The 115,343-nt window shown below is 58.4% G+C and carries 101 protein-coding genes, 2 tRNA genes and 1 riboswitch (1 of these 104 running past the window's edge); of the genes, 63 read left to right on the top strand and 40 right to left on the bottom strand.

The annotated features are described in order from the left end of the window. From NLU14_RS19375 to NLU14_RS19355, 5 genes are all read left to right on the top strand, one after another. A protein-coding gene (locus NLU14_RS19375) for a toxin VasX (protein ID WP_275709673.1) crosses the window boundary here: on the top strand, positions 1–1,422 show its 3' end. It extends 2,061 nt beyond the left edge of the window; only the last 1,422 of its 3,483 coding nucleotides appear in the window; the start codon falls outside the window, past its left edge; it ends in the stop codon at positions 1,420–1,422. Further along, positions 1,422–2,549: a hypothetical protein gene (locus NLU14_RS19370; RefSeq protein WP_275709672.1), complete on the top strand. Its 1,128-nt coding sequence runs from the start codon at positions 1,422–1,424 to the stop codon at positions 2,547–2,549. The genes NLU14_RS19375 and NLU14_RS19370 overlap by 1 nt, the downstream gene beginning before the upstream one ends. 75 nt (positions 2,550–2,624) lie before the next feature. Then, positions 2,625–3,491, top strand: coding sequence for a hypothetical protein (locus NLU14_RS19365; protein ID WP_275709671.1), 867 nt, complete (start codon positions 2,625–2,627; stop codon positions 3,489–3,491). Continuing rightward, positions 3,488–4,618: a hypothetical protein gene (locus tag NLU14_RS19360; RefSeq protein WP_275709670.1), complete on the top strand. Its 1,131-nt coding sequence runs from the start codon at positions 3,488–3,490 to the stop codon at positions 4,616–4,618. Before NLU14_RS19365 ends, NLU14_RS19360 begins: the two co-directional genes overlap by 4 nt. A 431-nt stretch (positions 4,619–5,049) precedes the next feature. After that, entirely contained in the window at positions 5,050–5,328 is a 279-nt protein-coding gene (locus NLU14_RS19355; RefSeq protein ID WP_275709669.1) for a hypothetical protein, read from the top strand. Between the two features lie 226 nt (positions 5,329–5,554). On the opposite strand, the gene NLU14_RS19350 is transcribed toward NLU14_RS19355, so the two are convergent. Both NLU14_RS19350 and NLU14_RS19345 read right to left on the bottom strand, forming a co-directional pair. Next, on the bottom strand, positions 5,555–6,427 hold the full coding sequence (locus tag NLU14_RS19350; protein ID WP_275709667.1) for a substrate-binding periplasmic protein: 873 nt from the start codon (positions 6,425–6,427) through the stop codon (positions 5,555–5,557). A gap of 144 nt (positions 6,428–6,571) precedes the next feature. Continuing rightward, the gene (locus NLU14_RS19345; protein WP_275709665.1) at positions 6,572–8,449 is read right to left on the bottom strand and encodes an MFS transporter; all 1,878 of its coding nucleotides are present in this window, start codon (positions 8,447–8,449) and stop codon (positions 6,572–6,574) included. 193 nt (positions 8,450–8,642) lie between these two features. Here NLU14_RS19345 and NLU14_RS19340 point away from each other — a divergent pair, with 193 nt between their 5' ends. Then, positions 8,643–9,704 (top strand): GGDEF domain-containing protein, encoded by a 1,062-nt coding sequence (locus NLU14_RS19340; RefSeq protein ID WP_275709663.1) that lies wholly within the window; start codon positions 8,643–8,645, stop codon positions 9,702–9,704. A gap of 10 nt (positions 9,705–9,714) precedes the next feature. Here NLU14_RS19340 and NLU14_RS19335 read toward each other — a convergent pair whose 3' ends face one another. Continuing rightward, complete coding sequence (locus tag NLU14_RS19335; RefSeq protein WP_275709661.1) at positions 9,715–10,668, bottom strand: DUF1853 family protein; 954 nt, start codon at positions 10,666–10,668, stop codon at positions 9,715–9,717. A gap of 31 nt (positions 10,669–10,699) precedes the next feature. On the opposite strand from NLU14_RS19335, the gene NLU14_RS19330 reads away from it, so the two are divergent. The 4 genes from NLU14_RS19330 to NLU14_RS19315 all read left to right on the top strand — a co-directional run bounded on the left by NLU14_RS19330 (position 10,700) and on the right by NLU14_RS19315 (position 14,457). Then, entirely contained in the window at positions 10,700–11,140 is a 441-nt protein-coding gene (locus NLU14_RS19330; protein WP_275709659.1) for a VOC family protein, read from the top strand. A gap of 95 nt (positions 11,141–11,235) precedes the next feature. After that, complete coding sequence (locus NLU14_RS19325; RefSeq protein WP_275709657.1) at positions 11,236–12,642, top strand: mannose-1-phosphate guanylyltransferase/mannose-6-phosphate isomerase; 1,407 nt, start codon at positions 11,236–11,238, stop codon at positions 12,640–12,642. A gap of 53 nt (positions 12,643–12,695) precedes the next feature. Further along, positions 12,696–14,108, top strand: coding sequence for a hypothetical protein (locus NLU14_RS19320; protein WP_275709655.1), 1,413 nt, complete (start codon positions 12,696–12,698; stop codon positions 14,106–14,108). Then, complete coding sequence (locus NLU14_RS19315) at positions 14,080–14,457, top strand: hypothetical protein (protein ID WP_275709652.1); 378 nt, start codon at positions 14,080–14,082, stop codon at positions 14,455–14,457. The genes NLU14_RS19320 and NLU14_RS19315 overlap by 29 nt, the downstream gene beginning before the upstream one ends. A 61-nt stretch (positions 14,458–14,518) precedes the next feature. Here the strand turns inward: NLU14_RS19315 and NLU14_RS19310 are convergent, their stop codons facing one another. Beyond that, positions 14,519–15,100 carry a cold-shock protein gene (locus tag NLU14_RS19310; RefSeq protein ID WP_275709650.1) on the bottom strand — a complete coding sequence of 194 codons (582 nt, stop codon included), beginning with the start codon at positions 15,098–15,100 and terminating at the stop codon, positions 14,519–14,521. 184 nt (positions 15,101–15,284) lie between these two features. Between NLU14_RS19310 and NLU14_RS19305 the strand changes: the two genes are divergently transcribed. Next, positions 15,285–15,503 (top strand): SlyX family protein, encoded by a 219-nt coding sequence (locus NLU14_RS19305; protein ID WP_275709648.1) that lies wholly within the window; start codon positions 15,285–15,287, stop codon positions 15,501–15,503. Here NLU14_RS19305 and dapE read toward each other — a convergent pair whose 3' ends face one another. From dapE to map, 6 genes are all read right to left on the bottom strand, one after another. Then, complete coding sequence (gene dapE, locus NLU14_RS19300; RefSeq protein WP_275709646.1) at positions 15,504–16,652, bottom strand: succinyl-diaminopimelate desuccinylase; 1,149 nt, start codon at positions 16,650–16,652, stop codon at positions 15,504–15,506. It lies immediately after the preceding gene. After that, a complete protein-coding gene (dapD, locus tag NLU14_RS19295) occupies positions 16,639–17,667 on the bottom strand; it encodes a 2,3,4,5-tetrahydropyridine-2,6-dicarboxylate N-succinyltransferase (protein WP_275709644.1) in 1,029 nt (342 codons plus the stop codon). Before dapD ends, dapE begins: the two co-directional genes overlap by 14 nt. 12 nt (positions 17,668–17,679) lie before the next feature. Then, the gene (locus NLU14_RS19290; protein ID WP_275709680.1) at positions 17,680–18,024 is read right to left on the bottom strand and encodes an ArsC family reductase; all 345 of its coding nucleotides are present in this window, start codon (positions 18,022–18,024) and stop codon (positions 17,680–17,682) included. A gap of 76 nt (positions 18,025–18,100) precedes the next feature. Beyond that, positions 18,101–19,297 (bottom strand): succinyldiaminopimelate transaminase, encoded by a 1,197-nt coding sequence (dapC, locus tag NLU14_RS19285; RefSeq protein ID WP_275709642.1) that lies wholly within the window; start codon positions 19,295–19,297, stop codon positions 18,101–18,103. Then, positions 19,294–21,939, bottom strand: coding sequence for a [protein-PII] uridylyltransferase (locus tag NLU14_RS19280; protein ID WP_275709640.1), 2,646 nt, complete (start codon positions 21,937–21,939; stop codon positions 19,294–19,296). Before NLU14_RS19280 ends, dapC begins: the two co-directional genes overlap by 4 nt. Then, positions 21,940–22,710: a type I methionyl aminopeptidase gene (gene map, locus NLU14_RS19275; protein WP_275709638.1), complete on the bottom strand. Its 771-nt coding sequence runs from the start codon at positions 22,708–22,710 to the stop codon at positions 21,940–21,942. 285 nt (positions 22,711–22,995) lie between these two features. Between map and rpsB the strand changes: the two genes are divergently transcribed. From rpsB to NLU14_RS19190, 17 genes are all read left to right on the top strand, one after another. Continuing rightward, positions 22,996–23,748 carry a 30S ribosomal protein S2 gene (gene rpsB, locus NLU14_RS19270; RefSeq protein WP_275709636.1) on the top strand — a complete coding sequence of 251 codons (753 nt, stop codon included), beginning with the start codon at positions 22,996–22,998 and terminating at the stop codon, positions 23,746–23,748. A gap of 90 nt (positions 23,749–23,838) precedes the next feature. After that, positions 23,839–24,708 carry a translation elongation factor Ts gene (gene tsf, locus NLU14_RS19265; protein ID WP_275709634.1) on the top strand — a complete coding sequence of 290 codons (870 nt, stop codon included), beginning with the start codon at positions 23,839–23,841 and terminating at the stop codon, positions 24,706–24,708. Between the two features lie 185 nt (positions 24,709–24,893). Then, positions 24,894–25,622, top strand: a complete 729-nt coding sequence (pyrH, locus tag NLU14_RS19260; protein ID WP_275709632.1) for a UMP kinase — start codon at positions 24,894–24,896, stop codon at positions 25,620–25,622. A gap of 42 nt (positions 25,623–25,664) precedes the next feature. Next, the gene (gene frr, locus NLU14_RS19255; RefSeq protein WP_275709630.1) at positions 25,665–26,222 is read left to right on the top strand and encodes a ribosome recycling factor; all 558 of its coding nucleotides are present in this window, start codon (positions 25,665–25,667) and stop codon (positions 26,220–26,222) included. Positions 26,223–26,297: 75 nt separating this feature from the next. Continuing rightward, a complete protein-coding gene (uppS, locus tag NLU14_RS19250; protein WP_275709628.1) occupies positions 26,298–27,068 on the top strand; it encodes a polyprenyl diphosphate synthase in 771 nt (256 codons plus the stop codon). A 22-nt stretch (positions 27,069–27,090) separates the two neighbouring features. Next, positions 27,091–27,930: a phosphatidate cytidylyltransferase gene (locus NLU14_RS19245; protein WP_275709679.1), complete on the top strand. Its 840-nt coding sequence runs from the start codon at positions 27,091–27,093 to the stop codon at positions 27,928–27,930. Then, on the top strand, positions 27,927–29,117 hold the full coding sequence (gene ispC / locus NLU14_RS19240; RefSeq protein ID WP_275709626.1) for a 1-deoxy-D-xylulose-5-phosphate reductoisomerase: 1,191 nt from the start codon (positions 27,927–27,929) through the stop codon (positions 29,115–29,117). The genes NLU14_RS19245 and ispC overlap by 4 nt, the downstream gene beginning before the upstream one ends. A gap of 48 nt (positions 29,118–29,165) precedes the next feature. Beyond that, positions 29,166–30,515: an RIP metalloprotease RseP gene (gene rseP, locus NLU14_RS19235; protein WP_275709624.1), complete on the top strand. Its 1,350-nt coding sequence runs from the start codon at positions 29,166–29,168 to the stop codon at positions 30,513–30,515. Positions 30,516–30,558: 43 nt separating this feature from the next. After that, on the top strand, positions 30,559–32,877 hold the full coding sequence (gene bamA, locus NLU14_RS19230; protein ID WP_275709622.1) for an outer membrane protein assembly factor BamA: 2,319 nt from the start codon (positions 30,559–30,561) through the stop codon (positions 32,875–32,877). A gap of 50 nt (positions 32,878–32,927) precedes the next feature. Further along, on the top strand, positions 32,928–33,425 hold the full coding sequence (locus NLU14_RS19225) for an OmpH/Skp family outer membrane protein (protein WP_275709620.1): 498 nt from the start codon (positions 32,928–32,930) through the stop codon (positions 33,423–33,425). A 51-nt stretch (positions 33,426–33,476) separates the two neighbouring features. Beyond that, the gene (gene lpxD / locus NLU14_RS19220; RefSeq protein ID WP_275709618.1) at positions 33,477–34,502 is read left to right on the top strand and encodes a UDP-3-O-(3-hydroxymyristoyl)glucosamine N-acyltransferase; all 1,026 of its coding nucleotides are present in this window, start codon (positions 33,477–33,479) and stop codon (positions 34,500–34,502) included. 11 nt (positions 34,503–34,513) lie between these two features. Further along, on the top strand, positions 34,514–34,951 hold the full coding sequence (gene fabZ, locus NLU14_RS19215; RefSeq protein WP_275709616.1) for a 3-hydroxyacyl-ACP dehydratase FabZ: 438 nt from the start codon (positions 34,514–34,516) through the stop codon (positions 34,949–34,951). After that, positions 34,951–35,742 carry an acyl-ACP--UDP-N-acetylglucosamine O-acyltransferase gene (lpxA, locus tag NLU14_RS19210; RefSeq protein WP_275709614.1) on the top strand — a complete coding sequence of 264 codons (792 nt, stop codon included), beginning with the start codon at positions 34,951–34,953 and terminating at the stop codon, positions 35,740–35,742. The genes fabZ and lpxA overlap by 1 nt, the downstream gene beginning before the upstream one ends. A gap of 19 nt (positions 35,743–35,761) precedes the next feature. Continuing rightward, positions 35,762–36,946, top strand: coding sequence for a lipid-A-disaccharide synthase (gene lpxB / locus NLU14_RS19205; RefSeq protein ID WP_275709612.1), 1,185 nt, complete (start codon positions 35,762–35,764; stop codon positions 36,944–36,946). Next, positions 36,943–37,620: a ribonuclease HII gene (gene rnhB, locus NLU14_RS19200; protein WP_275709610.1), complete on the top strand. Its 678-nt coding sequence runs from the start codon at positions 36,943–36,945 to the stop codon at positions 37,618–37,620. The genes lpxB and rnhB overlap by 4 nt, the downstream gene beginning before the upstream one ends. A 99-nt stretch (positions 37,621–37,719) precedes the next feature. Further along, a tRNA-Met gene (locus tag NLU14_RS19195) sits at positions 37,720–37,796 on the top strand. Positions 37,797–37,868: 72 nt separating this feature from the next. Next, positions 37,869–38,531, top strand: coding sequence for a fibronectin type III domain-containing protein (locus NLU14_RS19190; RefSeq protein ID WP_275709608.1), 663 nt, complete (start codon positions 37,869–37,871; stop codon positions 38,529–38,531). Positions 38,532–38,581: 50 nt separating this feature from the next. Here the strand turns inward: NLU14_RS19190 and NLU14_RS19185 are convergent, their stop codons facing one another. The 4 genes from NLU14_RS19185 to NLU14_RS19170 form a co-directional block, all read right to left on the bottom strand. Next, on the bottom strand, positions 38,582–41,149 hold the full coding sequence (locus NLU14_RS19185) for a CHASE2 domain-containing protein (protein ID WP_275709606.1): 2,568 nt from the start codon (positions 41,147–41,149) through the stop codon (positions 38,582–38,584). Between the two features lie 33 nt (positions 41,150–41,182). After that, positions 41,183–42,820 (bottom strand): FecR family protein, encoded by a 1,638-nt coding sequence (locus NLU14_RS19180; protein WP_275709604.1) that lies wholly within the window; start codon positions 42,818–42,820, stop codon positions 41,183–41,185. 1 nt (position 42,821) lies between these two features. Next, a complete protein-coding gene (locus NLU14_RS19175; protein ID WP_275709602.1) occupies positions 42,822–43,547 on the bottom strand; it encodes a response regulator transcription factor in 726 nt (241 codons plus the stop codon). 120 nt (positions 43,548–43,667) lie between these two features. Then, complete coding sequence (locus NLU14_RS19170) at positions 43,668–45,833, bottom strand: DNA topoisomerase III (protein WP_275709600.1); 2,166 nt, start codon at positions 45,831–45,833, stop codon at positions 43,668–43,670. Between the two features lie 123 nt (positions 45,834–45,956). Here NLU14_RS19170 and NLU14_RS19165 point away from each other — a divergent pair, with 123 nt between their 5' ends. Next, positions 45,957–46,301, top strand: coding sequence for a BolA family protein (locus NLU14_RS19165; protein ID WP_275709598.1), 345 nt, complete (start codon positions 45,957–45,959; stop codon positions 46,299–46,301). Beyond that, positions 46,298–46,921, top strand: coding sequence for an L-threonylcarbamoyladenylate synthase (locus tag NLU14_RS19160; RefSeq protein WP_275709595.1), 624 nt, complete (start codon positions 46,298–46,300; stop codon positions 46,919–46,921). The genes NLU14_RS19165 and NLU14_RS19160 overlap by 4 nt, the downstream gene beginning before the upstream one ends. Positions 46,922–46,926: 5 nt before the next feature. Here NLU14_RS19160 and NLU14_RS19155 read toward each other — a convergent pair whose 3' ends face one another. Next, the gene (locus NLU14_RS19155) at positions 46,927–47,580 is read right to left on the bottom strand and encodes a hypothetical protein (RefSeq protein WP_275709593.1); all 654 of its coding nucleotides are present in this window, start codon (positions 47,578–47,580) and stop codon (positions 46,927–46,929) included. 88 nt (positions 47,581–47,668) lie between these two features. Continuing rightward, positions 47,669–48,595, bottom strand: coding sequence for a LysR substrate-binding domain-containing protein (locus tag NLU14_RS19150; protein WP_275709591.1), 927 nt, complete (start codon positions 48,593–48,595; stop codon positions 47,669–47,671). Positions 48,596–48,714: 119 nt separating this feature from the next. Between NLU14_RS19150 and NLU14_RS19145 the strand changes: the two genes are divergently transcribed. Continuing rightward, on the top strand, positions 48,715–49,590 hold the full coding sequence (locus NLU14_RS19145) for a pirin family protein (RefSeq protein ID WP_275709589.1): 876 nt from the start codon (positions 48,715–48,717) through the stop codon (positions 49,588–49,590). Between the two features lie 72 nt (positions 49,591–49,662). Beyond that, a complete protein-coding gene (ycaC, locus tag NLU14_RS19140; RefSeq protein ID WP_275709586.1) occupies positions 49,663–50,283 on the top strand; it encodes an isochorismate family cysteine hydrolase YcaC in 621 nt (206 codons plus the stop codon). A gap of 553 nt (positions 50,284–50,836) precedes the next feature. Here the strand turns inward: ycaC and NLU14_RS19135 are convergent. After that, on the bottom strand, positions 50,837–51,304 hold the full coding sequence (locus NLU14_RS19135) for a TraR/DksA family transcriptional regulator (protein WP_275709584.1): 468 nt from the start codon (positions 51,302–51,304) through the stop codon (positions 50,837–50,839). 138 nt (positions 51,305–51,442) lie between these two features. On the opposite strand from NLU14_RS19135, the gene NLU14_RS19130 reads away from it, so the two are divergent. Further along, positions 51,443–51,865 (top strand): CBS domain-containing protein, encoded by a 423-nt coding sequence (locus NLU14_RS19130; RefSeq protein WP_275709582.1) that lies wholly within the window; start codon positions 51,443–51,445, stop codon positions 51,863–51,865. A gap of 57 nt (positions 51,866–51,922) precedes the next feature. On the opposite strand, the gene NLU14_RS19125 is transcribed toward NLU14_RS19130, so the two are convergent. The 4 genes from NLU14_RS19125 to NLU14_RS19110 all read right to left on the bottom strand — a co-directional run bounded on the left by NLU14_RS19125 (position 51,923) and on the right by NLU14_RS19110 (position 54,651). Then, on the bottom strand, positions 51,923–52,429 hold the full coding sequence (locus NLU14_RS19125; protein WP_275709580.1) for a DNA polymerase ligase N-terminal domain-containing protein: 507 nt from the start codon (positions 52,427–52,429) through the stop codon (positions 51,923–51,925). 42 nt (positions 52,430–52,471) lie between these two features. Beyond that, positions 52,472–53,317 (bottom strand): patatin-like phospholipase family protein, encoded by an 846-nt coding sequence (locus tag NLU14_RS19120; RefSeq protein ID WP_275709578.1) that lies wholly within the window; start codon positions 53,315–53,317, stop codon positions 52,472–52,474. Positions 53,318–53,424: 107 nt separating this feature from the next. Beyond that, positions 53,425–54,324, bottom strand: a complete 900-nt coding sequence (locus NLU14_RS19115; protein WP_275709576.1) for a cation diffusion facilitator family transporter — start codon at positions 54,322–54,324, stop codon at positions 53,425–53,427. A gap of 250 nt (positions 54,325–54,574) precedes the next feature. Continuing rightward, positions 54,575–54,651: transfer RNA gene (locus NLU14_RS19110), tRNA-Arg, on the bottom strand. A gap of 123 nt (positions 54,652–54,774) precedes the next feature. On the opposite strand from NLU14_RS19110, the gene NLU14_RS19105 reads away from it, so the two are divergent. The 3 genes from NLU14_RS19105 to NLU14_RS19095 are packed head-to-tail and all read left to right on the top strand — an operon-like array spanning position 54,775 to position 56,534. Continuing rightward, entirely contained in the window at positions 54,775–55,143 is a 369-nt protein-coding gene (locus tag NLU14_RS19105) for a DUF488 domain-containing protein (protein ID WP_275709574.1), read from the top strand. Positions 55,144–55,174: 31 nt separating this feature from the next. Continuing rightward, a complete protein-coding gene (locus NLU14_RS19100; RefSeq protein WP_275709571.1) occupies positions 55,175–55,912 on the top strand; it encodes a TIGR04283 family arsenosugar biosynthesis glycosyltransferase in 738 nt (245 codons plus the stop codon). After that, positions 55,896–56,534, top strand: a complete 639-nt coding sequence (locus tag NLU14_RS19095) for a TIGR04282 family arsenosugar biosynthesis glycosyltransferase (protein ID WP_275709568.1) — start codon at positions 55,896–55,898, stop codon at positions 56,532–56,534. Before NLU14_RS19100 ends, NLU14_RS19095 begins: the two co-directional genes overlap by 17 nt. Before the next feature lie 4 nt (positions 56,535–56,538). Here the strand turns inward: NLU14_RS19095 and NLU14_RS19090 are convergent, their stop codons facing one another. Both NLU14_RS19090 and NLU14_RS19085 read right to left on the bottom strand, forming a co-directional pair. Next, the gene (locus NLU14_RS19090; protein WP_275709565.1) at positions 56,539–59,391 is read right to left on the bottom strand and encodes an insulinase family protein; all 2,853 of its coding nucleotides are present in this window, start codon (positions 59,389–59,391) and stop codon (positions 56,539–56,541) included. Positions 59,392–59,416: 25 nt separating this feature from the next. Next, positions 59,417–59,716 carry a hypothetical protein gene (locus NLU14_RS19085; protein ID WP_007151678.1) on the bottom strand — a complete coding sequence of 100 codons (300 nt, stop codon included), beginning with the start codon at positions 59,714–59,716 and terminating at the stop codon, positions 59,417–59,419. Positions 59,717–60,105: 389 nt separating this feature from the next. On the opposite strand from NLU14_RS19085, the gene NLU14_RS19080 reads away from it, so the two are divergent. Next, complete coding sequence (locus NLU14_RS19080) at positions 60,106–62,091, top strand: SDR family oxidoreductase (protein ID WP_275709563.1); 1,986 nt, start codon at positions 60,106–60,108, stop codon at positions 62,089–62,091. 52 nt (positions 62,092–62,143) lie between these two features. Here the strand turns inward: NLU14_RS19080 and rnt are convergent, their stop codons facing one another. Further along, positions 62,144–62,800: a ribonuclease T gene (gene rnt / locus NLU14_RS19075; RefSeq protein WP_275709561.1), complete on the bottom strand. Its 657-nt coding sequence runs from the start codon at positions 62,798–62,800 to the stop codon at positions 62,144–62,146. A gap of 66 nt (positions 62,801–62,866) precedes the next feature. Continuing rightward, positions 62,867–63,898 carry a dihydroorotase gene (pyrC, locus tag NLU14_RS19070; protein ID WP_275709559.1) on the bottom strand — a complete coding sequence of 344 codons (1,032 nt, stop codon included), beginning with the start codon at positions 63,896–63,898 and terminating at the stop codon, positions 62,867–62,869. 163 nt (positions 63,899–64,061) lie between these two features. Between pyrC and NLU14_RS19065 the strand changes: the two genes are divergently transcribed. Continuing rightward, a complete protein-coding gene (locus NLU14_RS19065; protein WP_420845080.1) occupies positions 64,062–64,976 on the top strand; it encodes a flagellar protein MotY in 915 nt (304 codons plus the stop codon). A 17-nt stretch (positions 64,977–64,993) separates the two neighbouring features. On the opposite strand, the gene NLU14_RS19060 is transcribed toward NLU14_RS19065, so the two are convergent. Then, complete coding sequence (locus tag NLU14_RS19060; RefSeq protein ID WP_275709557.1) at positions 64,994–65,920, bottom strand: histone deacetylase family protein; 927 nt, start codon at positions 65,918–65,920, stop codon at positions 64,994–64,996. Between the two features lie 171 nt (positions 65,921–66,091). Here NLU14_RS19060 and NLU14_RS19055 point away from each other — a divergent pair, with 171 nt between their 5' ends. Further along, positions 66,092–68,836 carry a bifunctional acetate--CoA ligase family protein/GNAT family N-acetyltransferase gene (locus tag NLU14_RS19055; RefSeq protein ID WP_275709556.1) on the top strand — a complete coding sequence of 915 codons (2,745 nt, stop codon included), beginning with the start codon at positions 66,092–66,094 and terminating at the stop codon, positions 68,834–68,836. Positions 68,837–68,846: 10 nt separating this feature from the next. Here NLU14_RS19055 and rdgC read toward each other — a convergent pair whose 3' ends face one another. From rdgC to NLU14_RS19015, 8 genes are all read right to left on the bottom strand, one after another. Beyond that, positions 68,847–69,776: a recombination-associated protein RdgC gene (gene rdgC, locus NLU14_RS19050; RefSeq protein ID WP_275709554.1), complete on the bottom strand. Its 930-nt coding sequence runs from the start codon at positions 69,774–69,776 to the stop codon at positions 68,847–68,849. Between the two features lie 61 nt (positions 69,777–69,837). Further along, positions 69,838–70,038, bottom strand: a complete 201-nt coding sequence (locus NLU14_RS19045; protein WP_275709552.1) for a DUF2788 domain-containing protein — start codon at positions 70,036–70,038, stop codon at positions 69,838–69,840. Positions 70,039–70,064: 26 nt separating this feature from the next. Further along, positions 70,065–70,835, bottom strand: coding sequence for a peroxide stress protein YaaA (gene yaaA, locus NLU14_RS19040; protein WP_275709550.1), 771 nt, complete (start codon positions 70,833–70,835; stop codon positions 70,065–70,067). A 12-nt stretch (positions 70,836–70,847) separates the two neighbouring features. Further along, positions 70,848–71,081 (bottom strand): glutaredoxin family protein, encoded by a 234-nt coding sequence (locus tag NLU14_RS19035; protein ID WP_275709548.1) that lies wholly within the window; start codon positions 71,079–71,081, stop codon positions 70,848–70,850. Continuing rightward, positions 71,081–71,830, bottom strand: a complete 750-nt coding sequence (locus tag NLU14_RS19030; protein WP_275709546.1) for a YciK family oxidoreductase — start codon at positions 71,828–71,830, stop codon at positions 71,081–71,083. Before NLU14_RS19030 ends, NLU14_RS19035 begins: the two co-directional genes overlap by 1 nt. Before the next feature lie 44 nt (positions 71,831–71,874). Then, entirely contained in the window at positions 71,875–72,546 is a 672-nt protein-coding gene (locus NLU14_RS19025; RefSeq protein WP_275709544.1) for an HAD family hydrolase, read from the bottom strand. Then, positions 72,543–73,271: a bifunctional 2-polyprenyl-6-hydroxyphenol methylase/3-demethylubiquinol 3-O-methyltransferase UbiG gene (gene ubiG, locus NLU14_RS19020; RefSeq protein ID WP_275709542.1), complete on the bottom strand. Its 729-nt coding sequence runs from the start codon at positions 73,269–73,271 to the stop codon at positions 72,543–72,545. Before ubiG ends, NLU14_RS19025 begins: the two co-directional genes overlap by 4 nt. Positions 73,272–73,305: 34 nt before the next feature. Continuing rightward, a complete protein-coding gene (locus NLU14_RS19015) occupies positions 73,306–74,646 on the bottom strand; it encodes a TRZ/ATZ family hydrolase (protein ID WP_275709540.1) in 1,341 nt (446 codons plus the stop codon). A 160-nt stretch (positions 74,647–74,806) separates the two neighbouring features. On the opposite strand from NLU14_RS19015, the gene mtnA reads away from it, so the two are divergent. Continuing rightward, a complete protein-coding gene (gene mtnA / locus NLU14_RS19010; protein ID WP_275709538.1) occupies positions 74,807–75,871 on the top strand; it encodes an S-methyl-5-thioribose-1-phosphate isomerase in 1,065 nt (354 codons plus the stop codon). 52 nt (positions 75,872–75,923) lie between these two features. Here the strand turns inward: mtnA and NLU14_RS19005 are convergent, their stop codons facing one another. The 3 genes from NLU14_RS19005 to NLU14_RS18995 all read right to left on the bottom strand — a co-directional run bounded on the left by NLU14_RS19005 (position 75,924) and on the right by NLU14_RS18995 (position 81,784). Beyond that, on the bottom strand, positions 75,924–78,098 hold the full coding sequence (locus NLU14_RS19005) for a carboxy terminal-processing peptidase (RefSeq protein WP_275709536.1): 2,175 nt from the start codon (positions 78,096–78,098) through the stop codon (positions 75,924–75,926). A gap of 294 nt (positions 78,099–78,392) precedes the next feature. Continuing rightward, the gene (locus NLU14_RS19000; protein WP_275709534.1) at positions 78,393–80,543 is read right to left on the bottom strand and encodes a 3-hydroxyacyl-CoA dehydrogenase NAD-binding domain-containing protein; all 2,151 of its coding nucleotides are present in this window, start codon (positions 80,541–80,543) and stop codon (positions 78,393–78,395) included. A gap of 32 nt (positions 80,544–80,575) precedes the next feature. Beyond that, on the bottom strand, positions 80,576–81,784 hold the full coding sequence (locus NLU14_RS18995; protein WP_275709532.1) for an acetyl-CoA C-acetyltransferase: 1,209 nt from the start codon (positions 81,782–81,784) through the stop codon (positions 80,576–80,578). 188 nt (positions 81,785–81,972) lie between these two features. Between NLU14_RS18995 and NLU14_RS18990 the strand changes: the two genes are divergently transcribed. Continuing rightward, positions 81,973–82,239, top strand: coding sequence for a late competence development ComFB family protein (locus tag NLU14_RS18990; protein WP_275709530.1), 267 nt, complete (start codon positions 81,973–81,975; stop codon positions 82,237–82,239). Here NLU14_RS18990 and NLU14_RS18985 read toward each other — a convergent pair. Next, entirely contained in the window at positions 82,236–84,701 is a 2,466-nt protein-coding gene (locus tag NLU14_RS18985; RefSeq protein WP_275709528.1) for a DUF349 domain-containing protein, read from the bottom strand. The genes NLU14_RS18990 and NLU14_RS18985 overlap by 4 nt on opposite strands. 184 nt (positions 84,702–84,885) lie before the next feature. Here NLU14_RS18985 and NLU14_RS18980 point away from each other — a divergent pair, with 184 nt between their 5' ends. Next, a complete protein-coding gene (locus tag NLU14_RS18980) occupies positions 84,886–85,353 on the top strand; it encodes a regulatory protein RecX (RefSeq protein ID WP_275709526.1) in 468 nt (155 codons plus the stop codon). On the opposite strand, the gene mltF is transcribed toward NLU14_RS18980, so the two are convergent. Next, the gene (mltF, locus tag NLU14_RS18975; RefSeq protein WP_420845079.1) at positions 85,348–86,868 is read right to left on the bottom strand and encodes a membrane-bound lytic murein transglycosylase MltF; all 1,521 of its coding nucleotides are present in this window, start codon (positions 86,866–86,868) and stop codon (positions 85,348–85,350) included. The two genes, NLU14_RS18980 and mltF, sit on opposite strands and share 6 nt — an antisense overlap. A 399-nt stretch (positions 86,869–87,267) precedes the next feature. Here mltF and purL point away from each other — a divergent pair, with 399 nt between their 5' ends. After that, the gene (purL, locus tag NLU14_RS18970) at positions 87,268–91,173 is read left to right on the top strand and encodes a phosphoribosylformylglycinamidine synthase (RefSeq protein WP_275709524.1); all 3,906 of its coding nucleotides are present in this window, start codon (positions 87,268–87,270) and stop codon (positions 91,171–91,173) included. Positions 91,174–91,637: 464 nt separating this feature from the next. After that, positions 91,638–91,949 (top strand): YqfO family protein, encoded by a 312-nt coding sequence (locus tag NLU14_RS18965; protein ID WP_275709522.1) that lies wholly within the window; start codon positions 91,638–91,640, stop codon positions 91,947–91,949. Here the strand turns inward: NLU14_RS18965 and NLU14_RS18960 are convergent. Next, positions 91,946–92,503, bottom strand: a complete 558-nt coding sequence (locus tag NLU14_RS18960) for an NUDIX hydrolase (RefSeq protein WP_275709520.1) — start codon at positions 92,501–92,503, stop codon at positions 91,946–91,948. The genes NLU14_RS18965 and NLU14_RS18960 overlap by 4 nt on opposite strands. 102 nt (positions 92,504–92,605) lie before the next feature. On the opposite strand from NLU14_RS18960, the gene NLU14_RS18955 reads away from it, so the two are divergent. The 19 genes from NLU14_RS18955 to purT all read left to right on the top strand — a co-directional run bounded on the left by NLU14_RS18955 (position 92,606) and on the right by purT (position 115,217). Beyond that, on the top strand, positions 92,606–93,193 hold the full coding sequence (locus NLU14_RS18955) for an NUDIX hydrolase (protein ID WP_275709518.1): 588 nt from the start codon (positions 92,606–92,608) through the stop codon (positions 93,191–93,193). 204 nt (positions 93,194–93,397) lie between these two features. After that, a complete protein-coding gene (locus tag NLU14_RS18950; RefSeq protein ID WP_275709516.1) occupies positions 93,398–94,090 on the top strand; it encodes a GntR family transcriptional regulator in 693 nt (230 codons plus the stop codon). Between the two features lie 15 nt (positions 94,091–94,105). Further along, entirely contained in the window at positions 94,106–94,531 is a 426-nt protein-coding gene (locus NLU14_RS18945; protein ID WP_275709515.1) for a cobalamin B12-binding domain-containing protein, read from the top strand. A 76-nt stretch (positions 94,532–94,607) separates the two neighbouring features. Further along, positions 94,608–96,029 (top strand): phenylacetate--CoA ligase family protein, encoded by a 1,422-nt coding sequence (locus tag NLU14_RS18940; protein ID WP_275709513.1) that lies wholly within the window; start codon positions 94,608–94,610, stop codon positions 96,027–96,029. Then, positions 96,030–97,010 carry a methylmalonyl Co-A mutase-associated GTPase MeaB gene (gene meaB / locus NLU14_RS18935; protein ID WP_275709511.1) on the top strand — a complete coding sequence of 327 codons (981 nt, stop codon included), beginning with the start codon at positions 96,030–96,032 and terminating at the stop codon, positions 97,008–97,010. It begins immediately after the preceding gene. After that, complete coding sequence (locus tag NLU14_RS18930) at positions 96,997–98,694, top strand: methylmalonyl-CoA mutase family protein (RefSeq protein ID WP_275709509.1); 1,698 nt, start codon at positions 96,997–96,999, stop codon at positions 98,692–98,694. Before meaB ends, NLU14_RS18930 begins: the two co-directional genes overlap by 14 nt. Positions 98,695–98,736: 42 nt before the next feature. Continuing rightward, positions 98,737–99,294 (top strand): cob(I)yrinic acid a,c-diamide adenosyltransferase, encoded by a 558-nt coding sequence (locus NLU14_RS18925; RefSeq protein ID WP_275709507.1) that lies wholly within the window; start codon positions 98,737–98,739, stop codon positions 99,292–99,294. 34 nt (positions 99,295–99,328) lie between these two features. Then, complete coding sequence (gene cobD, locus NLU14_RS18920) at positions 99,329–100,345, top strand: threonine-phosphate decarboxylase CobD (RefSeq protein ID WP_420845078.1); 1,017 nt, start codon at positions 99,329–99,331, stop codon at positions 100,343–100,345. Between the two features lie 47 nt (positions 100,346–100,392). Beyond that, positions 100,393–100,595, top strand: a riboswitch (cobalamin riboswitch). A 155-nt stretch (positions 100,596–100,750) separates the two neighbouring features. Beyond that, a complete protein-coding gene (locus NLU14_RS18915; RefSeq protein WP_275709504.1) occupies positions 100,751–102,562 on the top strand; it encodes a TonB-dependent receptor plug domain-containing protein in 1,812 nt (603 codons plus the stop codon). Positions 102,563–102,623: 61 nt separating this feature from the next. Then, entirely contained in the window at positions 102,624–106,799 is a 4,176-nt protein-coding gene (locus NLU14_RS18910; RefSeq protein WP_275709502.1) for a cobaltochelatase subunit CobN, read from the top strand. Further along, a complete protein-coding gene (locus tag NLU14_RS18905) occupies positions 106,793–107,689 on the top strand; it encodes a cobalamin-binding protein (protein WP_275709500.1) in 897 nt (298 codons plus the stop codon). The genes NLU14_RS18910 and NLU14_RS18905 overlap by 7 nt, the downstream gene beginning before the upstream one ends. 33 nt (positions 107,690–107,722) lie before the next feature. Continuing rightward, entirely contained in the window at positions 107,723–108,676 is a 954-nt protein-coding gene (locus NLU14_RS18900; protein ID WP_338040809.1) for a FecCD family ABC transporter permease, read from the top strand. Beyond that, positions 108,676–109,446, top strand: a complete 771-nt coding sequence (locus NLU14_RS18895; protein WP_275709496.1) for an ABC transporter ATP-binding protein — start codon at positions 108,676–108,678, stop codon at positions 109,444–109,446. The genes NLU14_RS18900 and NLU14_RS18895 overlap by 1 nt, the downstream gene beginning before the upstream one ends. 165 nt (positions 109,447–109,611) lie before the next feature. Continuing rightward, on the top strand, positions 109,612–110,940 hold the full coding sequence (locus tag NLU14_RS18890) for a cobyrinic acid a,c-diamide synthase CobB (RefSeq protein WP_275709494.1): 1,329 nt from the start codon (positions 109,612–109,614) through the stop codon (positions 110,938–110,940). Beyond that, the gene (cobO, locus tag NLU14_RS18885) at positions 110,933–111,544 is read left to right on the top strand and encodes a cob(I)yrinic acid a,c-diamide adenosyltransferase (protein ID WP_275709492.1); all 612 of its coding nucleotides are present in this window, start codon (positions 110,933–110,935) and stop codon (positions 111,542–111,544) included. Before NLU14_RS18890 ends, cobO begins: the two co-directional genes overlap by 8 nt. Before the next feature lie 13 nt (positions 111,545–111,557). Further along, on the top strand, positions 111,558–113,015 hold the full coding sequence (locus tag NLU14_RS18880) for a cobyric acid synthase (RefSeq protein WP_275709490.1): 1,458 nt from the start codon (positions 111,558–111,560) through the stop codon (positions 113,013–113,015). An 18-nt stretch (positions 113,016–113,033) separates the two neighbouring features. Then, positions 113,034–113,756 (top strand): 5,6-dimethylbenzimidazole synthase, encoded by a 723-nt coding sequence (bluB, locus tag NLU14_RS18875; protein WP_275709488.1) that lies wholly within the window; start codon positions 113,034–113,036, stop codon positions 113,754–113,756. 33 nt (positions 113,757–113,789) lie between these two features. Continuing rightward, positions 113,790–113,972 carry a DUF1289 domain-containing protein gene (locus NLU14_RS18870; RefSeq protein ID WP_275709486.1) on the top strand — a complete coding sequence of 61 codons (183 nt, stop codon included), beginning with the start codon at positions 113,790–113,792 and terminating at the stop codon, positions 113,970–113,972. 54 nt (positions 113,973–114,026) lie between these two features. Further along, positions 114,027–115,217 (top strand): formate-dependent phosphoribosylglycinamide formyltransferase, encoded by a 1,191-nt coding sequence (gene purT, locus NLU14_RS18865; protein WP_275709484.1) that lies wholly within the window; start codon positions 114,027–114,029, stop codon positions 115,215–115,217. Positions 115,218–115,343: the final 126 nt, after the last annotated feature.

The following is a 115,343-nucleotide window of genomic DNA, read 5'->3' as shown; positions in this document are numbered from 1 at the left end:
CACCGTGAAATCGGTAAACGCGTGGCTGCCGCCCTCAGCCCGGTTGAGGAAACCGACACCGGCCTGAAACTGGAACCGGCCACCACCGGCCGTGCCGGCATAACGTTGGTTCCGCCGCCATTGGCCCAGCAGGAAGTTGGACGACTGGTTGGGCATTTCCGGCAGGGTTTGGCCTCGGCTCCCCGGGTGAACCTTATGGGGGATGGGCTTGGGGTTTTGGTATTTGGGGTTCAGCTGGCTATTTTTGGAAATGCATTGGGTGAGCTTTTTTCAACGGATAACAAGCAGAGGAATTTGCAAGATAACCTGAAACGTCTGGGTGAAAGTTTTGGAGCCACCTCAGCATCAGGTTTTCTGGCTGCTCAGGGCATCACGGACACTGCCTATGGTGCCAGGGTACAGGCCCTGGCTGGTGCCTGGCAGCACAGTGCCTTGACTAGTGTGCATATCCGAATGGGTAAATTGCATGTTTGGCTTGGTGGTCCTGCCTATCTGTTTGGAGCTGTCAGCGCTGGAATAAGCGCCTACAAGCATCGGGAAAACTGGCTAAAGGCGGTTCAGACTGGCAATACTGAAGCCCAGGCAGGTGCAGTGCTGGGGATGGTTGGCAGTGGCGGTTTAGCGGTTACCAATATGTATGGATTCGGGCGCACCTTGAGTATGGCGCGGGCCGTGCGCCGAGCCAGCAAGGGAATCGCTCGGGCTGAAGCCTGGGCCGTTGCAGGCCGTACCTTGTCCGGTCTGTTTGCCCGCCTGAATGTGGCGGGGCTGGTGTTCACGGTTTTTGAGTTGGGCGGTACCTGGCTGTATAACCGTTACAACCTGAGCGAGCGGGATGAATGGCTGCAAACCACGCCCTGGTCACGGGAGCCTGGGCAGGTCCACAATGGCTCGCTTGACGACTATGTAGAGGCCTTTGCCCGGATTGGCAACAGTGTCACCCTTGACGAAGTGCCCAGCGAGGACGAAGAACCTTCCAGGTTACGGTTAAACTGCCATGGTTTGCCGGCGGACAGCCTGATGGAGCCTCTGGAAGGCAACGTGCCCCACCGGCTATCAATCGCCGCATGGCGCATCCAGCCGGGGCGAAGGGGGATGTTCTCCCTCCAACCGGAAACCTGGGTACCCTGTACCGGTGCCATTTTGAGTAGCCTGGAGCAGTCGGTCGATACTGGTCACCTGCAACTGGCCTTCAGGCCACCGGCCCATGAGAAGACCCGGCATGGCATCCGCACCCGGGACCTGGGCTTGATGGTCAAGCTGGAAACATTGCAGGAAGATGGAGCCTATACCGGTGCCGTTTATATGTTGAAGGTGACTCCGGACACCCAGTACCCCCTGACACCTGTGCAGGAGGCACCGAAAGCAGAGATTACTTGGTGGCGACTCCGCCAACCCCTCATTGTGACGGATGGACTTTAATGAACCCAAAGAATGCCCAGTCAGAACAGCCGCCCCGCGCGGGGCGTTCCGAGCCCTTCCCGAGTGGCCGGCTGACCTTTTTATCCCCCAGGCCCCTGCCAACCGGCCTGCCTCCGGTGGATCATGGCCATGCGGTGGGGGAAGTGAATGGCGGCTACCTGGATTTTGGAACGGGTGTAACTCCAGTGTTTGGTTGGCAGGCCACTTTGGGCATACCCTTTTTTTGCTTTTTGCTTTTTGCTTTTTTCCTCCCCTTCATTGTCTTTCTTGGAGGATTTTCTTTTGGCAATGGCTGGGAGGATGCTCTATGGGGGTGGCGAGTAACTTTTGATTATGCCTTCGAGCTTGCTTTTTGGGCCTGTAGTTTCTTCCTATTGCTCGGCCTCGGTATTTGGTACCGAGACCACCTGAAGCTTGAATCGGTAATCCCCACCCGCTTCAACCGCCAATGCCGCGAAGTGTGTTTTGTACCGGAGGGAGAGAAGACGCCGATCTTCGTTCCCTGGGAAGAGCTGGTCGCCTGGGTGACAGAAGCCCAGGGCGTTACCGAATATGGCGTGCAACGCCAGTACGGCTTTGGCATTGGCTTCTATCACCCAGCCACGGGCGAGAAATACACTCTGGAGTTTGAAACCTACGGCCAGTCCCAGGCCATCAGCACCTGGGAGGCTATCCGGGCGTACATGGAGTATGAAGTACACACCCTGAAAGAGATCCAGGACCCATTGGAACTTCAGGGGCCGGATGATCCGCCCTGGGAGGGTGTCCATGTTTTCCGCAATGCCCGCAAACGCCTTCATGAGGATTACCGGGAAGGCAAGCGGGGAGTGCTCTACCTGAGCGGCTGGTACCTGTACCACCTAATGACCTTTTGGACCCTCCCGAACCGGTTGGTGGAGTGGGAGGTCAAGAAGATCAAACGCATGAGCTGGAAAACGCTGCCCAAGGCCATGGCGGAGTGGTCTGAACCGCTACCGGAAGAGCAGTGGGCCAAACCCAGCGAGGAACTGAAGCGCCAAAGCAAGCGGGTGTTGGAACTGCAAAAGGGGGATCCCCAAAGGCCTGTCACTGAGATCTTTGCCCAGGTTTGTGAGGAGTTTTCAGGTGAGGCCTCGTTGACTGCTTGATTGGGGGGGCAAGCTGCATGTGTGGGTGGGTAGCATGGCCTAGGGTACGATCAGCGCCGCCATCGGCACCCAAGCATGCCAACAACTGGTTGTGCGACTCTCGGCATGGTGGGCAGCGGCGGGCTGGCGGTGACCAATGCCTACGGGTTTGGCCGGTCCGTCCAGATGGGGTTGGGCGTGGTGCGAGCCAGTGACGATGTCGCCAAGGCTACTGTTTGGGCCACCGCCGGCACCCCCCTGTCCAGCCTGTTCGCCCGCCTGAACATTGCCGGGCTGGTGTTCACTGTATTCGAGCTGGGGGGCACCTGGCTGTACAACCGCTACAATCTGAGCGAGCGCGACCAGTGGCTGCAGACCACCCCCTGGTCCCGGGAGCCCGACCAGGTCCACAACGGATCGCTGGAGGAGTACGAGCAGGCTTTCGCCCGGCTTGGTAACAGCCTGTCCCTGGAGAAGGTACCGGCGGAAGAGGAAGACGGTAAGGACCAATTGGTGCTGAACTGCCACGCCCTGACGGCAGAGGGGTTGATCGAGCCCCTGGGCCAGCCGGCGTCCCGGCGGGTGTGGCTCAGCGCGTGGCGCATCCGGCCGGAACGCTCGGGCTGGTTCCGTGATACCCCGGAAACCTGGGTGCGCTGTTCCCATGATATCCTGACGAACCTGGACATCCGGGACGGGAGCGGGCACCTGCAGCTGACGTTCTCGCCCCCGGACCACAGCAAGAGCGGTCCGGATCCCGAAACCCGTGACTTGGCGCTGATGGTCCGGCTGGACACCCTGCATTCGGAAGACCGGTACACCCAGGAGGTGTACATGCTCAAGGTAACGCCGGACAGTGACTGGCCAGTGACGCCCGTCCAGGAACCTCCCCAGGATAAGGAGGGCAGGACCTTCTGGTACCAGGTACGCAATCCCTTTATGGAACTGGACATCTTCGAATGACGATGGAAACGCCCAAGGCGGATATAGCGAATGCCCCCAAGGCCGGCAAGGTGGAGACTTTCCCCAGCGGCCGGCTCACCTTCCTGGCCCCTCTGCCCCTGCCCACTGGCTTGCCGCCCACGGACCACGGACATGCGGTGGGGGAGGTGAATGATCGTTACCTGGACTTCGGGGTGGGGCTACCACCGGTTTTTGGCTGGCAGATGACTCTTGGCGGCCCTTTTGGGTTGTTTTTGTTGTCTGCAGTTGTAGGTCCATTGATTGCCTTGGCCGCCGGTTTTCACTTTGGCACCAAGGAGGATGCCTTCCGTGTGTTCTGGCAAATTTTTGATGCCGGTTTCTGGATTGGCTTATGGGCGTGGGCATTTTTCCTATTGCTCAGCCTGGGCATTTGGTACCACCAACACCTCAAGTACAAAACTGTTATGCCCACCCGCTTTAACCGCCAGCGCCGCGAGGTGTGCTTCGTGCCCAAGGGCCGTAGTGAGCCTATCTTCGTGCCCTGGGAGGAACTGGTGGCCTGGGTGACCGAGGCCCAGGGGGTGACCGAGTACGGTGTACAGCGCCAATACGGCTTCGGAGTGGGTTTTCTCCACCCGCAAACCGGCGAGAAATACACGCTGGAATTCCAGACTTACGGTTTGCCCCAGGCCATCAGTAACTGGGAGGCCATCCGGGCCTATATGGAGTATGAGGTGCATACCCTGAAGGAAATCCAGGATCCGCTGGAGCTGCAAGGCCAGGACGACCCGCCCTGGGAGGGCGTGCACGTGTTCTGCAACGCCAAGGCACGCCTGCACCAGCGCCGCCGGGCCGGCGAGGTGGGCTGGTTCCATACCCTAGGCTGGTACCTCTACCACCTGATGACTTTCTGGACCATCCCGAACCGGCTGGTGGAGTGGGAGGTCAAGAAGATCAAACGCATGAGCCGGAAAACGCTGCCCAAGGCCATGGTGGAGTGGTCTGAATCGCTTCCGGAAGACCAATGGGCCAAACCCAGTGAAGAACTGACGCGCCATAACAGGCGCGTGCTGGAACTGCAAAAAGCGGATCCGCAAAAGCCGGTTACTGAGATCTTTGCCCAAGTTAGTGAGGAGTTTGTAGGTGAGGCCTCGATGACTGCGTGACCTAGCGGTAGCTGATTTTTAGAGTAGCAAGGGTGTCCAGCATAGCCGAATTGCTTAACGAGCATGGAATCGATCCGACAGAAGTCACATTCCCTTGTTCCGTTTGAGTGCTTTGATCTGTGTGCCGAAGGCCCGGGTAAAGGATACCAATTTGTGGTAATTCGGGACCAATATCAAGACGAAGTGAGCGGAGATCTGATATTCAATAACCACAGCTTACGGAACAAAGTTGAGAAAAAGGATGTGCTTGTTTTCATGCTGGTCGACAGCAGAGCCAAATCAGACATGTTTGTCGGACGCCTGGACGCAAAATAATTTGCGACTTGTCATGAAACTGCACCGTCTGCCGAAATTTCAGAGTGGTAAAGACGTGCGGTTAGTAGCAAAAACCATTAGTTGAGTTAATCGACGGGGCGGTATTGGGGAAGTCAATGATCGGTCGCTGGTTAATGAACAAAGTTCTGGATCCGCTGCCCGTTAGGCTGCAAGTCGTACTTGTTCTGGTAATAGCTAGTCTAATTGTATGGAACTATGCCTCTACTACTACAGAAACTGCTTTTGTATTGCATAATCATACAGAAAGGCCTATCTCAGAGGCTGTTGTAGGCGATATCTGGATTGGTAATGCAGCCGCTTTTAATGGGTATTCAACCGGAAGTGGTGTTATATGCTGTGCTGCAGTAGAGAAAGACAGGGTAAATGTTCAGTGAAAGCTTAGTGTTACCCAAAATCAATACGGCTCTGGGATGAGAGTAGAGGATAGGTCAAAGGAAGTTTTTGTCCCCGAACGCACTAAGGATGATTTATATCTGCATGTTCATATATATCCAGATAATGCAGTTAGACTGTTTTGGGGTGAGACGACTCAGTCCAAATTTCAAGTAATCAGAGGCAAGGTTGGCGATAGACCAATCTGGAAAGACATTGTAGTCGACTTCACTCAACACACTGCACCTTATCCCCATCCTCAACAACCAAATACCGAGCCGGCAAATCCGGCAGCGAGGTTGTAATCAACGCCTCCAATCTGCCAGACGCTCGCAGCTCGTTGAGCCCCTCGTTAAACGCTTTCAGATACCGCTCACTCTCAGGTGCCCGCCTGGACAGGATCAGGTACAAGTAATCCGATTGCAGGGGCGTGGTGTGGAAGGTGATCCTGTCGCTCAGCCCGAGCTCTTTCAGCATGCCCATGCCCACGGCGGGCTCCATGGGGAACAGGTCGATGCGGCCAGCGGCGAGTTTGCGGAAGTTGGATTCGTCGGAGGTGGTGATATCCGCGCTGATGGTGCCAGCGGCAACGGCTTCCTCGAATTCTTCACCATAGTTGTAGTCCTGGGTCAGGCCTAAGCGGTAGCTTTCAAGGTCTTTTATTTCGTCCCAGTCAAAATCCATGTTGGTGCGATGGAACAGGGCGTAGTTGTGGGCGACGATGGGGTCGCTGAAATAAAAGCGCTTCAGCAGTTCCGGGCGGCAGGTCCAGGCAACGGAGCCGTCCCACAGGCCTTTTCCCGCAAGCATACGTGCCCGGGACCAGGGGAAGAAGCCGTAGGCTACCGGTATATCCTCTTTGGCAAAGGCCAGGGTAACGATGTGCGAAATTACCCCGAAGTGGGGTGGTGTGTTCTCCATGTAGGGAGGCCAGTGTCCGTTGGTGAGCCTGACTGCCGGGGCTGCTTCATCGGCCTGAAGCGGGAGGGCGAGGGCACAGGCAATCAGCGCACCGGCAAGGGTGTTGCGGGGCTGGTTTAATAGCCGCCTGATTAACCGATTGAACAGCCGATCGTACCAGTGCGATCCCTGCGTATACATCTTTTCATCCACCAAAGGAGGTGCTGATCGGGCGGCGGTGATTAGGTCCTTACACCGCCGGGAATTGATCGCACTGAAAAATTGATGATAGTCAAAGAGTAGCAGCCGCTCAGCGTATTACAACCGGTCCGTCGTAAGGCAGGTCTAACGGTGATTGCCCCTCAGGGTTTTAACCTTTTCTTCCAGCCGTTCGGCGTTGGCCTCCTGCGCGCTCACTGGCTCACCCGCGATCAGCTCGATCCGTGACCAGAAGCGTCTGGGGAAGTGTTTCAGGGCCGGCCCGCCGCAGTGGCTGAAGAAGCTGCCCCATAGCCCTCGCAGTGCCATAGGCACCACCGGCACCGGGCGTCGCTCCAGGATGACCTCCACGCCGCTGCGGAAGGTGGCTACTTCTCCGTCGGAGGTCAAGCGCCCCTCGGGAAAGATACAGACGACATGGCCAGCATCCAGTTCCTCGTCAATGCGCTCGAAGGCTGCATCGTAAATCTCCGGCACCCGGTTGCGGGAGCCGATGGGAATGGTTTTGGCGAGCCGGAAGATGGCACCCAGTATCGGCGTTTTGAAGATCTGGTAGTCCATAACGAACCGAACCGGCCGTCTTATCGCGCCCGCGATGACGAGAGCGTCCATGTAGGTCACGTGGTTGCACACCAACAGCACCGGCCCCTCTTCCGGAATGCGGTGCAGGCCTTCGTGGCGCACCCGGTAGATGGTGTGGGAGAGCACCCAGACGATAAACCGGAGGGCAAATTCCGGCACTTGCTGGTACACGAAGCCCGCCACCACCAGGTTCATGATGGACAGCACCAGGAAGAATTCGGGGATGCTGAGGCCGATAACGCCCAGCATCAGGATGCCCATAATGGCGCTGACCACCATAAACAGGGCGTTGAACACGTTCAGGGCCGCAATAACACGGGCACGCCGTTCCTCCGGGGTTTCCCGTTGCACGAATGCGTAAAGCGGTACGATAAACAGGCCACCGAAGAAGCCAATACCCAGCAGGTCGATGGCTACCTGGCGGTGCTGGCTGTCGGTCAGGATCTTCCACCAGTCGGTCGGCACCGGGTTGGCGGGCATGTTGAAGTAGAGGTCGAGCCCGAACAGGCTGATGCCCAGAGAGCCAATCGGCACAATGCCCAGTTCGATTCGGTGGCCGGAAAGTCGTTCACAGGCCACGGACCCGAGGGCGATGCCGATGGTGAATATTGCCAGCAGCAGAGTGACGACGGTTTCATCACCCATAAGATCGGTCTGGGCGAAGCTGGGGAACTGGGTTAGGTAAGCCGCGCCAAGGAACCAGAACCAGGAGATGGCCATGATGCACAGCAGAACGGAGTGATTTTCCGCAGCCAGGCGCATCAGGTGCCAGGTTTCCCGCAGGGGGTTTAGGCGTATGGTCATGTCGGGATTGGTTGCGCCGGTAACCGGCACCTGCCGCGCTGCAAGGTAGCCGATGACTGCCAGGGCAAGGACCCCAACAGCAGCGAGTTTCTCCGGCTGGTCGCTGCCCATCAGCAGGCCTGCAGCCAGGGTGCCCACAAGAATGGCCACGAATGTCCCCATTTCCACCAGGGCATTGCCGCCCACCAGTTCGTCATCCCGGAGTACCTGGGGCAGGATGGCGTACTTTACGGGACCAAAAAACGTGGATTGCACGCCCATAAGGAACAGTAGCAACAGCAGCGACTCGTACCAGCCCAACCAGAGCCCGACGGCGGCCAGTGCCATGATGGCGATTTCCGCGAGTTTTACCCAGCGAATAACACGGGATTTTTCATACTTGTCGGCCAGTTGGCCCGCGATGCCGGAAAACAGGAAAAAGGGCACGATGAACAGGAAAGCCGCGATATTCACCACCACATCAATGGGCAGGCCCAGCAGGCCACCGGCGGTGTAAGTGATCAGTAACAGCAGGATGTTGCGGAACAGGTTGTCGTTAAAGGCTCCGGAGAACTGCGTCAGGAAGAAGGGCAGGAACCGTCGCTCGGAAAGCAGCCGGAACTGGCTGTGGTCGTCCATGATTGAAATCCATCATCGTCTTGTTGGTGTGAATTATTCTGCCACAAACCGGTTACTGAAACAGGGCGCCGGTTGCACGCGGATGCATGGCGTGCCTGTTGGTTTCAAAGATTTTCAGTTTTTTACGATTGCGGTGAGCAAGTTTGTGATTTTCGGCGTAATCTGGGTGTAATCGTTCTGGAAGTTGTTGTTTATGAGTCAGGCCAGATCCATGTCTGCCAGGGAGCCCATCAGGGAGCGCCGTCCGCAATTCTGGCAGGTGGCGAAGCGCTGTTGTCAGATCGCAGCCACGGTTGATGTGGCTTTTTTCTTTCTCTTCCATATCCTCGGCTCGCCCATTCTCGCCTGGGTAAATGTTATCAGCGTCACCATGTACGTGGTGGCCTACCGGGCACTGAGCAAAAAGCAGAACCGCCTGGCCATTGGCCTGATCTGGGCGGAAGTGATTATTCACGCCGGGCTGGGCATTGTGCTTATTGGCTGGGACAGCGGCTTTCACTACTACCTGCTGATGTTTATCCCGGCGCTGTTCGTCAGCATGGGGTTGCGGGCAGCCGTAATGTCGTTGCTCGGGCTTTGGAGTTATTACGTCGCCCTGTACCTGGTGATGTGGTTTATCGAGCCAGTGCAGCCGATTGCACCCGGGGCCCTGCTGGCCGTGTACCTGTTCAACCTGAGCGTGGTGTTCGCCATGTTCAGCTACCTCTCGTTTTTCTACCTCACCATGGTGACCACGGCGAACCGGAAGCTGCGTCGAATGGCGACAACCGATCCGTTGACAGGCCTTTTTAACCGCCGTCACATGACCTATCTGGCGGAGAAAGAGCTGGCCCGTTTTCAGCGGAGTGGTCACCCGGTCGCGTTTCTTGTGCTCGATATCGATCATTTCAAGGCCATTAATGATCAGCATGGGCACGAGGCCGGCGACCGGGTGCTTGAGGAAGTTGCCGGCATCATCAAAGCCCAGTTGCGTACCCAGGATCTGATTGCCCGGTGGGGCGGGGAAGAGTTCCTTGCCGTGCTTCCGAATACCGGACTGAACAGCGCCCAGGCCAGTGCGGAACGGGTGAGAGAGGCGCTTCTGGCTCACGACTGGTTGGCGAAAACCGGTGAGCGGATTGATATCACCCTGAGTGCGGGGGTCAGCGAGTTCCGCCGGGACGATGATCTGAATTCGGCCATCAGCCGGGCAGACCGTGCGCTCTACCGTAGCAAGGAAGGTGGCCGGAACCGGGTAGAACTGGAAGTCGTATAGGGCGGATGCGTTACTTCGTGGCGGGCAATGTCGGCCACGTACCGGGTACCACAAACAGGCGTGATGTCTCGCGCCAGTAGCCATCCTTCGGGGATGGTTCCAGTACCGCGAACAATCGGGGGATCCCGGCTGAGCGAACCACCTCCAGAGCTTCCTCCGTTTCCCGTTGGTCGGGCGCGTCCCTCTGGCGCCAGGGCCCCAGCCAGTGAGGTTTGAGCAGCGGAATCCATCTTGTGGTGTCGGCCTTGCCTGTTTCCTCCAGTCCTCCTGCCTTCGCCATTTCATCCAGGTCGTCGATGTAGAGCCAGTCACCGCGCAGGTGGCTTGGTGGAATGCTGTCGGGCGGGGCGAGTGACTTGCCAAGCGGGTAGAACAGATACCCGGGCATGAAAATTCGTGACAAGGCCGGTGTTTCTATCCCCAACGATGCGAAGAGGTTGCGGGCTTCGGGCCTGTCGGTCAATTGGCTCTGGTGGTCGGTCAGTCGCTGGGTTTTGATGTCCAGCCGGTCCCGTGCGTTTGGTCCGTACCAGAACGGCGTGTCCTGGCCCGCCTCGCTATGGCCGAGGTAGAATTTCACGGCAATTTCGTGATGCTCGACAAGGTTGTCTGCCGGATTACGGACCACGAAATCCAGTTCTCCCAGGGTAATGCCATTGCTTCTCACTGGCTGGTTCTTGAGCAGTACTTCCCAGCCGAGCAGATCCTGCATCATGCACTCGTAAAGGCGCTCGAAATAGTGCCCAAGCCGCCGTGCCGGCTGTTCCGTCAGCACGGCCGGGCCTCGGTGAGGTGCGTTATCCCAGGCTGTCAATCGCTCTTGCACATCTCCCGGTAGATAATTTTCCGGATCAAATCCCATGGGAGAGCTGATAAGCTGGGGGGCATGACACATCCACGCCAGATGGCGCACGGCTGGAACACGGTACTGGAGATGGGCTGTGGTTTCAGGGCGTTGTCTCATGGTGGCAGGATAACCCAACAGGAGAGGCAATATGCAGTACCTTCACACGATGATCCGGGTGAGTAACCTGGAAGAGACCCTGCATTTTTTCTGTGAACTGCTCGGTATGGTCGAAATCAGCCGCAAAAGCAGTGAAAAAGGCCGCTTCACCCTGGTTTTCCTGGCAGCCCCCGAGGATGAAGCACGGGCCAGGGAAGACAAGGCGCCAATGATCGAGCTTACCTACAATTGGGATCCGGAAGAATACGGGGGTGGCCGCAACTTCGGGCACCTGGCCTACCGGGTGGATGATATATACGCCTTGTGTAGCCACCTTCAGGCCAACGGCGTTACCATCAATCGACCGCCCCGGGATGGTCATATGGCGTTTGTCCGGTCTCCGGACGGCATCTCCATTGAGCTGCTCCAGAAAGGTGATTCCCTCCCTCCGAAGGAGCCGTGGGCCAGTATGGACAATACCGGCAGCTGGTAGCCGTGCCCAAGGTGAAGCCGCTTTAATCGCCGCCGGCAGGACAACCCGGCGGTCTTTGAGGTAAAATTCGCGAAAATTCGAAACAAGGACGACCCATGCTTGCAGTGATTCTTTCTGGTGGTTCCGGCACCCGGTTATGGCCGCTTTCCCGTGAGGCCTATCCCAAGCAGTTTCTGCCGGTGGTGTCTGACGAAACCCTGCTGGCTGAAACCATTGACCGTGGGCTGGCCCTCGATGAGAAAGCCAGGGTTATGGCGATCACCAACGAGGAACATCGATTCGTCGTGGCTGCCCACCTGCAGGCCCAGGCGTCGGAGCGCACTGCCGGCATCATCCTCGAGCCGGTGGGCCGCAACACCGCTCCGGCCATCGCCCTGGCTGCCCTGGCAGCGGCGGAGGAAAACCCGGAAGAGCTGCTGCTGGTCATGCCCTCGGATCATGTACTCAAGAACCAGGATGTATTCCGCCAGGCTGTCAGCCAGGGGGCGGAAGCCGCGCGGTCGGGCAAACTGGTTACCTTCGGTATTGTTCCGAATGCTCCCCATACGGGTTACGGGTATATCAAGGCTGGCGCAGCCCATGAAGGCTATAACGATGTCGCCGCCTTTGTGGAAAAGCCGGATGAAGAAACCGCCCGTCGATATCTGGACGAAGGCGACTATTTCTGGAACAGCGGCATGTTCCTGTTCCGGGCTGATCGTTATCTGGAAGAGCTGGAAGCCCAGCAACCAGACATGATCAAAGCCTGCCGCGCCGCCTGGAAAGAGCGTAACGCCGACATGGATTTCACCCGCGTTGGAACGGAAGCCTTCAAGGCCTGCCCGGACGATTCCATCGACTACGCGGTTATGGAAAAAACCCGCGATGCCGTGGTGGTGCCCCTGGACGCAGGCTGGTCGGACGTGGGTTCCTGGTCAGCACTTTGGGATATCCAGCCCCACGATGAGAACAATAATGTGTGCCGGGGAGACGTAATTACCGAGGACGTGTCCGGCTCCTATATTCACTCGGAGGGCCGCCTGATTGCCGCCCTGGGCATTACCGACCATGTCATTGTTGAAACCGATGACGTGGTACTGGTGGCCGATCGCGGCCGGGTTCAGGATGTAAAAAAGCTGGTTGCCCAGGTCAAGGCCCAGGGCCGCCACGAGCACCGGTTCCACAAGAAGGTTCATCGCCCCTGGGGCACCTACGAGGGGATCGCCATGGGTGAACGCTTCCAGGTGAAGCGTATTACTGTCAAGCCGGGCGCCTCTCTCTCGCTACAGAAGCACCACCACCGGGCTGAGCACTGGGTGGTGGTCAAGGGAACCGCGACGGTCAATCGTGGTGACGATGTATTGCTGCTCACTGAAGACCAGTCCACCTACATTCCGTTGGGCGTTACCCACAGGCTGACCAATCCGGGTGTGATTCCGTTGGAACTGATTGAAGTCCAGACTGGCAGCTACCTGGGCGAGGACGATATCGTACGCTTTGAGGACACCTACAACCGGGTCTGACCGGATTCATGAAACGGCATCAGGACGATGCCCACTAACACAAGGAGAAGTGAATGGAAGACTGGCAAGGATGCCTGAGCCCCCTCTGTCAAACCGCACTGCAACGGGCACGGGACAGCGTCGCCCAACGCGGTGGTTATGCCATCACCGTAGAGGATTTCCTGCTGGCGCTGCTGGATGGCGAGCCCGCCATCTGCGATTTCCTGCGTGGCCGCGGCGTCGACCTTGATGAGCTGACCCGTACCATCCAGTGCGAACAGCCCATCGTGACGGAAGTCGGAAGCGAAGGCCTGCTGTCCTCGCAACTCATGTACTGGTTCTCCTCCGCCCGCGAACTGAGCGACGCCCCCTGGCTGGACTGGCCGATACTGTTATCGGTATTGACGCGCAACGCCGAGCGCCTGCAGGAGAAAGCGTACGTCGCGGTACTGGAACTGGTTGGCCATTGGCCCGCCACCAACAGCAGCCAACAGAAGGCCACCGAAACCCCGAACACAACAGGGGATGCCCCCATGGTGATTACCGATCTGGACTGGTTGGGGCTCGCCGAGGATGTTTCGATAACGCTGGTGTCGGTTCCCGGTGCGCTGGTCTGGGTCAGGGGCTCAAGGGGCAGCGGCAAAACCAGTTGGTTGCAGGCTCTGCTGCCTTTCCTGGATTGTGGCTTTGTGAAGCTTGATCTTCGTAACGAGGCGGAAGTGATGGCCAGCGACTGCCCCGCGATTCCTTCCAACGCTGTTGACCGCAAGGACTACCCCGCCTTGGTTCTGGATAACGTTTCGCCGGTGGATCTGGTTGCAATGATGGCTTCAGAGCTGAGTGTGGCCAGGGGGCTGGTTACCGGGTATCCCGGGCCTGTCATCATGCTGGGTCCCGATTCACCAGGTGCAGGCACCGCGATTGAGCAACTGGAGCGATCACTGGGAAGGGACTTCGATGTTTTTGATATGCCCGGCACCAGCCCCGGGCAGAAGGCGGCCATTCTCACGGCGCATCAGCCGGCCATTGAAAAGCGCTGGAACGTCGAATTGTCCCAGGCGCTTATCCGCTATGCAGCGTCAAGCCGAAGCCAGTTGGTGGGATCACCCGGTGGAATGATTCAGTGGGTGGAGCGGGCAGCCGCAAGGTTGAACCTGTTTGCGGAACGTGGCCCCATCGAAAGCATGGCACTGGCGGGGAAGACGGATACGCTCCGGCGCCAGTCCCTGGTGGCAATGGCAAGACAACAGCCCACGGAAGGGTTGGAGCGGTCACTTGAACACGTGGCCATTGAGCGGGCGGCCGCGGAAGTTGCGTGGCACGAACGTCAAGCCGAAGGCACGCTTCGTACACTGAAAGTGGAGGATCTTCGGCACGAACTGGAACGCTGGGTTGCAGCACGCCCCGGGCCGGTTCACTATGTGCTCCATTGTGATCAACCGGCGGGAGAAACAGCGAGTGCGGGACCTCGAAATCTACATTCGTGACCTGGTGTCGTCAGCGGTATCGGATTGGCTTGCGAACCATCTTGATGATATTGAACTAAAAGATAATTCGTTGGGCGACGGTGCGGTGAAGGGTGCTGGTTTCTATCGGAGTCACCGGGTCCGCATCAGTCTGTATCCGGGCGCCGGAGGTAAGCGGTTCACGTCGCTGATCCTGGAAGGGGAGGACCTGCCCTGGATTTCGGACCTGGATTGCGCCCGAAGTGCCTGGCGAGCCATGGACACTGAGATTCGCTGTAGCCCTGGCGACTGGAAAGAAGGGGAGCCGGTGGAAGACGAGCGATGGTGGCGGCTGGATCAACGGGGTGAACAGTTGGCTGTCTGGAACTGAGAAAACGAAAAAAGGGGTAGCCACTGGCTACCCCTTTTTTGGGACTGGGAAGTGTTGCGGTTCACTCGCTCAGGATAGACACGTTGTCCGCCTGCAAGCCCTTGTCTGCTTCCACTACGCTGAACCGGACCAACTGTCCCTGGCGCAGAACGCGGCGGCCACGGCCACGGATCGCACGGAAGTGAACGAAGACTTCATCGCCGCTGTCACGGACAATAAAGCCGAAGCCTTTCTTGACGTTGAACCACTTGACGGTGCCCTCTTCGTCGCCTTCCGGGGTGGAGTCGTCGTAGTCCTCGTCTTCCTCGTCGTAATCTGGCTGAGCCTGTTGACGCGGTGCGGATTGACGTGGCGCCGCGGTGGCGCGGGAAGCCTGCTGCCTTACGGCTGCCGGTTTTTTGGCGGCCAGTGCCACGGTCAGGAAGCCTGCCAGGCCGAAGAGGACGACGGCAATGACGTAGGCGGCAATACCCTGGGCGCTGCCCAGTACAAACGTGGTATTGGTTGCCAGCTCACTGGTACCGGACTGTGACAGGATCTGGAAGAGTTCCGGGGTGAAAGTCACCAACAGAAAACCGAGGATAAAGGGTGACGGAATGGCGACCAGGAGAGCAAGAACGATCGCTTTTGCTGGGTTTTGCATGGACTGAAGTTTCTCCATTAATCAAACGCTAACGATAAAGAGCCGGATATCGGGTAAAATCGGGTCTCCGGCGGTGAAAACCACCAGGGCTTGCCAGATATGAAAACGATCTCGCAATTCCCTTGGCGGGCAAAAGCGGAATGATACCAGATAACGGGGAGCGCTGACCAAGCGGCATGACTACATGAGCGATAAAGATCTACAAGCTCGGCTGGACGAGCTGGAAACCCGGCTGGCATTCCAGGACGATGTTATCCACACCCTGAGCGAGCAATTGGCCCGCCAGGAGCTGGATATACGGGAACTCTGGGAAGCGAAAAAACAACTGAACACACAGCTCAAGGAAGTGTCGTCATCGAACATCAGGAAGGAGGAGGACGAAACGCCTCCTCCCCATTATTGATCAGGCCAGCAGTTCGATAAGAACCTGCTCGTAGATCTCCGACAGGGTATCCAGGTCCGCCGCCTTGACGCATTCGTTCACCTTGTGAATCGTGGCGTTGATAGGGCCAAGCTCAAGTACCTGGGCGCCCGTGGGCGCGATAAAGCGTCCGTCTGAAGTGCCCCCGGACGTGGACAGTTCGGCCTCCCGGCCAGTGATGGTGCGGATGGCGCTCTGCGCCGCCGAGACCAGTGCGCCACTATCCGTCAGGAAAGGGCGGCCGCTCAGGTGCCATTGCAGGTCGTATTTCAGTTCGTGGCGGTCCAGGATCGCAACCACTCGTTCTTCCAGGCTTTCGGCCGAGTTTTCCGTGCAATAGCGGAAATTGAAGTGGACCAGGCATTCACCAGGAATGATGTTGCTGCCGGTACCGGCCTCAATTTTGGTGATCTGGAAGGTGGTGGGCGGGAAGAAGTCATTGCCGTTATCCCAGAACTCCTTCGCCAGGGCGTCCAGCGCCGGGGCAACGGTATGCACCGGGTTTTCCGCCAGATGCGGGTAGGCCACATGCCCCTGGGTGCCGTGCACCGTCAGATAACCGTGGAGCGACCCCCGGCGGCCATTCTTGATGACATCGCCCACCTCATGGGTGCTGGAGGGCTCGCCAATCAGGCACCAGTCGATCTTTTCATTCCTGGCCTCCAGGGTTTCCACCACCTTAACGGTGCCGTCCTGGGCGGGGCCTTCTTCGTCGCTGGTGATCAGCAGGGCGATGGAGCCCCGATGATCCGGATGTTTGACGACGAAGCGCTCACAGGCGGTAATAAACGCTGCCAGGCTGCCTTTCATATCGGCAGCGCCCCGGCCATGGAGGAAACCGTCGTCGATCACCGCATCGAACGGCGGATGGCGCCAGTTTTTCTCCGGGCCGGTGGGGACAACATCCGTGTGGCCGGCGAAGGCCAGCAGCGGGCCATCCGAGCCCCTGCGGGCCCAGAGATTGTCCGTCTCGCCGAAGCGCAGGGCCTCGCCTTTGAAGCCAAGGGCCGCAAGCCGCGACATCATCAGCTCCTGACAGCCGGCGTCGTCCGGAGTTACGGATGGCCGGCGGATCAGGTCAACCGCCAGATCCAGGGTGGCGGAAAGGGAGGGGGGATTAGTTGTTTGCATGCAGCTCTTTGTTCAGTTCGATGGCGGACTTGTTGGTTTTGCACTCAACCGCGCCGGTCTGGCTGTTACGGCGGAACAGAAGGTCTGGTTTGCTGGCCAGATCCCGGGCCTTGATCACTTCCACAAGATCGTCGTTGTCGTCCAGAAGGGCAACCTTGGTGCCAGCGGTGATGTATAGGCCGGCTTCCACTTTGCAGCGGTCGCCCAGGGGAATGCCAATACCGGCGTTGGCGCCGATCAAGCAGTTCTCGCCCACGGAAATGATGATGTTGCCGCCACCTGAGAGGGTGCCCATAGTGGAGCAGCCACCGCCGAGGTCAGAGCCCTGGCCAATCATCACGCCAGCGGAAATGCGGCCTTCAATCATGCTGGTGCCTTCGGTACCGGCATTGAAGTTGATAAAGCCTTCGTGCATCACGGTAGTGCCTTCGCCCACGTAGGCACCCAGGCGAACGCGGGCGGTATCGGCAATGCGAACGCCTTTGGGCACCACGTAATCAGTCATCTGCGGGAACTTGTCGACGGACTTCACTTCCAGTGTACGGCCTTCGAGACGCGCCTTGAGTTGGCGGTCCGGCAGTTCGTTCAGGTCAATGGCGCCTTCGCTGGTCCAGGCCAGGTTGGGCAGCAATCCGAAGATGCCGTCCAGCTTGAGCTCATGGGGTTTGGCCTGGCGGCTTGAGATCAGGTGAAGCTTGAGGTACACCTCCGGGGTGCTGGAGGCGGTGTCGTCCGTGTCCAGCAGGGTCACCACAACCGGGCGACGGCTTTCAGCGGCTTTGCCCGCCAGTGTGGACTGCTCCATCTGGCCAAGCTGGCGCAGGCCGTCCGAAAGCGCTTTGAGCTGATCGGGCGTTGCCGATACCGCCTGGTTACCACCCTGGTAATTCAATACGTTACGAGCCACTTCGATGAGGCCGTTATCGGGGGTGATGACCGGCTGCTGGTAAAACACTTCCAGCCACTCGCCCTGGTTGTTCTGGCTGCCGATACCAATTCCGAATGCAAAACTCATTGATGTGCTCCTTCAGTGTTTGAATCTTTCAGCCCATTCACCGGCGTTAAAGCCGACGCTGACCGTCTCGCCGTGCTCAACCACGGGCCGTTTGATGATGGACGGATTGTCGAGCATCAGGCTGTGGGCAGATTGGGCGCTAATATTATCACGAACCTCGTCCGGAAGTTTGCGCCAGGTGGTACCACGGCGGTTCAGCAGCACTTCCCAGCCAGCCGCCAGCTCCCACTGGCTGAGCCGGTCGGTGTCCAGGCCGTCCTTCTTGAAATCATGGAACTCGTAGTCGATGCCTGCGCCATCCAGCCATTTCCGGGCCTTCTTGACCGTGTCGCAGTTCCTGATGCCATAAAGTTTCACAGTGTTCAAAACATCACCCAAGTCGTTATCTATAATTCCCTCTCCCCTAGCGGGAGAGGGCCAGGGAGAGGGGGTATCAGGTCCCTTTCACAAAAGCCACAATACGTTTCGCCGCTCCCACACACTCTTCCAGCGGCGCCACCAGAGCCATCCTCACCCGATTTTCACCCGGATTGTGCCCATCCACCGTGCGCGACAAATAGCGCCCTGGCAGTACATGCACATTCTGCTGCGCCGACAATTCCCGAGCAAACGTTTCGTCGTCCATTGGCGTTTCCGGCCAGAGGTAGAAACCGGCATCGGGGAAGTCCACGTTCATCACTTCCCGCAGGATGGGTACCACGGCCTCGAACTTGGCGCGGTAGGCAGCGCGGTTTTCCCGCACGTGATCCTCGTCGTTCCAGGCGGCAATGCTCGCCAACTGGTTGTGGATGGGCATGGCGCAGCCGTGGTAGGTGCGGTATTTGAGGTAGCCCTTCAGGATATCCGCGTCGCCGGCCACGAAACCGGAACGCAGGCCCGGCAGGTTGCTGCGTTTCGACAGGCTGTGGAACACAATGCAACGGGCAAAATCGTTGCGGCCAATAGCGGCACAGGTCTGCAGCAGCCCTTCCGGTGGCTGATTTTCGTCAGGGTAGAGCTCGGAATAGCATTCGTCAGACGCAACGATGAAATCATGCTTGTCCGCCAGTTCGATGACCCGCACCAACGTCTCCCGGGGAATTACCGAACCGCTGGGGTTGCCCGGTGAGCACAGGAACAGCACCTGGCAGTCTTTCCACACGGATTCCGGAACTTTGTCAAAGTCCGGTATGAAATTGCTGTCTGCGTCGCAGGCAAGATAACGGGGAGTGGCACCGGCAAGGAACGCGGCCCCTTCGTAGATCTGGTAAAACGGATTGGGGCTGACCACGGTGGCGGCCCGGCTTGAATCCACCACCGACTGGACCAGCGAGAAGATGCCTTCCCGGGTGCCATTCACTGGAACGATATGGTACTCCGGTGTCAGTGTTCCGGGTGCCAGTTCAAAGCGACGGGTGGCCCAGGCTGCGATGGCCTGGCGCAGCTCGTCGGTGCCTTTGGTGGTCGGATAGTTGGCGAGCTTGTCCAGGTTATCCGCAATTACCCGTTTCACGAATTCCGGGGACGGGTGTTTGGGCTCGCCAATCCCCAGTGAAACCGGTGCCAGATCTTGTGGCACGCTGATGCCGGCCTTAAGTTTCGTCAGTTTTTCGAACGGGTAGGGGTGGAGTCTGTCCAGGTCGGGGTTCATTGGGTATCGTCCAGCATTTGGCAAAGATCCTGCTGCAGGGCCAGGCAGACGGCGGGGTCGCTGATCTGCTCGCCATGCTCGTCGGTTACAAAGAATACGTCCTCTACTCGCTCGCCGAGGGTGGCAATCTTGGCGTTGGTCAACCGCACACGATGCTCCAGCAACACCTGGCCAACCCGCGCCAGCAGGCCGGGGCGGTCCGGGGTGATCACTTCCATCACCGTACGCTGGTTAATGGTGTCGTTGGAGAAGGTGACTTCCGTTGGGAAGGCAAAGTGTTTGAGCTGCCTGGGGGTACGCCGGTGGATGATGTCCGGGTAATCTTCCGGGTCGTCCAGTTCCTCGATCAGGCGCATGCGAACCCGGTCCTTGCGGGCAGGGTCGATGCCCAGGGGCTTTCCTTTCTCGTCCAGCACAATATAGGAACTGATGGAGAAGGGGCCTTCGCTGGAGCTGATTCGCGCATCAACGATGTTGAGGTTGAGCTGTTCAAGCACCGCCGTGGTGGCCGCGAAAAGATCGATGCGGTCGCTCATGTAGATGATGATCTGGGAATAGCCGTCCGTAGGCCCGCCACGGGTGTCGCGGATTAGCACCAGCGGATCGGGGTCGTCACCGTGGCGGATAATGGCGGCGGTCTGCCAGGCGATGTCTACCGTGGAATCCTGCAGGAAGTAGTCTTCGTCCAGGGTTTCCCAGATGCCGTCGATCTGTTCGTCGGTCATGTTCTGGGCATGGAGGATTTCCCGCGCCTCGGACTGGGTGGCGCGCACCCATTCCTGACGGTCCACCGGTGTTTCCGAGCCGCGCCTAAGTGCCCGCTTGGTCTCGATGTAAAGCTGACGCAAAAGCGACGCTCGCCAGGTGTTCCAGAGCTTCGGGTTGGTAGCGCTGATGTCGCACACCGTCAGCACATAGAGGTAATCCAGGTGAACCTGGCTGGGAACAGAGCGCGCAAACCCGTGGATGATGTCCGGGTCGGAAATGTCCTTGCGCTGGGCTGTCATGGACATCAGCAGGTGGTTCTCTACCAGCCAGGATACCAGTTGGGTGTCCCGCTCACTCAGGTGGTGGCGTTCGCAGAAGCTTTCCGCATCAATCGCGCCCAACTCCGAGTGGTCACCACCACGGCCCTTGGCAACATCGTGGTACAGGCCGGCTATGTACAGAGTTTCCAGCTTTGGTAACCGGTGAATCAGCCGGGATGCCAGGGGGTAGTCATTACGGGCCTCGGCGCTGTCCAGCCGCACCATATTGCGAATCACCCGCATGGTGTGGGCGTCCACGGTGTAGATGTGGAACAGGTCGTGCTGCATCTGGCCGATAATCTGGCCGAATTCCGGCAGGTAGCGGCCCAGCACGTTGTATTTCTTCATCGCAGACAGGGTCTGGTCGAGGGCGTGCGGGGTTCGCAGCAATTCCATGAACAGGGACGTAACGGCCAGGTCTGATCGGAAGGCATCGTCAATCAGGTGGCGGTGTGCCCGCAGGGAACGGATAGTGGTGGCCCGAATGCCCTTGATCTCCGGGTGCTGTGCCATCAGCACGAAAATTTCCATGATGGCGTAGGGCGCGTAGGCGAAAACCTGGTTGTTGATCGCCTCAATGTAATAGTTGCGGATCTGGAAGCGCTTGTTCAGGGGCAGGATGTCGTCGTCATTCCCCGCGCCCAGTATGGCTTCGTCGTAGTACTGCAGGATAACGTCGGTCAACTCCGCCAGTGCCAGTACGGTGCGGTAGTAGGACTGCATCATCAGTTCAACGCCCAGGCGCTTGCCTTCGTCCTTGTACCCCAGCATTTGTGCAAGGGCCCGCTGGTGATCGAACAACAGGCGGTTCTCATTGCGGTCGGCAATCAGTTGCAGGCCAAACCGCAGGCGCCAAAGGAAGGTCTCGCCCTGCAGCAGGATCTGGTGTTCTTCTTCGGTCAGGATGCTGAAACGGGTGAGGTCGGCAATGTTCTGCAGGCCGAAGTGGCGCTTGGTGATCCAGCCGATGGTCTGTATGTCCCGCAGGGCCCCGGGGGAGCCTTTAACATTGGGCTCCAGATTGTATTCGGTGTCACCATACTTTGTGTGTCGGCGCTTCTGTTCTTCCCGTTTGGCGATGAAGTAGTCGCGGTCGGAGCTGATGGCGTCGGAATACACCTGATGGCTGAGCTCGTCACGCAGGTCATCGGGGCCGGCGATGGTGCGTGTTTCCAGCAGGTTGGTCAGGATCGTGACGTCTTCCCTGGCCGAATCCAGGCTCTCCTGGATACTGCGCACGCTGTGGCCAATATCCAGTTTCAGGTCCCACAGCAGGGTAACGAAGGCACCCAGGTCTTCCTGCCAGCTTTCATCGATACCGTTGCGGGTGAGGATCAGCAGATCAATGTCGGAGTGAGGGTGGAGCTCACCCCGGCCATAGCCGCCAACCGCAACCAGGGAAATATCCCCAGAGGCGGCAAAGGCATTGCGGTTCCATATCAGGGCGAGAACGGTGTCCAGCGTGCCGGAGCGGGAATGAACCAGTGCACGAACATCGGCTCCCTGTCGGAACGCTTCCGCATCGGCGTTGTAGCGTTCCTTCAGCAGTTCCCGGGCTGCCCGGACGGGAGATGCATCGTTACTGATCCTGGCTTCCAGTTCGCTGAAGTCCACCTAGAATGACTCTTCCGTACGCTTGGTCAGTACCTCGTGGCCGTCTGCCGTTACCAGGATGGTGTGCTCCCATTGTGCAGAGAGTTTGTGGTCCTTGGTGACTACCGTCCAGCCATCCGGTAGCAGCTTGGTGTGGTACTTGCCTTGGTTGATCATCGGTTCGATGGTAAAGGTCATGCCTTCCTGGAGCTCCATGCCGGTGCCGGGCTTGCCGTAATGCATTACCTGTGGGTCTTCATGGAAGACCTGGCCGATACCGTGGCCGCAGTAGTCGCGCACCACGGAATACCGGTGCTTCTCGGCATGCTGCTGGATAACGTGGCCGATGTCCCCGAGGCGGGCGCCCGGTTTAACCAGTTCGATACCTTTATACAGGCATTCCTGGGTGATCTGGATCAGGCGCTCGGTGCCGGGCTTGGGTTTGCCAACGATGAACATCTTGCTGGTGTCACCATGCCAGCCATCCTTAATGACGGTGACATCAATGTTGAGGATGTCGCCTTCCTTTAACACCTTTTTCTCGGTGGGGATGCCGTGGCACACCACATGGTTGACCGAGGTGCACACCGACTTCGGGAAACCCTTGTAGTTCAGCGGCGCCGGAATGGTCTTCTGCTCGTTCACCATGTAGTTATGGCAGATGTTGTCCAGTTCCTCGGTGGTTACGCCGGGTTTGACGTGCTCGCCGATCATTTCGAGAACGTCAGCCGCCAGGCGGCCGGCGACCCGCATCTTTTCGATTTCTTCCGGAGTCTTGATCGATACCTGCATTGGGTTTCCCGTTGATGTGGATCAAACAGGCATTTTAAGGGGGAGTGTGGTCCGGTACAAGGAAGAGGCGGATTCAGGGCATGGCCAGCGGCACAAATTAATGGAATCCGGCGGGCGATTTATGGTATAAACGCGCCCGCTGGAAACAAATCCGGCAAATTCGCACACACGTCGGCACGTTGTCCCAGGGTGCCTGCTTCTGTTGCTCTACATAAAAAGCAACGGGTTCAGGTTGGGTCAATCGGACGTGTGGAGGACTAACCCGAAGCTAAAAAGGTAAATATCATGGCTCAGGTAAATATGCGTGACCTGCTGAAAGCAGGCGCCCACTTCGGTCACCAGACCCGTTACTGGAACCCGAAAATGTCGAAGTTCATCTTCGGCGCTCGTAACAAGATTCATATCATCAACCTTGAACAGACTGTTCCCGCGATGAACGATGCACTGAACTTTGTGCATAATCTCGCAAACAGCAAGAACAAGATCCTGTTCGTGGGCACCAAGCGTGCAGCGGCCAAGATCATCAAGGAAGAAGCGCTCCGTTCCAATCAGCCTTACGTGAATCACCGCTGGCTGGGCGGCATGCTGACCAACTACAAGACCATTCGCCAGTCTATCCGTCGCTACCGCGACCTGGAAGCACAAAGCCAGGACGGTACCTTCGACAAGCTGACCAAGAAAGAAGCCCTTGATCGTACCCGTGAAATGGACCGCCTTGAGCGCTCTATCGGCGGTATCAAGGACATGGGCGGCCTGCCGGATGCCATGTTCGTGATTGACGTTGATCACGAGCGTATCGCTATCAAGGAAGCCAACAAGCTGGGCATTCCTGTTATCGGTGTGGTTGATACCAACAGCAACCCGGACGGCGTTGATTACGTAATCCCTGGTAACGACGATGCCATCCGCGCGATCCAGATTTACGTGCAAGCTGTTGCTGATACCTGCATTGAGGCGGCCCAGTCTGCCGGTGCCGGCGCTGACGAGTTCGTAGAAGTCAGTGAGAACGCGGAAGGTGCTGCTCCCGCTGCGGAGTAATATTTCCTTCGCGAACAGGTTGTAGGGTGTGCCCGTGGTTTATCGCCGGGCACACCGGTCCAGAATTCGGAACAGTTAAGAGGAATGAACATGGCTGCAATTACTGCTGCAATGGTCAAAGAGCTCCGTGAGCGCACCGGCCTTGGCATGATGGAATGCAAAAAGGCTCTGGTGGAAGCTGACGGAAGCGTTGATGCTGCTATTGAAGAACTGCGCAAGTCTTCCGGCCTGAAGGCTGCCAAGAAAGCGGGTCGTACCGCTGCTGAAGGTGTTTCCCTGATCAAGGTGTCTGACGACAACACTGTCGCCTACATTCTGGAAGTGAACTCCGAGACCGACTTCGTTGCCCGTGACGACAACTTCATGAACTTCGCCAACGACGTTCTGAATGTTGCCTTCGAAAACGGCAAGACAGACGTAGCGGATTTGATGGCAGGCGATCTGGAAGCCAAGCGCGAAGCGCTGGTTCAGAAGATCGGCGAGAACATTACTGTTCGTCGTATCGTCCGGGTGGAGGGTCCGGTTGTGGGCGCATACGTTCACAGCACCAACAAGATTGCATCTGTTGTTGCCCTGACCGCTGGCGACCCTGAAGTTGCTCGGGACGTTGCCATGCACGTTGCCGCTGTTAACCCGCGGGTTGGCAAGCCGGAAGACATGCCGGCCGACGAGCTCGAGAAAGAGAAAGCGGTCATCAAGGCCCAGCCAGATATGGAAGGCAAGCCTGCTGAAATCGTCGAGAAGATGATGGGCGGCCGTATCAAGAAGTTCCTGGCGGAAAACAGCCTGGTTGAGCAACCGTTCGTCAAAAATCCTGACCAAACCGTTGGTCAGCTGATCAAAGAGAACGGCGCCGATCTGGTCAGCTTTGTTCGTCTGGAAGTCGGCGAAGGTATTGAGAAGGAAGAAGTGGATTTTGCTGCCGAGGTCGCTGCGGCGGCGGGTACCGGCAAGTCCTGATCCTTCATACAGGTGCCTGAGCGCGGGCTTCGGCACCTTCCAAGTCTGCCACGTTAGCCGGATTTGTCCGGTTCTCGTGGCGGGCTTGTATCTGAGATACCCCTTTTGTCAAGGAGTATGTCAGATACAAGCCTGAGAAGCTTGTCCTGCCAGGCACCAAGCCAGACACATAGAAGGGGATCCTCATGCCGAAGTCGTCCAATACCCAGCCCAGATACAAACGTGTTCTGCTCAAGCTCAGTGGTGAGGCCCTGATGGGCGATCATGATTTTGGCATTGATCCCAAGGTACTTGACCGGATGGCGCTGGATATTGGCTCCCTCATTGGCATTGGTGTCCAGGTGGGCCTGGTCATCGGCGGTGGCAACCTGTTCCGCGGTGCTGCCCTGAATGCCGCGGGCATGGACAGGGTGACCGGCGACCACATGGGCATGCTGGCGACAGTCATGAACGGCCTGGCCATGCGTGATGCCCTTGAACGCTCCAACATTCGTACCCGGGTTATGTCTGCCATCCCCATGAGTGGTATTGTTGAGCATTATGATCGCCGCCGGGCCGTACGTGACCTGAAAGATGGCGATGTGGTGATTTTCTGTGCCGGCACTGGCAACCCGTTCTTCACGACCGATTCGGCAGCCTGCCTGCGCGGCATAGAGATTGAAGCCGATGCCGTGTTGAAGGCAACCAAGGTTGATGGCGTTTATTCCGCCGATCCCTACAAGGATTCGTCAGCGGAAAAATACGACCACCTGACCTACGACGAAGTACTGGACAAGAAACTGGGTGTGATGGACCTGACTGCAATTTGTCTTGCCCGGGACCATGGCATGCCTCTTCGGGTCTTCGATATGAACCGGGCCGGCGCACTGACCCGGATTGTAACCGGAGAATCGGAAGGCACATTAATTGAATAATCTGATTGAGTAATTTTGAATAACGAATCCGAGGACGCTGCAGTGATTGACGATATAAAAGCTGATGCTGAAAAGAAGATGAAGAAAAGCCTTGAGTCTCTGAATTGGGCTTTCAACAAGATCCGTACCGGGCGCGCGCATCCCTCCATTCTGGATAGCGTAACCGTGGATTATTACGGCCAGGAGACCCCACTCAAGCAGGTGGCGAGTGTGAACGTTGAGGACAACCGGACCTTGGCTGTCTCGCCCTGGGAGAAGCCGCTGCTACCGAAGATCGAAAAAGCGATCATGATGTCGGACCTGGGTCTGAACCCGTCCAATAACGGTGAAATTATTCGGATTCCGATGCCGATGCTGACCGAGGAAACCCGTAAGGAAATGGTCAAGCAGGCCAGGGCCGATGCGGAGCATGGCAAGGTTTCTGTCCGCAACGCGCGTCGTGATGCCAACAGCACGCTGAAAGAACTGCTGAAGGAAAAGGACATCAACGAAGACGAAGAGCGCTACGGTGAAGAAGAGATTCAGAAGTTGACCGACCGTTATATCGCTGAGATCGAAAAGCAGCTCAAGGCCAAGGAAGAGGACCTGATGGCTGTCTGATCAGCCAGTCCAATTCAGTATAATGATCAGCCGGTGCCAGCGCAGTTGTCGAGTATCGGCTGAACAGGGGATTGCATGACGGAAAGTGTATCCGCAGAGATTCCGGTTTCGGCTGGCAGCCGGCCCCGGCATGTGGCCATTATCATGGATGGTAATAACCGCTGGGCGAAAGCCCGGCGACTGAAAGGCGTAGCCGGCCACAAGGCCGGTGTGAAAGCGGTCAGGTCTGTGGTTGAAACCTGTGCCCGGGAAGGGGTGGAAGTGCTGACCCTGTTCGCTTTTTCCAGCGAGAACTGGCGTCGCCCGGAAGATGAAGTATCGGCCCTCATGCGCCTGTTCCTGTTCGCACTGGAGCGGGAAGTCAAGAAACTGCACCGCAATGATATATGCCTACGCATTATTGGCGACCGCTCCGCGTTCAGTGCCAACCTGCAGGAGCATATGGAGCGTGCCGAGGCGCTGACCCGCGACAACACCCGCATGACGCTGGTGATCGCTGCCAACTACGGTGGCCACTGGGACATCACCCAGGCCAGCCGGAAGGTGGCGGAAAAGGTGCGTATTGGTGAGCTTGCGCCGTCCGACATCACCGACGACCTGATCCAGCAGCACCTGTCCATTGGTGACCTGCCCATGCCGGACCTGATGATCCGTACGGCCGGTGAGCAGCGCATCAGTAATTTCATGCTCTGGCACCTGGCCTACACCGAACTCTACTTTTCTCCCGTTTATTGGCCTGACTTCCGTGAGCATGAAATGAGCGAGGCGTTACAGGCGTATGCGGGCAGGAAGCGCAGGTTTGGTCAGACCGATGACCAGATTGCCAGCGTTTCGTCAGAACAATAACGACAAGATAGCGAACGATACCGTGCTTAAAACCCGTATTATAACCGCGCTTATCCTGGCACCCATCGCCATTGGCGGGATTTTCTTTCTACCGCCCTTGGGCTTTGCCCTGTTTACCGGTGCTATTATCACCATCGGGGCGTGGGAGTGGGCCAACATGTCCGGCCTCTCTTCGCCGGCCGCGCGCGTTGTGTATGCGCTGGTAGTGGCGGCCGTGCTCTATGGCCTGTTGAATGTTCCCGCCCTGGCCGTGCTGTGGCTGGCTCTGTTCTGGTGGGTTCTGTGCTTCCTCCTGGTACGAAGTTACCCTGATGGGTCTGAGCGCTGGGGCGGTGTGGCTGCCCGGGCTGCTATGGGGCTGCTGGTGCTGGTGCCTGCCTGGGTTGGCCTCAATCACCTGCGTACTGGCGGATTCCAGTTTGGTGACAGCGCCAACAATTTATTGCTTATCCTTTATGTATTCTGCGTGGTCTGGGTGGCCGATATCGGTGCCTATTTTGCCGGCCGCGCGTTTGGTAAGGCGAAACTTGCGCCTCGTGTCAGCCCGGGCAAGTCTTGGGCGGGTGTGTGGGGTGGCCTGGTGGTCGTTGCGGTATTTGCGGTGATTATCAGCGCGCTGGCTTCGGCGAGTGTGGCGCAGTCGCTGTTGCTGGTTGTGGCCAGCCTGATTACCGGCGCGGTGTCGGTGCTCGGCGACCTGCTGGAAAGCATGTTGAAGCGTTTCCGGGGCATCAAGGACAGCAGCCAGCTATTGCCGGGTCACGGTGGCATCATGGACCGGATTGACAGCCTGACGGCAGCGATTCCGGTGTTCGCGCTGATCATTACCCTCATGGGCTGGCTGACGACGGGGCAGTGGTGACCGTTGTGAAGCGTCGTATATCCATCCTGGGAGCCACTGGCTCAATTGGCCTGAATACGCTGGATGTCATCCGTCGGCACCCGGATCGCTTTTCGGTCTCCGCGTTAACGGCCAGTACCAGTGTCGACGCCATGGTGGAGCTGTGCCGAGAGTTTCACCCACAGTACGCGGTGATGGCAGATGAAACCGCAGCCGTTGCACTGACCCACGCTCTTGCCGATATGCCCTCCGTGACGGTCCTCAGCGGCCCTGAAGGGCTAAGCCAGGTGGCCGGTGACAGCGACGCTGATACGGTGATGGCCGCCATAGTTGGTGCCGCGGGGTTGCCGCCCACGCTGGCTGCCGTGCGGGCCGGCAAGCGCGTGTTGCTGGCCAACAAGGAAGCGTTGGTGATGTCGGGCAAGCTGTTTATGGACGCGGTTGCGGCCTCGGGAGCGGAAGTCCTGCCGATCGATAGCGAACATAATGCCATTTTCCAGTGCATGCCGGCGGACAGGATCCGGGATACCCGTGGCGCGGGTATCACACGCATCCTGCTGACGGCGTCCGGCGGACCGTTCCGCACGCATTCGGCGGAATCCCTGCGTAGCGTGTTGCCCGCCGAAGCCTGCGCCCATCCGAACTGGTCCATGGGCCAGAAGATTTCGGTGGATTCGGCAACCCTGATGAACAAGGGGCTGGAACTGATTGAGGCCTGCTGGCTGTTTAACACCACGCCGGAAATGATTGAGGTCCACGTCCATCCCGAGAGCATTATCCATTCCATGGTGGAGTACGCGGACGGATCGGTGCTGGCACAGCTCGGCAGCCCGGACATGCGTACGCCCATTGCAAACGGCCTGGCCTGGCCGGAACGGATCGATGCCGGGGTTGCCCCGCTGGACCTGTTTCGTATCGGGCGATTCCACTTTGAGCGGCCGGACCTGGAACGGTTCCCCTGTCTCAGGCTGGCAGCGGAAGCCTTTCACAAAGGCGGAACAGCACCGGCGGTGTTGAACGCGGCCAATGAGGAGGCTGTGGCGGCCTTTCTTGCCGGTAACCTGTGTTTTGCCGATATTCCCCTTATCATTGAGCGTACACTGTCGGCGACCGAGGTTGTGTCGGCGGACAGTTTCGATACCATCTTCGCCAAGGATGCCGAGGCCAGATCAGTGGCACGGGAACAGATCCTGGGGCTGACTGTCTGATACAGGCGGCCCCGGCAGGCGGGCGTGTAAACACCAACAGAGAGCACTATGCAGATAGTTGAAACCATACTGGCGCTGGTACTGACGCTGGGCATACTGGTAACGCTTCACGAGGCCGGGCACTTCTGGGTGGCTCGCCGTTGTGGCGTGAAGGTATTGCGTTTTTCTGTTGGTTTCGGAAAACCGTTGTTCTCCTGGTACGACCGCCACGGTACTGAGTTTGCAGTTGCCGCCATCCCCCTCGGGGGCTATGTGAAGATGCTGGATGAGCGTGAGGGGCCGGTGCCCGAAGAGCTCAAGGACCAGGCATTCAATTCCAAGTCACCCTCCAAACGCATCGCCATTGCTGCCGCAGGGCCTGTTGCAAATTTCCTGTTTGCCATATTTGCGTACTGGCTGCTCAGCGTGGTTGGTTTTACCACGGTCGCGCCCATTGTGGGCGATGTGAGTCAGGGAAGTGTGGCGGATCGCGTGGGGCTTGCCAGCGGAATGGAAATCCATGAAGTCGATGGCCGTCGGGTGACCTCCTGGCGGGATGTGAACATGCGCCTGCTTGAGCGTACTGGCGAATTTGGTGAAGTGACCCTTGAGGTCTCTCAGGATGGCAGCCGGGGCACGTTGCGCGGTTCTCTGGGCGGTTGGCAGTTGAGCGAAGATACTCCAAACCCTCTCAGTGAGTTTGGTGTTACCCCCTGGCGGCCTGACGTGCCAGCGGTTCTGGGTGAGATTTCTCCGGGCGGCCGGGCAGAGGCCGCCGGACTGAAACCTGGCGATCGTGTGGTCGAGGTAGACGGCAAACCGGTGTCGGACTGGTTCGAACTGGTGGACTTTATTCGCGATGCTCCGGAAACAGCTCTGGAACTGACCATCGAGCGCGATGGTCGCACGCAACAGATCGTTGTCACGCCCGCCGAACGCACCGCGGACGATGGCAGTGTAACCGGCTTTGTGGGTGCCGGTGTCAGCGAAGTGACCTGGCCGGATCATGTTCTCAGGGACGTCAGCTATGGGCCTCTGGCGGCCATTCCCAATGCCGTATCAGAAACCTGGGGTGATACCCGGCTGACACTGGTCGCCATCAAGAAAATGGTGACGGGGCTGCTTTCTCCCACTAACCTCAGTGGCCCGATAACCATTGCCAGGATAGCCGAAGCCAGTGTAAGTTCCGGTTTCGAGGACTTTATTCGTTTCCTTGCCTACCTCAGTGTCAGTCTTGGGGTGCTGAACCTTTTGCCAATACCGGTTCTTGATGGTGGGCACATTGTCTATTACACCATTGAAGCCATTCGTCGGAAGCCTCTTTCGGAGCAGGCCCAGGCTTTCGGATTACGTATTGGTATGGCAATGATCCTCACATTAATGGTGTTCGCACTTTACAACGACCTGATGCGGTTGTGAGAATTGCGAACTCCTTACGCGCATCAACAGGCGAAATTATTGAATGAGACGTTCTCTTCTGGGTATAGCTGTAGGCTTGGTAGTTGCCACTTCAACCATAAGACCGGCACTGGCTGATGAATTCACCGTATCCGATATTGAGGTAGAAGGCCTTCAGCGGGTATCCGCGGGGACGGTGTTTTCCGCATTTCCCGTATCAATCGGGGAACCGGTTGATGAAGTGGAGCTGTCGGAGGCCATCAAGGACTTGTTCCGCACCGGCCTGTTCACCGATATCAAGGCCAGCCGTGACGGTGGTGTACTTATCCTGACAGTTCAGGAGAGGCCCTCAATTACTTCCATTGAGATTGAGGGCAACAAAAACATCGAAACCCCCATGTTGATGGAGGCGCTCTCCGGTGCCGGGCTCCAGGAGGGGCAGGTGTTCCGACGGGCTACCCTGGAGCGGCTGGAGTTGGAGATTCTCCGTTCCTATATCAGCCAGGGGCGCTACAACGCGAGGGTAAAAGCCACCGCCGAAGAGCTTCCCCGTAACCGGGTGGCAATCCGGCTGGATATCAATGAGGGCACGGTTGCGGCAATCCAGCACATTAACATCGTTGGTAACGACGCCTTTGACGACGAAACATTACTGGGCCTGTTTGAGCTGGAAACCACCAGTTGGTGGAATTCCATCACCAATTCCGACAAATATGCCCGAGAGCGCCTGAGTGGTGATCTCGAATCCCTGCGGTCGTTCTACCTTGATCGTGGTTATATCGACTTCAACGTGGAGTCCAGCCAGGTATCGATTTCCCCTGACAAGAAGCAGGTTTTTATTGCCATTTCGCTGAATGAGGGGCCCCAGTACACGGTGTCTGATGTCAATCTGCGCGGTGAGCTGATTGTTGGCGAGGAAGAGCTGCGAAAGCTGATTCCCATCGAAGAGGGCGACGTGTTTTCCCGCTCTCGCATGACCGCGATTTCAGAAGCGCTCTCCCGACGCCTAGGCCGGGAAGGCTACGCCTTCGCAAACGTGAACGCCGTGCCGGAGCCCGCTGACGACAACACGGCCTCGGTTACTTTTTTTGTCGAGCCAGGTAAAAGGGCGTACGTACGACGCATTAATTTTGATGGCAACGTATCTACACGGGACGACGTACTGCGCCAGGAGATGACCCAGATGGAAGGCGGTGTCGCCTCCACCGACCGGATCGAGTTTTCGAAAACAAAGCTGGAACGGCTTGGTTTCTTCAAAACCGTGGATGTGGAGACGGTCCCCGTCCCCGGTACTGACGATTTGGTCGATGTTAACTACTCGGTTGCCGAGCAGGCAACGGGCAGCCTCTCGGCGTCTGTCGGCTTCTCACAGGCTTCCGGGGTTATCCTGGGTGCCAACGTATCCGAGAACAACTTCTTTGGCAGCGGTAAGCGCGTGTCCTTCGGTGTGAACGTCAGTGACTCCATCAAGAGCGCCAACTTCTCCTACCAGGACCCCTACTACACAGTGGATGGTGTCAGCCGTGGTTTCAGTGTGTTTGCGCGCGAAACCGACTTCGAGGAACAGGATATTTCCTCCTATCTGCTGGATGAGTACGGTGGCCGGCTTACCTTTGGCTATCCCACGGATAACATTACCCGCCTCAATTTCGGGCTTGGTTATACTCTCTCCAAAGTAAAGGAGGGTGCGTTCACCTCAGAGGAAGTCAGAACCTTCATCGACGAAGAAGGCAATGATTTCAACAATTACTTCCTGTTCGGCTCCTGGCGCCGAAGCACCCTCAACCGCGGCGTACTGCCCAGTGACGGCTATAGCGTGTCTCTCTCCGCTGATGTGGCGGTGCCTGGCAGTGACCTGACCTTCTATAAACTGAACCAGAAGACCGAGTACTATCAACCGTTGAACGAGAACCAGACCTGGGTATTCAGGGCACGTTCCGAGATTGGCTACGGCGATGGCTATGATGGTCGAAGCGTGATGCCGTTCTACGAGCACTTCTATGCGGGTGGTTATGGCTCGGTGCGTGGTTATGAGGCAAACTCTCTCGGCCCGATTGCTACAAACGCTCCGAATGACTTTTCCGATCCCGACCCCTTCGGCGGTAGTTTGCTGACAGAAGGCAGCCTGGAACTGATTTTCCCCACTCCGTTTGCAGGGGACAGCCGTTCCATGAGAACCGCGTTTTTCGTGGACGCAGGGCAGGTATTTGATGCGGACCGGAATTTTGACCCGGCCCTGGATGAAATCCGGTTGTCTGCCGGTGTAGGATTCCAGTGGATAACAGCAGTTGGTCCGTTGGCATTCAGTCTGGCCAAGCCCCTGAACGACAAGAGCGGTGACGATACCCAAGTGTTCCAGTTCTCTCTTGGTCAGACGTTCTGATCTGTCAGGGGCCGGGAGTGCAAAAGACGATGATACACAGGAGAAGCAACATGTTCCGATATTCCATTGCAGTGGCCCTGACCGCATTACTGGTCGCTTTCCCGGCAGCGGCCGAAACCCGGATAGGCGTCGTTGATCTGCGCCAGGCGCTGTTTTCCTCCAGCGATGCGCGGGCATTCAGCGAAACGCTCCAGAAGGATTTTGCAGGTGAGGAAGCGAAGGTCCGGGAAGCCCAGGACGCCGCGAGAAAGCTCAAGGAACGCCTGGAGAAAGATGGCGCCATGATGAATGAGTCAGAGCGTGAACAGATGGCGGCCGAGTTCCAGGAAAAGGTAAAGGAATTCAATTTCCTCAAGCAACGCCTGGATTCAACCGTGGCCAACCGCAAGCAACAGTTCCTGGAAGAGGCGCGCCCGGAAGTGGACGCAGCAGTCAAGGAATTGCTGGAGGAGCATAACCTTGACATGATCCTGCCCAGCGAGGCTGTGGTTTATGTGAAGCCGGAAATGAATCTGACCGAAGAATTGCTGAAGAAACTGGACCGCTGATACCTGCGGGCCGGATAATGGCCAGCCCGGATAAACCTTGTGGAGCTGACAATGACAAAGCGTTCGTACCGGCTGGGCGATATTGCTTCGGAGCTTGGCGCGGAGCTCAGGGGTGATCCCGATACGGAAATCAGGGGGCTTGCAACGCTTCAGGCGGCTGCTCCGGGCCAGATTGCCTTCCTGGCGAATTCCTCGTACGGCCGGTATCTGACAGAGACCAGGGCTTCCGCTGTTATTCTCTCGCCATCCGTTGCTGACGAATGTCCTACCAATGTCCTGTTACTGGACAATCCCTATCTTGGCTATGCTCGCCTGAGCCACTGGTTTGACCCGGCTCCTGTTGCCGCGCCCGGGGTGCACCCATCAGCGGTTGTGGCATCTTCCGCGAAGGTTTCGAAAACCGCCAGTATTGGTCCGCAGGCTGTTGTAGAGGCCGATGCTGTCATCGGTGACGGTGTTGTTGTGGGTGCCGGCTGCATTGTGGGAGCTCGGTGCCAGATCGGTGAGCAGTCTATACTGCGTGCAAGAGTAACTCTTGCCCACGATATTGTTGTGGGCAGGCGTTGTCATATCCTTAGTGGCGCAGTCATCGGCTCCGACGGATTCGGATTTGCCAATGAGAAGGGCGCCTGGCATCGGATTGCCCAGCTTGGCCGGGTTGTACTGGGGGACGACGTTGAGGTGGGGGCAAACACCACCATTGACCGGGGCGCGCTGGATGACACGGTCATTGGTGATGGAGTAAAGCTCGATAACCTGATCCAGATAGCACACAACGTCAGTATCGGTGATCACAGTGCCATGGCAGCGATGGTTGGTATTGCGGGCAGCACCCGTATTGGCAGCCACTGTGTTTTTGGTGGCCAGTCGGGCGTGGCTGGGCACCTGAATATTGCTGATCAGGTCCACCTGACCGGCATGACGCTGGTTTCAGGTGATATTCGGGAGTCCGGCGTGTATTCGTCGGGAACCAGTGCCGACAGTAATCGGCAATGGCGTAAAAACGCCGTGCGTTTTCGTCAGCTCGATGCCATGGCGCGTCGGCTAAAAGAACTGGAAAAGAAAATTGAAGGCTGAGGCCGCTACTGATGATGTACATCGACGAGATAATGGAATACTTGCCCCATCGCTACCCGTTTTTGCTGGTTGATCGGGTAACCGAGGTAGAAAAGGGACAATTCATCAAGGGGTACAAGAATATCTCCCTTAATGAGCCGTTTTTCACCGGCCACTTTCCGAACAAGCCCATTATGCCGGGGGTGCTCATTATTGAAGCCATGGCACAGCTTTCGGGCATTCTCGGCTTCATGACTGTCGGGCGGAAGCCCACGGATGGCGTGGTACAATACCTGGCTGGTTCCAGCAAAGCGCGTTTCAAGCGCCCCGTAGTGCCCGGTGACAGGCTCAGTATGGAGTCCCGGATGATCTCCGGCAAACGTGGAATCTACAAATTCGAGTGCCGCGCACTGGTTGATGATGAAGTCGTCTGTGTGGCAGAAATATTGACCGCTGAGAGAGAAGTCTGATGGCGACAAAAGAATGGTCGGGAGTCCATCCTCAGGCGATTGTGGACCCTTCTGCCAGAGTGGCTGATAACGTAACAGTCGGCCCATGGAGCTACATTGGCCCGGACGTGGAAATCGGTGAAGGCACCGAGATCATGTCTCACGTGGTGATCAAGGGCCCCGCGAAAATTGGCCGTAACAACCGTATATTCCAGTTCTCCAGTGTTGGCGAAGAATGCCAGGACAAAAAATACGCTGGCGAGCCGACCACACTGGTTATCGGTGATGACAACATCATCCGCGAGAATTGCACCGTTCACCGTGGCACCGTCCAGGACCGTGGTGAAACCCGTATTGGCAATGGCAACCTGTTGATGGCCTATGTTCACGTTGCCCATGATTGCCTCATCGGCGACAACACCATCCTCGCCAACTGCGCCACGCTGGCAGGCCACGTTTCCGTTGGTGATTTTGCCATCCTGGGTGGTGGCACCATGGTTCACCAGTTCTGTCACATCGGCACCCACAGCATGAGCGCCGGTGGCAGCATCGTACTGAAGGACATTCCCGCGTATATCATGGCAAGCGGCCAGTCGGCCCAGCCATTCGGGATGAACGTGGAAGGGCTGCGCCGGCGGGGCTTCAGCAAGGAAGTGCTGCTCATTCTGCGCCGTGCCTACAAGGTTATCTATCGTCAGGGCCTGACCACTGAACAGGCTGTTGTCGAGCTTGAAAAAGCCTATTCCGATATTCCTGAAGTGCAACCCCTGATCGACTCCCTTCGTGGTGCAGACCGCGGCATCATCCGCTAACCAGGGAGTGCGTACCCCGGTGACGGATCATCACAATAATCCTGTTGTCAGCCCTCGCAAGGTGACCTTTGCCATTGTGGCCGGAGAAGCATCGGGGGATATCCTGGGTGCCGGCCTGATCCGTTCCCTTCGAAGCCGGTACCCCAACGCCCGGTTTGTTGGGATCGGCGGTGAAGAAATGGTAGCCGAGGGTTTTCATTCCCTGGTTCCCATGGAACGGTTGTCCGTGATGGGCCTGGTGGAGGTGCTGGGCCGGATACGGGAACTGTTCAGCATTCGTGCCCGGCTGATGGACTACCTGCTGACAACTCCGCCCGACGTGGTTATCGGCATAGATTCCCCCGATTTCACCCTGGAAATTGAACGGCGATGCCGTGATGCCGGTATCCCGACGGTCCACTATGTCAGCCCGTCCGTCTGGGCCTGGCGCCAGAAACGTATCTTCAAGATTGCCAAATCCGTCAACCTCATGCTCACGCTGTTCCCGTTCGAGGCCCACTTCTACGAGGAGCACAACGTTCCCGTGGCCTTCGTAGGCCATCCATTGGCGGATCGTATCCCCATGATGCCGGACACAATGGGCGCCCGCCGGTCCCTGGGCCTCCGTGAAGACGCGCCGGTACTGGCTATCCTGCCGGGTAGCCGGGGTGGGGAAGTGGAGCGTCTGGGCACCCTGTTTCTCGAGGCTGCACGCTGGATCCAGGGCAGGCGCCCGGATCTGCAACTGGTGATTCCCTGCATCAATCGCGAACGGGAAAAGCAGGTCCGGGAATTGGTGGAGGCGCTGGATGTAAAACTGGCAGTGACCATTGTCCGGGGCCGCTCGCGGGAGGTGATGGCGTCGTCTGATGTGGTGTTGCTGGCATCGGGAACGGCAACCCTGGAGGCCATGTTGCTGAAAAAGCCCATGGTGGTGGGTTACCGGTTAAGCGGTTTCAGCTTTGCCCTGGTGTCCAGGCTGGTAAAGGTGCCCTATGTCGCTTTGCCAAACCTGTTGGCCAAAGAACAACTGGTGCCCGAGTTGTTACAGGATGACGCTTCTCCCGAGTCCCTGGGCGAGGCAGTCCTTGAGCGCCTTGAAAACGAAACCGAGCGTGCCCGCCTGACGGAGGCCTTTTCGCAGCTTCATGAACAGTTGCGGCAGGATGCGGATGAACAGGCGGCAACGGCAGTTTCCGCGCTGATAGAGGGCGAAAAGCGATGAGTAAGCTTCCTTTACCACCCTTTGAGTGCCGATACCAGGGCTGGCGACTGGCCGGTGTGGACGAAGTGGGGCGCGGGCCATTGGTGGGCGCCGTGGTCACAGCCGCGGTGATACTGGACCCGGAAAAGGCGATACCTGGCCTGGCTGACTCCAAGAAGCTGACAGAAAAGCGCCGTGAGGCCCTTTACGAACAGATTATTGAGCGGGCGGCCTCGTGGAGCCTGGGCCGCTGTGAGGCTGACGAGATAGACCGGCTGAATATATTCCAGGCAACCATGGTGGCCATGGAGCGGGCCGTGCAAGGCCTTGATATCGAGCCTGAATACGTACTGGTGGACGGTAACCGTTGCCCCCAATGGCGTTGGGTCTCGGAGGCGGTTGTAAAAGGTGACAGCCGCGTGCAGGCCATTAGTGCCGCGTCCATTATTGCCAAAGTGACGCGGGACCGGGAAATGGCGGTGCTACATGAGGAGTTCCCCGAGTACGGCTTTGCCAGCCACAAAGGCTATCCCACTCCGGTGCATCTGGAAGCGCTTGGCAGACTGGGCGCCACCGCCCAGCACCGTCGCTCATTCCGCCCTGTGCAGGAAGCGATTGATGCGGTGGGCTTACACAGCAAGGCCGTGAAACAGGAATTGCAATATCCCGTCGATCTGTTCGAAAATATCGATTGACAGCTCCCGATCGAATCCTTAGTATACGCGCACGTTGATCGGGGGTTGCCCCGGAAAACAACCAGTTTTGAAGTAGAAGTATGCTTTAGAAAGCGTTGATGCGGGGTGGAGCAGTCTGGTAGCTCGTCGGGCTCATAACCCGAAGGTCGTAGGTTCGAATCCTGCCCCCGCTACCACTTAGAAAAGCCGGTCTTTGACCGGCTTTTTCTGTTTTGGGTCAGAGATGTTTCCAGGTCGATTTCAGACCAATGCTTTTTCTGCCCTGTTTGCAACCCCTTCCCCAGCGGGACTCCCGCAAATCTAGAACTTTAGTACCAGAACGGCACCGCTTGACCGGTGCTGTGCGGGCAAAATTTTGCCCATTAATCAGTATTTTCCGCTATTTTATTACCATTGTCTGTCGAAAAATTGACAGTTTTTTAACTGGCATGATGACGCCATTCACATCGATACTCGCGGCCGTTTTATATAATTTCACAAATTCGGCGAAATATTGGTGTAAAGTATCTATGAATCGCGTCATTAAAATGTCAAGGGCATGGATCGCCGCGTTTTTTGTGGGAATTACGCTTGCTGGATGTGGGGGCGGTTCTTCTGGAAGTTCCGGCACGGAAAATGCCGCACAAGGCTCCCAGTCACAGGCAGCTGAGCGTTCTGCTTCTCTGAGCTGGAACGCTCCGTCAACTCGGGCTAACGGAGATGGCATCAAGATGGGTGAGTTATCCGGCTATGTCATCAACTACGGTCAGAACCCGGACGCGCTTTCCGAAACGGTGCGAATTAATGATGCCAGTACGATGGAGTACACTGTCGATAATCTGAACAATGGTACCTGGTACTTTACGATTCAGGTGGAAGATATCGATGGCTTGATGAGTGCCCCGTCAGCACAAGTCAGTAAAACCATCTGATTAAGGCTATGGTTTTTTTGGCGGAGGGAGTCGTCAGAGCGGCCTTGTTGTTACCCTAACGGATGCGCAACCGGCAGTTTGAGGGTAAAGGCCGTACCTTCCCCGAGGCGGGAATTAACGGTGATTTCACCGCGGTGTTTTTCAACCACAACGTTCACGAACGATAAGCCCAGCCCTGTGCCATGGTTGCCTGAAAGCTCGCTGCTTTTCTGGCGACGGTAGCGGTCAAACAGGTAGGGGATTTCGTCGGGGGCGATGCCTTCCCCTTCATCGCTTACGGTCAGGTACGCCTGATGGCCCGCCTGGAAAACCTGGATATTGACGGTTGAGCCAGAAGAGCTGTACTGCACGGCATTGGTCAGCAGGTTGATAACGGCCCGTTCAAGCAATTCCGCGTTGCCTCGCAGCCACAAATCCTCTGTTCCCTGCAGTACAAGCTGAATGCCCTTTTCGACGGCCTGCTCGCTGACGCTGTCCCGCGCGTTTTCCACAATGGCCAGAAACTCGCATTCGTAAAAGCGGGTTTCGGTTAATTGTTCCGCCCGGGCAAGCTGCACGAATTCCTCGGCCAGGTGATAGCTTCGTTTGGCCAGCCGGCCCAGTTGGTCAAGCTGCTCCGGCTCGATGTGGCCACGGTTCCGTTTGAGTTGTTCGATCAGTGCCAACTGGGAAACCAGGGGTGAGCGCACATCATGTGAGATGAAGTCGATGGCTTCCCGGTGTTGCCGCTGTTGTTCCCTGAGCTCGGAGATGTCCGATATGTTGGCGATAATACCGTTCTGGTCGCTGTCAGGCAGCGCAAACGGCGCGAAGTGAATGAGGAAATCCTTGTTGCGAATGCGCAGGTCCACAGTGCGGCTCTGGGCCAGCGTGAGCGTTTCCGAGACGGTTTCATGCCATGGCGGGTTGTCCCTGGGATCGTGGCCTTCCAGGAGCTTCACCAGAGGCAGGCCGCTGAGGCTCGGCATGGGTTCCTGAAACCATTCTTCGATATGGCCGTTGGCGAAGCGGATAACGCCAAGTTCGTCTGTGACAATAATGCCATCCGGCATTCGCTCGAAGCTTCGCCGTATGAACTTCTGCATCTGGCTCATACGCTCGGTTGCAACGCGCACCCGCTCGATTCGGGCGGAGATGTTTTCTCTTGGTCCTGATTTTCTGGCCGGCGACTGAATGGTGGAAAGCGGCAGTCTGCGAAGGTAGCGCCGGGTGGCTTCTCGCCCGAGGTCATTGGGGAGTTTGAGCCCGATCTTGTAGGTAATATTGTTGCGCAACAAGCTGACCCAGCTCTGGCTGCCAAGGTGAACCCATTCGCCGGGCTCCGTCAGTGGCGGGATGTCTGCTGCGGTCAGCCCTGACGCAGTAATCACTTCGTTATCCTCGGCCAACAGCCATCCCTCTGGCTGGAGCAATGCCTGGAATTGGCTGAGTAGCTGTGGCGGATGCCTGAGTGACGGCTCTTCGAGGGTCATTGTTGGCCCCCGTGCAAGTTCATCCAGTTGCCGGTTGAGGAAGCGGTTGGTCATCGCCAGCCTGAACGCACTGGACACCGGCAGTGCTAGCAGGGGTATGACCATGGCATGGGAAATGGGCAACCAGAGCCGGGCACCCAATAACAACAGCGCGTGCGCCAGAACCAGTAAGCCAAGAGTTACAAGGCACAGAAGAATGGTCCGGGCCGGTCGCATACGGGGCAGGGCGAACGAAAGGAAAACAATCACCACAACGGCCAGGCCGATGGCGATGGGTGTTGATACCCGGGAGATCAGTTCATCCTTCACCAGGGCGGAATAACTGTTGGCATGGAATTCAACGCCGGACATGGGCTGATTCAGGCCTGAGAACGGCGTGGGCAGGATGTCGCCGAACCCCGGTGCGGTTGCGCCCACAAAGACGGTTTTGCCGCTGAACGCCTCTGGTGCGGCCGGCAAATCGAGTATTTCCGTGTAGGAGTAGGACGACAGTGTCCCGGAGCCGCCGGCCATGGGAATCGCCCGGTAATGCTGCCTGACGTTGGTATATAGCGGCACATCGGGTGGTTCACCGTTCGGCAGGGGCTCCCCGGAAGCCGCCAGCGCCAGGCTCGGCCACAACTGATCGCCAAGGCCGTTCAGCAGGTAAAGGCCCCTGGCCAGGCCGTCCTTGTCAAGTTCCACATGGGCATGTCCCAGCGCCGATGCCGCCGACGCCAGCGCCGGTACCGGCAATTGCTCACTGATCAGATAGTTGCGGGAGGGCGGTGAAAGGTGAAGGGGCAGGATGACATTCCCGTGGTTCCGCATGGCCCTGGCCAGTTCCTGGTCGTCCGGGGAGGGCTCGGGAAACAGGATGTCGAAGACGATGGTTTTGGCGCCCGCCTTGTCAAGCTTTTCGATCAGCCGCGCGTGGGTTGTTCGTGGCCAGGGCCAGCGACCCAGGCGATCCACGCTGAGTTCATCAATGGCGACAATAACAACATCATCGGCAGGCTCCACCGGATTCTCTGTGATCAGGGTATCGTATAGCCAGAAGTCCAGCCGCTGGGGGATGGAGGTGGTTTGAAGCAGTAGCAGAATGGTCAGTAGTGGCAGGCCCAGTGTCCACGGTGTTGTTTTGATGGGAAGCCAGTTCCGGGTCATGGGGCCTGCTGTCGGGTATTGGTATGTGTTGGATTATTCCAGAAACAATTCCCTCCCTGGTCCCCACCGGCTTTCCAGCGGGCCGTCAGAAAGGGCTTTCAGGCGGACAAAATACCGCCTTCCGGGAATGAGGCGCAAGGCCGCTGTTGTATCCGACAGCGTAGCCTCTTTAATAATGTTGTTAAAATTGGGCTCTTCCGACAGCTGTAAACGATATTCCGCCGCAGTGTCCACCTTTTGCCAGAACACCCTGACCTGGCTGTCTACATAGTTCACGCTGATGATGCGGACCGGTGGCAGGGTTCCGTTCACCACCAGGGCGCGAGCCTCGCTTGTGGCAACGGAATTGCCACCGGCTTCGGTTACCACTCGCCAGTAATACTGGCCCGGTGTCAGTGGGCGTGAGGGCAGTGCGCTCTGGTCTGGTGCCCATTCGCTGGTGGCCACCAGGTTGCCAAAGTCTTTGTCCTCGGCAATCTCCACCCGTGCCACCTCGTTCTCACCACGCAACTGCCAGCGGAATTCGGGCATATCGTCGTTGACGGTTGCGCCGGCTTCGGGTTGTTCCAGTACGGCCGTACGGGCCCGAAGATCCACTTCCACATCCAATATACCCGGCATGCCGGCTATACCCCGGCTATCCACGGCAGCCAGGTGGATCTCGTAGCGGCCGTTGTCCAGCAGGTTGATATCGAAATCATTGCCGCTGACCTTGCTGCTGTTGATCCAGCGCCCGGTTTCGCCATCGAAGATGTCCACGCGGTGAGCGCTGGCTCCGCTGGGTTTCCAGCTCAGTTCCGTTGGAAGTTGCGTCAGTTGGGGCGGCAGGGGGTTCATCTCGGGTGCCGGCGGCAGGCGGTGGATGCTCATGCTGCCAACGCCCGCGGTCGATACGCTGGCGCTGTAGCCGGCGGGAATGCGGCGTGTTTTCCCAGGCGGGCCAAACGAGACTTCGCCTTCGGTCACCCGTAGGTCCGTTGAGCCGGGCGCTGTTCTGAGGGTGAACATGGTACCCCTGACGGCGGCAACAGCCGACGGAGTCTCGATCTCGAAGCGCGAGCCGCCTTCAATCACCGGCTTCACCTGGGTTTCGATTTCACCCTGGTTCAGGCGTAGCCGGGTGTCGACCATACCCGATTTTCCGTATTGGGTCAGTCGGTTGAAGGCGAGGCGGGAATTCGGGGAAATCCGCACGACCGAGCCATCGGCCAGTTCTACAGTCGCAGTACCGGCGTGGGACAGGATTTCATCACCAACCCGGATCAGCGAGTCGCTGGTGAGGGGGCGCTTGGTGCCGTCATTACCGGAAATCAGCTGTACCTGGCCGGTGACGGAGTTTACCCGGGCGGGATCGGGCTGGCGCTGGAGCCAGGCCAGTGGGATTCGCAGGCTGTCCCCGCTGCCGATCGTGGCAGGGTTCTCAATGTTGTTGTGTTGCAACAGGCGAATAGCGGATACGTTCGGGGCCAGCAGGGTATCGGCAACTTCGTCGAAGCTTTCGCCGGGGCGAACCGTATAGACCCATTCGGGAACTGCGCTGGATTCCGGCCCCAGGGCAGCCGCCTGGGAGCCACGGGTAACCGACAGATCCGCCTGTGCCGGCAACGCCATGACGGCGCCGGCGACAAATAGCAGTGCTGTCATTAACCGCAGGGTGGAGCGTTGACTCATTTCAGGCCTGTTCCATTACCGGTGCGTTGGCATCGGGACCAGAGGCTTTCATCGCTTCCAGGCGATAGCCACGCTGGTAGATGGTCTTGATCCGGAAACCATTCTCGGGATTGAGGCCCAGCCTGCGCCGAAGCCGGCTCATGTGGGTATCCACGGTACGGGTGTTGATGTCCTTCGTCAGGCCCCAGACCCGCTCCAGCAACATTTCACGGGTCAGCAGCCGGCCCTGGTTCTGGAACAGGAACAGGGTCAGGTCGAAGTCCTTGTCGGTCAGGGTCAGTACCTCACCGTGGAGCGAAATGGTCCGAAGCTGGGTATTGATCTCAAAGGGCCCATAGCGCAGCACTTCTTTTTCCGTGTCCGGGCCGGTACGGCGGGCCAGCGCGTTGATACGCGCAACAAGTTCCGCCTCGCGGGCCGGTTTGGCCAGGTAGTCATCCGCGCCAGCGTCCAGTGCCCGCACAATGTCGGCTTCGCTGTCGCGTTGGGTGAGGAAAACCACCGGAATCTGCCAGTTCAACTGGGCCCGCACGCTTTCCAGAACCTCGATGCCGGTCATGTCGGGAATCTGCCAGTCCATCACCAACAAATCGTAACTGCGGTGGAGAACGGCACTCAGAAAGGACTGGCCTGAAGGGAAACTGTCGCAGTGATGCCCACGCTCAGACAGCACAGATTGAATGTGCTGAGCCTGTTCATGTTCATCCTCAAGCAGAGCAATTCGCATCAAATATGGTCTCCCGACATTGAATTAACTGTCTTTTTTAGAGTCCCGCTCATTCGCGGGGCATAGGCAATTGAATCTGGCTTCATAGTATTACAAATCTGCAATTCCGCTTCAGTCACGTTATGTAGTGTTGCGTAAACGGAGCGCTGGTTTTCCACCATCGTCATCCACTGTTTGTCGGCAGCCGGGGAAATTACTGCAGCCCCAAAACCAGCCTTTTTTTCCTTTTCTGCGCACCAGTGGTGAAAAGCAGTGGGGGCAGGGAATCGGCTTCTCGCTCGTGCCGTCCGCCGGCGACTGATCTTCGATCGGCCGTGTGCCCTTGCAGTCCGGAAAACGGGTGCAGGCGTGGAAGGCGCCGAATTTGCCCTCTCGCTGTCGCATCGGGGCCCGGCATTTGGGGCAGTGGGGTTGCCCTTCGGGCGGTGGGGCGTTCTTTGTTTCCTGCTCCGGGGTGTTGATAAAGCCGCGGATCTGCTCCTTGAGGTCTTCGATAAACTGTTTCGGGTTGCCCTCACCGCGGCGAATGCTTTCCAGGGTGGCTTCCCATATCGCTGTCATATCCGGCTTGCTGATGGACTCCGGCAGGGAATCGATCAATGCCTTGCCCTTCGGAGTCGAGCGTATGTGGCGCTTGTCCCGGAACAGGTACTCACGGCGGAACAGGGTATCGATGATAGCAGCGCGGGTGGCCTCGGTGCCCAGGCCATCGGTTTCCCGCAGGGTTTTGCGCAGCTCGGGGTCGCTGACAAAGCGGGCAATGTTGGTCATGGCCGACAGTAGGGTGGCATCGGTGAAATACTGCGGCGGCTGGGTCTTGCGTTCGGCGACTTCCACCGAATCACACAGGATGGGGTCGCCTTTCCCCAGGCGGGGGAGAGGCGGCTTTGGGGCTTCCTTACGGCCCTCCCGCTGGCGGATTTCAAGGTCTTTCCAGCCCGGCTGGAGTACGGCTGTTTCAGTGGCCCTGAAGTCGTGTTCGCCAATCCTGATGGCCAGCTTGCCTTCCCGATGGATGGCATCGGCGCTGAACTGCATCAGGTAGTAGCGGCTGATCAGTTCGTAGATTTTCTGTTCCGCTTCGCTCAACCGCCCTGACGGCGCCTGCCTGGCGGTGGGAATGATGGCGTGGTGGGCATCCACCTTTTTGTCGTTCCATGCCTCGGTACGGCGGTTCAGGTCTGCCGCCTCGCAGGCTGGTGCCAGTTCGCTGGCGACTTTGCCAATGGCCTGCACTACGTTCTGGCGCTGGTCAAAATGCCCTTCGGGCAGGTAGCGGCAATCCGAACGGGGATAGGTGATCAACTGATGGCGTTCATAAAGATTCTGGGCGGTATCCAGTACGTCTTTGGCGCCCATGCGGAACAGCCGCCCCGCTTCAATCTGCAGGGCGGAGAGCGAGAGTGGCAATGGGGGAGCTTCGTTCCTGTCCCGGAAACGGGATTCCGTAACTTTGCCGGGGCGCCCCTCCACTGCATCTGCGATCTGCCTGGCCACATCGCCATCCAACAGTCGGTCTTCTTCGTCAAGGTGTTCCCGGTAGGCTTCCGACGGTAGCCATCGTGCCGCAAACCCCTGCTGGTCGGTGTCTTCCTCCACGGCGTGGCAGTTTGCCTGGATGCGGAAGAACGGTTTCGGGGTGAAATTTTCGATGGTGTTGTCCCGCGCTACCACCAGGCCGAGCACCGGGGTTTGCACCCGCCCAACGGAGTAGACACCCTGCTCGCCTTGCTGCTGGTAAGACAGTGTGTAGAAGCGGGTAAGGTTAATGCCATAAAGCCAGTCTGCACGCTGGCGGGCCAGGGCGGAGTGGGACAGACGGCGGAATTCCCGGTTGTCTTTCGGCGCCTGGATGGCCTTGGCGACCGCCGCCGGTGTCAGGTCGTTGATCAGGATTCGCTGCACCGGGCAGGTGGCGCCCACGTAGCGGATTACCTCATCCACCAGCAGTTGGCCTTCCCGGTCCGGGTCGCCGGCGTGGATGATGGTGTCGGCCTTGCGGGTCAGTGATTCCAGTACCTTGAGCTGCTGGCGCACGCTGTCTTTGGGCATGACTTCCCAGCGGCCGGGGAACAGGGGCAGGTCTTCCTGCCGCCATTTTTTCCAGCGCGGATCATACTGGCCGGGTTCCGCCGGCTCCAGCAGGTGGCCAATGCACCAACTGACCGTACTGGCGTTACTTCCTTCGCCACAACGAATCCAGCCCGTTCCCTTCTGGTGGGGGGCAGGAAGAGCGGCAGCGATAGCCCGGCCCAGGCTTGGTTTTTCAGCAATATAAAGGCGCATAAGTCGGAAGCAATGTTCGGGTGGGGATGGAAGATGGCGCTTTGTCCCGATCCTGTCAAGGTAACACAGCGTTTGGTGTAGTAGACTGTTCCATAACACATTCAATCAGGAGCAGGCCTGTTTATGTCTACACAACAAGCCATTGAGCAAAAGCTGGCAAATGCGTTCGACAGCCATCACCTCATGGTTGAAAACGAGAGCCACAAACACAACGTGCCGCCCAACTCCGAAACCCATTTCAAGGTGACCCTGGTGTCTCCGGAATTCGAGGGGCAGGGTAAGGTCAAGCGGCACCAGGCCATCTACCGTGTACTGGCGGAGGAAATGGCCGGTGGCGTTCACGCTCTGGCGCTTCATGTGTACTCGCCGCAGGAGTGGGAGGCGTCTGGCCAGGCAGCGCCCGAATCCCCCAATTGCATGGGCGGTTCCAAGAACGATCCGGCCTTCGCATCAGGGGGGAGCCAATGAGCCAGTTTTTCCAGATTCATCCGGAAACGCCCCAGAAGCGGCTGATCAACCAGGCCGTGGATATTCTGCGCAGGGGTGGTGTTATTGTGTATCCGACGGATTCGGCCTATGCCCTCGGCTGTCAGTTGGATGACAAGCAGGCGGCGGATCGGATCAAGCGCATCCGCCGGCTGGATGACAAGCACAACTTTACGCTGATGTGCCGGGATCTGTCGGATATCGGCGTATTCGCAAAAGTTGATAACACCCAGTATCGGCTGCTAAAGAACTTCACCCCGGGGGCTTACACGTTCATCCTGGACGCCACCAGTGAAGTGCCACGGCGCCTGTTGCACCCCAAGCGCAAAACCATTGGAATGCGGGTGCCCGACAACGCGATTGTTCAGGCCCTGCTGGCGGAACTGGGCGAGCCCATCATGAGCAGTACGCTGATACTGCCGGGCGAGGAAGACCCGATGACCGATCCCTACGATATCCGGGAGACCCTGGAACACGAGCTGGATCTGATCATCGACGGCGGCTTCTGTGGCCTTGAGGCAACCACCGTGGTGAACATGACGGGCCCGGCGCCGGAAGTGACCCGCGTCGGAAAGGGAGATCCGGAGCCTTTCCGGGTTTAGCCGGTTCAGGCCCGGGTATTCAGGCTGAGGGCGAAGTTCCTGCGATCTGAGTAGCTGGTTGCCTGGTCGATGTTGGCGGACCGGCGCAGGCTGTCATAGCGGTGCGCCAGGTCCTGCAGGCCATTGAACTGCTGGTTGTCGCTGACCAGGGTGTCCAGCAGTGAATTGTTCACGCCGTAGGCCTTGTTCAGCTTGAGCGCGTTGTCCACGAAGTGCAGGGTGGGCTCGCTGGCACTGAGCCGGCTGAACGCCTCCCGGAACGGCTTGCTGTTGTTCAGGTCCTGCTCGATGCGGTTCCGGGTTTCCTCCGGTATGCCTCCACCAAGACTGATTTTACCTTCTTCGTTCTTTGACACTTCCACACTGGTTGCCGGGCTGAGCTTGTACTCGGCAAGTTTGTGCCGCAGCGTTTCCCGCATGTAGGCAAGGTCCTGCCCGACGGTTTGCCTGTACTCGGCCATCTGTAAGCGGGTGGATTTGGGGCGCGCCGAATCGGAATTTGCCCGCTCCGACATGGTAAAACGGTCATCGGTGGCGGAAGCCGGAGCCTCAGGCGCCGCGGGCTTGGCCGCGGCGTTGCCCGGTGCAGCCGGCGGGCGTTTTTCCATGGCCTGCTGGAACTGGGTACTGGCTTTGATCAGCGATGTAAGCAGCGACATGGCTCTTTTCCCCTCCCATGGTCACTGAGGAAATGTTGACGTTTGTGGTGTCCTGGGAACGGGTAAGCACAAAGCGGGCCATGGCTGCTTAAATGACGTAGTCCTCAGGCACTGGAAAGTCGACTTCGTCAACTTGCTCGGAAAGGTAATCCAGGAAGGCGCGGACCGCCGGCAGCAGGCCGCGGCGTGACGGGAACACAGCATGGAATATGCCGCTGCGCGGTAACCAGCCGGGCAGCACATTAACCAGTCGCCCCTCAATCAGGTCCCTTCCGCCCACAATCAACGGCATTTTAATCACGCCCAGGCCAGCAATGGCGGCCTGCCTTAAAGTAAACACATCGTCTGTAACCAGCCGTGGATGGTGATGGACCTGCACTGACCGGCCATCCGGGCCGTCCAGGCACCAAAGGTGCTGACCGTCCGCCTGTTCGAAATCAATACTGGGCAAATGGACCAGATCTTCGGGCGACTCCGGCCTCGGGAAGCGTTCCAGCATGGCGCGGGACGCCATAAGGCATTGGGGGCTCCTGGACAGGACTTTCATGGTCAGCCCGCTGTCTTCCAGCGGTGGATAGCGCACTCGAAGGGCCAGATCGAGCCCCTCCTTGATCACATCGACGCGCCGGCTGGTGGCCACCAGTTCAATCTTGACCTCTGGATACAGTTCCATGAACTGCACAACCAGGGGAGCAACCAGAAAATAGATCAGCCCGGGTGGACAGCTCATGCGAATACATCCCCGGGGTTCGGCACGGGAGCGATCAATCAGCTCCTGCGCGGCTTCGGCTTCCACCAGCATCGCAACACAGTGGCGATAGTACTCCTTACCCAGTTCCGTGACGCTGAACCGACGTGTGGACCGGTTGATCAACCGGGTATCAAGGCGTTCCTCAAGAAGCGCAATGCGTCGGCTCAGTTTCGACTTGGGTACTCCCAGCGCACGCCCGGCCGGGGCAAAGCCGCCATGCTCCACTACCTGCACGAAGTAATAGAGATCGTTCAAGTCCTGCATAGTTCATAGTCCTATATATAGAACGCAGATTATAAATTTTGATGCCTACTCGGACCAGCACACTTCCCTTATTGTGCAGATATTGACCTTGGATCTTTCAATCAGCGAAGGGGGAGCGCATGAAACAGATACTGACGACCTATAGCACGCCTCAGGGCCACTGGGTTGGTGACGGCTTTCCCGTTCGCTCGCTGCTGTCGTACGACCGCATGGGCGCCAACAATATCAGCCCGTTCCTCCTGCTGGACTACGCCGGGCCCGCGCAGTTTCCGCCGGGAACTCGCCGCCGTGGCGTTGGGCAGCACCCCCATCGGGGATTCGAAACCGTGACTCTGGTGCTGAAAGGCGAACTTGAGCACCGGGACTCCACGGGCAGTGGGGGACTGATCGGCGAGGGCGATGTTCAGTGGATGACGGCGGGTGCCGGCATCGTCCATGAGGAATTCCACTCACCTGCATTTACCCAGCGTGGAGGTGTGCTGGAGATGGTCCAGTTGTGGGTAAACCTCCCCGCACGGGACAAGGATGCCCCAGCGGCCTATCAGACGCTGTTGGGCAGGGACATCCCGGCGGTTTCCCTCGGGGAGTACGTTGGCACCCTTCGGGTCATCGCCGGTGAGTACCAGGGCCACTTCGGCCCGGCGAAAACCTTCACATCCATGAATGTATGGGACGTGAGGCTGGAGCCGGGAGCAGGTGTGCCTCTGCCTGCCCCGGACGGGCATACCGCCATGGTTGTGGTGCTCAAGGGAACGGTTCTGGCCAATGGATCGGAAGTTCTGCATGAGGCGGAAGTCGCCTGTTTTGACCGCCAGGGCCAGGGTTTGCAACTTGAGTCAAATAATGATGCCCGGTTGCTGGTGCTCACAGGTGAGCCGATCAATGAGCCCGTGGTCGGCCATGGGCCCTTTGTGATGAATTCGGAGGCGGAAATCCACCAGGCCATCGCGGACTTTCAGAACGGAAAGTTCGGGACGCTTCAACACCAGCCATAATCCGTTATGGCTGGCGAAGGAACCCGGCCCAAGGGCCGGTTGCTCAGACCCACCGAAACCAAGGAGAAAGACATGGCTTTCAAATACAACCGACTGGATAAAAACGATGTGGCGCTGTTGATGGTTGATCACCAATCAGGGCTACTCTCGCTGGTTCGGGATTTTTCCCCGGACGATTTCAAGAACAACGTACTGGCGTTGGCGGATATCGCCAAATTCTTCGATATACCGACCATTCTTACCACCAGCTTCGAGGATGGTCCCAATGGACCGATGGTGCCGGAACTCAAGGAAATGTTTCCGGATGCTCCGTACTTCCCGCGCCCCGGCCAGATTAACTGCTGGGATAATGAGGACTTCGTGAAGGCGGTAAAGGCCACGGGTAAGAAGCAGTTGCTGATCGCTGGTGTAGTGACGGATGTATGCGTTGCTTTCCCGACGCTGTCGGCGTTGGAAGAGGGATATGAGGTATTCGTGGTTACGGATGCGTCCGGCACGTTTAACCCAGTAACCCGGGATGCAGCATGGAGCCGCATGGAGCAGGCGGGTGCCCAGTTGATGAACTGGTTTGCCGTTGGTGGTGAGTTGCATCGCGACTGGCGCAACGACATCGAAGGCTTTGGTGGAATACTCGCCAAGCATCTTCCGCATTACGCTAATTTGATGCAGAGTTTCTCTGCGCAGAAAGGCTAAACGGGCAGGGCCGTATCCACTTCGCTGGCGGGTACGGCCCTTCTGGAGTTACTCTCTTCCCTCGATACCGAGGAAGGAAACTATGGAAGATGAAAACGCTCCGGGCAATCCAGGGGCGCACTACAACTCCGGCAGGTCAATCATAATCAGGCACAACGTTCGTCCAGATATGAAGGACCGCTACGAAACCTGGCTTCGTCAGATCATCGTGACCGCTGCCGAATTTCCAGGCCACCAGGGCGTACACATTGTTCGGCCACCACCCGGGCATAATACCTTCGAGGCTGCCGTGCGGTTTTCCGGTGAAAAAGAGGCGGAGGCCTGGCTGGAGTCGGATATCCGGAAAGAACTGGTTTCGGAAATAGCCACCGCTCTGGAAACCAACGAACACATTGAGATTCGCAGTGGCATTGATTTCTGGTTCAGCCCTCCAGAGTCGAAAGCCAAACAGCCAACCCGTTGGAAACAATGGTTGATTACGACTGCGGTCATATGGCCATTGACCATGATTGTGCCGGCAATTTACCAGCCCGTCTTTGACCGGGTGCCGTTATTAGCCACATGGGGTGTTCGGCACGGGATAGTTGCGGCAACCATTGTTGTGTTGGTGGTTTACCTGATCATGCCCAGGCTGGTGCGTGCGGTGTCGGGGTGGTTGTTTCGGTAGGTCCGGGGTTTTACCAGGGCTTACCGCGCAATCAATGCAATATAGGCTGGCGGGATCGATCTCCAGGCGCTTGGGGTTAATCGGTTCGCCACACTCCATGCATTCCCCGTAGTCGTCGTTGTCGATCCGGGTCAGGGCTGCTTCAATCATTTTTAACTGGCGCTCCGCCCGTTCTTTTCCGGCCTTTGCCAGTTCCTGGCTTTGCAGGGCATCCATTCGCGAGAGCCGGCCGACGCTTTGCTGGTCCAGGTGGACGGTTCCACTGGATTCGTCGCGAACATCGCTGGTAGAAAGCAGATCTTCTTGCCATTTCAGCAACAGATTGCGGAATTTTTCGAGTTCTTCAGAAGTCATCTTCCCACCTCTTTGCCTCTGAGCTTCGCCAGGGTTGAATATTGTCGGTATTGCCACAACTCGTATCAGGTAAGGGATAGGCGAATTAAAGCGTATCTCTTGCTCTTATTTCTCGCGTAAGGACAAGGAGGCTTGATCATGCAAGTGAAAGAGGTCATGACAAAGCATCCGCAGTATCTAGATGCCGATCTCACCATTCGTGAAGTTGCAAATGCAATGCGTGAGAATGGTACCGGCTTTGAGCCGCTGGGCGACGGTAGCAAGGTTACCGGTGTTATCACCGACCGTGACATTGCCGTTCGGGCAGTGGCCGAGGGCAAGAGCCCGGACGACAAGGCCAGTTCAATAGCGACTGGAAAGGCGCTGTATACTTTTGAAGACGAAAGTATAGATGATGTCCTCCAGAATATGGCAAATGAGGAAGTACAACGTTTGCTGGTTCTGAACAATGCTGATCGCAAAGATCTGGTTGGCATTGTCACCTTGGGCGATATCGCTGACCACTGCAATGATGATGCCCTGGCCAAGAAAGTGGTCAGCGCCGCCCGGCATTATCACTAACCTGTAACGCAAGGAAAGATTCCATGGCCAGAGCATTGGCATCTGGCTATGGGACTCTTACCGATCATCCCTGATGGTTTTCAGGTCTCGGCCTGTTTTTACCGAATGAGGTTCGGTCGATACCGGATTGCGCCTGCCGTCCGCAGCACCGTCCCTCATTTTGATCAGCAACCATTGGGGCTTCTTTCCGCCCCGGAAGCGTTTCAGGGCATAACCTCCCTGGAGTTTGTCGCCTTCCAGCCAGACTTCGATCATGCCATCCCGATGGCACGAAGCCATGTTGTCTTCGCGGAGATTATCGTAGCTGCCCCTGTCCCAGATCATGACGGTGCCGGCGCCGTATTCTCCCTCCGGGATCACGCCTTCAAAGTCAGCATAGCCCAGTTGGTGGTCTTCCACTTCAATCGCAAGCCTTTTTTCAGAAGGGTCTGTGGAAGGGCCCTTGGGAACAGCCCAGGACTTCAATACACCGTCTACCTCCAGGCGGAAATCGTAATGCAGCTGACTGGCGTCATGTTTCTGGATGACAAATGAATGCTTGGTACCGTGGTCCTGCTTGCTCATGAGTGCCTCCCGTTTTCAGAGAAGGTCTGTATCACCACACGTTTACAGTCTGGTTTTCGGTGGGCTCACCTCGTCAAGATAGGCCAGCCCTGCTCGATGTCCTGCCTGATAACCTTGTTCCAGAAGCTCCGGTTTCCGTGTTAATCGGCCAACCGCAAATTCGGAGGGCGGGCCAATCACATGAATCGTGCAATCCCAGGGAGGGTTTTCGATAAATGAAAGCGTGGCATTGTAACGCTCGGCGCGGCGAAGCGATGCGTCCGCAAGTGCCGGATAGTCCCGGAACAGGCGCTTTGGTATAAATGCGAACTTTGGTGGCCTTTTACGGTAACCCGGAGGGCGTGACAGCACCACGGTAATGTCACGGGCACCATCTTCGTACGCCTTGATCACCGGAATGGCGTCTGCCAGGCCGCCATCCGTCATCGGTTCGCCATTGACCTGCGGATAGTCACGGTAGGCGATAGGCAATGAGCATGATGCAGTGAAAACATCATGAAGGTTTTGTTCATCAACCCTGAAGTAACAGGCTTTTCCGGTCAGGGCTGATGTCGTCGTTACCCATAGTTCTGTGCTTCCATTCAGGAAGTTCACCAAGCTTAGCGGCACGTCGGTATACGATTGGTGCCAGAGCCAGCGCACATCACATAGGTGCCCGCCGATGGCGAACCGCTTCCAGTCAATGAATTCCGGTTGGCAGGCATGTCCGGTAATGATTTTCCGGTTACGCCCATGGTCTCCCGACAGGTAGCCAATCAGGTTGGTGGCACCCGCTGAAACGCCATAGGCTCGCCAGAAGGGCTGATAGTTGTACTCAAGGAATGCATCGAGAACACCTGCAGCGAAGATGCCGCGCATGGCGCCGCCCTCGACGACAAGGGCTTTCAATTCGCCAGCAGAGTGTTGAGATTGGTTTGATAGGGTTTCACGGGTGGCCATAGGATGAAATCTTACCAGAGATAACCACCCTGAAGCTTCCTCGCAGCAGGTAGCGATTAACAGTAGGTTTCTGTCGGGCAGTGGCTATCACCACGCTCCCACTGGATGGTTGTGTGCTGGATGTTGAATTCCTTTGCCAGCATCAACGAGGCATCATTGATGATCTGGTCATCGCCCTCGGGATCTGGCTTTACCAGGTGGACCGTCAACGCGTTTTCGGTCGTACTCAGGGCCCAGATGTGAAGGTGATGGGCGGAGTGTACGCCCGGGAGCTTCTCGAGACGTTGTTGAACAGTCGATGGGTCAATGCCCCCGGGTACAGCATCCACGGCCAAGTTGACAGACTCCTTCAGCAGTTGCCAGGTACCTACGAAGATCACCGTGGCAATCACCAGACTGACCACTGGGTCTATCCAGTTCAGGTTGGTAAACATCAGGATTGTGCCGGAGATGACGACCCCCACCGATACAGCGGTGTCTGCGGCCATGTGCAGAAAGGCACCCCGGATATTGATATCTCCTTTCTGCCCCTTGAGAAACAGCATCATTGTTGCCCCGTTGATAAGGACACCGATGCCGGCAACCACAACCACGGTCAAACCCGCCACCTCGGCAGGGGCTGTCAGGCGCTGAATGGCCTCCCAGGCAATCCCGCCAACAGCCGCAATAAGAATGAGTGCGTTGAAGAGCGCCGCCAGAATCGTGGTCTTCTTCAGCCCATAGGTTTTGCTGTAGGAGGTTGCCCGGCCTGCAAGCCAACTGGCCACCCAGGCCATGAGCAATCCCATGACATCGCTAAGGTTATGGCCGGCATCTGCAAGGAGCGCAAGAGATCCTGACACTACGCCATAAACCGCTTCAATAGCCACAAACAGGATGTTGAGCACCACTGCAATGGCGAAGGAGCGGTTGTAGGTGTTGAAGTGATGACTGTGGTCGTGGCTGTGGTTGTGCATCTATACCTCTATCAGTAGCCATGGGTCTGTCAGTGCTCATCGAGTGCCGCAAGGATTACCTGCTCACTGATACACTCCGGTACGCGCGTTGGTGATAGTCATTTAAAACCCTGTAGCTACTATAGGGTCAACATGGTCAGTTTGCGTTAGCCGATGGGTGGCTTGGGAAGGGCAGGCAAATGCCTGAAGGCCGGAAACACGCAGGGCGTAATGGGTTGTTTGTTTCCGTGAAGACAGGTGGGAGGCGGGTTGGTACCCCCGGCAGGACTCGAACCTGCTACCTTCCCCTTAGGAGGGGGACGCTCTATCCAGATGAGCTACGGGGGCTGATCGTCAGAAGGCGGGTATGATAGCGGGCTAGGTGATGTGTCTCAAGGGGCTGTGGGGATTTAGGCCTGACGTTTGCAAACAGAGGGGCTCTGCGTAAATACTCCGGTTCAGGAGGTTAATATGACTGAGATTCGACTGAAGCGTGTCTATGACAAGGCAGCCCGCTCGGATGGGCCGAGGCTTTTGGTTGACCGGGTATGGCCACGGGGTATTTCGAAGGAAGAAGCGGGCCTGGCCGAGTGGCTGAAGGGCCTGGCGCCTTCCACCGACCTTCGGAAGTGGTTTGGACACGACTCGTCCCGGTGGGATGGTTTCCGCGAGAGGTATCTTCAGGAGCTGGTATCCGGCGAGAATGGAGACCTTGGTATCCTGGTGAAGTATCTTGAAGAGCATGACCGGATAACGCTGGTATTTGCGGCCAAGGATACAGAGCATAATAACGCGCTGGCCCTGAAGCAGTTTATTGAGGCGGGGCAGCTACCGATTTGAGCCGTTAATGGGGATACCAGCAGATTTGACCATGGCCACACAGCACCCTTCCGATTCCCAGTGCGATCCGTTGTACCTGAGTTGCATCGTGCCCGTATGGCGGGAGGCCGCCACCATTGGCGCTACCCTGGCGCATTTGCAGCCGCTGAGGGACTCCGGCCATGAAGTCATTGTGGTTGATGGCGGTAGCGATGATGGTACCGCGCGGCTGGCGGCAGGGCATTGCGACCGGGTTATGCAATCCGGGCGCGGGCGGGCGGTGCAAATGAACGCCGGCGCGCAGGTAGCCAAGGGCGATATCCTGTTGTTTTTGCATGTGGATACCCGATTGCCAGGCTCGGCTCTGGCGGCACTGGATCGGTTCCGGGTCAGCCGCAAAGCCTGGGGGCGTTTTAATGTGCGCCTCAGTGGCCGGCGCCCGATGTTTCGGGTTGTTGCCTGGTTTATGAACCAGCGGTCCCGGTTGACGGGTATCGCCACAGGGGACCAGGCACTGTTTGTGCGCCGACCGGTGTTTGAAGCCTTGCGCGGCTTCGAAGAGATACCGCTGATGGAGGATGTGGAACTGTCTTCCCGGCTGCGGCTGGTTTCCCGCCCGTTCTGTGTTTCCGATCCCGTCGTTACCGACAGCCGGCGCTGGGAGCGGCACGGTACCTGGCACACTATCCTGTTTATGTGGCGGTTACGTTGGCGTTATTGGCGCGGCGACTCGCCGGAAACCCTTGCCAGCCTCTACCAATCGGACGTTCGTGATGCTTCTGAATCCTGACGTTTCCGCCCTGGTCATGCAGTTTTCCAAATGGCCGGAAGCGGGCAATGTGAAAACCCGCCTGATGCCGGAGCTCGGGGCGAACGGGGCGATGGAGGCGCACGTCACGCTTAGTCTCGCCGTGCTTGAGAACCTGGTGGCCAGCGGCTACACCGTGCGCTTTATGTGGGACCGGGCGGTGGATGAAACTCCGCAAGGCGCATTGCCGGTATTGCAGCGGCTTGAAGTCCACGGTGTCGGGCAGTCCCTGCAGCAGGGTAAGGTGTTGGGTGAACGCATGCAGCAGGCGTTGCAATCCGGATTGCGCGAGTTTGGCAAGGCCATGATCGTGGGCAGTGATTGCCCGTCAGTGGATGCGGATTACGTGCGGCTGGCAGTGTCAGCGCTGGATGATGTGGATGTTGTGCTGGGGCCGTCGGAGGATGGGGGATACGTTCTGATCGGCGCTCGCCGGGTAATCCCTGACATGCTGGCCGATGTAGCCTGGGGTACGGAAAAGGCGCTGGAGCAAACCTGCGCCCGTCTCACGCAAGCGGGCGTATCGTTCACTCTGTTGCCGCAAAAATGGGATGTGGATGAGCCTGAAGACTGGCGCAGGTTTACTGGCCAGTCTTCAGGCTGAGTTTTCAGGCGTCCGGCACGGCGGGGCGCTGTAGCAGGCGTTCAACGATGGGTGTATTGTCCTGTGCCTCGTCAACGGTGAACACGCGCAGTGCCTGCTCCCGGTCAATGACCTGGTTCTGCAGGGTTTCAACCAGGGCTTCCCGGGTGACACCGTCAATCGCTTTTGCCAGCTTCTTGCGGGAGTTGAAGTCGGTCGCGCCCCGGTCGATTTCTCGCCAGTAGCGTTCCGAAATCTCACCCAGGCGCCTCTCCTGTTCCATCAGCTTGCTGATCACGGCCTGCTTCTCGCGCTCCAGTTCCTGGTCAGACAGGTTGGCCAGCGTTTCTTTGAACGCGGTGGAAAACTCGCGTACCGCCTGGTCGATTTTTTCGCCGCTGGCTTCTGGAGACTGCACCACAAAGCCGAGTGCCGGGGTTTCCAGCATCTCGAACGGCGTGGCGTAAACGATGTACCCAAGCTGGCGGTTGGTGCGCAGCTCTTCATAGAACGGGCTGCTGATAATCTGGCCCAGCAACCGGAAAATGGCGCGCTCCTTAAAGCTGGTGTCGTCGCCCTGCGCGTAAAGGGTGTAGCCGGTGTCCGGATGTTCTACCTCTATCGGCAGCACCGTTTCACTTTCTGGAAGCGCGCGAACGTGGCTTCGCTCTACCGTTGTCATCTCGCTCTCATCCAGCACCATGGCATGGATGCGGTTGGTGAGGTTGAGGGCCGAAGCCTGGGTCATGTTGCCGTGGACAAGAAGGACCGGATCAACCTCTGAGAGAAAGGCCTCAGAGAAAGATCTGAGTTCTTCCAGCGTGACTTCCCTGGCGGCACGGAGTTTCTCCTCGGTACTCCAGGCGCCTTCGATCAGCAGGCTCTGGATGAACTCGGAGGTCTGTTGCACCGGGCGTTCCTTAGCCTCGTTCTGGAGCCGGTCGATCATGTTCTGACGGGCAATACGGAAGCGTTGTTCGGTCAGCGTGGGGTCGGCAACCTGGGTCAGGAGGCGGGCCATCAGAGTGTGCAGTTTGTCGCTGTAGCCGCCGACCCGGATGGTAATGCCGCGAAGGTGCGGGTAGACGCTGTAATCAAGGCCTGCCAACTGGGCGGGGTAGGCCCAGGCGTTCACGTTGGTGTTGATGGCATCCACCAGCAGCGTGGACAGCACGTTGCTGCGGGCAGAGGCCCGGGTAGCCGGGGTGCGCAGGCTGAGGTAGACATTGGCCTTGGGCGTATCAAAGCGGGTATCCCGTGCGTACCACACCTCCATGCCACTGACAGTGCCCATGGACACAGGCTGTTCCATGGTCGGTCCGGTGACCATGCCCAGCTCTTCGGGAATAAAAGGGTTCTCCAGTGGCAGGGCCAGGCTGGCAACCATGGGGTTGTCGTCCCGCGTCTCGACCGTTTGGGGAGCCAGGGGCCGCATCTTCCAGGCGGCGTCGTACCACTGGGTGAGGTTCGGGTCTTCAAGGTTCGGTTCGGGCTCAAGGACGGATACCAGAACGTTGTCCGGGGTAAGCCTTTCCAGAATGTCCCGGTACTTCTCCGGCGCGTAGTCTTCCATCATCCAGGGGGCCTGGAGCACGTCTTCCGGTGCCACATGCCGCATCTGTTGGGACAGGTGCATCACTTCCTGCACCGGTTCGCCTTTTTCCCGGAAGCGGAAGTCGATCTGCGCCAGCTGTTTCATTTCTTCAAAACGATGCCGGGCGATGCCCTGCTCGCGCACCTTGTCGATGTAGGCGAAGGTCAGTTCCAGGATGGTTTCCTGATTTTTCAAGCCTTCCGGTGTCAGCGCCATGTTCAGTTCCAGGGTGGCGTCCTGGCCGGTGTCCATGCCGCTGCCCGCGGACAGGCTTTCCACCAGGCCGGCCTTCTTCAGAACGTCAAAGAGGCTGCCGGGGCCTTCGTGGCCAAGCAGGCTGGCAACGTAGTTGGCCGGTTTGTCGCGGTAATGGTCCTGTTGCGACGGAATAGGGAAAGTCAGTGTCAGATTGCGGATGTCTTTCAGTGCATCCACGTTCAGGCGGGCGGGCAGGGTGCCCGGGCTGAACAGTGGTTCGTCGTGGACTTTCGGGGTCAGGTTACGGTTTTCGATGCGATCAAATCGCCCGCGTACCATGGATTCCAGTTCGTCCAGCGATTGCGGGCCATAAACCGCCAGAGTCATCAGGTTGGATGAATAATGGGCTTTCCAGAAGTCAATCAGGTCGGGGCGCAGTGGCCGCTCTTCGGTGTTCTCCAGGGTTGTCAGGTTACCCACGGCAAACTGGTGGAAGGCATGGTCGGGATTGCTGACGGCCTTTTTCACGGAGTAGAAGCGGCGGCTGTCGTCTTTCTGTTTAGCGCTGAACTCTGAGTGCACGGCGCGGCGTTCGCGGTCGACCAGTTCGGGGGTAAACAGTGGGGCCGAAAACTGCTCCGCAAAGCGATCCAGGGCATCGCCAAGGTAATCAGCCTGTACGTCGAAGAAATAGTTGGTGTCCTGGAAGGCGGTGAAGGCGTTGTGGCTGCCACCGTGGCTTTTGATGAACTGTTGGTATTCACCCGGGTCGGGGTATTTTTCCGTGCCCAGGAAAAGCATGTGTTCGAGGAAGTGTGAGAGACCTTCACGATTGCCGGGGTCGTCCCCGCTACCCACGGCGACGTTCATGGATGCGGCCGCCTTGTCGGATTCCGGCGCGGAGATCAACAGCACCCTGAGCTGGTTGTCCAATTGAACGTAGCGGTACTCGTTGTCGTCGTTCGGGCTCTTTACGGGTGACTGGTTTGCCAGTGCAACCGAACTGAAGGCCAGAAGTAGCAACAGTAAAAATCCCTGCTTCAGGCCAGGGAAACCTTTGGCAAATCCATGGATGCCTGGGTGCATAGAGTCTCTCTTTGCGTTGAGCCGGTTAATGAATCAGGGCGTTGCGGGTGCTCTCGGGCTGTTGGTCCAGCGTTTTCTTCGCCAGGCTGGCGGCGGCGTCTGCGTCAAGCTGGCCCGAGGCGATGCGTTCAAGAACCGTACCCATTACCGCGACAGACTGGCGGTAATCTGCAAACTCGGCCTGGAAGGCGTGATCAATTGCCTGATAGACAGCCTGGATTTTCTGTTCGCGGGTGCCGGCGTCGGCAGCCGTGTCGTTAATGGCCTTCAGGCAGGCACGGGCAATGGCAATGTAGCGTTCGGCGTTGGGGTCGTCTTTGTGCATGTTCCAGATTCCGGGGTGCGGGAAATGTAGAGAGTGTAGAGACAGAAACTGCCGTTGATGGTTCCAATTATGTCACCGCCGCGGGCAGGTTTCATTTCCTTCCGGTAATGGTAGGGATTTGCGGGCAGCCTGCCTACCTTGTGCTAGTCTCAGTTTCAGCGTGCCGGTTAAACGAACAGGCCCCGGCGTGCTTTTCAGACACGGACTAGAGTAAACACTCTAAATAAAACAACGGCTTACAGAGTAAATGCTCTAAAAAAGTTCGATACATGAGTGTTGCAATTAAGTACAATGCCGGCGTTCGGCGGCGGTATAAGACTTTGGTCTAATGCGGCCGTCGACAACAAAGGGACAGACAACAATTGAGCAACAAGCAGGGTGGACTATCAATGAATTACTTTCTGACGGGTGGCACCGGGTTTATCGGCCGTTTTCTCGTTGAAAAACTGCTGGCTCGTGGCGGCACAGTGCATGTGCTGGTGCGCGAGCAATCACAGGACAAGCTGAACCACCTCCGGGAGCGCTGGGGAGCGGACGAGTCCCGGGTAAAGGCAGTGATCGGCGACCTCACCAGCCCAAACCTGGGCATTGACGCCAAGACGATGAAATCGCTCAAGGGTAACATTGATCATTTCTTCCACCTTGCTGCGGTTTATGACATGGGGGCGGACGAAAAGTCCCAGCAGGCAACCAACATTGAGGGCACTCATAGTGCCGTCGACGCCGCCGCAGCCATGGAAGCCGGTTGTTTCCATCATGTTTCTTCCATCGCCGCGGCTGGCCTGTTCAAGGGCACGTTCCGCGAGGATATGTTCGAAGAGGCAGAGAAGCTGGACCACCCGTACCTGCTAACCAAGCACGAGTCGGAAAAGGTGGTTCGCCAGAGCTGCAAGATCCCGTTCCGGATCTATCGCCCGGGTATGGTCATCGGCCATTCGAAAACCGGTGAGATGGACAAGGTCGACGGACCCTATTATTTCTTCAAGATGATCCAGAAAATCCGCCATGCCCTGCCGCAGTGGGTTCCGACCATTGGCGTTGAGGGTGGCCGCCTGAATATCGTGCCGGTGGATTTCGTGGTGAACGCCATGGATCACATCGCACACCTGGAAGGTGAGGACGGTAACTGTTTCCACCTGGTGGACTCCGACCCCTACAAAGTGGGCGAGATTCTCAATATCTTCTCCGAGGCTGGCCACGCGCCTCGCATGGCCATGCGTATCGACTCGCGGATGTTCGGGTTTGTGCCGCCGTTTATCCGCCAAAGCCTGAAGAACCTGCCGCCGGTCAAGCGCCTGACAACAGCGTTGCTGGACGATATGGGCATTCCGCCCTCGGTGCTGTCGTTCATCAATTACCCCACCAAGTTTGATGCCCGTGAAACCGAGCGGGTCCTGAAGGGCACCGGTATCGAAGTGCCGCGCCTTGAGGGCTACTCTGCAGTGATCTGGGACTACTGGGAGCGCAATCTGGACCCGGACCTGTTCAAGGATCGCACCCTCCGGGGCACAGTGGAAGGCAAGGTGTGTGTGATTACCGGTGGTACTTCCGGCATCGGTCTGGCGACCGCTGAAAAACTGGCGGATGCTGGTGCCATTCTGGTGATCGGTGCACGGAAGAAGGAGCGCCTGAAAGAAGTGGCGGCCCAGCTGGAAGCTCGTGGCGGCAATGTTCACGCCTACCAGTGTGACTTCGCCGACATGGAAGATGCCGATCGCTTCGTGAAAACCGTGCTCGACAACCATGGCCATGTGGATGTGCTGGTCAACAACGCCGGCCGTTCCATTCGCCGTTCGCTGGCGTTGTCGTTCGATCGCTTCCATGATTTCGAGCGCACCATGCAGCTGAATTATTTTGGCTCCGTGCGTTTGATCATGGGCTTTGCACCGGCCATGCTGGAGCGCAATCGTGGTCACGTGGTGAATATTTCGTCCATTGGCGTATTGACCAACGCGCCCCGGTTCTCTGCCTACGTGGCTTCCAAGTCCGCGCTGGATGCCTTCAGCCGTTGTGCGGCGGCGGAGTGGTCGGACCGCAATGTGACCTTCACCACCATCAACATGCCGCTGGTGAAGACGCCAATGATTGCGCCTACCAAGATCTACGACTCGGTGCCCACGCTGACACCGGACGAAGCTGCCGAGATGGTGGTGGATGCCATTGTCTACCGGCCCAAGCGCATTGCCACGCGACTGGGCATTTTTGCCCAGGTGTTGCAGGCACTGGCGCCGAAGATGGGCGAGATCGTTATGAACACCGGTTACCGTATGTTCCCGGACTCCCCGTCAGCTGCTGGCAGCCGGTCACGGGAGAGGCCGAAGGTCTCGTCAGAGCAGGTAGCGTTCGCTGCCATCATGCGTGGTATTTACTGGTAAAAATGCCGGTGCAAACAAAAACCCCGTTCTTTGGAGCGGGGTTTTTTGTGGGTTACTCAGCAATGTCCGGTATGGACGGTGGCGGAAAGCCACCGATTTCCCGCCAGCGATTGACGATGCCACAGAACAGGTCGGCGGTTTTCTCCGCGTCATACGCTGCTGAATGCGCTTCCTTGTTGCTGAAGGGAATGCCCGCCAGCTTGCACGCCTGGGCCAGGACGGTGTGGCCGTAAGCCAGGCCTGCCAGGGTTGCCGTGTCGAAGGTGGAGAACGGGTGGAACGGGTTGCGGCGGATGTCTGAGCGCAGGGCGGCCGCAAACACGAAATTGTGGTCGAAGGTGGCATTGTGACCAACCAGAACCGCCCGTTTGCAATCGTGCTCTTTGACTGCCTTGCGAATGGGCCCGAAAATTTCACTCAGGCCTTCGCGCTCGGGAACGGCTTCCCGTTCCGGATTCCAGGGGTCGATGCCGGTAAAATCCAGGGCTGATTGTTCCAGGTTGGCGCCTTCAAACGGGTCAATCTGCTGCAGGTGGGTTTCGGAGCGCCTCAGCCAGCCGTCTTCGTCCATGGTCAATATGACCGCAGCGATTTCCAACAGGGCATCCTTCTCAGGATTGAATCCGCCGGTTTCCACGTCCACCACCACCGGCAGGAAGCCGCGAAAACGGCGGGACATGGGATGCGGTTCTTTATTTTCGTCAGTCACTTAAACTCCCGGGGTGTCTGGCCAGGGTCGCAGGCCTGGTAAAGGAACAGTTGTTCAGAGTGGTTGTCAGGCAAGCCGCCATCTCAGGCTTTCGCCGGCCTTGAGCGGTACAATCGTGCTGTCAGCCAGTGGCAGTTCGCCGGGCATTTCCCAGGTTTCTTTCACCAGCGTGATGGTGTCGCTGTTTCTGGGCAGGCCATAAAAATCGGCGCCATTGAAGCTGGCAAAGGCTTCCAGTTTGTCCAGCACGCCCAGGTCTTCGAAGATCTCGGCGTACAGTGATATGGCACTGTACGCCGAATAGCAACCGGCACAACCACAGGCTGTTTCCTTGCGGTCTTTCGAGTGCGGTGCCGAGTCGGTGCCCAGGAAGAAACGCCGGTCTCCGCTGACCACGGCATCCCGCAGGGCCTGCTGGTGCCGGTTACGCTTCAGGATCGGCAGGCAGTAGAGGTGGGGGCGTATGCCGCCAACCAGCATGTGGTTGCGGTTGTACATCAGGTGCTGGGGGGTAAGGGTGGCGCCCAGGTTATCGCCATCGTGGTCACGCACAAACCCGGCGGAATCCGCCGTGGTGATGTGCTCAAGGACAACCTTCAGCGCCGGGAAGGCTTCCAGGGTTGGGGCCAGCACCCGCTTCAGGAACACTTTCTCCCGGTCAAAGATATCGATTTCCGGGTCGGTTACCTCGCCGTGGACAAGCAGCAGCATGCCGCAGTCACTCATCGCCTCCAGCACTGGATAGATATTGCGGATATCGGTCACACCGGATGCGGAGTTGGTGGTGGCGCCGGCCGGGTACAATTTGGCGGCAACCACACCTGCGGCCCTGGCCTCCCGGATCTGTTCCGGTGTGGTGGTTTCGGTCAGGTACAGCGTCATCAGGGGGTCAAACCCGCTGTCACCGGAAGCGGCCAGGATCCGGCGCTGGTAGGCCAGGGCCTGCTCGGCGTCGGTCACCGGTGGCACCAGGTTGGGCATGATGATGGCCCTGCCAAAACAGCGGGCCGTGGCAGGCACTACGTCTTTGAGAATGTCGCCGTCCCGGACATGGAGGTGCCAGTCGTCGGGGCGGGTAATGGTGATCTGCTCGGTCATGTGCGATTTCCGGAGTGTACCGGGGCCAGATGTACTGGTGCCCCTGATAAATTCTGGCGGAATTATATCAGAAGCCGCTAGCGATTGTTTTGGCCGGCGCCCTAAAGAAAGGCCTGTTTCGGCCGTTACGAGGGTAGTGAATCTTCTTTGACGGGTTAATGGTATGGCACGAATCCCCGCCTTCCTTCGTGGCGCAGTCGCTTTCAGTGCGTTGATGGCCGCTCCTGTGGCGGCACAGGCTGCCACCTATGGTGCCGGTATTGAAAACAGCCAGTGGTATCTGTCGGAATCCGTGTTCGAATGCACCCTGGTGCACCAGGTTCCGGGCTATGGACGTGCTGTGTTTCGGCACAAAGCGGGGGAGTCTCTGTCTTTCTACCTGGAATCGGAAACGCCATTGATGCGGCCGGGCCAGGGGATGCTGATCGTAGAGGCGCCGTCGTGGCGCCCGGGAACTGCGCCCCGTCCGCTGGGCCGGGTGAACGTGAATGACAGCCGGCGGCCGGTGTCACTGGACTCCCGCCAGGCTATGGTACTGGTTCAGGGGTTGCTGGAGGGGATGGATCCAACGGTCACCCGTGAGTCCTGGTATGACGGCAGTCCGGTTCGGGTGAAGGTTTCCAACATTAACTTCGCCGGCCAGTTTTCCGGCTATCGCACCTGCACGGCGGGGCTGTTGCCGGTCAACTACGATCAGATCAAGCGCTCCCGCATTCCTTTCAGTTCAGGCAGCACGAGTCTTTCCGAAGCCGATATGCGGTTTCTGGATAATATTGTGACTTACGTGCAGGCGGATTCCACTGTGGAGCGAGTTTTCGTGGACGGGCACACCGACAGCAGCGGCAGCCGTATCGACAACCGGGCGTTGTCGGAGGAACGAGCCAATGTGGTGGCGGATTACCTGATCGGTCAGGGCATCAATGCCGATATACTGACCGTCCGGGCCCATGCGGACCAGTACCCGGTATCACGCCAGCCGGCGGACAACCGGCGCACCACTATCCGCCTGCAGCGGGAAGGTGAACGGCCGGATCTGCAACAGGCTAACGGCTACGATGCCGCAATGCCCAACACCTGATGTGCCAGCGGTTGCCTTCAGCGGATCGCGCTGAGCACTTCCAGGTGGGCGTTCACACTCTCGGCCAACGCCCTGAGGTGATAGCCGCCTTCAAGGGTTGAGATTACCCGGTCGTTGGCAGAGTCTCTGGCCACGCTGGTGATCATTTCCGTCAACCAGCGATAGTCTTCCACTTCCAGGTTCAGTTCCGCCATCGGGTCCAGCCGGTGGCCGTCAAAACCGGCGGAAACCAGTACCAACTGGGGGCGGAAGTCCTGCAGCCGTTTCAGCCAGGCCGCCTCCACTGTTTTGCGGTACTCATTCGCTGGTGTACCCGCCTGGATCGGTGTATTGATGATGTTCTCGGCTTGCCGATGTACGTGGGAGTGCGGGTAGAACGGGTGCTGGAAACTGGAGCACATCAGGATACGCTCATCGCCGCCCACGATATCCACGGTGCCATTGCCCTGGTGCACATCGAAATCAATGATGGCTACCCGCTCCAGATGGTGGAAATTCAGGGCCCGCATGGCGGCCAGGGCAATGTTGTTGTAGAAGCAGAAGCCCATGGACTTGCTGCGTTCGGCGTGGTGCCCCGGTGGCCGGGCACAGACAAAGGCATTGGTCAGCTGGCTGCAGAGCACCATGTCCACCGCTTCGATGCTGGCGCCAGCGGCCAGGCGTGCTGCCCTCAGGGTATCCGGCATCATGGCGGTGTCAGGGTCGGTGTACACGCGCCCCCTGGTCGGTTGCATCAGGTCCAGTTGGTGCAGGTAGCGCTCGGGGTGAACGGTGAGCAACTGGTCCCGGGTGGCTTCATCCGGCCTTACCCAGTCCAGGTCCTGCGCCAGGCCAGTGTCGGCCAGGTAACTGGTAATGGCTGCAAGCCGCTCCGGGGACTCAGGATGCTCCGCCCCCATATCGTGTTTCATGCAGTCGTCGTGAGAGAAGAATCCCGTCGTCATGCTGGTCCCGAACGCTCTGGTTGTGCTTGTATTTTGCCCAATATTATCAGGGATACTGACGTGTTTCTGCGTTTCTTTGGTCTTATGGCGGTGATAGCCGTTTTACATCGGTAAACAAGCGCCTAAGATAGGTGTACATACGCCCGGTCCAACCTCAGCAAGGAGCGACGCTTGAGCACCCGTTATCTGGAAAGCCTTTTCAATCCCTCTTCCATAGTGGTTATCGGCGCCTCGGAACGGGCGGATAACCTGGGTGGCATGGTGCTCCGGAACCTGCTGGGCGGTGGCTATCCTGGCCGGTTGATGGTGGTTAACCAGAACGATTACGACAACGTACACGGCGTGCCTTGCGCCAAGAAAGTCTCCCGCATGGGGTTCAGCCCCGACCTGGCGATTATCTGTACGCCCCCGGACACCGTGCCGAAGATGATCAAACGGTTGGGGGAGGCCGGCGTACGAACCGCGATTGTGATGACCGGGGGCATGTCCCGGAGTCACAGTAAAACCGGCCAGCCGTTGATGTATTCGGTCCGCGATGCCGCCCGGGAAACCGGTATCCGGGTACTTGGGCCCAACACGATTGGCCTGATGGTGCCTGCTCGCAGCCTGAATGCCACCTACGCCCATATGGGGGCCATTCCCGGCAAGGTCGCGTTTGTGGGCCAGTCCGGTACCATCGCCAGTTCGGTGATTGATTGGGCGTTTGCTCGTGGGGTGGGGTTCTCCTATTTCCTGACACTGGGCGATGGCATGGATATCGACCACGACGACCTGATCGACTATCTCGCCCAGGACAGCCAGACCCGCGCTATCCTGCTTCACATCGAGAATATTCCCAATCCGCGCCGTTTCATGTCCGCCGTGCGGGTGGCTTCACGCACCAAACCGGTGATTGCGGTGAAAAGCGGCCGGGTGCCGGAATCCGAATGGTTTCCGCACGAATTGCCTGCCGGACTGACCCGAAGCGACCCGATATACGACGCCATGCTGCAGCGTGCCGGTGTGCTGCGTGTGGACGGGCTGGGGCAGATGTTCGATGCCCTGGAAACCCTGACACGAATGCGCCCGTTGCGGCGGGAAACCCTGGCGATTATGGCCAACGGTGTTGGCCCCGGCGTGTTGGCGGTGGACCGGTTGGCCTATCTGGGAGGGGAACTGGCGGAACTGTCTGGCAAGTCGATTGATTCCCTGGCGGAGTTGCTGCCCCCGTACTGGACACGTAAAAACCCGATCGATCTCGGCTACGATGCCTCGCCGGAGCGCTACGCCCAGGCAATAAAGGTTCTCGCCAGGGACCCGGAAGTGGCCAATGTGCTGGTGATGTACGCGCCCAGCCTGACCCAGGATAGCCTGCAGATTGCCGATGCCGTGGTGCAGGCAGCTAAAGGAACACGCTTGAACGTGTTCACCTGCTGGCTGGGACAGAGCACGGTACTGGATGCTCGCGACGAGTTCTACCGAGCCGGCGTGCCCTCGTTCTTCAACCCCGAAAAGGCGGTGATGGCGTTCATGCAGCATGTGCGCCACCAGCGTGTGCAGCGGCTGCTGACGGAAACGCCGGAATCGTTTACCGACCACCTGGCCGACCGAACACAGACCCGCCGGGTGGTGGTCAGCGCCATTCGTAATGGACGAAACCACCTGTCCAACCGGGAAGCCCGGGATGTGATTCGCGACTACGGCATTAGCACCGTGGACACTATCTACTGCGACGATGTGGAAGAGGTGCTGGAGGCGTTTGCGGTGGAGCGACGGCCGGTGGACATTACCCTTATTCATGAGCGAGCCTGTCACCCGCTGGTTGAACTCAGTCCTGGTCAGCGCCGGTACAAGGGCACGGTGCAGAAGCTGAACAGCGAAGGGGCCATTATGGACTCCTGCCGTTTCCTGATGGAGGAATACCAGAAGCATTACCCTGACAGTGGTTTCCTCGGATTTGCCGTTCAACGCTCCTATCAACACGTGGGGGGTATTGAGTTCAGTGTGGGTATCACTCGAGACAAGCTGTTCGGGCCGCTGGTGGTCTGCGGTGCTTCAGGTGCACATATCAACGTAATGACAGACCGCCAGATAGCCTTGCCCCCACTGAACATGGTGCTGGCCCGGGAACTGTTGCGGCGTACCTATATGTACAAGCTGTTGAAAGAAAACAGCCTGAAACCCGAGGAAGACATCCGTGCGGTGTCTGAAACTCTGGTCACCCTGTCCCAGATCGTGATTGATATCCCGGAGATCCGTGGGCTGGAAATCTCGCCGCTGTTGTTCAACGATCAGGGCACGGTGGCGGTGAACGTAGCGATTGATCTGGCAGACAAGCCCGGACGGCCTATCATCCAGCCCTACCCCAGGGAGCTGGAAGAGTGGATTGTGTTGCCGAAATCCGGGCGCCGGGTGATTATCCGCCCGGTACTGGCGGAAGACGAGCCGGCGCACCGGGCGTTCCACGAGCTCCAGTCACCGGAATCCATCCGTTACCGCTTCTTCCAGTACCGCAAGCACTTCTCCCGTGAAGACGTGGCCCAGATGGTGCAGATCGACTATGACCGTGAAATGGTCTTTATCGCCAATGCACCGAGGGAAGATGGCGAAGGCGAGGAAACCCTGGGAACGGTGCGAACCTGGACAGACGCCGACAACCTGCGCTGCGAGTTTGCGGTGATGGTGCACGACAGGATGAAGGGCGAGGGATTGGGTGTGGCCCTGATGCAGAAGATGATTGATTACTGCCGTGCCAAGGGCACAGTGGAGATGGTGGGCGATGTATTACCGGATAATCGCCCGATGCTGCAACTTGCGGAGCACCTGGGTTTTGAGATCCATTACAACCCGGAAGAGGAGGTCATGGACCTTACCCTGGTGCTGAACGAGCCGGAGAAAGACTGGCAGCGGGAGCGCCTGGAGCAGACGTCCCACTGATTGCCGGGTATCAGCCTTCTTCCACAATGGCAGAGCGGTCTTCCCCGCCCAGGGCTTCCAGAAGACCGGGGATCAGCCTGGCCAGTTCCAGCGTCATCAGTGAAAAGGCCGCGTCGAAGCGGGCAGCGGCATCGTCTGCATCCACGTCGTCCAGTTTTTCCTGCAGGGTGTCGCCGAATTTCAGGCGGCGGATGCCCAGTTCCTCATCCACCACGAACGAAAGGTTATCATCCCAGGTGACGGACAACTTGGTCACCTGCATGCCGGCATCCAGATGGCTGCGAATTTCATCGCCCTGAAGGTCCAGGCCCTTGCAGCGCACCACACCACCGTCTTCCGAGGTATCTTTGAGCTCACATTCGGTGCCCAGCTCGATGCTTGCGGGCAGGTCGATGGATTCGTTCAGCCAGCCGGTAAAGGTAAACGTGGGCGCCTGTTCCACCGCGGGCGGGCGAACGGGCAGGGAGCCCAGGCTCTTGCGAAGAGTGGAGGCCAGGTCTTCCGCCTGTTTGGAAGAGCCGGCATCAACGACCAGAACGCCATCCGCAGGCGCCAGATAGGCGTAACAGCGACGGTTCTTGGAAAAGGCCCGGGGCAACATCTCCAGCATCACTTCTTCTTTCAGTTCGTCTTTTTCCTTGCGCCGCACCTTACGGTGTTGTTCGGCCTCGATCACTTCCGCCTTCTCGTCCACCAGTTCCTTGATAACCGATGCCGGCAGCAGCTTCTCTTCCTTGCGCAGGGCGATCAGGTGGTACCCGCCGGCGCTGTGAACCAGCAGGTCGCTGTGTTTGCCCATGGGCGATACCCAGCCCTGGCGAGAGGTTTCTTGGGGACCACAGGGCTTGAAGGCATCTGCCTGGAGCTTTTCTTCCAGTGCTTCGGCGGTTATCTCGAATGGCTTGGTAAAACGGAATACGCGGGCATTACGAAACCACATGGTCCGGGTCCTTGTTGGCTATTGGATGATGTCGATATTGAAAAAGGGGAGGGATGATAACTCAGAGCTGCATGATTTCCACCATCACAGTCTTGATGATGAATCCCACCACACCGGCGCCCAGAATGGTAAACAGCGCGATGGTGCCAAACCGGCCGGCCTGGGACTTCTTGGCCAGGTCCCACACGATGAATCCCATCCAGACAATCAGGCCTGTGAGAAGGACCAGCATGGCGAGCTGGGAAAATACGGCTTCACTCATTAATGGCTCCGGATTCTGTGAAAGGTTTACTGTTCGTTCCTCAGGAACACCCAGTTGTCGGCGTCGGACTGTTCGTCGCTGAACCGATAGCCTTCCAGGTCAAAGCCTTTCAGGTCGCTGGCCTGGGTGATGTTGTTCTGGATGGCGTAGCGGCACATCAGGCCCCGAGCCTTCTTGGCATAGAAACTGATCATCTTGTACTGGCCGTTTTTCCAGTCCTTGAACTGGGGGGTCACCAGGCGACCGTCCAGTTCCTTCTTGTGTACGCTCTTGAAGTATTCGTTGGAGGCCAGGTTTACCAGCACGCCATCGTCTGTTTTCAACAGGCGGTTGAGCTCGTCGGTAATTTTGCTGCCCCAGAACGCATAGAGGTCCTTGCCCCGGCGGTTCTCGAACCTGGTGCCCATTTCAAGACGGTAGGGCTGCATCAGGTCCAGCGGTTTTAGCACGCCGTAGAGGCCGGACAGAATTCTCAGGCGCTTCTGGGCAATCTCGAACTCTTTCTCGCTGAAGCTTTCCGCATCCAGGCCGGTATAGACATCCCCTTTGAACGCCAGCACCGCCTGCCGGGCATTGTCGGGCGTGAAGGGGGTGTGCCAGGTACGAAAACGCTCCGCGTTGAGCTGTCCGAGCTTGTCACTGATGCCCATCAGGTTGCTGATGTCATGGGGGTCCAGCTCCTTCAACTGGTCCACCAACTCGCAGGCGTCATCCAGAAAATCGGGCTGAGTTGCTTTTCTGGTCGCCAGCGGGCTGTCGTAGTCCAGTGTCTTGGCGGGCGAAATGACCATCAACATGTCAGGCAGTCCTCATCGAAGAAAGTTTATTAACTGGTCCCTGGTAAATGGCCAGTCCAGTTCCTCGCTGGTGTCGTTGCGGCGCAGTACCGGAATCCGGGTGCCGTACAGCTTCACCAGTTGTTCGGACTGGGCAATGTCCACAGCGTCCACGGGAACCGGCTCGGGCATTGGCGTGTTTACCAGCAATGCTTCCGCCAGTTCGCACAGGTGGCATTGGGATGTGGTGTAGAACGTCAATTCCATTATTTCGGCTGTGCGTCTATCTGCTGGCCATTCACGCCTTGGCTGTCCCGGCCCATCAGGTACAGGTACACCGGCATCAGCTCTTCCGGCGTCGGATTCTGGTCCGGGTTCTCGGCCGGATACGCGGTGGCTCTCATATTGGTACGGGTAGCGCCCGGATTAAGACTATTCACCCGGACATTATGGCGGTCATCATCAAGTTCCTCTGCCAGCATCTGGCTCAGGCCCTCAATGGCAAACTTGGAGACGGCATAGGCGCCCCAGTAAGGCTTGGCCCGACGCCCGACGCCGGAGGATGTGAAGATCACCGAGGCATCGTCAGACTTGCGCAGCAAAGGGACCATGGCCCGGCTGAGCAGGAACGGCGCGGTGGCGTTCACGTGCATCACTTTGTTCCAGATTTCCGGGTCGTAGAGCTCGATCGGGCTGCGGGTACCGAGGATAGCCGCGTTGTGGAGCAGGCCATCGATGCGGTCGAAGTTGTCTTCGATGGTCATTGCCAGCTCTTCGTATTCCTTCACCGCGGCGCCTTCGAAATTCAGCGGCACAATGGCGGGCTTGGGGTAGCCGGCGGCTTCAATTTCATCGTAGACGGATTCCAGTTTGGCGACGGTGCGACCGACGAGGATGACAGTGGCGCCATGGGCGGCATAGGCTTTTGCCGCAGTACGGCCGATCCCGCTGCCGGCACCGGTCACCATGATAATGCGTTCCTTCAGCAAGTCGGCCGGTGCTTGGTAGTCCTGCATACTGAATCTCCATATGGGAAGTGCTAATGACGCTGTTACGAGTATTATTGTAACAGTTTTGCCAGGTCGCTGACGGTGTCCGCGATGAGGTCAGCTTGCCACAGGTCAACCGTCTCTGGCTGTTCGATATAACCGTAACGTACGGCGATGGTTGTCATGCCTGCGTTGCGTCCGGCCTCAATGTCGCGCTCGTGGTCGCCCACGTATATGGCAGTGTCCGGTTCGGCACCCATTTCCCTGCAGGCGAGCAGCAGTGCCTCCGGGTGGGGCTTACGGTGGGTAACGTGGTCTGGGCAGATCACAACCGCACAGCGGCTGGCAAGCCCCAGCGCCTCGACCAGGGGCACGGCAAAGCGAACCGGTTTGTTGGTGACAATGCCCCAGGGAATGCGGCGGGCCTCCAGGCTTTTCAGGATGTCGTCCATGCCCTCGAACAGGGTGGTTTCCACGGCGACACCGGCTTCATACAGGTCGAGAAAGGCAGTGTGTTTCTCAAGGTAGTCCGGGTGGTCCGGCTCAAGGCCAAAGCCCACCCGGATCATGGCACGGGCGCCGTTGGAGACAGAGCGCCGGATATGGGGCGCCGGTAATGGCGGAAGCCCGTGGCTCTGGCGCAACTCATTCAGGCAGCGAATGAAATCCGGTGCTGTATCAATCAGTGTGCCGTCCAGATCAAACAGGACGGTAGAGGGTACGGACGAGAGAGCTGTAGTCACGATTGCGCGTCTTCCTCGCGGGTGTCGATGGCGTGCATCATATAGTTCACGTCCACATCCCGCCCCAGCCGGTAGACTTTGGTGACCGGGTTGTAGGTCATACCCGTCAGATCGCGGATCTCCAGTCCGGCGTGGCGCAGGTGGTCCGACATTTCCGACGGCCGGATAAACTTGCGCCATTCATGGGTGCCCTTGGGCAGCAGCCGCAGCACATATTCAGCGCCGATGATGGCAAACAGGAAGGATTTGGGGTTGCGGTTGATGGTGGACACAAACAGATGCCCGCCGGGTTTGAGCAGGGCCGCACAGGCACTGATCACTGATGCCGGGTCGGGAACATGCTCCAGCATTTCCAGGCAGGTCACCACATCGTACTGGCCGGCGTGTTCCGGGTCCCGAGCCAGTTCCTCCACGGTGATCTGGCGGTAATCCACCTTGATACCACTCTCCATGCCATGGAGCCGGGCCACCGACAAGGGGGCTTCGCCCATATCGATGCCAGTGACATGGGCGCCGCGTTGTGCCATGCCCTCGGAGAGCAGGCCGCCACCGCAGCCCACGTCCAGCGCGCGTTTGCCCTCCAGGGGCGCGAGCTCATCGATGTAATTGAGGCGCAGGGGGTTGATGTCGTGCAGAGGGCGAAACTCGCTGGTGGGGTCCCACCAGCGGCTGGCCAGTGCCTCGAACTTGGCGATTTCGTTCTGGTCTACGTTGTGGTTGCTCATGTGCCGTTCTGCCTGGTCGCTGAAATGTTGATCGTCAGCTGGATTGCTGTTCGCGAATTCGGTCTGCCCAGCCCCGGACGCGGAGCATCAGGTCTGGTACGTCAATACGGGTCAATTTGCCTTCCTGTACCTGGGGTACGCCGTTGATCCAGCTATGGCTTACCTGGCGGCCATGGTTGCTGTAAACCAGGTGTGAGGCGGGATCATACACCGGCTGCAGGAACGGATCGCCCAGGTCGACGGCAATGATGTCCGCCAGTTTTCCGGCTTCCAGTGTGCCCAGTTCATGGTCCCGCCCCAGCGCCTTTGCGCCCTGGATGGTCGCCATTGCCAGCGCTTCGTGGGCAGACAGCGCGGAGGCATCGTCAGCCACCACCTTGGCCAGCATGGCTGCGGTACTGAGCTCGCCGAACAGGTCCAGATCATTATTGCTGGCGGCGCCGTCGGTGCCAATGGCGACGTTGATTCCGGCGTTGCGGAACTTCTGCACCGGGCTCAGGCCACTGGCCAGTTTCAAATTGGATTCCGGGCAGTGGATAACGTGGGCGCCGGCTTTCTGCAGCAGTGACAAGTCGGTATCGTCGATCTGTGTCATGTGCACGCACTGGGTTTCGGGCCCCAGTACCTCCAGTTCGACCAGGCGCTGGGTGGGGCGCTTGCCGGATTTCTCCAGGGCGTCGGCCACCTCGAAGGCGGTTTCGTGCAGGTGAATCTGGATACGCGCGCCGGTTGCCCGGGACAACGCCACGGCTTTTTTCAGTGGCTCGTCCGAGACCGTGTAGGGCGCATGGGGGCCGATGGCAGGCATGATGAACGGGTCGCCGTGCCACTGGCGGATAAAGGCTTCGCCCTTGGTCAGGTAGTCCACCGGCCCGGCACCCCAGGGTGTGGGGAAGTCCAGTAGCGGGAAGCAGATCTGGGCCCGCATACCGGCATCACGGGCAAGCTGGGCAACGATTTCCGGAAAGAAATACATATCGGAAAACGTGGTGGTGCCGGTGCGAAGCATTTCCGCCATGGCGAGCTGCGTGCCATCGGCAATGAATTCTTCACTGACAAACGCACCTTCCGCTGGCCATATATGATCGTTAAGCCAGGTCATCAGGGGCAGGTCATCGGCCAGGCCACGAAACAGTGACATGGCGGCGTGGCCGTGCATATTGATGAGGCCTGGCAGCACTACATGGCTGGGGAGGTCGATGGTTTCCTTGGCACGGAAGCGGGAGTCCGCCTCGCTTTGCGATACGATGGCGGCAATACGGTCACCCTGAACAAGCAAAGCCTGGTATTCCAGAACCACGTCCGCGGGTTCGATTGGAATCAGCCAGCGTGCGTTGATACGGATGTCCGCTGCGGTGATGGTATCTGCCGTCATTTACCCTGCCTTTGTACGTACAACCTGGAACGGGGCCACGTTGCCTGGGAATGTAGCCCGGAAGTATAGCGACCGGCCCGGCCGAGAACTACCCTGGGGGCTGAGTTTAGGGCATCAACACAGGTATACTACTGTTTTGTAATCCATCAGGAGTTAATGAATGAGTCGTACCCCTGTTTCAGCTCGAGAACGTTCTGTTGGCACCGTGGCCATGCGGTGGCACGGTGGCAGCCTTGAGCTACTGGACCAGCGGCTGCTGCCGGATGAGGAACACTGGATTACTCTGGAGGGTGCTTCCGGTGTGGCCCAGTGTATTCGGGAAATGGTGGTACGTGGTGCTCCTGCCATTGGCATCAGTGCCGCCTATGGTGTTGCGCTGGCTGCCCGCCATGCCGGTGGTGGCGACTGGAAGGCTGAAATCAAGCAGGCCATTCGCGAGCTGGCGGCCTCCCGGCCAACGGCAGTGAACCTGTTCTGGGCGCTCCAGAAAATGGAACAGGAGTTTGCCGGATGCCATTCCCTGGATGAGGCGGTGAAGCGCCTTGCCAAAGTGGCGGTTCAGATTCACGAAGAAGACCTTGCTGCCAATCTGGCCATGGCGGACAACGCCCTGGCCCATATGGCGGCGGAAAAGCCGTTTTCAGTGCTGACCCACTGCAATACCGGTGCCCTTGCGACCGGTGGTTATGGTACTGCCCTGGGTGTTATTCGCCGCTTGCATGAAAAGAAGCTGTTGAAAGACGTTTTCGCTGATGAAACCCGGCCATGGCTTCAGGGCAGCCGGTTGACCGCCTGGGAGCTGGCGCAGGACGGCATTCCGGTCACGCTTAATGCAGATGGCGCGGCGGCCTCCATTCTTGCGGCCGGCAATGTGCGCTGGGTGATCGTGGGCGCCGACCGGATCACCGCCAACGGCGATGTGGCTAACAAGATCGGTACGTACAGCCTCGCTGTCCTGGCGCGGCACCACAAAGTCGGATTCATGGTCGTCGCTCCGTCCAGTACCGTGGATATGGCTCTGGCATCCGGTAAGGACATTCCCATTGAGGAGCGGGAGGGCACGGAGCTAAGACAGATTCGGGGTGTGTCGATCGCACCGGCGGGGGCGAAGGTATTCAACCCGGTATTCGATGTGACACCGGCAAGCCTGATTGACGTCATCGTGACTGAGAAGGGGATTGTCAGTACGCCGAATGTGACCGGTATGAAGTCGCTGTTCAGCTGAGGCCCTGTCTATCCCTGACAGGGCACTCGCCGCGCTGGCTGTCCTTTGCCGCTCAGCGCGCCTGAGCCTGAGCGGTGATCTGTTTCGGATTCAGTATGGACGCCATGCGCTGATCCAGCTCCAGCATGTCCGCCATGATGTTGCCACCTTCCCGGATAATAAAGTCCAGCTCGTCATCGGCATTGTCCGGTTCCGCAGCTTGCTGGTCTTGCCAGTCGTCCAACTCGTCCAGGCTTTCGAAGGCCTCTTCGCCGTGAATGTCGCGGCGGGCGTTGGCAATGGTCAGCCGGGTGCGTTCAATTTGTGAGTGGTGTTCCTTGCGCTTTTCCAGGTTAAGGCTGACGTATTCCCGCTCGCGCTGTTGTTTGAGGAATTCGATTTCCTTCTGCAGCAGGCTGAACTCCGGATGCTCTTCAAACCGGTTGTCGTGGCGTTTGCGAAGTTCGTCGATAATGCCGCTGAAATCGAAGTAGCGCGCATGGGGAACTGCTTCGATCTGGTCCCAGGGCAGGGCGCGGTCCAGGGCATCCTCACCGATACGGGTTTTGTCCACGCGGGAGGGAATCTCGATATCGGGAATCACGCCCTTGTGTTGGGTAGAGCCACCAGATACCCGGTAAAACTTGCTTTGGGTGATTTTCAACTGACCATGGTTCAGGGGGCGGACGGCCTGGACGGTACCCTTGCCAAAGGTCTGGGACCCGACAACCAGGCCCCGGCCATAATCCTGGATGGCACCGGCAAAGATCTCGGATGCAGAAGCACTCATGCGATTGACCAGCACAACCAGTGGCCCGTCATAGGCCACGGACGGGTCCTCGTCGTTAAGGACCTGGACATCGTTGTTGGAGTTGCGAATCTGTACGGTAGGTCCTTCCTCGATAAACAGTCCGACCAGGTCATTGGCCTCATGGAGCGCACCGCCTCCGTTATTTCGCAGGTCGATCACCACGCCGTCGACCTCCTCTGCCTTGAGCTCGTCGATCAGCTTGCGAACGTCACGGGTGGTGCTCTTGTAGTTGGGGTCGCCAGCCTGCATGGCCTTGAAGTCGGCATAAAACGTGGGGATGTTGATCACGCCGATACGATAGGTGTCGTTGTCTCGCTCGAACTCGATGACCTCCTTGCTGGCACTTTGTTCCTCAAGTTTTACCTTGTCGCGCGTGATGGCAATGGTTTCGGTGACGGTTTCATCCGGGGCATCAGCGGGGATGACTTCCAGGGTCACGGTTGACTCGCGGGGGCCGCGTATCAGGTCCACCACCTCGTCAAGACGCCAGCCTATAACGTTGACGGGCTTTTCCTCGTCTTCCTGTTTGACGGACACAATGCGGTCCGCCGGCTCAAGCTGACCCTGCTTGGAGGCGGGCCCACCCGGCACCAGGCGTACCACCTTGGTGTACTCGTTGTCTGACTGCAGTACCGCCCCGATACCCTCGAGCGAGAGGCTCATGTTGATGTTGAAGTTCTCGGAGGTGCGAGGGGAGAAATAGGAGGTGTGCGGGTCCCACATGCCGGTAAAGGCATTCATGTAGGCCTGGAATGCGTCTTCACTACGGGCCTGGTAGGCGCGCTTTAACTGACCTTCGTAGCGGCGGCGCAGGGCCTCCTTAATCGAACCGTCGTCGGAATCATTGAGGCGCTGGGCGAGAACGGCGTTCTTGATCCTTTTTACCCAGAGGGCGTCGAGGGCTTCCCTGTCGGCCTCCCAGTCAGCATCGGAGCGATCCAGCAGGATGCGTTCGTCAGCGCTGAAGTCGAGTTTGTCGATGCCGTCATCAATCAGGGCAAGGGCGAATTCCAGGCGTTCAATGATTCTTTGCTGAACAAGGTTGTAGATGTCAAAGCCGGGTTGCAGTTGTCCGGTTTTGAGTGCCGAGCCAAGCCCTGAACGAACCGCACTGATTTTGTCGATGTCTTTTTGTGTCAGGTAAATACGCTGACCATCCAGATAATTGAGGTAGGCATCAAACACGTCGCCTGACAGCGAGTCGTTGATGCTCATATCGCGGAAATGGGTGAATTGCAGTTGGCGCGCTATCAGTATATTAGCGCGGGCCTGCTCCACCGTCGGCGACACCGGCTCGTAGACCTTGTCGGTGTCCAGCTTGGCCGAGACCGGTACGGCAAGAGCAAGCATGAGAGCCAGGGCAAACGTCTTCTTGCCTGGCGTAAACACACCCCTTGTCATGATGTGACGGGTGATCATTCGTTCCGCGATGCTCATAAGCTTTGTTACCTGACGGTGTGTGGCGATACCGGGCGCTACGGAGAGGGACCACTGAGGCGCGGTCGCTGACGGTTGATCATACGCTTTCTGTATATCGCCGGATTGGCTCATGGTTTTATTGTAGGCAAGCACCGGACCGGTTGCCATAGCGGGGAAGTTTCGATTCGTGACAATCTGTCCATGAAGTCGTCAGGTTTGTGACTGTGCGGGCAGGTTGGAAGGCGGGGAAGCGCCTTGCCGGAGGGCGCGAATGCCCCGCTCCGGCAAGGACTATTACAAGGGCTGTGCCTCCTATTTGAAAATAGCGTTGGTTTCAGCTTTTTCGAGCAACAGGCGGGGCGGGTTGAAGCGTTCACCGAAACGCTTCGCAAGGGTCTTTGCCCGTTCTGCGAAGGTCCTCACACCGTACTGATTGATGAACTGGATGGCACCGCCGGTCCAGGGGGCATAGCCGATACCAAAAATGCTGCCGATGTTGGCATCTTCAACGGTGCGGAGCACCCCTTCTTCAAGGCAGCGCACGGTTTCAATGGCCTGGATGAACAGGATTCGGTCTTTCAGGTCCTGAAGCTCCGTGGCCCGGGCCTTTTCCTGGTCCACGAACAGGTTTTCCAGTTCCGGCCACAGGTATTTCTTGCCGGATTCCGGGTACTCGTAGAAACCTGCGCCGGCAGCCTTGCCTTTGCGGTTGTGGCTGCCCACCATCTGGTCGATCACTGCCTCGGCCGGGTGCGCGTTCCAGGTTTTGCCCGCCGCTTCGGTGTCTTTCCGGCTCTGGTCACGGATATGCTGCATCAGTGTCATGCTGACTTCGTCGGAAATCGCCAGCGGGCCCACCGGCATGCCGGCCAGAACGCCGGCGTTCTCGATGCTGGACGGATGGATGCCTTCACCCAGCATGGCGATGCCTTCGTTCACAAAGGTGCCGAACACGCGGGAAGTGAAGAAGCCGCGGCTGTCGTTCACCACAATGGGGATCTTGCCGATCTGCTGAACATAGTCGAAGGCGCGGGCCAGGGTAGCATCGGAGGTCTTGTTGCCTACGATGATTTCCACCAGTTGCATCTTGTCCACCGGAGAGAAGAAATGCAGGCCGATGAAATTCTCCGGTCTGGCCGAGGCTTTCGCAAGTTGTGTAATTGGAATAGTGGAAGTGTTGGAGGCAAAGATGCCGTTCTCAATCAGCATCGCTTCCGCTTCCCGGGTCACCTTTGCTTTCAGGTCGCTGTCTTCGAAGACGGCTTCGATGACCAGGTCACAGCCTTCAAGGTCGTCGGCGGAACCGGTGGCCTTGATGCGGTTCAGCACCTCGGCTTTCTGCTCTTCTGTCATGCGTCCGCGGCTGACTTTCTTCGCCAGAAGTTTCTCGGAATAGGCTTTGCCCTTTTCGGCATTTTCCGTGGATACGTCCTTGAGTACCACCTCAAGACCCCGCGTTGCAGTAGAGTAGGCGATGCCCGCGCCCATCATGCCGGCACCCAGAACCCCCACCTTCCGGAAGTTTTCTTTTTCCACACCTGTGGGACGGCTTTCACCCGCGTTCACCGCGTTGAGCTGGAACCAGAAAGTGCCGGTCATGTTCTTGGCGACCTGGCCGGTCACCAGTTCCGCGAAATAGCGGGTTTCGATCAGGCTGCCGTTATCAAAGTCCACCTGGGCCCCTTCCACGGCGGCGGAGAGGATACGCCCCGGCGCGGGATAGCAGCCCTTGGTCTTTTGTTTGAGCATAGCCGGGGCAATCGCCAGCTTCTGGGCCATGGCCGGGTGATGGGGTGCGCCGCGGGGGAACTTGAAACCTTTCAGGTCCCAGGGTTGCTGGCTTTTCGGGTTGGCTTCAATAAAGGCCCGGGCCTTGGCCATCATGTCGTCGGTGGAAGAGGCCAGTTCATCAACAATGCCGGCCTTGAGTGCCGCCTTCGGGTTTACCTTTTTGCCTTCCATCAGGTAGGGGAAGGCCGCCTCCAGGCCGATCATACGGGGCAGGCGCTGGGTACCACCGCCACCAGGCAACAGGCCCAGGGTGACTTCCGGCAGGCCAAGCTGGATCCTGTCGTCGTCCATTACCACCCGGTGATGGCAGGCCAGGCAGATTTCCAGGCCGCCGCCCAGGGCCGAGCCGTTAATTGCTGCCACAATGGGCTTGCCGCTGGTTTCCAGGGCCCGCATCTCGGCCTTCATGCTGTTGACCATGTCTTCAAAGGAGCCGGCATCCTCGCGGGTTACTTTGAAGAGCTCTTTCAGGTCGCCGCCGGCGAAGAAGGTTTTCTTGGCGGAGGTGACGATAATGCCGCGAATGTTGTCGACATCGCTTTTTACCTTGCCCGCCGTCTCCGTCAGCGCTGCGCGGAAATCGGCGTTCATGGTGTTGGCGGACTGGCCGGGCATGTCGATGGTCAGGGTCAGGATCTGGTCTGACCCCAGGTCGTAACGAATGGCGCTCATGTTCGGTTCTCCTCTCAGAATCAATGGTCGGCTCAGACGCGCTCGATGATGGTGGCAATACCCATTCCGCCACCCACACACAGGGTGGCCAGGCCGTAACGCAGTTCTCTCCGCTCCAGTTCGTCGAGCAGGGTGCCCAGGATCATGGCACCGGTGGCTCCCAGGGGGTGCCCCATGGCGATGGCGCCGCCGTTGACGTTCACTTTCTCGTCGGGAACCGACAATTCCCGCTGGAAACGCATCACCACGGAAGCAAAGGCTTCGTTCACTTCAAACAGGTCGATCTGGCCCGCTGTCATACCGGCTTTTTCCAGCGCCTTGCGGGCGGCCGGGGCAGGGCCTGTCAGCATGATGGTGGGGTCGGTGCTGGTGACCGCTGTTGCCAGGATGCGGGCGCGGGGTCTGAGCCCCATGGCCTTGCCCTTGGCTTCGCTGCCGATCAGCAGGGCGGTGGCCCCATCTACGATGCCGGAGGAGTTGCCGGCGTGGTGTACGTGGTTGATTTTCTCCACGTAGTGGTACTTTTCACGGGCGACGCCATCGAAGCCCATTTCCCCCATCATCTGGAAAGAGGGCTTGAGGCCGGACAGGGATTCCACCGTGGTATTGCCGCGAACATGCTCGTCGCGATCGAGGATCATCACGCTGTTCTGGTCGGTGACAGGGATGATGGACTTGGCGAAGTAGCCCTTTTCCCAGGCGTTGGCGGCTTTTTGCTGGGATTTCACAGCAAATCCGTCCACATCTTCCCGGCTAAAGCCTTCCAGTGTGGCGATCAGGTCCGCGCCGATCCCCTGGGGCATGAATCCGGTGTGCAGGTTAGTGGCAGGGTCCGTTGCCCAGGCGCCACCGTCGGAACCCATGGGTACCCGGGACATGGACTCGACGCCACCGGCAACCACCAGGTCTTCCCAGCCGGAGCGTACCTTCATGGCCGCCAGGTTGACTGCTTCAAGGCCAGAGGCGCAGAAGCGGTTAAGGGTGACGCCGGCCACCACTTCGTCCCAGTCCGCTGCCAGGGCCGCGGTCTTGGCAATATCCGCTCCCTGGTCACCAACGGCGGTGACGCAGCCCATAACGATGTCGTCCACCTGGGCGGTGTCCAGGCTGTTCCGCTCCTGCAGTGCTTTCAGAACGGTGGTCAGCAGCGTGATGGGCTTGACGCTGTGAAGGGAACCGTCTTTCTTGCCGCGCCCGCGCGGCGTGCGAACCGCATCGAAGATATAGGCTTCGGTGGTCATTTCCTGTCCTCTGTTTGTCGTTGACTCGGGAATAGCATTCCAAAGGGTAACCATAGCGGTTTGCGGCCGGGGTGGGTAATGACGTGCGCTGCCAATCGAATTGGCGAAACTGCTCACTCAGGTCATGACATTTCGGGGTGGTGGTTCTATGGTGTAGTCAGGTACCCATCACAAGCAGGAGCAATACGATGTCCCTGAGAGATGCCATTGATAACTTTTACGAGCCGCTGGTTGCGGAAGCCATTGATGAATCGAAGGAAGATGGTGACAGTCAGGATTACCTGACCGATGTGATGTGCGTGGCCCTGAACAGACTACCTGCCAAATATTATCGGCACAGCATCGATATGATGTTCTATCTTGCTGACGGTGAACTCGAAACCATGAAAAAAAACGCCCTGGCCGCCGTTCGGGAGGCCAGGGCATTCGTTAAAAGCCATAAGCGGGAGGATTAACGCTCACGCCCCAGAACAGCCTCCAGTGCCAGGCCAAGTCGCCGGGCCAGGGGCTCGCTCACCACATCCACCGGTTGCACCAGGCACCAGTTGGCAACCAGCATTTCCAGTTGCCGTGACTTGTCGTGACCGGAGGAGGCATTGCCCATACCCTCGGCCAGTCGCTGTACCTGGATTTCCATGCGACGGCCCTGGTCTTCAGCCGGAGACGCTACTTCCGCCAGGATCTCCGCCCGGATAACCAGTTCCACTGGATCCGGCTGGCCTACGTTTGCGGCCAGGTCAGCCCAGTGGTCGGGCAGGGCATTGCTGTCCAGGGTGCTTGTGCCTCTGGCTGCAATCCAGCTTTTCCAGGTTTCGATCTGCTCCTCCAGTTTACGATTGGAGATAAGCCCTGAGAGACGGTTGCGCTCGTTGTTGACCTGCTCCCGGATACCTGCAGACATCGGCTCGCTGCTCAGTGTGCTGAGTTCAGCCAGGGTACCTTCCAGGTCTTCCAGGCTGTTCTCACTACTCGCGGATTTACTACTGGCGATTACGGGTTCCGCCTTTTCATCCGCTTCCCGAGCAAGCTGTTCCTGCTCGTTCTTGCGGGCGTCCCGTCTCGCAAAGATCTGATCGCAAGCTTTGCGGAACGCCTGCCAAAGCTTCCTGTCCTCGCGGTGACGAGTGATGCCAATGCTGGTCCATTCCGCCTGCAGTGACTTGGCCTGGTTCATGGCTTCACCCAGAGGCTCATGGTCCACCAGGGTTTCCGCCCGTTCAACGATGTCCTGTTTGAGGGCTTCGTTTTTCCTGCGCTCGGTGTCCAGTGGTTCCTCAATCTGTTTGAGCAGATCGTCGAACTGCTTCTGAGCCGGGCGATTGTCGCGGAATTCAACGGGCCAGGCCGCTTTCCACTCTTCCCGGGCGGTCTGGTGGATGCGTTCCGCCGTTTTCCAGTCCATGCTGCTCCAGTCCGCATTCTCGAGAAAGGTGCTCAGTTGCTCGCAAATAGCCTTGCGGGTTTCGAGATTCGCGGTTTTCAGTCCGGATTTGGCGGAGAAATAGGCCTTGCAGGGCTCATAGGCCAGGTCCGAGGCCTGCTTGAACCGCGACCACAAGTCGCGATCAGAGGAGCCGCCCAGGTCTCGCCATTCGTTTTGGAATTCCTTGATGCGCTCGGCCTTGGCTTCCGGTTCCATGGGCTGGTTTGCCAGGTATTCCATCTGCTCGCACAGGGAAACCTGCTTCGGGCGTGTGGCAAAGCCCTGCCAATCAGTCAGTTCGCGAAGTTGCCCTCCCAGCAGGTGCATCCTTGGTTGCAAGGCTTTACCGTGGCGATGGTCAAGAGCCTTGGCCTGCTGTTGGGCGGTCTTGAAAAGCTGGCGGGATTCCTTCAACTGTTTGGCTTCCAGGGCGGATTCCAGCTTATCAAGGGTTTGCCGCAGCGTGTCGGCCAGCTTTTTCTGTTCCTCGGTGTCCGGCTTTTCGGCGCGCGCGGGGCGAGGCTTGCCGGCGATGCGGTTCAGGGCATCGAGCATGGTTGGGCGCCGGAAATCCCGGGGCCAATCTATCGCTTCGAGAACTTCTCTGGCTTTGTTGGCCGTGCCGTCGTCGGTGTCGTCTTCAGTGGGATTCTGCAGAGCGGCGATGTCCTCCCGATGTTGTCCCAGGCGCTTGACGGCCGAGATATAGGCCCGCAGCGATTGCATCAGGTTTTCGTAGGATTTTTGCTCCTGCTTGTCTACCTGAGTGTCGTGGGTTGCCTCCAGCCAGCGGTTTTCCTGGGTTTTCTGCAGCGCATCCAGGGAGGAGAGCGACGGGTCCAGGTCCGGATCCTGGTTCTTCAGTTCGTCGAGGGTGTTTTCCAGCAGAGTGAGGGTCTCTGCGCGCTGATTGCGCTGTTCCTGCTGCTGTCTGAGCTGGTTTTTTTCCGCCTGCATCTCGCGGAGGCGCTCGCGGCACTGGTGGACAGCCTGTAGAAACTCGGTGGTTTGGTCCTGGGAGGCCTTCGACTCTACCTCGGCCCACTTTTGCAACAGGGCCTCCAGCCGCGCCTCAAAGAGTTTGGTATCGTCGCTGCGGGCCTGTTCAACGGCGTTGCGTACGATGGTCTGAATGTTCTCGGCCAGCCTCTGTTGCCGCTCTTCCTCTTCACGTATCCGCTGTAGTTTCTGGCGGACGGCCTGATAGACGCTTTTGTCCTTGCCTTTCGCGATCTTCTGGACACGCTGAAGGGCGGCTTTGTCACTGAGTGCTTCGGCCGCTTCGTTGCGGATCCCGGCAGTCAGACCGCCCGTGGCCAGTTCCTCAAGGATCCCCTGGCTTGGGTCAGACTTCAGCGCCTTTTGCTGCTGTTCACGCTGATCATCCTGTTTGTTCAGCTTTTCAGTGTCTTCGGGCGTGGGCTCCTTGCGCGCGGGGGCGGCGGTCGCGGTCGCCTTGCGATTTCCAAACAGTTTCTGGATGAATGCAGCCATCGGGTTATCCTTTGATATTGAAACCAGTTCCCGGTGCCGGCAAAGTACTCAGGCACCGACCATCGGCCTTATCCGGTATTCCGGATGCCGGGTGCGTCAGCTGATTGATCCCCTGATTTAACAGGCAGCTGTATCAGGTGGAGGCTAGTCTAGCGTTTTGTCGGCATTTGCGGGAAGAGTCTGAATGGGAAAAGAAACAAATCAGGAAGATCAGGAACAGAAGGCCCGTTCCGCGGCATTGCGTCTGCTTGCCCGAAGGGAGCACAGCCGCCTGGAGCTCGCCCTGAAACTGAGGCAACGAAAGATAGAGTCCGATGTGATTGAACAGGTTCTGGACGATTATGAAACCGAGGGCTGGCTGAGTGATGAACGATTCGCGGATATCTATGCCCGGCAGCGGATCGATCTTGGCTACGGGCCGTTAAGAATCCTGTCTGATCTCCAGCAAAGGGGTATTCATGAGACGCCCGCCTGTGTCCGGGAGATGACTGACGCGGACTGGTCTGACAGGGCCACATTGCTACGTGAAAAACGGTTCGGGCTTGGCGATATCCGCGACGACTGGGACGAAAAAGCGCGTCAGGCCCGGTTTCTGGCCAGAAGGGGGTTTTCTGCGGAGCAGGTGGAAAACGCGTTGGAACAGCGGCTATAGCGTTGGCGGAACGAAGCCAAGCTCCTTCGGCAGCGACGCTCTGGCCTCCTCCTCCTCCGTTCCCTCACCGCTGACGGGTCCGATAATCTTTTCCATGCCTTCCAGTTCCTTGAACCAGGGCTTCTCCGGGGTTTCAGCCACCTCGGTGGGCTCTGTCAGCCAGGCCAGGAAGTCGTAGTAGCGGCGTATATTCTGAACGTAGATCACCGGCTCGTGGCCCCTGGCGTAGCCGAACCGCGTCTTGGAGTACCACTCCTTCTGGGTCAGCAATGGCAGGAATTCCTTGACGTTCATCCAACGGTCCGGATTCTTGCCGGCATCTTCGGTCAGCCTGCGGGCATCCTGAACGTGGCCCCAACCAACGTTATAGGAAGCCAGGGCAAACCAGGTGCGGTCTGGTTCCGGGATGTGGTCGGGTACTCTCCGGTGGACGATGGTGAAGTACTTGGCTCCGCCCTGAATACTCTCCTCGGCGTCGAGGCGATTGTTGATACCGATATGGCTGGCGGTGTTCCGTGTCAACATCATCAGGCCGCGAACTCCGGTGGGGGAGACGGCGTTGGGACGCCAGTGGGACTCCTGATAGCCCATGGCCGCCAGCAGTCGCCAGTCCAGGTCGTAGGCAGCGGCATAATCTCGGAACAGGTTTTCGTATTTGGGCAGGCGGTTCTCTACATGGTGGACGAATGTCCGCGCGCCGACATAATCCAACCGGTCGAGGTGCCCATAGAAACGCTCGGAAATATGCGCGAGAGTGCCGTTTTTCCGTAGCTTGTCGATGAACTGCTTTGCCGCCCGCGCCAGACTTCGGTCCTGCTCATCGGGGAACAGCCACAACAGTGGCTCCGGCTCTCCAAGGCTGAAGGTGCTCTTGACCATGGGGAAAAAGACGTGGTTCAGCTCCAACTCGTTGGAGGAGACAATGGCCAGTGGGAACTCACCGGATTCAACACGGGCGAGTATGCCCGCTGCGTCCAGCCCGGCATGCACTGTCCACTCCAGGCCGCCGTTTTGGGCTCGGAGCTGCTCCAACTGATGTTCGTGGTTGCTGTCTGCCACCAGGTGAAGGGTCCGTCCCGCAAGGTCCTCCAGGGATTCCGGTCGATCAATCTCGCGGTTGTAGATCACCACGGATTCGGCTTCGATGCCATTGGGAACCTTGTGGTAACGTTGCTGGAAATCGGGACGGGAGGACAGCCCGGCCAGGCCAATGTGAGCATAGTCCTGATCGAGTACCGACAGCACACTGGTGTTATCTTCCGCAACACGTACCTTGAGTTCGACACCCAGATCCTTTGCAAACAGACGCGCCAGTTCGTAATCATAACCGGTGGGACCATCGCGACCTTCAAAGTAGACCGACGGGGCATTCCTGGTGATGACGTGGAGCACACCCTCGGAGCGGATTTCCTGGAGGGTGCTGGGCCTTGAGCATCCAACGGCTGCCAGGGCAAATGCCAGCAGGCAGCTGTATTTTGCTATGGCCGTAAACGGCTGATGACGGTGTTTTGGCAAATTCCTGAACTCCCTTGATGCAGGACGCTGAGTGTTACGGTGAATCCCCGGGTGACCGATCACCCTCAATTACCCTCACTCGCACCCTGTCACCTTGCGGCCACTTGCATGTCAGCGCGGTTGCGAGAAGTCTAACCGATGTTCACTCATTACGGAGCCTCCCTGGCCCATCTGTAATGATCCCCGCTCATGCCTGGACGGTCAATGAATCTGCTCAATTAATGTGCAAAACAATGTAAATTATAGTGGACGGTTTATAACCTTTTGGCGCTGTATCCCGGTGCCCGTTTCAAGTATCATTGCGGCCTTTCAGATGGCCGGCATTTTCCTGTTACCAGACGCTCCGGCGCCACAGGATGCGTGCCTCGGCTCCCAGTTTCGCGCGTACAGGTTTTGATCATGCTTGAACTTCGCGGCGCTCCTGCGCTCTCGCCCTTCCGCTCCCGCAAGCTGCACTCCCGTATTCAGGCCATCGTGCCTGAAGTGGACCATGTGTACGCCGAGTTCATGCACTTCACGGATCTGGAGTTTCCGCTTTCCGAGTCGGATCAGGCTGTTCTTGACCGCCTGCTGACATACGGCCCCAGTGTCCCTGCGGAAGAGCCGGACGGCGTGCTGTTCCTGGTGGTGCCACGTCCGGGGACCCTGTCGCCCTGGTCAAGCAAGGCAACGGATATAGCGCGTAACTGCGGTCTACGGCAGATTCGTCGTATTGAGCGCGGCATAGCCTACTACGTGAAAGCCAGCCGCAAGCTTGGCCTTGAGCAACGAGAGAAGATCGCGGCGCTGCTTCATGACCGAATGACCCAGAAGGTGTTTCACGAGATGGGCGGCGCGGAATTGTTGTTCCACACCGATGAGCCCCGCACCCTTAACCGCATACCGATATTGTCTGGAGGCCGGCAGGCATTGGCTGATGCCAACCGTTCACTTGGTCTGGCACTGGCGGAAGACGAAATTGATTACCTGGTCAAGTCGTTCTCGGACCTGGAGCGGGACCCCACCGACGTTGAACTGATGATGTTCGCCCAGGCCAACTCGGAGCACTGCCGTCACAAGATTTTTAACGCCTCCTGGGATATCGATGGCGAGGGCCAGGAAAAATCCCTGTTCGCGATGATCCGAAACACCTTCGAGATGAACAGCGAAGGCGTGCTTTCGGCCTACAAGGACAATGCGTCGGTGATTGCCGGCAGCCGTGGTGGCCGTTTCTTCCCGGAACCCGGGTCCGGAGTGTATCGCTATCATGAGGAAGATATCCACATCCTGATGAAAGTGGAAACCCATAACCACCCTACGGCGATTGCTCCGGCAGCGGGGGCGGCAACCGGTTCCGGCGGGGAAATTCGCGATGAGGGTGCGACCGGTCGCGGTTCAAAGCCCAAGGCAGGTCTTACCGGGTTTACGGTGTCCAACCTCAACCTTCCGGATGACCCGCAGCCATGGGAATTGCGTTATGGCAAGCCTGACCGGATTGCCTCGCCGCTGGACATCATGATTGAAGGGCCGATCGGTGGCGCTGCCTTTAACAATGAATTCGGGCGCCCGAACCTGACGGGGTATTTCCGTACCTTTGAGGAAATAGTGCCCGGTGCCGATGGCGACGAAGTGCGCGGCTATCACAAGCCCATCATGATTGCCGGCGGCCTCGGTAATATCAGGGCCAGCCATGTGGAAAAAGGCAACATTCCTGTGGGTGCCAAGCTGATTGTCCTTGGCGGCCCATCCATGCTGATTGGTCTGGGTGGTGGCGCGGCCTCGTCCATGGATTCCGGCTCCAGTAACGAAAACCTGGATTTTGCCTCGGTTCAGCGGGATAACCCGGAAATGGAACGCCGCTGCCAGGAAGTGATTGATCGGTGCTGGCAGATGGGCGACGACAACCCCATCTGCTTTATCCACGACGTTGGGGCCGGTGGCCTGTCCAATGCCATGCCGGAGCTTGTTAAAGACGGCGGCCGTGGTGGCCGTTTTGAGCTGCGGGACATTCCCAGCGACGAGCCGGGCATGTCGCCCCTGGAAATCTGGTGTAACGAGTCCCAGGAACGTTACGTGATGGCGGTTGCGCCGGAGAACCTGGAGCAGTTTGATGCGTTGTGCCGCCGTGAGCGTTGTCCCTATGCGGTGATCGGCGAAGCCACCGAGGCCCATCATCTTGAGCTCGGGGATTCCTATTTCGACGACCGTCCGGTTGATCTCCCGATGGACGTTCTGTTCGGCAAGCCGCCTCGTATGCACCGCAGTGTTTCGCGTTCATCGTTCACCAAACCCATTTTCGATTCCACCAAAATCGATCTCAACGAAGCGGTAGGCCGGGTTCTGAGGTTGCCATCCGTGGGCTCCAAGAACTTCCTGATTACCATTGGCGATCGCACCATTACCGGTCTTGTCGCCCGCGACCAGATGGCGGGCCCCTGGCAGGTACCGGTCAGTGATGTGGCAGTAACCTCCTCGTCGTTCGATGTGAAAACGGGCGAAGCCATGGCTATGGGTGAGCGCACGCCGGTTGCGGTGATTGATGCGCCGGCGTCTGGCCGTATGGCGGTTGGCGAGGTCATCACCAACCTGGCGGCGGCACCCATTGCCAGGCTGTCGGATATCCGTCTGTCCGCCAACTGGATGGCGGCTGCGGGGCATCCGGGTGAAGACGAAAACCTCTACGAAACCTGCCGTGCTGTCGGCATGGAGCTATGCCCGGCCCTGGGGATTACCATCCCGGTGGGCAAGGATTCCATGTCCATGAAAACCGTCTGGGAAGAGGATGGCGGTGAGCAGAAGAGTGTCACCGCTCCGTTATCGCTTATTATCAGTGGCTTTGCGCCGGTGACCGATGTGGACCGCACATTGACGCCGCAACTGGCCACCGATGCCGGCGAGACGGACCTGATCCTGATTGATCTGGCGGCGGGCCAGAATCGCCTGGGGGGTTCCGCACTGGCGCAGGTTTACCGACAGGTGGGCGCGGTGGCCCCGGACCTGGACGACCCGGAAGATATCAAGGCGTTTTTCGCGGTAATCCAGGGCCTGAACGGGGACGGCAAACTGCTGGCGTACCACGATCGGTCGGACGGCGGCCTGTTTGTAACGCTGGCGGAGATGAGCTTTGCAGGGCACACCGGTATCGACATCAAGCTGGATGGCTTTGCTGAAGATACCTCCCAGCTCCCTCGTGAACTTTTTAACGAGGAACTTGGTGCCGTTATCCAGGTGCGCCGTGAGGAAACCCCTTTCGTTCTTCAGCAATTCTCGGCAGCGGGGCTTGGCGATCACACGTCGGTCATCGGTACGCTTAATCAGGATGACCGTATCCGCTACAGTTTTGAAGGTCAGGAAGTCATTTCCCGGCCGCGCTCCGAGCTTCAGCGTCTTTGGGCCGAGACCAGCTATCGGGTGCAATCTCTCCGTGACAACGCCGACTGCGCCCAGGAGGAGTTCGACAACCTTCTGGATAACGATGACCCCGGTCTTCATGCAGAGCTGACATTCGACATCGGCGACGATATCTCCGCACCGTACATTAATAAAGGCACCAGGCCGCGGGTGGCGGTGTTGAGGGAGCAGGGCGTTAATGGCCAGGTTGAGATGGCCGCCGCCTTTGATCGTGCCGGCTTCGAATCCGTGGATGTGCACATGAGCGACCTGCTGTCCGGCCGTGTCTCCCTGGAAGGGTTCAACAGCCTGGTAGCCTGTGGCGGCTTCTCCTACGGGGACGTGCTGGGCGCCGGTGAGGGCTGGGCCAAGTCCATCCTGTTCAGTGACCGGGTCCGCGACCAGTTCGCAGCCTTCTTCAATCGCCAGGATACCCTGGCCCTGGGCGTCTGCAATGGCTGTCAGATGCTGTCCAACCTGCATGAACTGATCCCAGGCAGTGAGGGTTGGCCACGGTTCGTGCGCAACCAGTCGGAGCAGTTCGAGGCCCGGTTGGTGATGGCCGAGGTGCCTGCTTCTCCGTCGGCCTTTATGGACGGTATGGCGGGCTCCAGGATGCCGATTGCAGTTGCCCATGGCGAGGGCAGGGTTGAGTTCCCGGCCGGTACGTCTGCAGACCAACTAAACGATAGCGAACTGGTTGCCCTGCGCTACGTGGATAACCGCGGTGAGGTCACCATGCGTTATCCCTACAATCCCAATGGCTCGGAGGCGGGCATTACCGGCGTTACCACAAGGGATGGCCGGGTCACTATCATGATGCCCCATCCCGAGCGGGTATTCCGTACCTCCCAGCTTTCCTGGCATCCTCGTGAGTGGGGAGAAGATGCTCCCTGGATCCGGATGTTCCGCAACGCAAGGCGCTGGTTCGGTTAAGCCTTAACCAGAGACAAAAAGCCGGCCCGGATGCACCATAAAGGTGACTGTTCCCGGGCCGGCTTTTTTGTTTTTGGTGACGGGAGTTTTCAGCGGTTTTCAAGGGAAATTTTTGTTTATAAGTGCGAAAATCCCCTTGACTCAAACGGTTTATGCACATTCCTGGTGCCTTGCTGTGTGTTCTGTGAACAAAGCGCTGGGTTTGGGTTCATTTTTTGCTCGACAACCATAACTTATTGAAATAAAAGAATTTAATGAAGTAGGTGAATTTGTCGCCAATTTAACGAAAGTGCAGTAATTCCGGGGGATGGAGGCATGTTCCCAAAATCTTTCCCCAGAGTTATCCACAGATTCTGTGGGTAAGTAGCTAAATGCTTAATCTGTACAAAAAATATCCGTCAGGCAGATGCTGGAAGCGTAGGAATTCGTTCTGGCACGACGGTGTTTCAGGGAGACTCGAGACCATGTACAAGATGTGTTATTTCGTTCCGGAAAGCCATCTCGAAGCCACCAAGAACGCCCTGTTCGAAACGGGGGCCGGTCGCATTGGGGATTATGATTGTTGTGCCTGGCAATGTAAGGGCCAGGGCCAGTTTCGACCGCTTGATGGCAGTCAGCCTTTTCTCGGCCAGACCGGAGAGGTCGAGCGGGTTGAGGAATTCCGCGTTGAACTGGTGTGTAAGGACGACCTTATACAGGCCGCTCTTCGGGCCTTGAAGAAAGCGCACCCCTACGAAGAGCCTGCCTACGAAGTGTTCCGGATGGAGGAGCTTTAGCGCCGTTCGGTTGCGGAGCCCATACGATAGCGAATGTCATCCACATGCACCGGGAAGTGCTCTTTTTGCACGTCTTCGACATACAGTTCAAGGGTGCGGCGAACGGTGGGGAACGAAAGTTCGTCCCAGGGGATATCTTCAATCGCAAACAGCTGCGTTTCCAGTGACTCTTCACCAGCCCCGAATTCCCCGTTGGTGAGGGCGGCGCGATAGAACATGTGCACCTGGTCAATGTGGGGTACATGAATAATGGTGTAGAGGTTGTCCACTGTCACTTCCGCCAGTGCTTCTTCCCAGGTTTCCCGGGTGGCGGCTTCGAGTGTGGTTTCCGAGTTCTCCATGAACCCGGCGGGCAGTGTCCAGTAACCGTAACGGGGTTCGATGGCTCTGCGACACAACAGAATCCGGCCTTCCCAGATCGGGACGGTACCGGCGACGATCCGGGGATTCTGGTAGTGTATGGCTTCGCAACGGGTGCACACATAGCGATGGCGATTGTCGCCCTGGGGGATGCGCTGTTCGACAGGGTGGCCGCATGTGCTGCAGTATTTCATCTATTTCACCGTATACTGGACAATTGTGTAATGGTAGCAAGTGTAACTATCTGCGCTACCTGTGTCTCATTCAACAGTCAGAAGCCATAACGGAGCCGTGTTTTGCGCGACCTTCTCACCAAACGCCTGTCAGGTTATGTACCCCGTTTGTTGACACTGGATTATCCCGAGGCCGCCGTACTGGTACCCGTGACCGATAATCACGAAAATCCTGAAATCATATTCACCCTGAGATCAGCCAACCTGAACACTCACCGTGGCCAGGTGTCTTTTCCCGGTGGCCGGAGGGATCCGGAAGATCACTCGCTGGGCGAGACGGCCTTGCGTGAGACCCATGAGGAAATCGGGTTGCCGCCGGAGCAGGTGCAACTGATTGCTCCCCTCAGCCAGGTTATGTCATTGCACCAGATCCTGGTAACTCCATACGTTGGAGTTATACCCGGCGATCACCCGTTGACAGCCAACCCAGCTGAAATCGAAAGTATTTTCCGGGTGCCGGTCGAGTTCTTCCTGGAGGACAATCGCGAGCGCACGGACCCACTCAACTTCCTCAACAACACCTTCTACGTTCCTTGTTACCGTTGGGAGCGATATCAGATCTGGGGGCTGTCTGCCGTGGTACTGGTGGATTTCCTGAACGCGGTCTACGACGCCGGCATCGACTTGCTCGAGCCTCCCCGCGGCGACTGATCAGCGCTTCCTGATTCCAACCCGCTTTTTCTTCTTTCTCCCTCGCTAACGGCCCGTGTCATCTCGGGCTCGCCAATATCCCTTTGCCGCAGAAATGCTCAAATATTAGACGAAAGTCTAATGTGATTATAAACTGATCAGGTATTACATGGTGAATACTGTATGCAAACGACAATCAGGGAGATGCGTCGTGGAGTTTGATCAATGAAAAAAATACAAGCCGAGAAGAATCTGCCGGAGCTTATTTACGATTCGGTAGTGAACGCCATCGTTGAAGGTCTGCTCAAGCCCGGTGAGCGGGTTACCCAGGAAACACTGGCCGAGAGACTGGATGTCTCACGATTACCGGTGAGCCAGGCCATGCAGCGCCTTCGCGATGATGGCTTCCTGTCCGCCGTAGGGCGTCGGGGCCTGATGGTGTCGGTGCTTGATGAGAGCTTTGTGGCGCAGTTGTACGAATTCCGGTGCGGGATCGACCTGGTCAGTGCCGGGCTCGCTGCCCGGCGGGCGGATGCCGGAGCGCGGAAGCGTGGAGAGGAGATCATTGCTGACGGATACGCGGCAGGAAAGGCTCATGACCTTCCCGCGCTCATCGACGCCGACATGCGCTTTCACGGTTTCATCTACGAGCTGGCGGGAAACACCTTCATCCTGGATTCGATGGAAGCCCATTGGAATCACGTAAGACGAGTGATGAGCGACATTCTCATCGTTGAGAAAAACCAGCAACAGATTTGGGAAGAGCACGAGGCAATACTCAACGCGGTGTTGGCCGGCGACGTGCAGAACGCTGAAACGCTTGCGAGGCAGCATGTGGAGACTGCATCAAAGTGGCTTCAGCAGGAAATTCAGAGCTCACGTGAACCGCTTAAAAGAAGCGGCAGCGCAACGATCTAAACCAAGGAGAATGCGATGCAAAACAATGACAATAACGCAGCTGTGATTCGGGTAATGCTGGCAAAAATCGGTCTGGACGGTCACGACCGGGGCATAAAGGTTGTTGCGCGTGCGCTGCGGGATGCCGGCATGGACGTGGTCTATACCGGGCTGCATCGCACGCCAGAGGAGGTAGTAGACGCCGCTATCCAGGAAGACGTGGATATCCTGGGAATCAGCCTGCTCTCGGGCGCGCATATGCACATCTTCCCCAAGGTACTGGAGCTCCTGAAACAGAAGGAAGCCGAAGACATGATCGTTGCCGGTGGCGGTGTAATCCCGGACGACGATGTCAAAGAGCTCTACCAGATGGGCGTCCACAAGATTCTTCTCCAGGACACTCCTCCCCAGGAAATCATCGATTCGTTCCGGCAATTGGTCGCGGACCGGGGTGCCCGATAGCTGCGGCACCGTAATGGCCGGGCATTCATGACAGATTTCCTCAGACGACAACCAATAACAAGATCAGGAGTCTCCGATGGAAGAGTGGAATTTTCCCCCGAAGTACAGCAACGACTATTTTCCTGAGCCGGCCAGCCCCTACTGGTTCCGGGACCGTGAAACAATGGACCCGGAAAAGCGGGATGAGCTGATTGTTGCCCGCATCCGGGATGTGATGGCTTATGCGTACGATCACTCTCCATTCTACCAACGCAAATGGGACAAGGCCGGTATAAAGGCCAACGACATCCGTACCCTTGCAGACTTCGAAGAGGTTCCTGTCGTTACCAAACAGGAGTTGCGTGATTCCCAGGCTAAAAACCCGCCATTCGGGGATTACCTGTGTTGCCCGGAAAGCGATATCCATCATATCCACGGCACCTCCGGCACAACCGGCCGGCCCACCGCCTTTGGCATTTCCCGCCGTGACTGGGAAACCATTGCCAACAACCATGCCCGCATCATGTGGGGCATGGGCCTGCGGCCTGGTGATACGGTGTTTGTGGCTGCCATTCTCAGTCTTTACATGGGATCCTGGGGGGCACTGATCGGCGCCGAACGTTTAGGCTGCAAAGCTTTTCCCTTTGGCGCTGGCGCTCCCGGCATGACGGCGCGCGCGGTCACCTGGCTGGGGATGATGAAGCCCGCCGGATTCTATTCCACGCCCTCCTATGCGCTCCGGCTGGCGGAGGTGGCCCGAGAGGAAGGGGTCGATCCCAGGGAGTTCGGTATCAAGGTGCTGTTCTTCTCCGGCGAGCCGGGCGGTTCTATTCCGTCCATCCGGGACAAAATTCAGGATATCTACGGTGCGAAGGTGGTTGATTGCGGAACCATGGCCGAACTGACGCCCTGGATGCACGCCTCCGGCAGTGCGGACACTGAGGGTATGCTGTTGTGGCAGGACATCGTTTACACCGAAGTGGCGGACCCGAATTCCAACCGCCGTGTTCCCTATGGTGAGCAGGGCACCCCGATTTATACCCACCTCGAGCGAACGTCCCAGCCGATGATCCGCATGGTCTCCGGCGATCTCACCCACTGGGTGATGGAAGACAATCCTTGTGGTCGCACCTATCCAAGGCTGCCCAAAGGCATCTACGGCCGGATCGACGACATGTTCCAGATCCGCGGTGAAAATGTGTATCCCAGTGCCATCGCTGAAGTGCTCGAAGGTCTCGCCGGTTATGGCGGCGAGCACCGGATCATCATTTCACGGGGTGGCTCCATGGACGAGCTGGCTGTGCAGGCGGAATTTAACGGGGAAATCGCACGCCAGGGCCCGGATGCCGTAAGGGCGCTGGGAGAAAAGGTGGAAGCCGAGCTCAGCCGGGTGCTGGGTGTGCGTGCTCTGGTTGTCATGGTTGATCCCGATACCTTTCCGCGTACCGACTTCAAGGCGCAGCGTGTCGTTGACGACAGGGACCTTTACCAGAGCCTCAACCAGAAGCGGGGAGGCTAGATGATTAACCGCATACCTTCGATGAAACTGGCTGAACGGGTGCGGGAAGGCCACCTTCGCGCAATTGCCCGGCTCATCACCCGGGTTGAAAGTGGCGGCGACCCCGATGTACGCCAGGCCCTGGCCGAACTCTACAAGAGCACCGGTAATGCTCACGTGGTGGGCATTACCGGTGTTCCAGGGGCCGGGAAGTCGACCCTCGTTACACAACTGGTTCATGAATACCGGAAAAGTGGCCGCACCGTGGGCGTTGTTGCCATCGACCCCTCAAGCCCGTTTTCCGGCGGTGCGATCCTCGGCGACCGCATCCGCATGGGTGACCTGGTTTCCGACCCCGGGGTGTTCATCCGCAGCATGGCCACCCGGGGAACCCTGGGTGGTCTGGCCAGGCCGGCCCTGGATGCGGTGGATCTGCTGGATGCGGGCGGGTTCGACGTGGTCCTCATCGAAACAGTCGGGGTGGGCCAGGACGAAGTCGATATCGTGCGCGCTGCCCACACCACCGTGGTTGTCAACGCGCCTGGATTGGGCGACGACATTCAGGCCATCAAGGCTGGGGTGCTGGAAATTGCCGATGTCCATGTGGTGAGCAAGGCGGACCGGCCGGACTCCAACAGAACCATCCAGGAACTCAAGGCCATGCTGATGATGAGCCTGGAGCCGGGTGAGGGCATCTGGCGGGTACCGGTGGTGCCCACCAGTTCTGAAAAGCACACCGGTTTCGGCGAACTGATGGCTGCGATTGATCGCCACGCGGAACACTTGGAACGCAGTGGCGAAATCACCGAACGCCGACGCCAGATTGCATTGACCCGGGTGGTGAAAGTGGCCGAAGAAATCGTCCGGGACAATTTTGTACGTGACAGCAGGTCGCAAACCGAAGAGCTGCTCAAGAAGGTTACCCAACGCGAACTGGATCCCCATGGAGCCGCGGTGACCTTGTTAAAAGCCATGAAGGAGACGATTCATGAATCGCACTGACCAGTATGACCCCGCTGCACTCAAGCATATTGAAAAAGAGTTCGATCAGTGGGAAAAGAACGAAGTGTCGTCTTTTATCAAGCGGGCACCGGAAAGCCAGTCAGAGTACACCACCGCCTCCGGCATGCCGACGAAGCGCACGTATACGCCACTGGACGTTAAAGATACTGCCTTCGAGGATATTGGCTTCCCCGGTCAATACCCGTTCACCCGTGGACCGTACCCCACCATGTATCGGGGCAGGAACTGGACAATGCGCCAGATTGCGGGCTTCGGGACGGCCAGGGAAACCAATGGGCGTTTCAAATACCTGATCGCCCAGGGCCAGACCGGTCTGTCCATCGACTTCGACATGCCCACACTGATGGGATATGACTCCAGCCATGCCATGAGCCAGGGTGAGGTGGGCCGCGAGGGCGTCGCCATCGATACACTGGCGGACATGGAGGAGCTGTTTGACGATATCGACCTGACAAAAATCTCCGTGTCCATGACCATCAATCCGTCAGCCTGGATTCTCTACGCCATGTACATTGCCCTGGCGCAGAAACGCGGGTATGACCTCAATGACCTGTCGGGCACCATCCAGAACGACATTCTCAAGGAGTACATCGCCCAGAAGGAATGGATATTCCCGGTGCGGCCTTCGGTTCGCCTGGTCCGTGACTGTATCCAGTACGGCTCCGAGAACATGAAGCGGTATAACGCCATCAATATTTCCGGGTATCACATCTCGGAAGCCGGCTCGACCGCTGTCCAGGAAGTGGCATACACCATGGCCACTACCATGGAATACGTCAAAACGGCCATCGACGCAGGGGTGGATGTGAATGAGTTCGGCCCCCGGCTCTCGTTCTTCTTTGTGAGCCAGGCGGACTTTTTCGAGGAAATTGCCAAGTTCCGGGCGGCCAGACGCGTCTATGCCAAGATCATGCGTGAGAAGTTCGGTGCCACCAAACCCGAAGCCAGTCGGTTGCGTTTCCACGCCCAGACCGCAGCGGCAACCCTGACCAAGCCGCAGTACACCATCAACCCGATTCGCACCGCGCTTCAGGCACTGTCTGCCGTACTCGGTGGTGCGCAGTCGTTGCACACCAACGGCATGGACGAGGCATTCGCCATTCCTACCGAGGAAGCAATGCGGATAGCCTTGCGTACCCAGCAGATCATCGCCTACGAAACCAACATTACCCAGGTGGTGGACCCACTGGGCGGTTCCTACTACGTGGAAAATCTCACTGATGAAATTGAGCGGGAAGTGTGGAAAATCCTTGATGAGGTTGAAGAACTCGGCGGCACACTCCAATGTATCGACGACGGCTACTTCCAGCGAGGCATCTCCGATTCCGCCTACGATTTTGCGCTGCGCAAGGCCAGCGGGGAAAGGCCGGTGATCGGAGTGAACATGTTCGTCCAGGAGGAAGAGGACGTTGAAATTGAAACCCATCCCCATGACCCGGAAACCGAGCGCCGTCAGATTGAGCGCCTGAACCGGGTCAAGGACAATCGCGATGAGGAAAAGGTCCAGAGGCTGCTCCGGCAGCTTAAAGAGCAGGCCGAGGACGAGTCGGTCAACCTGATGCCTATCACCATCGAGTTGGTGAAAGAAGGGGCATCAATGGGTGACATTGTTGAAACCCTGAAAGGCATTTGGGGAACCTATCGCGAAAAACCTGTAATCTGACCGGCTTCGTAAACTGACCGAACCGGTTCGCGGGAGAAATGAATGGTTAGGCTCACCAAGATATACACGAAAACCGGAGACAAGGGCGACACCGGCCTGGGTGATGGCAGCCGGGTTGCCAAGTACGATCTGCGCGTGGAGGCCTATGGCACTGTAGACGAAGCCAATGCCGTGATCGGGCTTGCGAGGCTCCATGTGGACGAGGAACTGGATGGGATACTGGCGCGCATCCAGAACGATCTGTTCGACGTTGGTGCGGATCTTTGTACGCCGTTCGAGGAGAGCCCGAAATACCCACCACTCAGGCTGGCGGATTCGAAAACCCTTGAGCTTGAACAGGAAATTGACCGGTTCAATGCGGATATCCCATCGTTGCGGTCGTTTATTCTTCCGGCGGGCAATCCTGCCGCAACCCATCTCCATCATGCCCGCACAGTAACGCGCCGGGCTGAGCGGATCATCGTTCAGTTGAAGCAGGACCAGGACATCAGCCAGTCGGTGCTGGAGTACATGAATCGTTTGTCTGACCTGTTGTTCGTGCTTGCCAGGCACGCCAATGGCAAGGGAAAAGATGATGTTCTGTGGGTGCCCGGCGAATGATGTCGTCCCGCCGCGAAGCAGGTGCTGAGGGTAGATGATGTTACCTCCGGAGCACGGCGGCCGGCTGCGCGCCGCCGCCAGGAAATGGGATATCCCGCTGGAGCAGTGGCTGGATCTTTCCACTGGCATCAACCCGCTGGGTTGGCCCGTGCCGGTGATTCCCGAGGAGGTTTGGCGTCGCCTGCCGGAGCCTGATGATGGCCTGGAACAACGCATCAGGCAGTGGCTTGGTGCGCCGGATGCTTCCGCCTGTATGCCTATTGCCGGCAGCCAGGCAGCGATTATGGCCCTGCCACGGTTGAGGTCACCGTGCCGGGTGGGGGTGCCTTCGCCCGGTTACGAGGAGCATGGGCATTGTTGGGTCGCTGGGGGCCATTGGGTGACAGGCATTACCGGTGAGCAACTCGTCAGTAATGATGAGACCTGGCTGGACGAACTGGATGTGTTGGTGTTGATCAACCCGAACAACCCGACCGGCCAGCTCATCGACCCACATCGGTTATTGGGCTGGCATGATCGGCTGCAACGCCGGGGCGGCTGGCTGATCGTGGATGAGGCGTTCATCGATGCCTCGCCGGAATTCAGCGTTGGCTTCGCGACCGACCGGCCAGGGCTTGCGGCGATGAGGTCCCTGGGCAAGTTTTTTGGCCTCGCGGGTCTGCGGGCAGGTGCGGTTGCGGGTGATCCCGATATTGTGGGCCGGCTCGGACAGGTCCTGGGGCCCTGGTCTGTCAGTGGCCCAGCGCGATTTGTGATGAGCCGGGTACTGGCGGACCATCCATGGCGCGCCGCGACCGCCGAGCGATTAAACAGCGAAAGCCGACGACTGTCGGAATGCCTGTCGCGCCATGGTCTTGATGGTTCCACCGGTACAGCGCTGTTTCGATACGTTCGCGATAGCCGGGCCGCGGATATCGCAACGGCGTTGGCACGCCAGGGGATCCTTGTCCGGGAGTTCGAGGATCCCGCGGCCCTGAGGTTTGGGTTGCCCGGCTCCGAGCCGGAATGGGCCCGGTTTGAGCGGGCACTGTATTTAAGTCGTCTTTATTGATTTAGCACATAGGGGCTGCTAGTTTGGCCCCCGATTAAATGAACACCGTATTCAGGTAACGCTTTTTTCGCGGTATCCCCGCAGGAAAGCTTAAAACGGGAAGTCGGTTAAAGTCCGACGCTGCCCCCGCAACGGTAAGTGAGCTAAAGGCAATCGTAAAAACCACTGTGCGTCATGCATGGGAAGGTGATTGCCCCGGACCAGCCCAACAGGCTGCCCCACTCGCAAGCCCGGAGACCGGCCTGAATACACACCGGAAGTTGCGGAGGGCGACGGCGGTGGGAGAGTTGTGTCGGTCTCACACCCGTACCCTGACTCGTATCCTGCCTCCCCCAGTCTCACTCTCAAGCTCCGCAACATAACAATCACCATGCGGGTGCGCATGGTTTGCCAGCGAGTGTTGATATGGGTTATTCGAAGTCCGTGCCGGTCCTGTTGTCCGGTCTCCCCCTTGTTTTCCTGCCAGTTTCCGATGCGTTAGCCGCCGAAGAGACTACTGTCTCGGCGCTGGATCCCATTGTTGTTACGGCCACGCTTGGTCCGAAGACGCGGGGCGAAAGCGATTCGTCAGTAACAGTGATTGATGAACAGGCTATCGAACGTTTGCAGCCCCAGACATTCGAGGAGCTGCTGGTGGGCCAGCCGGGCCTTGATATCACCAGTAACGGCTCTTTCGGAAAGAATACCAGTGTGTATACCCGGGGCACCGGTAGCGAATCCACGGTGTTCCTAGTGGATGGCATCCGCTTGCGCTCGGCCACCAGCGGTAGTGCAGCCTGGCAGTATTTCCCACCGCAAATGGTGGAGAGGGTAGAAATTGTCCGTGGCTCCCGCAGTAACCTTTACGGTGCCGATGCCGTGGGTGGTGTCATCCAGGCTTTCACCCACAGCGCTGAAACCGGCCACGAAGGCTGGGTCCAGGCGGGAGGCGGCAATTTCAACACTCAGGAGTATGTGGCGGGTGCAGCCGGTACTGAAGGTCGGATGAAATACAGCCTGAGTGCAAGCCACCTGGAAACGGACGGCACCGCCATCGTGGAGGGCGGTGAAGACAAAGGTTTCCGTAATACATCAGCCCTGGCGTCCGTTGCTCACCAGTTTGACTCGGGCGGGGAAGCCGGGGTTGTACTCATGCGTGCCCAGGGCAACACCGAATTTGAGGGTGGTGACACCGATTTTGCCATCCAGACTCTAGGTTTCCGTCTGGACGCACCCATAAGCAATTACTGGCGCAGCCGCATTCTGCTGGCGGAATCCCTTGACGAGCAGGACACTCGCGATTCCTTCGGCAATAGCACCTTCGACACCAAGACTCGTAGCGCTCGCTGGGAGAATCAGATCAGTGCGGGGCGCCATGAGTACATCGTGGGCGGTGAACTCCTGGTGGACGAAGTGGAGAGCACCACTGATTTCGACGAAACCAGCCGCACCAACGCTGCCGTTTTTGGTCAGGCCCTACTGAACTTCGGTCCTACAGACTTTCAATTGAGCTTGCGGGCGGACGACAACGAGGCATTTGGTCGCGAAGAAACAGGGGCGGTGGCTATGGGCGTCGATCTGGACCGGAACCATCGCGCCAGGGTGAGCTACAGCACGTCTTTCCGCGCGCCGACCTTCAACGATCTTTATTTCCCCAACTTTGGCAATGCAGACCTGCAGCCGGAAACCGCAGGTAGCGTGGAACTTGGTATTGGCGGCCAGTACACCCATTGGTTCTGGGATGCTGTTATTTATCAGACCGACGCAGATGACCTGATCGTGTTCACCACAATAGACGGACGGGCGGCCCCGTTTAATGTCAACGAGGCGCGTATCCGGGGTGCCGAGCTGAGTGCTGGCCTGGAACTGGACGAATGGACCGTAAAGGCTGCCGCGTCAGTAACCGACCCCCGTGACCGGGAGACTGACAATCGCATTCGTCGTCGCAGCGCCAAACAGTTCCGGGTTGATGTCGACCGGGCCTTTGGCCGCGTTTCTGTGGGCACCACGGTTAAAGGCCAGGGCTATCGCTACGACGATGCTGAAAATGAGGACCGCATCGCTGGCTTTACCACTTGGGATTTGCGGGCGAAATGGCGTATCGACAATCATTGGACCACCAATGTGACGTTGGACAATGTGTTAGACAAGGAATACGCCACGGCATTGCGCTCGGGTGGAGATGCCTACATAGCCGCGGGCCGCACCACAATGCTGACTATACGTTACGACATCTGACCGGCCACGGAGAGGTAAAGACATGAACCACACACGTCCAGGTCGAGATAGGAACCGCCCGGTGTTTGCTTTTTTTTTGGGTCTGGTAATGCTGTTCTCGCCCCCGGTGTTTGGTGCCACGGTATTCGGCGTGATCTCGGAACGATCGGCTGCAGAGATGGCCGCAGGCGCGGAGCACTTCCTGGCCGCCCACCCGGAGCACCGGGTTATCCTGCGAACCCCGGAGCAGTTGGCAAAACTGGACAACAAGGCCCTTGATGATCTTGTGGGGCAGGCCGACGCACTGCTGATGGCAGCGGTTTTCGGCGAACAGGTTGGGCGGATCGAGCGGGCCGTGCGCGAACAGGCTTCCGTGCGTGACTTTCCGATACTGGCCGTGAACGGCGACAGGGCCCTGACCGTACTGTCGCGGCTGGAAGGACGCGCCGTTCTGGAAAGGCTCGATGCCACGGCCCTCAATAACCTCATGAAAGCTCCGGATCCCGGAGAGGATCTGAAAGCCCATCTGGAGGGATTGAAAGGTCGGTTTCCCGATCAGGAACCCTGGCTTGAGGGCAGGGCTCTCTACCAGGGCCGCACCCCGCAACACCTGGATGGGGTATTGCGCTGGTTGCTGGCGCAGGCAGGCGAGGATATGAACGTGCCGGATCTGCCGCCCCGGGCGCTGATTCGCTATTACCGCGATGGTGAGGCCATGGATGATCCGGCGGACTTGAACCTGCGCTCTGGCCCGGTCGTAACGCTCCTGGACCTGGACAGCGGCGACCGCCCGGGCGATCGGGCGTTGCTGGACGCAACCTGCGCGGCCCTGGAATCCCGCGGCATCCAGTGCTTTGCCATTTTGTCCCGGTGGGGCGGTGCCAGCCTGGAGGCGATTCGTTCCCTGGATGAAACGGTTGGCCCGGCGAGCCTTTCCGGCATTGTCAGTCTGCAGGACTTTACTATCGGCGGTGGCGAGGGCCGGCGCCAGGTTACCGAAGCGCTCACCCGGCTGGATGTGCCGGTCATCAAAGGCCTGCGACTGGCGTCCCGAACAGCCAATCAATGGCAATTGTCGGTCGACGGCATCCCTTCGGATAAAGTGCATTACAAGCTGGCGATGCCGGAACTTCAGGGCGTCAGCCAGCCCATGGTACTGGCGACGGCGGAACCGAAGGTGATTGATGAGCGCACCGGTGTGGCCCTGACCCTGACCCAGCCGGTGCCGGAACGGGTGGAGGCGGTTGCTGACCGACTCAAGCGCTGGCATGCACTGCAGGCCAGGGACAACGCCGACAAGCGCGTCGCCATCATCTACTACAACCACCCTCCGGGCCGGCAGAACATCGGCGCGGATAACCTGGATGTGCCAGCCTCCCTCTACGAAATGCTGACCTGGCTCAAGGCCGAAGGTTATGACACCGGCCCGCTGCCGGACAGCCCCAAGGCTCTCACCGACCTGCTACAGCAACGGGGCGTAAGCCTGCCGGATGACCCCCGCGCTTTGCGTGATATGGCGGGTGAGGTTGCCTCCATGTCCAGTGACACCTACCAAAGCTACTTCGAAACCTTGCCGGCGGTTGTCCGGCAGGAAATGGTTCATGGGCCGTTGGGGTATCTGCACGAGCGTCTTGAGCAGGCCCATGCAATGGGCGAGAAAGATCTGGCAACGGGGTTGCTGAGCCGCGGCATCCGTGACCTGCGGCACCTGATCGAACACCTCCAGCATCCCAATCGCAGGGCCGCGCTGGTTCGGCTGGATGAGTATGAGGCGCTCTGGCAAAGGCGTCTTGATGAAGGTGGTCACAAGGACGAACTGAAAGATAGCCGGGTTGCCCTGGCCGACACGAGGATCCCCGGACTCAAGGGGTGGGGCGCAGCACCCGGGCAGTCGATGGTGGTGGACGACCGGTTGATTTTCCCCGGCCTTCGTTTCGGCAACATCTATATCGGCCCACAACCACCCCGGGGCTGGGAAGTGGACGAGGAACTGCTGCACGCCAACCTGACCTTCCCGCCTACCCACCAATACGTGGGGTTCTACCATTGGCTGCGGGATCACTATCAGGCGGATGCGCTGGTCTATGTGGGACGCCACTCCACCAGGGAATTCCTGCCACGCCGTCGGGCCGGATTGACGGGGGATGACTACCCGGACCTGCTGGGGGGTGACCTGCCGTTGATCTATCCCTACATCGTGGACGGTGTGGGCGAGGGCATCCAGGCCAAGCGGCGGGCCCTGGGAGTAATGATCAGCCATCTGACGCCGCCTCTGGCGGCCACGGAGCTCTACGATGAACTGCTGGAACTCCGGCAGCTCGTGGAAACCTGGGAGTCCGCCAACGAACCGGACAGCCCTACCCGGGAGCGGGCCCTGGAGATGCTGCGGGAGAAAATCCAGGTGTTGGATATTTCCGACGACCTGGAGCAGGAAATCGCCGGTGAGATGGGGCTGTCCGTGGAAGAGGTCTCCCTGGATGAATTGTCACCGGATCTTCTGGTTCACGAGGCTGGTCACTACGTGACTGATATGCAGGAGCATTTCATGCCCCTGGGGCTACACGTGTTTGGCCGGGACTGGAGTGCCGAGATGGTGGATACCATGCTGGACTCCATGGCCGGCAAGGCCGGTACTCCCGAGCCAGTCTGGCGTAAACATCTCGAAGCCTCTCCAGCGTCTGAACGCGATAGTTTTCTCGCGGCGCTGGATGGCCGTTTCGTGGCGCCAGGGCAGGGTAACGACCCATTGCGCACGCCGGCTGCATTGCCAACGGGGCGCAATTTCCACGCCCTGTCCGATGACCTGATTCCAACCAGGGTTGCCTGGTCGCTGGCCACCGAACTGGTGGAAGAGGCCAGGGCCGAAAAAGACAGCACACCGGAGCAGAGCGACGCGTTGGTGCTCTGGGCCTCGGACACGGTGCGGGACGAAGGCGTGATGATTGCCTTCGGCATGAAGCTGCTGGGGATTCGCCCGGTATGGAACAGCCGGGGTATCGTGAAGGGCCTGGAGCGCCTGCCCGCCGGGCCGGGGACCGATACACCGGTGCGGCGTAATGTGGTGTTCACCACCTCCGGGCTGTTCCGGGATCTTTATGAAAGCCAGCTTGAATGGCTGGATATGGCCTCCCGCTATGCCCTGGCTGGTGCTGCGGAATCCATCAGGGTGGAGCACCCGGAACTGGAGCAGGCGCTGGAGCAGGCGTTGTCGGTACTGCCCGCCAATATGCGTGAACCCGGCAATGAATCCCTGGCAACCAATGGGGTTGCTGTACGCTGGGTTGCGGACACCCGGGTGTTGCTGGCTGCGGGTGCTTCTGCGCGGGATGCCGGTGCCCAGGCCGCTTATCGGGTCTTTGGTACTGCGCCGGGGGCCTATGGCGCCGGCGTTAACCGCCTGGCTACCCGCACCGGCGCCTGGGAGGATCGGGCCCAACTGGGCGATGCCTACCGCCGCCGCATGGGGCATGTCTATGGCAAGGGTTCCCGGGGAGACCCGGCTCATCAGGCGTTTGACCGCCAGTTGAACACCGTGAATCACACGTACCTTGGGCGGGCCAGCCATCTCTACGGTCTGCTGGATAACGATGACGGTTTTGATTTCCAGGGTGGCTTGTCCAATGCCGTGGAACATCTGCGCGGCGAGCCCCCGCAGAACCGGGTGTTGCAGTACGCGGATCCGAAAAACCCGCGGGTGGACTCCCTCCAGCGTGCGCTGCAGGTGGAGCTGCGCGCCCGCAACCTCAATCCACAGTGGCTGGCACCGTTGATGGAGCATGGCTACGCCGGGGCACGTACCATGGGAAGCGACTTCCTCGATAACCTGTGGGGCTGGCAGATCACCAGTCCCCAGGTGCTTCGTTCCAGTGTCTGGGATGAGGTCAACGAAGTCTACTTCCAGGACCGCCACGGGCTGGGCCTGGATGACTTCCTGGCAGAAGGCCACAATGTTCACGTCAAGACGCATATGCAGGCGATTGCACTGTTGGCAGCCAAGCGCGGATTCTGGCAGGCGGACGTGTTCACCCGGAAGGCGCTGGCGCGTGACTTCGCGGGGAATATCATTGACCATGGCCTGCCCGGCAGCGGGCACACTCGCCCGGATCACCCCTTGATGGACTGGGTTGCGGATCAACTGGATCCACGTCAAAGGGAGGCCTTCGAATCCGCCCGAAAGGGTGGCGCTGCGGATTATCCCTCCATGCGTGCGGCCAATGACAATTGCCAGAACCAGAAGAGCCAGAAGGTGTCATGTTGAATTCGTTCAGGTATCTCATCGCCCTGGGTGTGTCCCTGCTTGCCATTGGGCAGGCTGCCGTAGTGGTTGCCGAAGTATGCGCAACCGATGATACCGGCAGGGAGGTCTGCCTTGAGCAGCCGGCCACCCGTATTGCGGCCTTGTCTCCGGGGGCTACCGAGTTGGTCTGGGCGGCAGGTGCCGGTGACAAGGTGGTGGCTGTGGTCTCCTTCAGCGACTATCCGGATCAAGCAAAGGAAGTTCCCTCGGTAGGTAGCCATACCCGCATGGATCTGGAGCGCTTGATGGAACTGCAGCCGGACCTGGTGATCGGTTGGGTGACCGGCAATCCCCCGGAGCAGATTGAGGCGTTGAGGGATCTGGGCCTGCCCGTATTCTCAATCGAGCCCCGCAGCTTTGAGGATGTATCACATACGATTGAACGGCTGTCGCTCCTGGCCGGTACCGATGAAGAAGGTTTTGCCGAAGCGGATCGGTTCCGCCAGGGCATTGCCGCTCTGGAACGCCAGTATCGTGATGCCGAGCCGGTATCGGTGTTCTATCAGGTCTGGGACGAACCCTTGATGACGGTGAATGACGAACATCTGATCGGCAAGGTTATTTCCCTCTGTGGCGGGGTGAATGTGTTTGGCGACCTTGAACGCCTGGTACCCAGGATCAGCGCCGAAGCGGTGATCGGCGCCAATCCCGAAGCCATCCTGGCGGGTGGCATGGGGGAAGAAAACCGGCACTGGCTGGCCCGGTGGGAGGCATTTCCCAGTATTGATGCCACCGCCAGGGAAAACCTGTACTTCATTCCGCCTTCACTGGTCCAGCGCCCGACACCGCGCATGCTGGAAGGCTCACAACTGTTCTGCGAGAAACTGGACGATGCCCGTGCCAAACGCTAGTGCGAGGTCAGCCACGTGAGCAGACCACTGACCATGCCGTTGTTGATTCTGGCTCTGGCCAGCCTGGCTGCCATGGTGTTGTCCGTGGGCATCGGCAGTGTCAGCGTGACACCAGGGGAGGTCGCGGCGGTCATCCTCGGTGAGGGTAGCCACCTGCAGCAAACCCTGGTGTTGGAACTGCGACTACCCCGCACGCTGTCGGCCTTCGCAACGGGTGGCCTCTTGGCGGTGGCTGGAGCGCTGATGCAGGTGCTTCTCCGCAATCCGCTGGCAGATCCCTATGTACTTGGTCTTTCAGGCGGCGCCGCGGTGGGCGCGCTGTTGGCGATGCTGGCGGGCCTGGGTGGCTTGATCGTTTCCGGTTCGGCCTTTGCCGGTGCCATGTTGGCGACATTAATGGTATTCGGGCTCGCCCATGGTACCGGCAGCTGGACGCCATCACGTTTGCTGCTGACCGGCGTGGTTGTCGCAGCGGGTTGGGGCGCGGTGATCACTCTGATGCTGGCCATCAGCCCCGCCCAGCGTCTGCCGGGCATGCTGTACTGGCTGATGGGTGACGTGTCCTACGCCCGTTCACCCTGGCCGGCGTTGGTGCTTCTTTTTCTGGTGTGCCTTCTGGTGGTGCCGTTGGGCCGCAGCCTTAACGTACTGGCCCGCGGCCCCATGCAGGCCGCGGCTCTTGGAGTTTCAGTGCGGCCCCTGGAATGGATGATCTATATCCTTGCCAGCCTGCTGACGGCCACTGCAGTGACCATGGCCGGCAGCATCGGGTTTGTTGGTCTGGTGGTGCCCCACATGCTGAGGCTGGTGCTGGGTAACGACCAGCGGCTGATCCTGCCTGCCTGTGCCCTGGCCGGCGGCACACTGCTGGTACTGGCGGATACCCTGGCGCGGGTGGTCATTGCGCCAGAGCAGTTGCCGGTAGGGGTGATTACCGCTCTGCTGGGTGTGCCAACCTTCCTTTACCTGCTGTACCGGAGCCGCTAATGAACCCGTTACAGGCGCAAGAACTGGTGATCGATATTCCCGGGCGGGACGACGGGGAGGCGCTGAACTTCTCGGTACAACCCGGGCAGATATGGGGCGTTCTGGGGCCGAATGGCGCTGGCAAGACAACCTTGCTCCATACCCTTGCCGGCCTGCTGGAGCCACGTCAGGGTGCTGTTTTCCTTGGCGAGAATTCGCTGAACGAGTTAAAACGCCGGCAAATTTCCCGGCAACTGGGACTGGTGTTTCAGGACCGCCAGGATGGATTTCCCGCCACAGTCCTGGAAACCGCGCTGATCGGCCGCCACCCCTGGCTGTCACCCTGGCAGATGGAAACGGGGGCTGACGAACGCATCGCCCGCCGCGCTCTCGAACAGTTGGATGTAGCTCATCTGAGCGATCGCCTGGTGAATACCCTCTCCGGTGGCGAGCGCCAGCGCGTCGCCATTGCGACAGTCCTGACACAGGCACCTGATACCTGGCTATTGGACGAGCCCACCAATCATCTGGATTTGCATCATCAGGTATCGGTACTGCAGTTACTGACCGAACAAGCCCGTGCTGGGCGTTCCGTTTTTATGTGCTTGCACGATCTGAATCTGGCTGCCCGCTGGTGTGACCACTTGTTATTACTCTTCCCAAACGGCGAAGCATGCTGGGGCCCCGCCAAGCGAATGCTCGTGCCAGCAGCACTCGAACGACTTTACGACCAGGAATTGCTGACAGTGGAGGTAGATGGTGCGCCACTATTTGTGCCTGTTAAGCATTGAACTTGGGAGCATCGACCGCGGGCGGGTAACGCCGTCCGGGACACGCTGTGAATACGTCCCTGTACGCTCGACAAAAACATCCATGTTTTTGACGGTCCCGGACGGCGTTACCCGCCCCCGGTCGCCCGGATTCCGAGATAGGCTAACTTTGGATCTACATACGATATGAAAGCAACCGTAGCAGCTGCAATGATTACCGCTCCCGGCTCCGGCCAGGGGAAATCCATGGTGACCGCTGCCCTGGCGAGATTACATCGGAATGCTGGTCGCAAGGTTCGGGTGTTCAAACATGGACCGGATTATCTGGACCCTATGGTGCTGGAAGTCGCCTCTGGCCAACCGGTGTACCAGTTGCATCCGTGGATGACCGGAGAAGCGGAATGCCGCTGGCGGTTAACAGAAGCGGCCCAAGACGCCGATTTGGTCCTGGTGGAAGGCTCCATGGGCTTGTTTGATGGCGACCCCTCCAGTGCAGACCTGGCCAAGCTAATGGGTATTCCCGCTCTGCCGGTAATCGACGCCCGTGGTATGGCCCAGACATTTGGTGCGGTGGCCCTGGGGTTGGCTAGCTTCGATCCGGAGCTGCCGGTTCGCCAGGTGATCGCGAACCGCATTGGTAGTCCCCGCCACGGTGCCATGCTGCGGGAAAGTTTACCGGAGGGTATAGAACTGCTGGGGGCGATCCCCCGCAACGAGGCCATGAACATTCCGGACCGCCACCTGGGCCTGGTGCAGGCCGGGGAGATGAATGATCTGGACCAGCGCCTGGATGCCGCCGCCGATGTCCTGGCCGAGGCGGGTCTGGATGGTCTGCCGCTTCCTGTGACGCTGGAAGCTGATGCCCCGGAGCCCCCGCCACCGTTACTGACGGGTGTGCGCATCGCCATTGCCCGGGACGCGGCTTTCAGCTTTATCTACCGCGCCAACCTGGACCTGCTGCGGGCCATGGGCGCGAAGCTGGAGTTTTTTTCGCCGCTGGCGGATTCGACATTACCCGAAGTCGATGCGATCTGGCTGCCGGGCGGTTATCCGGAACTGCACGGCGTTACCCTGGCTGGCAACCAGCCGATGCTGGATGCCATTCGCACCCATTACGCCGCTGGCAAGCCGATGCTGGCGGAATGCGGTGGTTTGATGGCCTGCGTGGACGAACTGATGGATCATGATGGCCAGATCCATAAATTACTGGGGCTGATGCCTGGGCGTGCCAGCATGGCCGGCCGCCTGCAGGCGCTGGGTCTGCAGCGCCTGAGCACCGAGCAGGGGCAGCTGCGGGGCCACACCTATCACCACTCCCGCCTGGAGACCGACTGGCAACCCCTGGCTCGAACCCGAAAGCTGGCGGGTACGGAAGCTGAGCCAGTCTTCTGCCAAAACGGCCTGGTGGCCAGTTATTTCCACGGTTATTTCCCTTCGGCCCCTGAGTTGGTGGCTGGAATTTTTCGCGGGCAGGCCATTCGCCCGCTCATCGATAAGGAGCCTGACCATGCGTGAACGCGCCAAAGACCCCGAACGCCATGCACGCCGCATGGATGCCAAACAGAAAATCATGCAGGAGCGCATTGCCCGCGCCCAGAAAGAGCAGGGTGTGTTGTTGGTGTTGACCGGCCCCGGAAAGGGCAAGAGCAGCTCCGGCTTCGGAATGGTCGCCCGGGCTCTGGGCCATGGCATGAAAGTGGGCATTGTCCAGTTCATCAAGGGTGCGTTCAGCACCGGTGAGGAAGCCTTCTTCCGGGACCTGCCCAATGTGGACTACCACGTGATGGGTCAGGGCTATACCTGGGACACCAAGAACCGGGAGCAGGATGTGGAAGCCGCCAACGCCGCCTGGGATGTGGCGGCCGCCATGTTGAAAGACAACAGCTACGGCCTGATCCTGCTGGACGAACTCAACATCGCCCTGAAGTACGACTACATTGACCTGGACCGGGTGCTGGATGACCTGCAGGGCCGGCCGGAAATGCAGCACGTGGTCATCACCGGCCGTTCTGCGCCAGCGGAGCTGGTTGATCTGGCAGATACAGTGACGGAAATGGGTGTGGTGAAACACGCCTTCAAGGATCAGGGCATCAAGGCCCAGAAAGGCGTAGAGCTTTAACGGACAGGACCCCATGACCACATTGATGATTCAGGGTACAACCTCTGACGCCGGCAAGACTACGGTGGTGGCTGCCCTGTGCCGGTGGCTGGCGCGGCAGAGTGTTTCCGTGGCGCCGTTCAAGCCCCAGAACATGGCCCTGAATAGCGCAGTCACTGTGGATGGCGGTGAAATTGGTCGCTCCACGGCGCTTCAGGCTTTGGCCTGCGGACTGGAGCCCCATAGCGACATGAACCCGGTGCTGCTAAAGCCCCAGAGCGACTGCGGCGCCCAGGTGATCCTGCGGGGCAAGGTCCATGGCAACATGGACGCGTTGGATTACCATGCCTACAAAGCCCAGGCGATGGCCTCGGTGATGGACGCCTGGCGTGCACTGAGCGCCCGTTATGACGTGATCATCGCCGAAGGCGCCGGCAGCCCGGCCGAGATCAATCTGCGCACTAATGATATAGCCAACATGGGTTTCGCCGAAGCGGCAGATTGTCCGGTGCTGCTTGTCGGCGATATCGATAAGGGGGGCGTCTTTGCGCAACTGGTAGGCACTCTGGAACTGGTCTCCGACAGCGAGCGGGCTCGTACCAAAGGCTTTATCATCAACCGCTTCCGGGGCGATATCGCCCTGCTGGAACCGGGGCTGGACTGGCTGGCCGAACGCACCGGCAAACCGGTGGCGGGTGTGCTGCCGTACCTGCACGGGTTGGTGATCGATGCCGAAGACAGCGTGGGCATCAGCGGTAGCAGTGAAGCCGGCGCGCTGAATGTGATCGTCCCGGTACTGCCCCGCATCAGTAACCACAACGACTTTGATCCCCTGCGCCTGCACCCTGGAGTCAACCTTCGGTTCATCGGCCCGGACCAGCCCATTCCCCCGGCCGACCTGATCGTTTTGCCCGGCAGTAAAAGTACCCGTCATGACCTGCAATGGCTGAGCTCCCAGGGTTGGCCCGAGGCAATCCGCAAACACCTGCGTTATGGCGGCAAGGTATTTGGCATCTGCGGAGGTTTCCAGATGTTGGGCCGGGAAGTACTGGACCCTGACGGCCTGGAAGGCGAGGTGGGCAGTACCGAAGGGCTGGGTCTGCTGGATATGGCCACACGTATGGTTGCTGGCAAGCAATTGCAGGACGTGGCCGGTGTGCTCAGGCTTGGGGCGGGTAAAACCCGGTTTACGGGTTATGAAATGCATAATGGCGTTACCACTGGTCCCGCCCTGGAGCGCCCGCTGGCAATGCTGGATGGGAGCCCTGATGGCGCGATCAGCGATGATGGCCAGGTGATGGGCACCTATGTACACGGCATTTTCGACGAGGCCGAAGCTGCCAGCGAAATACTGCAGTGGGCGGGTCTGCGATCACAGGGCCAGGCCGTGGACTATCAGAAACACCGTTTGCAGCAGTTGGATCGGCTGGCGGACCATGTGGAGGATTGTCTGGACACTGATTTCCTGAAGAAGCAGCTGGGCCTGACCTGAAGGCATTGGGGACAAAGAATGACCGACAATAAAACACACAGGACTGACCACAATCGTCCCTTCAGTGGCGAGGAAACCAAAGGGCTTTATCGCGCTATCCATGAGCGGCGGGATGTGCGTTCACAGTTCCTTTCCGACCCGATTCCTCCGGACGTTCTTACCCGGCTGCTCAGCGCAGCGCATCATGCGCCTTCCGTCGGCTTCATGCAGCCCTGGGATTTTATCGTGATTGACAGCATTGGAGTGCGCCAGACGGTCCTCTCGATTTTTGAGGAAGAGAACCGCAAAGCGGCAGAAAACTACCAGGGAGACCGCAATACACGCTATAAAAGCCTGAAACTTCAGGGCATCCTCGAAAGCCCCGTGAATCTCTGCATAACCTGCGACCGCAGCCGCGGCGGCACACACGTTCTGGGGCGCAATTCGATTGTGGAGACGGATCTGTTCAGCACCTGCCTGGCGGTACAGAACTTCTGGCTGGCAGCGCGAGCGGAGGGGATTGGTGTGGGTTGGGTAAGCATCCTGGATCAGGATAAACTCGCCCGTACGCTAAACCTGCCAGAGCATGTGTACCCATTGGCGTACCTGTGTCTTGGCTATGTGAGCGAATTTCTTGACCAGCCCGAGCTGGAGAAAAAAGGCTGGCGCTCGCGGTTGCCATTGTCCGAGCTGGTCCACGGGAACACGTGGGGCGAGCCGCTGACGGAGCAGGCATTAGAAGCGCAGATCAGGAAAGGTTAAAGTAACGGCCAGGAAGTTGGATGAGGTTGCAGGATGAAAGTCGCTGATAAGGTACGCTCGCCCTGTGTGAGCATTTGTGCGCTGGATGACAATGACATTTGCGTTGGCTGTTATCGTAGTGGTGATGAAATTACGCGGTGGTCTCAGATGAGCAACGAAGAACGTCGGGAGGTACTGCGAAACGTTGCCGAGCGTGAAAGCAGGGTTTTGATCTAGGGTGTCTCGGCGTAAATCAGGCGCTCATCGATCCCACACAGGGCAGAGAACATCATGACTGACACAGTTCGAATTGGTACTCCACTTAAAGAAAACGCGTTCAGGGTTCTCTTTTGTGGCTCCGGAGAGCTAGGCAAGGAAGTCGTCATTGAACTCCAGCGCTTCGGCGTTGAGGTGATCGCGGTTGATCGGTACGCCAATGCGCCGGCCATGCAGGTTGCCCATCGCAGCCACGTTGTCGATATGCTGGATGGGCAAGCCCTTCGCCGCATTATCGAGATGGAAAAGCCGAATCTGATCGTGCCGGAGATAGAGGCCATTGCCACGCCGGAACTGGTCAAGCTCGAGCAGGAAGGCTATCACGTCATTCCCACGGCAAGGGCCGTGAATCTGACCATGAACCGGGAAGGCATCCGTCGCCTGGCGGCTGAGGAGCTTGGGCTCGCCACATCGCCGTACCGGTTTGCAGAATCAAAAGAGGAATATCTCGCGGCGGTCGAGGCCATCGGGTTGCCTCTTGTGGTGAAGCCGGTGATGAGCTCATCCGGTAAAGGGCAGAGCACGGTCAAGTCCCGCGATGATGTTGAAGCTGCCTGGGAATACGCCCAGACGGGTGGTCGGGCCGGTAAGGGCAGGGTGATTGTTGAAGGGTTCGTGGACTTCGATTACGAAATCACCTTGCTGACCGTGAAACATCGCGATGGTATTTCCTTTTGCGACCCGATCGGACACCGGCAGGAAGACGGGGATTACCGTGAGTCCTGGCAACCCCAGCCAATGAGTGAAAAAGCGCTGGCCCGTTCGCGGGAAATTGCCGAGGCGGTTGCCGACAATCTTGGTGGCTATGGGGTTTACGGGGTAGAGTTGTTTGTCCAGGGTGACAAGGTGTGGTTTTCCGAAGTGTCGCCGCGCCCCCATGACACCGGGCTGGTAACCCTCGTTTCCCAGGATCTGTCGGAATTTGCATTACACGCCCGGGCAATTCTGGGGCTGCCAATACCGGCGATACGCCAACTGGGCCCATCGGCCTCCGCAGTGATATTACCTGAAGGAGAGTCTGATGCCGTTTCCTACTCAGGGCTTGAAAAAGCCCTGGCCGAGCCTGATATATTTCTTAGGTTGTTCGGGAAACCGGAACTGAAAGGCCGCCGTCGGATGGGCGTGGCCCTTGCGACCGGAAGTACAATTATCGAGGCGAGGGAAAAGGCAACCCGCGCAGCAGCGGCGGTAAAAACCGAGCTTTAGACGGTAATTCGTCGGTTTCCCGAAAAAGTTATAACGAATCGTTGACACCTCAAGTGAGCTCTGTAGAATACGCATCTCTCTCGAGGGGCACGCCGGTAAGGCGGGCCGGAAATCGAAAGACAACCG

The sequence above is a fragment of the Marinobacter iranensis genome (assembly GCF_029207565.1).
GTDB lineage: Bacteria > Pseudomonadota > Gammaproteobacteria > Pseudomonadales > Oleiphilaceae > Marinobacter > Marinobacter iranensis.
This window is presented reverse-complemented; position numbering and strand designations above follow the sequence as displayed.

What these genes read in the sequence shown, in the direction of transcription:
- NLU14_RS19185 (WP_275709606.1), bottom strand. Translation starts at nt 41,149, where the DNA reads ATGACCCGGAACTGGCTTCCCATCAAAACAACACCGTGGACACTGGGC.
- NLU14_RS19150 (WP_275709591.1), bottom strand. Translation starts at nt 48,595, where the DNA reads ATGCAGGACTTGAACGATCTCTATTACTTCGTGCAGGTAGTGGAGCAT.
- NLU14_RS19030 (WP_275709546.1), bottom strand. Translation starts at nt 71,830, where the DNA reads ATGCAGGACTACCAAGCACCGGCCGACTTGCTGAAGGAACGCATTATC.
- rseP (WP_275709624.1), top strand. Translation starts at nt 29,166, where the DNA reads ATGCAGATAGTTGAAACCATACTGGCGCTGGTACTGACGCTGGGCATA.
- purT (WP_275709484.1), top strand. Translation starts at nt 114,027, where the DNA reads ATGACTGACACAGTTCGAATTGGTACTCCACTTAAAGAAAACGCGTTC.
- NLU14_RS18995 (WP_275709532.1), bottom strand. Translation starts at nt 81,784, where the DNA reads ATGACCACCGAAGCCTATATCTTCGATGCGGTTCGCACGCCGCGCGGG.
- rdgC (WP_275709554.1), bottom strand. Translation starts at nt 69,776, where the DNA reads ATGTGGTTTCGTAATGCCCGCGTATTCCGTTTTACCAAGCCATTCGAG.
- rpsB (WP_275709636.1), top strand. Translation starts at nt 22,996, where the DNA reads ATGGCTCAGGTAAATATGCGTGACCTGCTGAAAGCAGGCGCCCACTTC.
- uppS (WP_275709628.1), top strand. Translation starts at nt 26,298, where the DNA reads ATGACGGAAAGTGTATCCGCAGAGATTCCGGTTTCGGCTGGCAGCCGG.
- NLU14_RS19005 (WP_275709536.1), bottom strand. Translation starts at nt 78,098, where the DNA reads ATGAGCATCGCGGAACGAATGATCACCCGTCACATCATGACAAGGGGT.
- NLU14_RS19320 (WP_275709655.1), top strand. Translation starts at nt 12,696, where the DNA reads ATGGAAGACTGGCAAGGATGCCTGAGCCCCCTCTGTCAAACCGCACTG.
- NLU14_RS19115 (WP_275709576.1), bottom strand. Translation starts at nt 54,324, where the DNA reads ATGCACAACCACAGCCACGACCACAGTCATCACTTCAACACCTACAAC.
- fabZ (WP_275709616.1), top strand. Translation starts at nt 34,514, where the DNA reads ATGATGTACATCGACGAGATAATGGAATACTTGCCCCATCGCTACCCG.
- NLU14_RS19060 (WP_275709557.1), bottom strand. Translation starts at nt 65,920, where the DNA reads ATGACGACGGGATTCTTCTCTCACGACGACTGCATGAAACACGATATG.
- NLU14_RS18890 (WP_275709494.1), top strand. Translation starts at nt 109,612, where the DNA reads ATGAAAGCAACCGTAGCAGCTGCAATGATTACCGCTCCCGGCTCCGGC.
- NLU14_RS18985 (WP_275709528.1), bottom strand. Translation starts at nt 84,701, where the DNA reads ATGGCTGCATTCATCCAGAAACTGTTTGGAAATCGCAAGGCGACCGCG.
- NLU14_RS19045 (WP_275709552.1), bottom strand. Translation starts at nt 70,038, where the DNA reads ATGAGTGAAGCCGTATTTTCCCAGCTCGCCATGCTGGTCCTTCTCACA.
- NLU14_RS19130 (WP_275709582.1), top strand. Translation starts at nt 51,443, where the DNA reads ATGCAAGTGAAAGAGGTCATGACAAAGCATCCGCAGTATCTAGATGCC.
- NLU14_RS19370 (WP_275709672.1), top strand. Translation starts at nt 1,422, where the DNA reads ATGAACCCAAAGAATGCCCAGTCAGAACAGCCGCCCCGCGCGGGGCGT.
- dapE (WP_275709646.1), bottom strand. Translation starts at nt 16,652, where the DNA reads ATGCAAACAACTAATCCCCCCTCCCTTTCCGCCACCCTGGATCTGGCG.
- NLU14_RS19095 (WP_275709568.1), top strand. Translation starts at nt 55,896, where the DNA reads ATGCTTCTGAATCCTGACGTTTCCGCCCTGGTCATGCAGTTTTCCAAA.
- NLU14_RS19355 (WP_275709669.1), top strand. Translation starts at nt 5,050, where the DNA reads ATGATCGGTCGCTGGTTAATGAACAAAGTTCTGGATCCGCTGCCCGTT.
- bluB (WP_275709488.1), top strand. Translation starts at nt 113,034, where the DNA reads ATGACCGACAATAAAACACACAGGACTGACCACAATCGTCCCTTCAGT.
- NLU14_RS19325 (WP_275709657.1), top strand. Translation starts at nt 11,236, where the DNA reads ATGCTTGCAGTGATTCTTTCTGGTGGTTCCGGCACCCGGTTATGGCCG.
- NLU14_RS19345 (WP_275709665.1), bottom strand. Translation starts at nt 8,449, where the DNA reads ATGGACGACCACAGCCAGTTCCGGCTGCTTTCCGAGCGACGGTTCCTG.
- NLU14_RS19100 (WP_275709571.1), top strand. Translation starts at nt 55,175, where the DNA reads ATGGCCACACAGCACCCTTCCGATTCCCAGTGCGATCCGTTGTACCTG.
- NLU14_RS19190 (WP_275709608.1), top strand. Translation starts at nt 37,869, where the DNA reads ATGCTTTTTCTGCCCTGTTTGCAACCCCTTCCCCAGCGGGACTCCCGC.
- NLU14_RS19305 (WP_275709648.1), top strand. Translation starts at nt 15,285, where the DNA reads ATGAGCGATAAAGATCTACAAGCTCGGCTGGACGAGCTGGAAACCCGG.
- purL (WP_275709524.1), top strand. Translation starts at nt 87,268, where the DNA reads ATGCTTGAACTTCGCGGCGCTCCTGCGCTCTCGCCCTTCCGCTCCCGC.
- NLU14_RS19225 (WP_275709620.1), top strand. Translation starts at nt 32,928, where the DNA reads ATGTTCCGATATTCCATTGCAGTGGCCCTGACCGCATTACTGGTCGCT.
- NLU14_RS18905 (WP_275709500.1), top strand. Translation starts at nt 106,793, where the DNA reads ATGTTGAATTCGTTCAGGTATCTCATCGCCCTGGGTGTGTCCCTGCTT.
- NLU14_RS18940 (WP_275709513.1), top strand. Translation starts at nt 94,608, where the DNA reads ATGGAAGAGTGGAATTTTCCCCCGAAGTACAGCAACGACTATTTTCCT.
- map (WP_275709638.1), bottom strand. Translation starts at nt 22,710, where the DNA reads ATGCAGGTATCGATCAAGACTCCGGAAGAAATCGAAAAGATGCGGGTC.
- NLU14_RS19175 (WP_275709602.1), bottom strand. Translation starts at nt 43,547, where the DNA reads ATGCGAATTGCTCTGCTTGAGGATGAACATGAACAGGCTCAGCACATT.
- NLU14_RS19080 (WP_275709563.1), top strand. Translation starts at nt 60,106, where the DNA reads ATGAATTACTTTCTGACGGGTGGCACCGGGTTTATCGGCCGTTTTCTC.
- ubiG (WP_275709542.1), bottom strand. Translation starts at nt 73,271, where the DNA reads ATGAGCAACCACAACGTAGACCAGAACGAAATCGCCAAGTTCGAGGCA.
- NLU14_RS19165 (WP_275709598.1), top strand. Translation starts at nt 45,957, where the DNA reads ATGTCTACACAACAAGCCATTGAGCAAAAGCTGGCAAATGCGTTCGAC.
- NLU14_RS19065 (WP_420845080.1), top strand. Translation starts at nt 64,062, where the DNA reads ATGGCACGAATCCCCGCCTTCCTTCGTGGCGCAGTCGCTTTCAGTGCG.
- NLU14_RS19145 (WP_275709589.1), top strand. Translation starts at nt 48,715, where the DNA reads ATGAAACAGATACTGACGACCTATAGCACGCCTCAGGGCCACTGGGTT.
- NLU14_RS19000 (WP_275709534.1), bottom strand. Translation starts at nt 80,543, where the DNA reads ATGAGCGCCATTCGTTACGACCTGGGGTCAGACCAGATCCTGACCCTG.
- cobD (WP_420845078.1), top strand. Translation starts at nt 99,329, where the DNA reads ATGATGTTACCTCCGGAGCACGGCGGCCGGCTGCGCGCCGCCGCCAGG.
- tsf (WP_275709634.1), top strand. Translation starts at nt 23,839, where the DNA reads ATGGCTGCAATTACTGCTGCAATGGTCAAAGAGCTCCGTGAGCGCACC.
- NLU14_RS19180 (WP_275709604.1), bottom strand. Translation starts at nt 42,820, where the DNA reads ATGAGTCAACGCTCCACCCTGCGGTTAATGACAGCACTGCTATTTGTC.
- dapD (WP_275709644.1), bottom strand. Translation starts at nt 17,667, where the DNA reads ATGAGTTTTGCATTCGGAATTGGTATCGGCAGCCAGAACAACCAGGGC.
- pyrC (WP_275709559.1), bottom strand. Translation starts at nt 63,898, where the DNA reads ATGACCGAGCAGATCACCATTACCCGCCCCGACGACTGGCACCTCCAT.
- NLU14_RS19330 (WP_275709659.1), top strand. Translation starts at nt 10,700, where the DNA reads ATGCAGTACCTTCACACGATGATCCGGGTGAGTAACCTGGAAGAGACC.
- NLU14_RS19090 (WP_275709565.1), bottom strand. Translation starts at nt 59,391, where the DNA reads ATGCACCCAGGCATCCATGGATTTGCCAAAGGTTTCCCTGGCCTGAAG.
- NLU14_RS19125 (WP_275709580.1), bottom strand. Translation starts at nt 52,429, where the DNA reads ATGAGCAAGCAGGACCACGGTACCAAGCATTCATTTGTCATCCAGAAA.
- NLU14_RS18900 (WP_338040809.1), top strand. Translation starts at nt 107,723, where the DNA reads ATGCCGTTGTTGATTCTGGCTCTGGCCAGCCTGGCTGCCATGGTGTTG.
- rnhB (WP_275709610.1), top strand. Translation starts at nt 36,943, where the DNA reads ATGAGTAAGCTTCCTTTACCACCCTTTGAGTGCCGATACCAGGGCTGG.
- NLU14_RS19160 (WP_275709595.1), top strand. Translation starts at nt 46,298, where the DNA reads ATGAGCCAGTTTTTCCAGATTCATCCGGAAACGCCCCAGAAGCGGCTG.
- NLU14_RS18930 (WP_275709509.1), top strand. Translation starts at nt 96,997, where the DNA reads ATGAATCGCACTGACCAGTATGACCCCGCTGCACTCAAGCATATTGAA.
- NLU14_RS19085 (WP_007151678.1), bottom strand. Translation starts at nt 59,716, where the DNA reads ATGCACAAAGACGACCCCAACGCCGAACGCTACATTGCCATTGCCCGT.
- mtnA (WP_275709538.1), top strand. Translation starts at nt 74,807, where the DNA reads ATGAGTCGTACCCCTGTTTCAGCTCGAGAACGTTCTGTTGGCACCGTG.
- NLU14_RS19015 (WP_275709540.1), bottom strand. Translation starts at nt 74,646, where the DNA reads ATGACGGCAGATACCATCACCGCAGCGGACATCCGTATCAACGCACGC.
- NLU14_RS19170 (WP_275709600.1), bottom strand. Translation starts at nt 45,833, where the DNA reads ATGCGCCTTTATATTGCTGAAAAACCAAGCCTGGGCCGGGCTATCGCT.
- NLU14_RS19340 (WP_275709663.1), top strand. Translation starts at nt 8,643, where the DNA reads ATGAGTCAGGCCAGATCCATGTCTGCCAGGGAGCCCATCAGGGAGCGC.
- NLU14_RS19035 (WP_275709548.1), bottom strand. Translation starts at nt 71,081, where the DNA reads ATGGAATTGACGTTCTACACCACATCCCAATGCCACCTGTGCGAACTG.
- lpxD (WP_275709618.1), top strand. Translation starts at nt 33,477, where the DNA reads ATGACAAAGCGTTCGTACCGGCTGGGCGATATTGCTTCGGAGCTTGGC.
- NLU14_RS18915 (WP_275709504.1), top strand. Translation starts at nt 100,751, where the DNA reads ATGGGTTATTCGAAGTCCGTGCCGGTCCTGTTGTCCGGTCTCCCCCTT.
- NLU14_RS18950 (WP_275709516.1), top strand. Translation starts at nt 93,398, where the DNA reads ATGAAAAAAATACAAGCCGAGAAGAATCTGCCGGAGCTTATTTACGAT.
- NLU14_RS18870 (WP_275709486.1), top strand. Translation starts at nt 113,790, where the DNA reads ATGAAAGTCGCTGATAAGGTACGCTCGCCCTGTGTGAGCATTTGTGCG.
- yaaA (WP_275709550.1), bottom strand. Translation starts at nt 70,835, where the DNA reads ATGTTGATGGTCATTTCGCCCGCCAAGACACTGGACTACGACAGCCCG.
- NLU14_RS19105 (WP_275709574.1), top strand. Translation starts at nt 54,775, where the DNA reads ATGACTGAGATTCGACTGAAGCGTGTCTATGACAAGGCAGCCCGCTCG.
- NLU14_RS19135 (WP_275709584.1), bottom strand. Translation starts at nt 51,304, where the DNA reads ATGACTTCTGAAGAACTCGAAAAATTCCGCAATCTGTTGCTGAAATGG.
- NLU14_RS18980 (WP_275709526.1), top strand. Translation starts at nt 84,886, where the DNA reads ATGGGAAAAGAAACAAATCAGGAAGATCAGGAACAGAAGGCCCGTTCC.
- meaB (WP_275709511.1), top strand. Translation starts at nt 96,030, where the DNA reads ATGATTAACCGCATACCTTCGATGAAACTGGCTGAACGGGTGCGGGAA.
- NLU14_RS18960 (WP_275709520.1), bottom strand. Translation starts at nt 92,503, where the DNA reads ATGAAATACTGCAGCACATGCGGCCACCCTGTCGAACAGCGCATCCCC.
- NLU14_RS19155 (WP_275709593.1), bottom strand. Translation starts at nt 47,580, where the DNA reads ATGTCGCTGCTTACATCGCTGATCAAAGCCAGTACCCAGTTCCAGCAG.
- NLU14_RS19365 (WP_275709671.1), top strand. Translation starts at nt 2,625, where the DNA reads ATGCCAACAACTGGTTGTGCGACTCTCGGCATGGTGGGCAGCGGCGGG.
- pyrH (WP_275709632.1), top strand. Translation starts at nt 24,894, where the DNA reads ATGCCGAAGTCGTCCAATACCCAGCCCAGATACAAACGTGTTCTGCTC.
- lpxA (WP_275709614.1), top strand. Translation starts at nt 34,951, where the DNA reads ATGGCGACAAAAGAATGGTCGGGAGTCCATCCTCAGGCGATTGTGGAC.
- NLU14_RS18990 (WP_275709530.1), top strand. Translation starts at nt 81,973, where the DNA reads ATGTCCCTGAGAGATGCCATTGATAACTTTTACGAGCCGCTGGTTGCG.
- NLU14_RS18965 (WP_275709522.1), top strand. Translation starts at nt 91,638, where the DNA reads ATGTACAAGATGTGTTATTTCGTTCCGGAAAGCCATCTCGAAGCCACC.
- NLU14_RS18945 (WP_275709515.1), top strand. Translation starts at nt 94,106, where the DNA reads ATGCAAAACAATGACAATAACGCAGCTGTGATTCGGGTAATGCTGGCA.
- NLU14_RS19335 (WP_275709661.1), bottom strand. Translation starts at nt 10,668, where the DNA reads ATGAGACAACGCCCTGAAACCACAGCCCATCTCCAGTACCGTGTTCCA.
- dapC (WP_275709642.1), bottom strand. Translation starts at nt 19,297, where the DNA reads ATGAACCCCGACCTGGACAGACTCCACCCCTACCCGTTCGAAAAACTG.
- NLU14_RS19360 (WP_275709670.1), top strand. Translation starts at nt 3,488, where the DNA reads ATGACGATGGAAACGCCCAAGGCGGATATAGCGAATGCCCCCAAGGCC.
- NLU14_RS18880 (WP_275709490.1), top strand. Translation starts at nt 111,558, where the DNA reads ATGACCACATTGATGATTCAGGGTACAACCTCTGACGCCGGCAAGACT.
- NLU14_RS19310 (WP_275709650.1), bottom strand. Translation starts at nt 15,100, where the DNA reads ATGCAAAACCCAGCAAAAGCGATCGTTCTTGCTCTCCTGGTCGCCATT.
- bamA (WP_275709622.1), top strand. Translation starts at nt 30,559, where the DNA reads ATGAGACGTTCTCTTCTGGGTATAGCTGTAGGCTTGGTAGTTGCCACT.
- NLU14_RS18895 (WP_275709496.1), top strand. Translation starts at nt 108,676, where the DNA reads ATGAACCCGTTACAGGCGCAAGAACTGGTGATCGATATTCCCGGGCGG.
- ycaC (WP_275709586.1), top strand. Translation starts at nt 49,663, where the DNA reads ATGGCTTTCAAATACAACCGACTGGATAAAAACGATGTGGCGCTGTTG.
- cobO (WP_275709492.1), top strand. Translation starts at nt 110,933, where the DNA reads ATGCGTGAACGCGCCAAAGACCCCGAACGCCATGCACGCCGCATGGAT.
- NLU14_RS19350 (WP_275709667.1), bottom strand. Translation starts at nt 6,427, where the DNA reads ATGTATACGCAGGGATCGCACTGGTACGATCGGCTGTTCAATCGGTTA.
- NLU14_RS18925 (WP_275709507.1), top strand. Translation starts at nt 98,737, where the DNA reads ATGGTTAGGCTCACCAAGATATACACGAAAACCGGAGACAAGGGCGAC.